Genomic DNA, 115343 nt, shown 5'->3' with positions numbered 1-115343 from the left:
ACTGGGCCCAGGTCGCCGACGACGAGGCGCGCCACTTCCTGATGCTGCGCGGGCGCCTGCGCGAACTGGGCCACGACTACGGCGACTTCGACGCGCACAACGGCCTGTGGGAGATGACCGAGAAGACCGCGCACGACGGCCTGGCGCGGATGGCGCTGGTGCCGCGGGTGCTGGAGGCGCGCGGGCTGGACGTCACCCCGGGCATGATCGCGCGGCTGCGCACGCTGGGCGACACGCGCACGGTGGAGATCCTGGAGACGATCCTGCGCGAGGAAGTGGCCCACGTCGCCGCCGGCTCGCGCTGGTACCGCTGGTACTGCGAGCGCGCCGGGATCGAGCCGCGCGCGCGCTTCCGCGAACTGCTGCACGAGTACGCTGGCGGCTACCTGCATGGTCCGTTCAATGTCGAGGCGCGGTTGCTGGCGGGGTTCGACGAGGACGAGTTGGCATCGCTGCAGGCTGTCGAGGCGGCACAGTCCGCGGTGTGAGCGCTGCGGCTCACGGGCATTCGGTCTTCTGTAGGAGCTGGCTTCAGCCGGCGACACGGGCGTCGGAACGATGAGGAAGTCGCCTGCGCTAGCGTGGCGTGTCGCCGGCTGAAGCCAGCTCCTACAACGGCAGGCCTTCGAGGCAGTACGCACCCGGTTCCACCCGCAGCACCGATCCCTGCTCGTACCAGTCGCCCAGGACGATGCGGCGGCAATCGCGCCCACCCGCCCGCAGTGCGTGCACCGCCGGCCGATGCGTATGCCCGTGGATCAGCGTGGCGACGCCGAAGCGCGCGAGGGTGGCTTCCACCGTCGCCGGCGCCACGTCGGTGATCGTCTCGAACGTGCCGCGGTCACCTTCGATCATCTCCCGCTGCCGCGCCATGCTGGCCTGGCGCGCCTGCTCGGCGAAGGCCAGGCGCGCCGCCAGCGGCTGGGCGAGGAAGCGCCGCTGCCACTCCGGATCGCGGGTCTGCGAGCGGAAGGCCTGGTAGGCGGTGTCGTCGGTGCACAGCAGGTCGCCGTGCATCAGCAGCACCGGCTCGCCGTACAGCGATGCCACCGCCGGGTCGGGCAGCAGGCGCAGGCCGGCGCGGCGGGCGTAGTCGCGCCCGACCAGGAAGTCGCGGTTGCCGTGCATGAAATGCACCGGCACGCCGCTCTCCGCCACCGCCCGCAGCCCGGCGGACACTTCGGCGCCGGCCGCGGACGGGTCGTCGTCGCCGACCCAGGCCTCGAACAGGTCGCCGAGGATGTACAGCGCATCGGCGTGCGCGGCCTGCTCGCGCAGGAAGCGCAGGAACAGGGCGGTGACCTCCGGGCGGGCCGGGTCCAGGTGCAGGTCGGAGACGAACAGCGTGGTCATGGCGGGATTGTAGGCCCGGGCGCCGCAATGCGGCCGCCGGGGCCGCGTAGCGGCGCGCCTCCAGGCCGGTGATCCCGCCCTCGTGCCCGTACACACCCGTCGTCCCGGCGCACGCCGGGATCCAGCGCCTTGGGCTTCTCGCATCGGTTCTTGCCGCAAAGTGGCGGCCGAACATCGCTGGGTCCCGGCGTGCGCCGGGACGACGGGAAGGGGCGTCCTGGGGTGCAACCCCGCACGAGGTAAAATCCCCCGATTCCTTATCCGACCCCGCCTTCCATGACCTGCCGCACCCGCTTCGCCCCCAGTCCCACCGGTTACCTCCACATCGGCGGCGCCCGCACCGCGCTGTACTGCTGGCTGGAGGCGCGCCACCGCGGCGGCGAGTTCATCCTGCGCATCGAGGACACCGACCGCGAGCGCAGCACCCAGGCGGCGATCGACGCGATCCTGGAGGCGATGGACTGGCTGGGCCTGGACTACGACGAAGGCCCGGTCTACCAGACCCAGCGCATCGACCGCTACCGTGAAGTGGCCGAGCAACTGGTCACGCAGGGCAAGGCCTACTACGCCTACGAGACCCGGGAAGAACTCGATGCGATGCGCGAGGCGGCGATGGCGAAGCAGGAGAAGCCGCGCTACAACGGCGCCGCGCGAGAGCTGGGCCTGCCGTACCGCGACGACCCCAACCGGGTGATCCGCTTCAAGAACCCGCTCGACGGCGTGGTCGCGTTCGACGACCTGATCAAGGGCCGCATCGAGATCGCCAATGGCGAGCTCGACGACATGGTGATCTTCCGCCCCGACGGCTACCCGACCTACAACTTCGCCGTGGTCGTGGACGACTGGGACATGGGCATCACCGAGGTCATCCGCGGCGACGACCACATCAACAACACCCCGCGCCAGATCAACATCTACCAGGCGCTGGGCGCGCCGGTGCCGAAGTTCGCGCACATGCCGATGATCCTGGACGAGCAGGGCGCCAAGCTGTCCAAGCGCACCGGCGCGGCGGACGTGATGCAGTACAAGGACGCCGGCTACCTGCCGCACGCGCTGGTCAACTACCTGGCGCGGCTGGGCTGGTCGCACGGCGACCAGGAGATCTTCGGCCGCCAGGAGCTGGTCGACCTGTTCGACGTCAGGAACGTCAATTCCAAGGCCGCGCGCCTGGACATGGCCAAGCTCGGCTGGGTCAACCAGCACTATCTCAAGACCGACGATCCGGCCACGATCGCGCCGCAGCTGGCGTACCAGCTGGAGAAGCTGGGCCTCGATGCATCCATGGGCCCGGCGCCGGTCGACGTGGTGGTCGCCCTGCGCGAGCGCGTGCAGACGCTGAAGGAGATGGCCGAGAAGGCGGTGGTCTGGTACCTGCCGCTGGAGAACTACGACGAGGCCGCGGTGGCCAAGCACCTGAAGGCCGGCGCCGACGCGCCGCTGGCCAGGGCGCGCGAACTGCTCGCCGCGCTGCCGGCGTGGACGGTGGAGGCGGTCGCGCAGGCGCTGCACGACACCGCCGCGGCGCTGGAACTGGGCATGGGCAAGGTCGCCCAGCCGCTGCGCGTGGCGATCACCGGCACCCAGGTCAGCCCGGACATCTCCTGGACGGTCTACCTGGCCGGCCGCGACGAGGCCTTGAAACGGATCGACGCGGCGCTTATGAAGGTTCCGACGGCCTGATCCCGCGACGGGAGCCCCGATGTCCGCCAAGCACGCCTGCACCGATCCGCACCACCACGTCGACGGCGCCGATGCGTTCGTCCACGCGGTGGAGCATGCGTGCAACGAGCGCGGCCTGCGCCTGACCCCGATCCGCGCCAACGTGCTGCGCCTGATCGCCGATGCCGGCAAGCCGGTCAAGGCCTACGAACTGCTGGAGAAGGTGCGCGAAGGCAAGGGTGCCGGCGCCGACGCCCCGCCCACCGTCTACCGCGCGCTCGATTTCCTGATGGCCAACGGCTTCGTGCACAAGCTCGAGTCGGTCAACGCCTTCGTCGCCTGCCACCATCCCAACAGCGCCCAGCACTCGGTGCCGTTCCTGATCTGCGACCGCTGCCACAGCGCGGTGGAACTGGAGGACAGCGAAGTCGTCGCCCAGCTCGACGCCCGCGCCAAGGCGCTGGGCTTCCAGCCGCAGGCGCAGACCCTGGAAGTGCACGGGCTCTGCGCGCGCTGCGCGGGCTGAAAGCGGCGACGGGCAGGCACGCGGGCGCGGCATCCGCCGCGCCCGGCGCCGTTCCGTTTCAGAACCAGGCGCGGATGCCGAACGCCACCGCCCGGCCCGGCAACGGCGCGTAGTCGCGCAGCAGCGAGGTGTGCGGGCGGACTTCCTCGTTGCCGAGGTTGCTGCCGTCGAGGAACACTTCCCAGGCGTTTCCACTGCTGCGCTCCCAGCGGTAGGCCAGGTGCGCGTCGACCAGGGTATAGGCCGGGCTCGGCTCCTCGTTCTGCGCCACTCGGTCCTGCTCGAGGTAGCGCACCGCGCCGAGCGAGGCGCGCCAGCCGCCCAGCGACCACGACAGGTCGGCGCCGAAGCGCCCCGGCGCGATCCGCGGCAGGTAGCCGCCGTTGGCCAGCTCGACGCTGTAGTCGTGGCTGTGGTCGCCGTGCGGCACCTCGAAGTCGACGCTGCGGCTGCCGCTGCCGTCCAGTTCGCCGCGCACCAGGTCGCCGAACAGGCGCAGGTCCCAGCCACCGCGCTCGTTGTCGGCCAGGTGCAGCACCGCTTCGGCCTCGGCGCCGGTGAACACCGCGTCGGCCTGGGTCCACAGCCGCACCGGCGTGCCGTGTTCCTCGATGCCGGTGTCGGCCAGGTAGATGAAGTCGCTGAAGCCGCTGCGGTAGACCGCGAGCTTGAAGTCGATGCGCTCGTTGTGCGCATGCAGGCCGATCTCGCCGCGCAGCGCGCGCTCGGTGTCCAGACCGTTGTCGCCGATCTCGATCGAGCCGGTGGCCACGTGCAGGCCGCCGGCGTACAGCTCTTCCTGGGTCGGCGCGCGTTCGGAGCCGTCGATGCCGAAGCGCAGGTCGAAGGCGTCGCTCAGGCGCCAGATCGCGGCGGCCGACAGGTTGGTCGCATCGAAACTGCGCCGTGGCTGGCCGTCGGCCGGATCGAGCTCGACCCGGTCGTAGCGCGCGCCCAGTTCGAGCTTGATCGGGTCGAAGTTCCTTTCCTGGACTACGAACAGGCCCCAGCTGTCGGTCACCGTCGCGGGCACGAAGGCTTCCTCGCCTTCGGCGGCGAAATCGACCCGGCCCAGCTGCAGGCCGAAGGCGCCGCGCCAGCCGCCGGTCTCCTTCTGCACCGCCTGCAGCCGCGCGTCGTAGCCCTCGCTGGTGAAGCGGGTGCCGACTTCGCGGCCTTCCAGCTCGACGTGTTCGTAGTCGTTGTAGGCGCCGTGCAGTTCCAGGCTCTCCAGGAACGACAGCGGCTCGTAGACGCCGGCCTTCAGCTCCAGCCGGTTCTGCACCAGGTCGATGCGGACGGCGCCGTGCTCCCCGGCGTGTCCGTCGTCGTCGTGGTCATGGTCGTCATCGTCATGATCATGGTCGTCTCCGTGCACGTGCGCACCCACGGGAATGCCGTAGTTGCTGCGGTAGGTGCTGGCGGACAGGCCGAAGTAGCCGCTTTCGCCCAGCCAGGTCGCACCGAGGGCGCCGGCGCGCGTGCGGATCGCGCTGTTCTCCAGCCGCCCCCGGACTTGGTCGTCGTCGTCGTGGTCGTCGTCATGGTCGTGATCGTGATCGTCATGCCCGATCGCGGCCAGCCCCGGGATGTCGTAGTCGCCGGTGTTGCGGACCAGGCCGTCGACATGGATCACCCAGTTCCCGTTGACGCCGTCCAGGCGGAACATGCCCACGCGCTCGTCGTTGACCGTGTTGCCGCGGACCTCGGCGCGGCCGCTGAGCGGCTCGTCGGGCAGTTCGCGGGCGATGCGGCCGTCGGCCACGTTGACTGCGCCGCCGATCGCGCCGCTGCCGAACAGCAGGGTGGCCGGGCCCTTGAGCACTTCGATCTGGTCGGCGAGGAACGGCTCGACGCTGGTGGCGTGGTCGGCGCTGACGGTCGAGGCGTCCATGGTGCCCAGGCCGCTCGCCAGCACCTGCACGCGCGGGCCATCCAGGCCGCGCAGGATCGGCCGGCCGACACCGGGACCGAAGTAGGTGGTCTGCACGCCGGGCAGCTTGGCCACGGTTTCGCCCAGGGTCGCGGCCTTGGCCCGGTCCAGGGCCGCGCCCTGCAGCACTTCGACCGGGCGGGCCAGCGATTCGGCGTCGCCGGCCAGCGGCGAGGCGGTGACCTCGACCGAGGGCAGATCGGTCGGATCGTGCGCGGCGGCGGCCAGCGGCAGGGTGGCGCAGGCCAGGGCAAGCGCGGCGGCCAGGGGACGGCGGACGGGGGCGTGGGATGGGGTGCGCATGTCGGGCATCGGGTCCAGTAGGGTGACGGTGACAATCCGGTCGGAATGTTATAATGTATCCAAACCGGACGACACCCCTCCCAAACGTCATGCCTGCCCGATGAACCGGCACCGCCATCGCCCGCACTCCCTGTTCGACCGCTTCGGCGCGACCGGCTCGCTGCTGTGCGCGCTGCACTGCGCGCTGACGCCGCTGCTGCTGGCGGCGCTGCCGTCGCTGGGCCTGTCGCTGTGGTTCGACGGCAGCCTGGAAGCGGCGCTGGTGACGTTCGTGACCCTGCTGGGCCTGTTCAGCCTGGGCTGGAGCTACCGCCGGCACCGCGCGCTGCGCGCCCTCGGCCTGCTCGTCCCCGGCCTGCTCGCGCTGTGGGCAGGCCTGCTCTACACGCCCCTGCACGAATCGGTGGTGCCGCATGCGGTGGTGATGACCTTCGGCGGCACCCTGGTGGGGCTGGCGCACGTGGTCAACCTGCGGCTCAACCACGGCCACGTCCACGATGCCAGCTGCGCCCACTGAACCTGCGTGCTAGGCTTGCCGGCCAGTCGTCGCGCGCAGCGCGCGAGCTATTTCATGCAGATCAAGGAGTTGAAAGATGGGCAAGGGTGACCGCAAGACCGCCAAGGGCAAGCGCTACAACGCCAGCTACGGCAATGCGCGCCGCCACGTCGCGACCCGTGCGGCCGTGGGTGCCGCCGCGCCGGTGGCGAAGAAGACCGTCGCCAAGCCGGCGGTGAAGAAGGCGGTGGCCAAGAAGACCGTCACCAAGGCCTGACCGGCCTTCCCGGTCCGAGGGAAAACGCGGCGCCTGGCGCCGCGTTTTTCGTTTGGGGGCAGGGAGCCTGCCGGAGCGGCATGGCGGGTTGCGCTGGGCGGCCGTCGAGGGAATTGCCCATGCCGGAGACCGTCGCCACGCGACACCGGCGGTTCTCGGGGGAAACTGGCTCCCCTCTCCGTTGCGCACGGCGCCCTAGTGCCCAAAATGGGGTCAGGTTCATTTTTCTCAGGAAATTGAACCTGACCCCGTTGGGGCTTGTTAGGACTGACCCCGTCAGGGCTGGGAAATTGAACCTGACCCCATTAAGGCGGCGGCCGGGCTTGCCCGCGACACGACGCCGTTGGTACAGGCGTCGTAGTTCCGACGCCCGTGTCGCCAGCAAGCTGGGCTCCTACAGGGGGTGGCTGATCCGGTGGCCGCCGATCCAGACGGATACGGCCGGGTTGCCGCCCAGCCAGTACGCCAGTTCGGCCGGCTGGCCGATGTCCCACAGCACGAAGTCCGCACGCAGGCCGGGCTGCAGGCGGCCGCGGTCGGCCAGGCCCAGCGCGAGCGCACCGTTCACCGTTGCCCCGCGCAGCGCCTCCTCCGGGGTCAGACGGAAGTGGGTGCAGGCCAGCGACATCGCCAGGCGCAGCGACTGCAGCGGCGAGGTGCCGGGATTGCAGTCGGTCGCCACCGCCATCGGCACGCCCTGGGTGCGGAACTCGTCCAGCGGTGGCAGCTTGGTTTCGCGCAGGACGTGGAACGCGCCCGGCAGCAGCACCGCGACCGTGCCGGCGCGCGCCATCGCCTGCACGCCGGCGGCGGAGGTGTGCTCGACGTGGTCGGCCGACAGGCCGCCGAATTCGGCGACCAGCGCCGCGCCGTCGCCGTCGCTGAGCTGGTCGGCGTGCAGCTTCACCGGCAGGCCCAGCGCGCGCGCGGCCTCGAACACCCGCCGCGTCTGTGCGCCATCGAAGCCGATGCGCTCGCAGAAGGCGTCGACCGCGTCGACCAGGCCCTCGCCGTGCAGCTGCGGCAGCCAGGCGCAGACCGCGTCGATGTAGGCGTCGGCGCGGCCGGCGTACTCGGGCGGCAGCGCGTGTGCGCCGAGGAAGGTGGTGCGCACCTGCAACCCGGTTTCGTCGCCGATGCGGCGCGCGACCTTCAGCATGCGCCGCTCGCCGTCCAGCTCCAGGCCGTAGCCGGACTTGATCTCGACCGTGGTCGCGCCTTCGGCCAGCAGCGCGCGCGCGCGCGGCAGCGACTGCGCCAGCAGCCCGTCCTCGCCGGCGGCGCGGGTGGCGTGCACGGTGGAAACGATGCCGCCGCCGGCGCGGGCGATCTCCTCGTAGCTGACGCCCTGCAGGCGCTGCTCGAACTCGCCGGCGCGGTCGCCGCCGAAGACCAGGTGGGTGTGGCAGTCGACCAGGCCGGGCGTGATCCAGCGGCCGCGCGCATCCACGACCTCGACGGCCAGCGTTTCGCCCGCGCCGGGCAGTTCGGCGCGCGGCCCGGCGAACACGATCCGCCCGTCCTGCCAGCCCAGCGCGCCGTCCTCGACGGTGCCGTAGCCGGAATCGCCGGCCAGGGTGGCTAGGTGCGCGTTGACGATCAGGCCGTCCCAGGGACGTGCGGTGGCGGTGTCCATGGCGCGATTGTAAGCGGCGCCATCGACGGCACGCCCTGGGCCGCACGGCGATCGCCAGCCGCGGCGGTTCGGGCGAGAATGCGGCATGGACGAACTGCGCGACGCCTCGCTGCTGTGGACCCCGGCCGGCTGGCGGGGCGATGCCGGACTGGAAGCTGAAGGCGGCCGCATCGCGCGGGTGCTGGACGCCGAGCCGAGCTGGGACGGCGGCTGGGTGCTGCCGGGCATTCCCAACCTGCATTCGCATGCGTTCCAGCGCGCGATGGCGGGCTTGGCCGAACGCCAGACCCACGCCCAGGATTCGTTCTGGACCTGGCGCGAGACCATGTACCGCATCGCCGCGCGCTTCGACCCGGACAGCCTGCAGGCGGTGGCCGCGCAGCTGTACGCGGAGATGCTCGAGGCGGGCTACACCACGGTCTGCGAGTTCCACTACCTGCACCACGCGCCCGACGGCCGGCCGTATGCCGACCCGGCGGCGATGTCCAAGGCGCTGATCGCCGCCGCGCGCGACACCGGCATCCGCCTGACCCTGCTGCCGGTGCTGTACATGGCCGGCGGCTTCGACCGGCGGCCGCTGTCCGAGCGCCAGCGCCGCTTCGGCCACGACCTCGACGGCTTCCTGCGCCTGTTCGAGTCGCTGCGTGCGCTGGAGGACGCGACGCTGCGCGTGGGCGTGGCTTTCCACAGCCTGCGCGCGGTGCCATCGGAGGCGATGGACATGGCGCTGGCGGCGCTGCCGGCCGGGACCCCGCTGCACATCCACATCGCCGAGCAGGTCGGCGAAGTGCAGGACTGCCTGGCGGTGCGCGACGCGCGGCCGGTGGAGTGGCTGCTCGAGCATGCCCCGGTCGACGCGCACTGGACCCTGGTCCACGCCACCCACCTGACCGCGGAGGAGATCGCCGGCATCGCCCGCAGCGGCGCGACGGTGGCGATCTGCCCGACCACCGAGGCCAACCTGGGCGATGGCCTGTTCCCGCTGCGCGACTACCTCGGCGCCGGCGGCGCCTGGGGCATCGGCTCGGATTCGCACGTGTCGGTGTCGCCGGTGGAGGAACTGCGCTGGCTCGAATACGGCCAGCGCCTGCACACCCGCCACCGCAACATCGCCGTGCGCCCGGACAACGGCAGCGTGGGCGAGACCCTGCTGCACGGCACCCTGGCCAGCGGCGCCCACGCCACCGGCCAGCCGGTCGGCGCGCTGGCGCCGGGGAAGGCGGCCGACTGGATCGTGCTGGACAAGAAGGCGCCGGCCTTTGCCGGGGCACGGCCGCAGGACGTGGTCGACCGCTGGCTGTTCGCAGGCAACCGCAACCTGGTGCGCGAGGTGCGGGTGGCCGGCGATGCGGTGGTCGCCGACGGCTGCCACCGCGACCGCGAGGCGATCGCGGCGCGCTATCGGCAGGCGGTGGCGCGGTTGCTGGAGGATTGAGCAGCAGTCGTAGGCGGTTGCGCGGGTTCGGACGCCTGCCCGCCTTCCTGCCGGCTCAGCAAAGAGGCTGCCGTCGTCTCCGCGCAGGCGGGGACCCAGTGGCTTTGAGCCAGCCCAAGCCGCTTTTCCGAAGAGCGCAAGTCGCTGGGTCCCCGCCTGCGCGGGGACGACGGGACTGGGAATGCGCAGTGCTATGGCTGTGGAGCCGCTTGGGCCGGGCATGCACCGGGGACGCCTCGGCTTTCCATCGGGGCCGGGGCCGGGTTCGTCGCCGATCGCGGGGTGTCCGTCGCAAGACCGCACGGCGCACGCCGGGGCATGCAGCATGGCCCCATCCCGACAGGAGGTGCCGCATGAACAACCGTCCCGCCGCGCTCGCCGCCGCCCTGGCCGCCGCGATCGCCGTACCCGGCCTTGCCCACGCCATGACCGACGCCGCGCTGGCCGACGTCGTCCGCCAGCGCCTGCAGGGCGACCGCACCGGCGCGTGCATGGCCGTGGCGGTGGTCGAGCAGGACCGCGTCGCCCGCACCTTCCAGTGCGCCGACGATGCCGATGCCAAGCGCATCGGCGCGGACTCCGCGTTCGAGATCGGCTCGGTCAGCAAGACCATGACCGCCGCGCTGCTGGCGCGGCTGATCGAACAGGGCCAAGGCTCGCTCGACGACACCCTGGCCTCGTGGCTGCCGGCCGGCACCCAGGTCCCCGACTGGCAGGGCCAGCCGATCCTGCTGCGGCACGTGGTCAACCACACCTCCGGCCTGCCGGCGCTGCCCTCGCGGCTGGGCGCCACCAGCATGGACGACCCGTACGCCAACCTCGACGAGGCCGCGCTGCTGGCCTCGCTCGGCGACGCCAGGCTGGCCGCCGCGCCGGGTACGGAGTTCGTGTACTCCAACTTCGCCTCGATGCTGCTTTCCTATGCCGTCGCGCGCCGTGCCGGCACCGATTTCGAGAGCCTGGCCCGGCGCGAGCTGTTCGCGCCGCTGGGCATGGCGCACGCCTACGTCAACGATCCACCGGCCGATGTGCGCGTAGCCGTCGGCCACACCCCGAACGCGCGGCCCGCCTCGCCCTGGCATTTCGCCACCAACCTGGCCGGCACCGGCGGGGTGCGCGCCACGCTCGACGACATGGTCCGCTACATGCAGGGTGGACTCGGGCGGATCGATGCGCCGATCCGCACCGCGCTGGAGGCGACCCATGCCCCAGTGTCGGAACAGCCGCCGATGGGCATGAACTGGAAGCGGGTACCGGTCAAGGACCGCACCGTGCTGATGCACGAGGGCGGCACCGGCGGCTTCTCCGCGTTCGCCTCGCTCGATCCGCAGCGGCAGCGCGGCGTGGTGGTGCTGTCGGATACCGCCTGGCATTCGATCGGCAGCCTGGGCAGCCTCGGCCTGCACCTGGTCGACGCCTCGTTCCCGCTGGGCAAGCCGCGCCGGGAGATTGCCGCCGATCCGGCGCTGCTGGAGGCGCTGGCCGGCGAGTACAAGCTGCAGGGCGCGATGAAGATGACCCTGCGCGCGCGCGACGGCCGCCTGTACGTCCAGGCTGACGGCCAGGACGAGTTCGCGATGGGCCATGACGATGCCGGCGACTTCTTCCCGCGGGAGGTTGATGCATTGCTGAGCCCGCAGCGCCGGGCCGACGGCAGCTACGACTTCACCTGGACGCAGATGGGTGGGGTGATCCCGGCGGTCCGCATCGACCGCACGGCGGCCGCGGCGCCGGCGCTGTCGCCCGCCGACCTGGCGGCCTACGCCGGCGACTATCCCTTGATGCCGTCGTTCTCGCTGAACGTGCGCGAGCAGAACGGCGTGCTGCATGCGCAGGCGACCGGGCAGGGCGCGTTCCCGCTGGAAGCGAACGCGGCCGACACCTTCGAGGCGCCGGCCTACGGCATCGAGATCCGTTTCCTGCGCGACGCCGGCGGCCAGGTGGAGTCGCTGGAGTTGCACCAGGCCGGCCAGGTGCTGCGCGGCAAGCGCCGGCATTGACCGCGGCGGCAGGCACCGGAGAATCGGGCCTGCCGGCCTACCCGTCCCATCGCATCCCCGCAAGGAGCTCGAACCATGCACAGGCTTTCCGCCCTCTATCGCCTCCCGGTCGCGCTGCGGTTGCTTGCCGCGGTGGCGGCGGCAGCGACGTTCCTGCTGTTGCCCGCGCTGCTGCAGGCCGGTCCGTGGCCGCTGGCGCTGCCGGTGGCCGCCGCCGGTGCTTTCGCCGCGTCGCTCGCCGTGTTCGGACGCAGTCCGCGGACGGGAACAGATGCCTGAGCCGGCGCGCCGCGCGCCACGCGCGCCCGACTACCCGCTGCGGCAGGTGCTGCCGGCCGAGGTGCTGGTCGGCGACAACGCGGTATGGGGCCGCTACCGCCGCTACCCGGTGTTCAGCCTGCGCTGGCTGGCCGGGCGCAGCCTGCTGTTCTGCAGCGTGATCGCCGTGGTGGCGGCCTTCATCGGCGCCGCCACCGGACTGGCCACGCAGGAGGCCGGCGTGGCGCTGAAGGTCGCGTTGACCCAGTTCACCGCCTTCAGCCTCATGGCCACCCTGGGCCCGGCACTGGCCACGGCCGTGCGCCACCTGCGCTGGCCCGGGCCGCGCGAGCGCAAGGCCATCGTCCTGGCGGTGCTGGTCGGGATGCTGCTGAGCTTCTTCATCGACCGCGTGGCCTCGGCCTACGTGCAGTCGCTCATTGCGCCGGGCATGCTGGCGATGGGCGTCCAGCCGCAGCCGCCGGCAGCCGGGCCGTTGCTGAAGGCGCTCCTGCTGGCGATCAATGTCGCCACGCTGGTGGTGATCTATGGACTGTTCGGCGGCGGCCTGGCGCTGCGCGCCTACTTCAGCGAGCGCCGCCGCTGGGACGAGCACCGACATGCGCGCAAGCTGGACGAGATGGCCGGCCGCGTGCGCGAAACCGACCTGCGCCTGGGCGTGCTGCAGGCGCAGGTGGAGCCGCACTTCCTGTTCAACACGCTGGCCTCGGTGCGGGCGCTGGTGCGCCAGGATCCGGCCCAGGCCGAGGCCACACTCGACGCGCTGGTGGCGTTCCTGCGTGCGACCATCCCCAAGCTGCGCGACGACCGCGGCCTGCATTCGACCCTGGGCCAGCAGCTGGACATCTGCGCCAGCTACCTTGCGCTGATGCAGGTGCGCATGGGCGGCCGGCTGTCGTACACGGTGCGGGCGGACGAGGGCTTGCGCGCGCTGCCGTTCCCGCCGTCGCTGCTGATCACGCTGGTCGAGAACGCGATCAAGCACGGCATCGAACCGCGGCCCGGTCCCGGGCGGATCGAAGTGTCGGCCGTGCGCGAGGGCGGGCGCCTGCGCATCCGCGTGGCCGACGATGGCGCGGGCCTGCAACCCGGGGTCGGCGGCGGCATGGGCCTGGCCAACGTGCGCGAACAGCTGGCGCAGCGCTTCGGCGCGCAGGCCGGCCTGCAGCTGCGGCCGGGCGGGGAGCGCGGCGTGGTCGCCGAAATCGAGGTGCCGTGCGCGGCGACGGAGAACGACGCATGAGCGCCGTTCCTGCCGTCACCGCACTGATCGCCGAGGACGAGGCGCCGCAGCGGCGCGCGCTGCACGAGCAGTTGCAACAGGCCTGGCCGGAACTGGACATCGTCGCGGTCTGCGAGGACGGCGTGTCGGCGCTGGAGGCGGTCGAAGCGCAGCGGCCGGCGGTCGCCTTCCTGGACATCCGCATGCCGGGCGTGAGCGGATTGGACGTGGCGCGCGCGGTGGTGGAACGGGGCGGGCTGGTGGTGTTCACCACCGCCTACGACGACTACGCGGTGCGCGCCTTCGAGGCCGGCGCGGCCGACTACCTGCTCAAGCCGGTGCAGCCGGCGCGACTGGAGCAGGCGGTGGCGCGCGTGCGTGGACGCCTGGACGAACGCCGGGCCCGGACCGGCGGGCCGGACCTGCGCGCGCTGATCGACGACCTGGAATCGCGGCTGCGTCCGCAGGGCGAGCGGCTGATCCGCTGGATCACCGCCAGCGCCGGCGACAGCGTGCGCATGATCGGCATCGGCGAGGTGCTGTTCTTCCAGGCGCAGGAGAAGTACGTGCGGGTGGTGACGGCCGACGGAGAAGGCGTGATCCGCACCCCGCTCAAGGAGCTGCTGGCCGGGCTGGATCCGGACGAGTTCTGGCAGGTGCACCGCGGCACGGTGGTGCGGGTGCAGGCGATCGACCGGGTGTCGAAGAACGAGCTGGGCCGGCACAGCCTGAGCCTGAAGGGCCATGCGGAGCGGCTGCCGGTCAGTGGCGCGTTCCTGCACCGGTTCCGCGGGATGTAGCGTGTGGCGGCACGCGATGTGCAAGCGCACGGACAATGCCGGTTGTCACGGGGTGGCGGGTATCCCTCGCTCCGTCGTCCCGGCGAAAGCCGGGACCCAGCGACTTGGCCGTTTGATTCGGTAACCGGGGCGCACGGAAGTCACTGGGTCCCGGCTTTCGCCGGGACGACGGCAAGAACAGAAGCCAGCGGCGTGCCCGCCGGGTACGCGGAAGCGTGCCGCAGCGTTGGCCACGCACCGCCCGAGACTCAGAACAGCAGCGACGCCATCTTCCGCCGGTACTGCCCGACCAGGTCCTCGTCCTCGACGATGCGGAAGGCGTCGATCAGCGCCTTCTTCGGCAGGCCGTCTTCGTAGCCGCGGTCGCGGCGCAGCATCTCGATCAGCTGCTCCAGCCCGCTCGCCGCGTCGCCGCCGACCAGGTGGTGCACGGCCAGCAGGTGGCGGGCCTTGAGGTCGTCGGCGTTGGCGGCGATGGCCTGTTCCAGCACCGCCGCCGGCGGGGCGTCCTTGAGCAGCGCGGCGAAGCCCAGCCGCGCGCGGGCGCGCACGCTGCGGTCGTCGGTGGCCAGGTTGGCCGGCAGCGCGTCGAGCAGCTGCTCGGCTTCGCCGGCGGCGCCGGTCTTCAGCAGCGCCAACGCCAGGTCCAGCTTCAGTTCGTCCTTGTCCGGTTCGGCCTCCGCGGCCTTGCGCAGGCGCACCACCTCGGCGTGCGGGTCGAGCGGGGCCAGTTCCTCCGGTTCGGCGATCGTGTCCGCCAGCGGTTCGATCCCGTGCTGCTGCAGGAACTGGCGCAGCTGGCCCTCAGGCAGTGCGCCCTGGAAGGCGTCCACTGGCTGCCCGCCGACCAGCAGGAACACGGTCGGCACCGAGCGGATCTGGAACGCGGCGGCGATCTGCTGCTCCTGGTCGACGTCGACCTTGGCCAGGACGAAGGCGCCGCCGTATTCGCCGGCCAGCTTCTCCAGGATCGGGGTCAGCGACTTGCACGGCCCGCACCAGGTCGCCCAGAAATCGACCAGCACCGGTGTCTGCAGCGACTGCTGCAGCACTTCGGTTTCGAAGGTGTCGGTGGTGACGTCGATGACGTGGGGCAGGTCGGCCATGGGGGTGTCCGGAGGTGGGGATGGCGCCGAGATGGTGCCGGGCCGGGGAGCTTACAAGCGGATGTAATGTGTACTTGACATCGGCTCGTGACGATGTAATGTGAATATTACATTGTGTCCGGTGGAGATTACCCGATGAACATGGTGGTGAAGAAGCTCTGGATCCTGCTGCTGCCGCTGGTGGCCTTCGGCCTGTGGGCGATGCTCGCCGGGCCGCGGACCCTGCTCGGCATCGATCCCGGTCCACTGGGCATGGCGGTGCTGGTGGCCGGCACGGTCGCCGCGCTGCTGCTGCTGTCGCGGGTCCCGCGCGAGCGCCTGGAGGGCGCGTCGCCGGCCGAATGGAGGGCCTGGATCGGCACCGGCTTCATGCTGCTGGGCGTGGTCTATTTCCTGTCCCGCATCCACGTGTTCTCCGGCACCGACTGGGGCGATCCAGCCGCCGGCGCGGTGGTGCGCAGCCTGGTGTTGCTATTGGTGGTGTGGACGGTGCTGACCTGGGTTCTGTCCGCGCGCTGGAAAGGCCGGGTCGAGGAGGACGAGCGCGACCGCGAGATCGAAGCCAGGGCCGCCGCCTGGGGCCGCGGTGCGCTGGTGTCCTGCGTGATCGGCATCGCGGTGATGCTGGGCTTCTCGCCCTGGGAACGGCTGCAATGGGCCACGCATTTCATGATCGCCAACCTGCTGGTGTTCGCGCTGATGTGGCACTGGCTGGTGGAATACGCGGCCACGGCGTGGATGTACCTGGCCGACCGGCGGGGAGCGCGGGCATGAGCGCCCGCGAACCTGCCTTCGGCGAGCGCTTCGCGCGCAACTGGGCCGCCGGCATGGCCGGGCTGGGCCTGTTCACCGCCATCGCCGTGGTGGTCGGACCGGGGCGCCTGTTCCCGTTCGCGGCGGTGGTACCGGTCCTGGCCTTGTCCTGGGGTTTCCGCCGCCGGGCCCTCTACGACGAGGCGCGGCCGAGGCGGATACTGGAGGACGAACGCGACCACGCGTTCCTGGCCCGCGGCGACCGCGGCTTCCGCCTGGCCGCCAGCGCCTGGATGGTGGGCGTGGCGGTCGCGCTGGCGATCGCGCCGCTGCGCGAGCTGCTGCTGGCGCAGCCGCTGCGGCTGTCCGGCGTGCTGGTTCTGGGCGTGATCGCGGCCAATGTAGTGGCGCACCTGGTGGTGGCGGTCTCGTACCGGCGCGACCACCCATGAGCGCGACGCCGGTCGGCAACGACATCCGCCGCTGGCGCTTCGAGCGCGGCGAGATGACCCAGCAGGCACTGGCCGACGCGTGCGGCGTCACCCGGCAGACCATCATCGCGCTGGAGGCGGGGCGCTATGCTCCGTCGCTGGAACTGGCCTTCCGCATCGCCCGCGCGTTCGGCGTCGGGGTGGAGGAGGTCTTCCACTGGAGGCACGCATGAACCTGGCCGCACGATTCCTCACCCCCGCCGCGCTGGCCGCCGTCGCCAGCTTCGTGCTCGCCGCCGTGCTGGCGGGGCTGGCCACCGACGGCTATTCGCACCTGCGTCATCCGCTGGCGCTGCTCGGCGCACGGCAGCTGGAAACGGCCGGGACGCTGTTCGGGCTGTTCGCGTTCGTGCTGCCGGGACTGGCCGGCGCCTGGATCGCGCTGGCACTGCGCCAGCGGCTGCCGGCGGACAGCGGCTGGCTGCTGCGGGTCGGAGCGCAGCTGGCGCTGCTGGGGGCGCTGGCGTTCGCCGCCCAGGGCCTGTTGCCGCTGGACATGGAGGCCCTCGACGCCGGCGCCAGCCGCTGGCACGCCACCGCCTGGCTGGTGTGGGCGCTGGCGTTCCCGCTGGGGGCGCTGCTGTTGGCCGCCGGCCTGTGGCGCGCAGCCGGCTGGCGCCGCTTCGCCGTGCTCACTGCGTTGGCCGGCGCGCTGGTGGTGGCCGGCGGCTTCCTCGGTGCCGACTGGGTCGGCGCGGCGCTGGCGCAGCGCATCGCGTTCGCGGCCTGGTTGGGTTGGGGTGTGCTGGCAGCTGCGGCGCCGCTTCGCCGTGATGTGTAGGAGCTGGCTTCAGTGGGCGACACGGCGCTATTGGCCCAGGCGACGGCTTCGTGGTCCCGATACCCGTGTCACCGGCTGAAGTCAGTTCCTACAGGAGGGCGCGCCGCGGCTGTTGTAGGAGCCGGGTTCAGCCGGCGACACGGCGCCGTCGGTACAGGCGACGCCGTCGTATTCCCGACGCCCGTGTCGCCCACTGAAGTGGGCTCCTACAAGAAGCGCGTTCTGCAGGGGTAAGCCATGGCGGATTCAGCCGTGGCGCAGCTTGAGCCCCAGGATCAACGCAGCCAGCACCAGCGTCACCACGTTCGACAGGATCATCGGCCAGGAACCGAGGTAGATGCCGTAGGCCAGCCAGAAGCACAGGCCGAGGGTGAACACCACGTACATGCCCAGCGAGATCGCCTTGGTGTCGCGCGTGCGCAGGGTCTTGACCGCCTGCGGCACGAAGGCCCCGGTGGTGAGCATCGCGGCCACGTAGCCGATCCATTCGCCGCTCATGGCGAGCCCGCCGCATCGGCGTCGCCGGCCCGCGGCGCCTTGTAGACCACGCCGTCCTTCATCACGAAGGCCACGTCCATGACCACGCCGATGTCGGCCAGTGGGTCGCCGGGCACGGCGACGATGTCGGCGCGCTTGCCGGCCTCGATCACGCCCTGGTCGTCCACGCCCAGCACCTCGGCGGCGCGGATCGTGGCGCTCTGCAGCGCGGCGGCGGCGGGCATGCCGGCCTCGACCATGTAGACGAACTCGCGCGCGTTGTCGCCATGCGGACCCACGCCCATGTCGGTGCCGAAGCCGATCTTCACCCCGGCCTTGTACGCGCGGGCGAAGGTGTCCTGGATCTGGGCGCCGATCCGCGCCGCCTTCGGCCGCACCACCTCGGGGAAGTAGCCGTCGATCCTGGCCTTGTCGGCGACGAAGCGGCCGGCGTAGATGGTCGGCACGTACCAGGTGCCGTGCTGCTTCATCAGGCGCATGACTTCGTCGGTCATCTGGGTGCCATGCTCGATGCTGGTCACCCCGGCCATGACCGCGCGCTTCATGCCCTCGGTGCCGTGCGCGTGCGCGGCCACGCGGTAGCCGTAGTCGCGGGCGGTGTCGACCACCGCCTTGACCTCGTCGACGGTGAACTGCGGCGCGTCGCCGGAACGGGCGTAGCTGAGCACGCCGCCGGTGGCGGTGATCTTGATCACGTCGCTGCCGTCCTTGTAGCGCTGGCGCACCGCCTGGCGGGCGTCGTCGACGGAATTGACCACGCCCTCGGTCGGGCCCGGTGCGCCGGCCAGTTCCGAGAGCATGTGGTTCCAGCCGTTGGTCGGGTCGGCGTGGCCGCCGGTGGTGGCGATCGACTTGCCGGCGGCGAAGATCCGCGGGCCCTTGACCAGGCCCTGGGCGATCGCGTCGCGCAGGTGCGGGGCCACCTCGCCACCGAGGTCGCGCACGCTGGTGAAGCCGGCCAGCAGGGTCTTCTCGGCGTAGCCGACGCTGCGGAAGGCGAAGTCCACCGGGTCCAGGCGGAAGCCTTCCGAATAGCTCTGCGGGCTGGACTGGCTGCCCATGTGCACGTGCAGGTCGGTCCAGCCGGGCAGGCAGGTGTGGCCGCGCAGGTCCAGTGCGGTGCCGGCCGGGATGGCCGGGATGCCGGCGCTCACGCCCTGGATCCGGCCGTCGCGCACCTGCACCGTATGCGGCCCCAGCAGCCGGCCGCTGCGGGCGTCGAACAGCTTGCCGCAGTGCAGCTCGCGGGCGGCGTCGACGGCCGGTGCGGCGACGGCGACGGACGGGAAGAGCAGGGCCAGCGACAGCAGGGTGGCGCGCATGGAGTGGTCCGGGGCGGAAGGACGGAGGCGCCGATGTTAGCGGCAGTGAAGGCGGGCGCGTGCACGCGCGGATGGGCGCCGGCGGCACCGGCGGCTCAAGTGGAGCGGGATGCTGCACTGCGGTACCCTTGGCGACTTTGCCGCAGCCGCCGCGACCCGCAATGTCCGCCGTCCCCGAAAACGCCTCCGCCTACGATCCCCGTTCGGTCGAATCCGCCGCACAGCAGTTCTGGGACGCCACCCGCGCCTTCGAGGTCGACGAGGCCTCCGACAAGCCCAAGTACTACTGCCTGTCGATGCTGCCGTACCCGTCCGGCGCGCTGCACATGGGCCACGTGCGCAACTACACCATCGGCGACGTGATCAGCCGCTACAAGCGCATGACCGGCCACAACGTGCTGCAGCCGATGGGCTGGGACGCATTCGGCCTGCCGGCGGAGAACGCGGCGATCAAGAACCGGACCGCGCCGGCCAAGTGGACCTACGCCAACATCGCGCACATGCGCGGACAGCTCAAGTCGCTGGGCTACGCCATCGACTGGTCGCGCGAGTTCGCCACCTGCTCGCCGGACTACTACGTGCACGAGCAGCGCATGTTCACCCGGCTGATGCGCAAGGGCCTGGCCTACCGCAAGAACTCGGTGGTGAACTGGGACCCGGTCGACCAGACCGTGCTGGCCAACGAGCAGGTGATCGACGGCCGCGGCTGGCGCTCGGGCGCGCTGGTGGAGAAGCGCGAGATCCCGCAGTGGTTCCTGCGCATCACCGACTATGCCCAGGAGCTGCTGGACGGCCTGGACGGCCTGCCGGGCTGGCCGGAATCGGTCAAGACCATGCAGCGCAACTGGATCGGCCGCTCCGAGGGCCTGGAGATCCGCTTCGACGTGGTCGACGCGGCCGGCAGCGCGCTGGAGCCGCTGACGGTGTTCACCACCCGCCCGGACACGCTGATGGGCGTGACTTTCGTCTCCATCGCCAGCGAGCATCCGCTGGCGCAGAAGGTGGCGGCGTCGAACCCGGCGCTGGCCGCGTTCCTGGAAGAGCTCAAGCACGGCGGCGTGTCCGAGGCCGAGCTGGAGACCCAGGAGAAGCGCGGCATGGACACCGGCCTGAGGGCGGTGCATCCGGTCACCGGCGAGCAGGTGCCGGTGTGGGTGGCCAACTTCGTGCTGATGGGCTACGGCACCGGCGCGGTGATGGCCGTGCCCGGGCACGACCAGCGCGACTTCGAGTTCGCCAACAAGTACGCGCTGCCGGTCGTGCAGGTGATCGCGCTGAAGCAGCCGCGCAACGAGGACGAGAAGGCCTGGGACACGACGACCTGGCGCGACTGGTACGCCGACAAGACCCGCGCCGACCTGGAGCTGGTCAACTCCGGCGAGTTCGACGGGCTGGACTACTGGGGCGCGTTCGAGGCCCTGGCCGAGCGCTTCGAGCGCCAGGGTCGCGGCCAGCGCCGGGTCAACTACCGCTTGCGCGACTGGGGCGTGAGCCGCCAGCGCTACTGGGGCTGCCCGATCCCGGTGATCTACTGCGAGCGCTGCGGCGCGGTTCCGGTGCCGGAGGACCAGCTGCCGGTGGTGCTGCCGGAGGACGTGGAGTTCAGCGGCACGGGCTCGCCGATCAAGACCGACCCGGAATGGCGCAAGACCGCCTGCCCGGACTGCGGCGGCGCGGCCGAGCGCGAGACCGACACCTTCGACACCTTCATGGAGTCGAGCTGGTACTACGCGCGCTATACGTCCCCGAAAGCCAGGGACATGGTCGACAAGCGTGGCAACTACTGGCTGCCGGTGGACCAGTACATCGGTGGCATCGAGCACGCGATCCTGCACCTGATGTACTTCCGCTTCTACCACAAGCTGCTGCGCGACGCGCGGCTGGTGGACAGCGACGAGCCGGCCACCAACCTGCTGACCCAGGGCATGGTCATCGCCGAGACCTTCTACCGCGGCAACCCCGACGGCTCGAAGGACTGGATCAACCCGGCCGACGTGGACGTGCGGCGCGACGACAAGGGGCGGGTGGTCGGCGCGATCCTGCGCAGCGACGGCCGGCCGGTGGAGATCGGCCCGGTCGAGAAGATGTCCAAGTCCAAGAACAACGGCGTGGACCCGCAGTCGATGGTCGACAAGTACGGCGCCGACACCGTGCGCCTGTTCTCGATGTTCGCCGCCCCGCCCGAGCAGTCGCTGGAGTGGAACGAGGCCGGCGTGGACGGCATGGCCCGCTTCCTGCGCCGGCTGTGGACCCAGGTGCAGAGGCACGCCGATGAAAGCCACGCCGCCGAAGCCGCGGCCCCGGCGCTGGACGCCGCCGCGCTGGATGCCGGGCAGAAGGCGCTGCGCCGCAAGACCCACGAGACCATCGACAAGGTCGGCAACGACTACGGCCGCCGGCACAGCTTCAACACCGCCATCGCCGCGGTGATGGAACTGATGAACGCGGTAGCGAAGTTCGACGGCGCCAGCGCCCAGGGCCGCGCCGTGCGCCAGGAGGCGCTGGAGGCGGCGGTGCTGCTGCTCAACCCGATCACCCCGCACTCCAGCCACGCGCTGTGGCAGTTGCTGGGCCACGCCGAGACGCTGCTGGAGGACGTGCCGTTCCCGCAGGCCGACCCGGCCGCACTGGTGCGCGACGCGGTGACCCTGGCGGTGCAGGTCAACGGCAAGCTGCGCGGCACGATCGAAGTGGCCGCCGACGCGCCGCGCGAGCAGGTCGAGGCCCTGGCCAGGGTCGAACCGAACACGGCCAAATACCTGGAAGGCCTCACCGTGCGCAAAGTGATCGTGGTGCCAGGGAAAATCGTGAACATCGTGGCGGGTTGAACCGTCGAAGGCGGTTCAACCCCAAGGCTCCGCCGCACGGAATCTTGGCTTGCACCTCCATCCTGCATCGCCAAAATGGGGTCAGGTTCATTTTCCCCGAGAAGAAAATGAACCTGACCCCATTTTAGCGGCCCTGCCTTCGCAGAGCCGGGGGCGATCCGCGCATGGCGCGGATGGGGATGCAAGGATGTGGCCGATCGCGCGCACCCTGTTCACGCGGGGTCGGGCAGGCTTGCCGCCTGTTGCCGCTCCCGGTCGGCTCGTCCAGACTTGCGCCCATGATTCGAAACGCATTGTCCGTCCTGCTCGTCCTGGCCCTGGCCGGTTGCGGGTTCCACCTGCGCGACAAGCTGGCGCTGCCGGCGGACACGCCACCGGTGCAGGTGATCTCGACCACGCCGTTCAGCGAGCTGGTGACGATCCTGGAGCGCAACCTGCGCAACGCAGGCGCCACCGTCGCCCCGCGCAGGCAGGACATGACCGTCGACGCGGAGGCGAAGATGGCGCGGCTGGAGGTCCTGTCCGAGCGCTGGGGCGACCTGCCGATCGCGATCGACGAACAGGGCCGCGCGCAGGAGTTCAGCCTGCGCTACGCCACCGTCTTCACCTTCCGCCTGGCCGACGGCCGCGAACTGGTGCCGCAGCAGGTGGTGGAGTTGTCGCGCGACTACGTCTCGCCGCCTGAGGACGCCACCGGCACCAGCACCGAGCGCGAGATCCTGGCCGACGAACTGCGCCGGGAGATGGCCGCCTCGATCCTGCGCCGGATCGACAGCGTGGTCCGCGCCGACCTGGCCCGTGCGGCCGCCGCGCCCGAGACCCCGCCGCCGGCCGCGTCGCCGGACGCCACCCCGCCGCCGTCGCCCTGATGGAACTGCGGCCCGACCAGCTGGCCGCGCAGGCTGCCAGCCAGCCGTTGCAGCCGGTGTACCTGGTCGCCGGCCCGGAGACCCTGCACGTGCTCGAGGCCGCCGACGCGGTCCGCGCGCGCGCGCGCGCCGAGGGCGCCGAGCGTGAGGTGTTCGACGGCGACGGCCGCGACCCGGACTGGGACGCGCTGTCGGCCAGCTTCAACGCGCCCAGCCTGTTCAGCAGCCGCCGCCTGATCGAACTGCGCCTGCCCGGCGGCAAGCCGGGCAAGGCCGGCGCGGAAGTGATCAACGAGTTCTGCGACAACCCGCCCGGCGACGTCACCCTGATGATCGTGGCCGGCGACTGGAGCAAGGCCCACCACGGCAAGTGGGTCGATGCGGTCTCGCGCCGCGGGGTGGTGTCCATCGCCTGGGCGGTCAAGCCGCACGAGCTGCCCGGCTGGATCGACCGTCGCCTGCGCGAGCGCGGCCTGCGCGCCGCGCCCGATGCGGTGCAGGGCCTGGCCGAGCGGGTGGAGGGCAACCTGCTGGCGGCCGCGCAGGAGATCGACAAGCTTGCGCTGCTGGCGCCGGAAGGCACGCTGGACCTGGAGACGATGCAGTCGCTGGTCGCCGATGCGGCGCGCTACGACGTGTTCCGCCTGATCGAGTCGACCTTGTCCGGCCAGCCGGCGCAAGTGCGGCGCATGCTCGCCGGCCTGCGCGCCGAGGGCGAGCAGGTCGCCGGGCTGATGCCGATGGTGATCCGCGAGTTGCTGCGCGCCGCTGCGCTGGCGCGCGCGCAGGCGCGCGGCGCCAACCCCGGATCGAGTCCGGGGCAGGCCCTGGCAGCGGAAATGAAGGCGCAGGGCCTGTGGGAAGCGCGGCAGGCGCCGTTCAAGCGCGCGCTGCAGCGCCACGCCGCGCCGCTGCGCTGGAACCGCTTCGCCGCCTACGCCTCGCGCATCGACCGCGCGGCCAAGGGCCGCGGCCCGGGCGACCCCTGGCAGCTGCTGGAGCGGTTGCTGCTGGCGATCGCCGAAACCCCGGCCACGCGCCTGCTCGCCGGCGCCGGTCGCTGACCCGGCGGCGATCCGGCGTGCTCACGATCTGGTACGGCGGCACCTTCGATCCGGTCCACCACGGCCACCTGGCCATCGCCCGGGCCGCGGCCGAGGCGTTCGCGGTGCCGGTGACCCTGGCGCCGGCGGCCGATCCGCCGCACCGCGACGCGCCCGGCGCCGATGCGCAACAGCGCGCGCACATGCTCGACCTGGCCGTGGCCGGCGATCCGCGGCTGCGCGTGGACCGACGCGAACTGCGGCGCGCCGGCCCGTCCTGGACGGTCGACACGCTGCACGAACTGCGCGCCGAACTGGGCGAGGCGGCGCCGCTGGCGCTGCTGGTGGGCGCCGACAGCTTCCGTTCGCTGCCGACCTGGAAGCACTGGCGCCGGCTGCCGCAGCTGGCCCACTTCATCGTCGCCGCCCGCGACGGCAGCGGCGACCTGGCGGACCTGCCGCCGGAACTGGCCGCCGAGGCCGGCGGGCGCTGGACACCGGATCCGGCGGACCTGGCCGCCGCGCCGGCCGGCCGCTTCCATGCCCTGCGCCAGCCGCTGCGCGGCGAGTCGGCCACCACGGTGCGCCGGGCCATCGCCGCTGGCGATCCGGACTGGCGCAGCCAGGTGCCGCCGGCAGTGGCCGACTGGATCGACGCCCGTCGCCTGTACCGTCCAACGTGAACGCGGGCCGGGCCGCCGCGCCGGTATAATCGCCCCCGTGTTCCGCCCGGTCGACTTCCAGAGCCCTCCTTGAGCAGCCAAGCCCACGTCATCAAGACCCGTCTTCCCGAACCGCCGCCGCCCGTGGAGATCCTGCTGGCGTCCGTCCGCGCGGCGGTGGAGGAGATCAAGGCCAAGGATGTCGTCGAGATCGACGTGCGCGGCAAGACCAGCGTCACCGACCACATGGTCATCGTCTCCGGCACTTCGACCCGCCACGTGAAGTCGATCGCCGACGAGGTGGTCAAGTTCGCCAAGAAGCTCGGCGCGATGCCGCTGGGCGTGGAAGGCGAGCGCGAGGCCGAATGGGTGCTGGTCGACCTGGGCGACGTGATCGTCCACGTGATGCTGCCTCGGGTGCGCGAGTTCTACGCGCTGGAGCGGCTGTGGACCGTCGGCGATCAGCCAGGCGACGCCGAAGCCTGATCCACGCGCCGTGGGTTGCGGCGACCATGTCGTCCGCAAGACCGGCTCTTGCCCAGGCAAGAACGCTCCGCTGCTTCTTGTAGGAGCTGGCTTCAGCCGGCGACACGCCACGCCGGTACAGGCGACTCCCTCGTGATTCCGACGCCCGTGTCGCCGGTTAAACCCGGCTCCTACAAGACCGGGCCATGTCGCGCGGCCGGCAGGCCGGATCTTCGCGCCGGCCAGGTCGTTGCCGGCGGGTCGGCGCTGCGGTCGGCATGCCGCATCCGCCGTCCGGTCTTGCCGATCCCGTAGCGCCGGCCCTGGCGGCTACCATGGCCGCCATGAAGGCACGACTGATCGCCACCGGCGAACGCGCTCCGTCCTGGGTGGCGGAGGGCTTCGCCGAGTACCGCAAGCGGCTCTCGCACTGGCTGCCGCTGGAACTGGTCGAGGTCGAGCCCGGGCTGCGCGGCAAGGGCCGCGATCCGCAGCGCGCGATCGAGGACGAGGGCCGCCGCGTGCTGGCCGCGCTGCCGAAGAACGCGCACGTCGTCGCGCTGGACGTGCCCGGCAAGGCGTGGTCGTCGGAGCAGCTGGCGCAGCGGATGGAGCACTGGCGCCAGCAGGGCCGCGACCTGGCGTTCCTGGTCGGCGGGCCCGAGGGCCACGCGCCGGAGGTGCTGGCCGCCGCATCCGAATCCTGGTCGCTGGGACCGTTGACCCTGCCGCACATGCTGGTGCGGCTGGTGGTGGCCGAACAGCTGTACCGCGCCGCGGCGATGCTGGCCAACCATCCCTACCACCGCGCCTGAGCGCGATCCTCGGCAACGCGACCGCACTGATCCCTCCCTTTGCACGCACTGCGAAGGGGTGAGGAGGGCTGCTTGCACGCCCTTGGCGTGCGGCCCGATGAACGCCCGAAGGCTGTGCCTGAGGGCCGCACGGATCAGGGAGGGAGTGCTTTGGCTTCTGCGCGGAGGGACCGGCAAGAGCAGAAACGCTTACCCCCACCCATCCTCCCCCTGCCGCTGCGCGGCAAGGGGAGGCGCAGAGCGCGCTACTGCAGGCTGAAGCCGATCGGCACCAGCCCCCAGGCCTGGACCGGGCGGCCGTCGCGCATCGCCGGTTCGAAGCGCCAGCGCTGCTGCACCTGGCGCACCGCCTCGCGGTCCAGCGAACGGTGGCCGCTGCTGCGGTCGACGATCACTTCCAGCGGGCGGCCGTCGACGTCGACCAGCACGCGCAACAGCACGGTGCCCTGGGCGCCGGCCTTGATCGCGTCGCGCGGGTAGGGCGGCGGCGGGGCGACCGCGTAGCGCAGCTGCGCGCCCTGCAGGGGCTGGCCGAGATCGACGGGTGCGAGATCGGGCGGGCCGACCGTTTCCGTGGCCGTTTCGGCCTGCAGGGTGCCCTGGTCGACGACCGCCGGCGCGAGCACCGGCTGCGTGCGTTGCACCGGCGCCGTCTGCGGGCGCGGTGGGGTCACGGTGCGCGGCTGTTCGACCAGTTGCGGCGGCAGCGGCGGGATCGGCACGACCTGCGTGACTTGCCAGCGTGGCGGCGCCGGTTCCTTGCGGACTTCGGCGGGCGGGGCCTGGGTCAGCGGCAGCAGCAGGACCAGCAGCGCCAGCGCGTGCACGGCCATGGCGAAGCTGATGGCGAGGATGCGCGAGGCATCGAGGCGGCGAGACACATCGGACGGCAGCGTGCGAACCATGATCCACCTCCATTGCGGGAATGACGGAGGAAACAACGCACGGACAGGGCGGCCGGGGTTAGCCGCGATGGCCGGTTCCAGACTGCGCCTGGAATGGAGGCTGTTGCAAGAGGGGATGCGGATGGATCGACCAAGGTCGTAGGCCGCGGCATGGGGGAGCGGTAGTGTGTGTGGCGTGGCCGGTCGGAACCGGCCCTGCCCGACTTGCGGAAGCCGCCGCTTCGAGAAGCGAAGGACCGCCTCAGCGCCCCAGCTCGAACACCACCTCCAGCTGCACCGACACGCTGCTCTCGCCCGGTGCCACCGGGGTGCTGTCGTAGGCCTCGGCCCTCATCGCCATGCGTGGCATCGGTATCGGCATCCCGCCGCCGCCCTCGCCGATGCTGACGATCCGGCGCACGCGCAGGCCCAGTGCAGCGGCGTAGGTCTCCGCGCGCGCCTGCGCGCGCTTGAGCGCCTCGAGCCGGGCCTGGTCGTACAGTGGTTCCGGATTGTCGATGCCGAAGCTGGGGCCGTTGACCTGGTTGGCGCCGCTGGCCACCAGCGCGTCGAGCACCTGGCCCATCTTGGCCACGTCGCGCAGCTTGATGCTCACGTTGTTGCTGGCCTGGTAGCCAGTGATCCGCGGCGGCTGGTTCTCTTCGTAGCGGTATTGCGGGTTGAGGTGGATGCCGCTGGTCTGCACGTCCCTGTCGGCCACGCCGGCCGCCTTCACCGCGGCCAGCACCCGGTTCATCTGCTCGGCGTTCTGGCGCATGGCGGCGTTGCCGTCGGCGGCCTGGGTGACCACCCCGGCCGAGACCGTGGCGATGTCCGGCGCCCGGCGTGCCTCGGCCTGGGCCGAGACCGACAGCAGGGTCGCGTCGGCGGGTACGGTGGGGGTCGCCTGGGCGCCGTCGGCGGCCGGGGCGGACAATGCGACCGCGGCGAGCAGGGCGGCGAGGGAATGGCGCATCGGGAATCTCCTTGTCGGTATGTGCGGCACATGGACTGCGCGGCAGGGTCGGTTCGCACGGATGAACGCGCCGTGAGCCCGGGCGGGGTCGAGCCCGTTCCCGGGCCCGCGAGCCACGGTTCAGCCAGCTGCCGCGGGTTATCCTGTGCCCATGCTGTATCTGGCCTCGAAATCCCCCCGCCGGGCCGAACTCCTCGAACGGCTGGGCCTGTCCCACCGCGTGCTCGACGTCGACGTCCCGGAAGTCCGGGCGCCGGGCGAGGACGCGGCCGCCTACGTGCGCCGCGTGGCCCGCGACAAGGCCCGCGCCGGCTGGGCGCAGGTGGCCGCCGAACCGGATGCGCGCGTGCTCGGCGCCGACACCGAGGTGGTGCTGGACGAGGAGGTGTTCGGCAAGCCGGCCGATGCCGCCGACGCGGCGGCCATGCTGCGGCGCCTGTCCGGATGCACCCACACCGTGCTGTCGGCGGTGGTGGTGGTCGACGCGGCCGGCGAGCGCGAGGCGCTGTCGGCGACCGAGGTGCGCTTCGCGCCGCTGGACGAGGCGCGGATCGCCGCCTACGTCGCCACCGGCGAGCCGATGGGCAAGGCCGGCGCGTATGCGATCCAGGGCCGCGCCGAGGCCTTCGTCGAACACCTGGCCGGCAGCTATTCCGGAGTGATGGGCCTGCCGCTGCACGAGACCGCGCGCCTGCTCGACGCCGCGGCCGAAGCGGCCGCCGAAGACGCCGGCGCCCGCGTCGCCGTGGCCGGGTGAGGGCGGGCATGTCCGAGGAGATCCTGGTCAACGTCACCCCGCGCGAGACCCGCGTGGCGGTGGTCGAGAACGGCATGCTGCAGGAGCTGCACATCGAGCGCGGCTGGCGGCGCGGGGTGGTCGGCAACATCTACAAGGGCCGCGTGCAGCGGGTGATGCCGGGCATGCAGGCCGCGTTCGTCGAGGTCGGGCTGGAGCGCGCCGCGTTCCTGCACGCCAACGACGTGGTCCGCCCGGCGCCGGTGGATGCAGGGATCGCCGACGACGCACCGCCGCTGCCGCTGCCCACGCCCTCGATCGTCGAGCTGCTGCGCGACGGCCAGGAGATCGTGGTCCAGGTGGTCAAGGACCCGATCGGGACCAAGGGCGCGCGCCTGACCACCCAGATCAGCATTCCCTCGCGCTACCTGGTGCTGCTGCCGCAGTCGCGCACCGTCGGCGTGTCGGCGCGGATCGAGGACGAGGCCGAGCGCCTGCGCCTGAAGACCCTGGTCTCCGACCTGTCCGCCAGCCACGGCGGCCACGGTTACATCGTCCGCACCAACGCCGAAGGCCAGCCGGCCGAGGCGCTGGCCGAGGACATCGCCTACCTGGCCCGGGTCTGGAACGTGGTCGAGCGCCGCGGCCGCGAGGCGTCGGCCGGCAGCGTCATCTACGAGGACCTGAGCCTGCCGCTGCGCGCGGTGCGCGACCTGATCCGGCGCGACGTGGAGAAGGTGCGGGTCGACTCGCGCGACACCTACGACCGGCTGCAGGCGTTCGTCGCCAAGTACATGCCGGTGCTGGCCGAGAAGATCGAGCTGTACGCCGGCGACCGCCCGATCTTCGACCTGTACGGGGTCGAGGACGAGATCGGCCGCGCCCTGGACAAGCAGGTGCCGCTGAAGTCCGGCGGCTACTTGGTCATCGACCAGACCGAGGCGATGACCACCATCGACGTCAACACCGGTTCGTTCCTAGGCCAGCGCAACCTCGAGGAGACGGTGTACCGCACCAACCTGGAGGCCGCGCAGGCGGTGGCCCGCCAGCTGCGCCTGCGCAACCTGGGCGGGATCATCATCATCGACTTCATCGACATGTCCGATCCGGAGCACCGCCGCCAGGTGCTGCGCACGCTGGAGAAGTCGCTGGCCCGCGACCACGCCAAGACCACGGTCTACGACTTCTCGCCGCTGGGCCTGGTCGAGATGACCCGCAAGCGCACGGTCGAAAGCCTGGAGCGACAGCTGTCGGAGACCTGTCCGCAGTGCGGCGGCCGCGGCTCGGTCAAGACCGCCGAGACGGTGACCTACGAGATCTTCCGCGAGATCACCCGCGCGGTGCGCCAGTTCGACGCCGCGCGCCTGCTGGTGATCGCCTCGCCCAAGGTGGTGGCGCGGATCACCGAGGAGGAGTCGGCCGCGGTGGCCGAGCTGGAGGAGTTCCTCGGCAAGAGCATCCGCTTCCAGGCGGACGAGCAGTACCTGCAGGAGCAGTTCGATGTGGTGCTGCTTTAAGGGGGAGAGCCGGGAACGGGGAACGGGCAATGAAGGCAACGGCCGCACCCCGCTGACTGCGCTTCCCGTTTCCTGCTACCCGTTCCCCGCCTCGCGCGGAGCGTGGCGCTGATGCCAACCCCGATCCGCCGCCGCCTGCGCCTGGCCCGTCGCTGGACCGCCTACCTGCTGGCGGTGGTGCTGGTGCTGATGGCGCTGGTGCTGGGCGCGGCCAGCCAGGTGCTGCCGCTGGCCGAGCGCCATCCCGAGCGCATCGCCGCCTGGCTGAGCGAGAAGGCCGGCCGACCGGTGAGCTTCGAGCGGGTCAAGACGCAATGGACCCGGCGCGGCCCGCTGCTGCAGCTGGAAGGCCTGCACATCGGCGAGGCCGACGGCGGCGTGCGCATCGGCCAGGCCGAGGTGCTGCTGTCGATGTACGCCGGGCTGCTGCCGGGGCGCTCGTTCACCGAGCTGCGCCTGCGCGGCCCCTCGCTCACCCTGGAGCGTGGCGACGACGGCCGCTGGTCGGTGCGCGGCCTGCCGATGACCGGCAGCACCGCCGATCCGCTCGACTACCTGGAAGGGCTGGGCGAACTGCAGGTGATCGGCGGCGAGCTGGAGGTGCGCGCGCCGCAGCTGGGCCTGCGCACGCGGATCCCGGATATCGACCTGCGCCTGCAGGTGAACGGTCGCCACGTCGTCGCCGGCGCGCGGGCGCACATCCGCCCCGACGCGGCGCCGGCGACGCTGGCCCTGGAATTCGACCGCGACAGCGGCGACGGCCGCGCCTGGTTCGACCTCGATACCGAGGAGCTGGGCGCATGGGCGCCGCTGCTGCACTTCGCCGGGATCGCGCCGGCCGAAGGCCGCGGCCAGGTCGAGGCCTGGGGCGAACTGCGCGGCCACCGCGTGGTGCTGGCGACCACCCGGTTCCAGCTGCGCCACCTGCTGCTGGCCGGCACCCCGCTGGACGACGGCCTGCTGCCGCAGGTGCGGCTGGACGAACTGCGCGGCCGCGCGCGCTGGCGCGTCACCGCTGATGGCTGGCGCCTGGACGCACCGCTGCTGCGGGTAAGCGACCAGCGCGGCGCGCAGACCCTGGACGGACTGGTCGTCGCCGGCGGCGGTCGCTACGCGCTGCTGGCCGACGAGATCGATGCGACGCCGCTGCTGGCGGTGGCCGCACTGAGCGACCGCCTGCCGCCGGCGTTGCGCAGCTGGATGGTGCAGGCGGCGCCGCAGGCCGAGCTGTCGCAGCTGGAAGTGGCCGGCGTGCGCGGCGGGCCCCTGCGCGTGCAGGGACGGCTGGAGCGCGTGGCCTTCGCTGCGGTCGGCGATGCGCCGGGCCTGGACGGGCTCGCCGGTCGGTTCGAAGGCGACGGCCAGGGCTGGGAGCTGGCGCTGGATCCGCGCAGCGCGCTGCGCTTCGACTGGCCCAGCGGTTTCGGCGTGGTCCACGACCTGGCGCTGGATGGCCGCCTGCTGGCCTGGCGCGAAGGCGACGGCTGGGAGGTGGCGACGCCGGCGCTGCGCATCGACGGCGCCGACTACGGCGCGCAGGCGCGCGGCGGGATGTGGTTCCAGGGCGACGGCACCCGGCCGTGGATCGGCCTGGCCGTCGAACTGGACGATGCGCCGGTGCAGGTGGCCAGCAAGTTCTGGATCCACCACAAGATGTCGCCGGCGGCGGTGGACTGGCTGGACATGGCGCTGCAGGACGGCACCGTCGCCGGTGGCCGCGCCCTGGTCGCCGGCGACCTGGACGATTGGCCGTTCGTGCACGACAACGGCCGCTTCGAGGCGACCGCCACGATCCGCGACGGCCGCATCCGCTTCCAGGAAGACTGGCCGGAGCTGGAGTCGCTGCAGGCCGAGGTGGCCTTCGTCGGCAACGGCTTCACCGTGCAGGGCCGCGGCGCGATCGACGGTGTGCCGGTGCAGCGACTGCAGGCTGGCATCGCCGATTTCGGCGACGCGCCGCTGCGCGTGCGCGCCGGCAGCCGCGGCGACGCTGCGCGGTTGCTGGAACTGCTGCGGCACAGCCCGCTGAACGAAGAGAACGCCGAGACCCTGGCCAACCTCGAGGTGTCCGGCCCGGCGACCACCGGCTTCGCCCTGGAGCTGCCGCTGGGCAGCGGCCGCGGGTCGGCCGTGATCGACGGCAGCGTGGCCCTGGAGGGCGCGCGCCTGGCCGAGAAGCGCTGGAACCTGGCGTTCGAGGACGTGCGCGGCAACGTCCGCTTCGACGGCACCGGCTTCGAGGCCGGCCAGCTGGCGGTGCGGCACGGCGGCCAGGACGGCACCCTGGCGCTGCGCTCGGGCCGGCACGTGCAGGATACGGCGAACCTGTTCGAGGCCGCCCTGCACGTGCCGCTGGACGCGGCCGACCTGTTCGCCCGCGCGCCCGAACTGGACTGGCTGGCGCCGCGCGTGCACGGCCGCTCGCCGTGGACGCTGGAGGTCACGCTGCCGAAGCGTCCGCTGGGCGCGACCACCGGCACGCTGCGGCTGGGCTCGTCGCTGGTGGGCACTACGCTGGACCTGCCCTCGCCGCTGGCCAAGCCGGCCGCCGAACCACTGCCGACCACGGTGCAGGTCGGCCTGCCGCTGGGCAGCGGCGCGATCGACGTGGTCTTCGGCGAGCGCATGGCACTGCGCGCGCGCCAGCAGAACGGGCAGACCGGCGTGCGGGTGAAGCTGGGCGGCGCCTCGGTCGATGCCGACCCGCCGGCCTCGGGCATGGTCATCGGCGGGCGCACCGCCTCGCTCGACGCGCTGGAATGGATCGGCCTGGCCAAGGGCGGCGGCGAGGGCGGCGGCGTGCCGCTGCGCGAGGTCGACGTGCTCGCCGACGAACTGCACCTGCTCGGCGGCGTGTTCCCGTCGACCCGGCTGACCCTGCGCCCCGGTGCACAGGCGCTGGAAGTGAAGGTCGACGGCCCGGCCCTGGCCGGCACCGTGAGCGTGCCCGAGCAGGACGGCGGCGCCGTGCAGGGCCACTTCACCCGCCTGCACTGGCAGCCGCCGCAGGCGCGGGGTGGCGCCGCGGCGGACCGGCTGGCGGCCGGGACCGAAGACGACGAGGCGGACGCCGCCCGCGCCACCGCCGATGCCGGCTTCGATCCGGCCGCGATCCCGCCGCTGGCGCTGGACGTGGATGACCTGCGCTACCGCGACGCCGCGCTGGGCCAGGCCTCGCTGCGCACGCGCCCGGTGCCCGGCGGCCTGCGCGTGGAGCGCCTGCAGGTGCACGCCGGCGAACACAGGATCGAGGGCGGCGGCGAATGGCTGGGCCGCGGCGATGCCGCGCGCACCCACCTGAAGCTGCAGGTGGACAGTCGCGACATGGGCCGGCTGATGGACGGGCTCGGCTACCGCAACTGGCTGGCGCGTGGCGAGGGCCAGGTCCGCTTCGACGCCAGCTGGCCGGGTACGCCGGCCGGATTCCGCCTCGCCGGCCTGCAGGGCAACCTGCACATCGCCGCCCGCGACGGCCAGCTGCTGGAAGTGGAGCCCGGCGCAGGCCGCGTGCTCGGGCTGTTCAGCCTGGCCCAGCTGCCGCGGCGGATGATGCTCGACTTCCGCGACTTCTTCTCCAGAGGCTTCGCCTTCGACCGGCTGGAAGGCAGCGTGCGCTTCGCCGATGGCCAGGCGCATACCGACGACATGCTGATCGACGGCCCGGCGGCCGACATCCGCATCCGCGGCAACACCGACCTGCGCGCGCAGCGCTTCGACCAGACCATCGACGTGCTGCCCAAGTCAGGCAACCTGCTCACCGTGGTCGGCGCGGTGGCCGGCGGCCCGGTCGGCGCGGCGATGGGCGCGGCGGCCAACGCGGTGCTGTCGCGGCCGCTGGGCGAGATCGGCGCGAAGACCTATCGGGTCAGCGGGCCGTGGAAGGAGCCGAAGGTGGAAGTGATCAGCCGCGAGCAGTCGCGACGCGACGAGGATGACGTGACCGGGCGCGATGCCGGGATGCACTGAGCGGCTGGTGCCGCCGGCTCTGTGAAGCCCCTCTCCCTCCGGGGTGAGACCGCACGGCTTGCGCGCCATTGGCGCGCGTGCGGTTGAACGCCCGCGCCGCTGGCGCGGGCCGGGGCGCGGAGCGGGGGTTGGGGAGAGGGTCGGGGTGGCTGCAGAGGCTCAAATCGCCGTCGCGCTCCCGTACCCTCATCCGCCCTTCGGGCACCTTCTCGCGGAGGGAGAAGGGAAGTGCTTCGGTGCTCCGAAGCGGCGCAGGTCTTGGTTGGCTTCTTTGGAGGGCTCGCCGCTGAAGCCTCGGTGTTACCCGAAACATCTACTCGCCGCCGCGCACGAAGTTCGGCAACCGCAACTTCACCCGGTGCCCCTCCGCCGGACAGCCGTGCATGTCCACGCCACGGAAGTAGCCCCGCTGCCACTGTTCGCGCGCAGCATCCGAATCCGGTTTCGGCAGGTCCTCGAGGAAGTGGCCGCGGCTGGCGGTCCAGCGGCGGTGCTGCTCGTCCAGGTCGGGCGTTTCGGAGATCGGCCGCCATTCGGCCCGTGCGTCCGCCAGCAGCGCGCGCTGCAGCGGCAGCAGGTGGCAGAACGGCTCGCCGGCGTCGAAACGCACCCGTCCGGGCCGGGTGAACTTCCAGTTCATGGTGAAGGTGTAGGGACTCCAGTCGGTCTCGACCAGGCCGGTGAGCGCGGCGATGCCGTCCTTGGGCCGGTTGAGCGGCGCGGTCGCCATCAGCTCCACGCCCGGGTCGGTGCGCAACAAGCAGGGCACGTGGAAGGTGAGCACGCCGTAGCCGAAGTGGCTGAGCGCCGGCGCGGCGGTGCCCGGGTCGGGCAGCACGCGCACTGCCTCCAGCGCGTCGCCGCCGTCCCATTCGGCATGGAAACCGGTCTGGCACAGCAGCTCCCAGCCGTACGCGTTCGCCATGTCCAGCGGCAGGCAGCGGTAGGCGTAGCGCTGGTCGGTGCGGTCCATCCATTCGCGCTCGCGCGGCGCGGGACGGATGTCCAGGGTGTGGCCATCGAGGACGTGGGCGGTGATCTTCATGCAGCGGTTTCCGTGGCGGATGCGTGGCCGGGACGGAAGCGGTGAAGGCGGTTCCGGGCCGTGCTGTCATCATAGGCGTCCGCGCGCTGCCCCCGTGGCCGCGCTTGCCTTCCCTGCCGCGCGCCCCCATCGAGTGACGATGACCGACTCCGCCCTGACCCTCGCCGAATCCCGCCTGCTGCTGCCCGGCGGCCTCGATCCCTCCGCGCTGGACCGCGCCTTCGGCGCGCTGCTGGGCCCAGGCATCGACTTCGGCGACCTGTACTTCCAGCATTCGCGGCGCGAGAGCTGGACGGTGGAGGACCGCATCGTCAAGGACGGCGCCCACTCGATCGAGCAGGGCGTGGGCGTGCGCGCGATCAGCGGCGAGAAGACCGGCTTCGCTTATTCGGACGACATCAACGCCGACGCGCTGCGCCTGGCCGCCGGTTCGGCGCGGGCGATCGCCCGTGACGGCGCTGCGCACGCGCCGCGCTCGCTGGTGCGTGCCGGCGGGCATGCCTTGTATCCGGCGCTGGATCCGGTCGACGGCATGGGCAACGAGGACAAGGTCGAGCTGCTGCGAACGCTGGACCGGCTGCTGCGCGCGGCCGACCCGCGCGTGATCCAGGTCTCGGTGAGCCTGTCCGGAGGCGTGGACACGGTGCTGGTGGCGCGCAGCGACGGCGTGCTCGCCGCCGACGTGCGGCCGCTGGTGCGGCTCAACGTGCAGGTGATCGTGGAGCAGGGCGGGCGCCGCGAGTCGGGCTATGCCGGCGGCGGTGGGCGTTATTCGTACGAGGAACTGTTCTCCGGCGGGCGCCCGGAGAAGCTGGCGCGCGAGGCGCTGCGCCAGGCGCTGGTCAACCTCGACGCGGTCGATGCGCCGGCCGGCACCATGCCGGTGGTGCTCGGCGCCGGTTGGCCGGGCGTGCTGCTGCACGAGGCGGTCGGCCACGGCCTGGAAGGCGACTTCAACCGCAAGGGCACCTCAACCTACGCCGGGCGGATGGGCCAGCGCGTGGCCGCGCCGGGCGTGACCATCGTCGACGACGGCACCCTCGACGGCCGCCGCGGCTCGCTCAACATCGACGACGAGGGCACGCCCACGCGCTGCACCACGCTGATCGAGGACGGGGTGCTGGTGGGCTACATGCAGGACACGCTCAACGCGCGGCTGATGGGCATGGCCCCGACCGGCAACGGCCGGCGCGAGTCGTTCGCGCACCTGGTGATGCCGCGCATGACCAACACCTACATGCTGGCCGGCCGGCACGACCCGGAGGAGATGATCCGCTCGGTGAAGAAGGGCCTGTATGCGGTCAACTTCGGCGGCGGCCAGGTCGACATCACCAGCGGCAAGTACGTGTTCTCGGCGACCGAGGCCTACCTGATCGAGGACGGCAGGGTCACCGCGCCGGTGAAGGGCGCCACCATCATCGGCAACGGGCCGGAGACGATGCAGAAGGTGCGCATGGTCGGCCACGACCTGGCCCTGGACGAGGGCGTGGGGGTGTGCGGCAAGGACGGGCAGAGCGTGCCGGTCGGCGTGGGCCAGCCGTCGCTGCTGATCGATGGGCTGACCGTGGGCGGCACGCGGGCGTGAGGCGCGGCATGGCCGCGTGCGCGCGTGCGCCGGGCGGATCAGTCCTCGCGGTCTTCGTCGTCGAAGGCCACGGCATCGCCGTCGGAGCCGGCTTCCCGGTCATGGGTGCCGCCGACCAGCAGCGCTCGCAGTTCGCGGAACAGTTCGCGGAAGGCGCGCGGCGGCTTGTTGCGCTTGCGTTCCTCCAGGGCGTTGCGGACCAGCTGGCGCAGGTGCTGGCGGTCGGCCGCGGGGTGTTCTTCCAGCAGTTCGGCCAAGGCCGCGTCGCCGTCGGCGAGCAGGCGGTCGCGCCAGGCTTCGACGCGGTGCATGGCGGCCACTTCGCGGCGGGCGGCGACACCGTCCTCGTCGAGGGCGTCGCGGATCGCCTCCAGGGTTTCGTCATCCTCGCGCCGCATCTGCTTGGCCAGGAAGGCGAGCTGGCGCTTGCGGGCGATGTGGGCGGTGATCCTGCGGGTCTGCTCGATGTGCGGGAGCAGGTCCTCGGGGATCGGCAGCTTGGCCAGCTGGCTGGGCGTGAGGCTGGCGAGCTTTTCGGCCAGCTCCAGCACTTCCAGCGCTTCGCGGCGCTGCTGGCTGCGGCTGGGGGAGAGGTATTCGCCGGTGTCTTCGTCGCGTCCGCGCATGGGGCTGGGGTTCTGTCGTGTGCCGGGGATTCTACCCGGGCCGGCCTGAATTCCGGCGCGGAGGGGCCGGGAGCCGTTGGCGGGAGCCGGCTTGCCGGCAACGCCGCGCTGCGGGTGCCGAGATGCTCGACCGGCAACGGCAACGGCAACGGCGAAAGCGGCGGGCGTGGTCGGCTCCGGATGGAGCCACGGCATGCAGGGGATGTCGCGGCAGCGGCCATGGATGGCCGCGTCCGCGAGTGGGCACAGGGATATGCCCCCGAGCGGACCGCGACATCCCCTGCACGCCACGTCTTCAGCGAACGTGACGATCATGGCTTCGTCAATGAACAGCACGACTGCGCTGCCGCATGCATCAGTCACCTCCTGCCGTCGTCCCCGCGCAGGCGGGGACCCAGCGACTTGGCTGTCGCGCGCCTGCCGTTGCGAAAGACACTGGGTCCCCGCCTGCGCGGGGACGACGGCGGGTTCGGGCCGCATGCCTATTCCCGGCGCCGCGCGGTCGTCACCGCGAACCCGCTCGACTCGAACAACAGGAATTCCTTGAGGTGCAACACGTGAACGACATCGCGCGCAACGACGACAGCGGCGCCCGGCTGGACCGGCTGGCGGAGATATCGCAGCGGCTGCTGGCGCGGGCGAAGGCGCTGGGCGCCAGCCAGGCCGAGGTGAGCTGCAGCGAGGAGCATGGGCTGAACGTGTCGGTGCGCCTGGGCGAAGTGGAGACGGTCGAGTCCACCCGCGACCGCGGCATCGCCGTGACCGTGCACTTCGGCCAGCGCAAGGGCAGTGCCAGTACCGCCGACCTGCAGGAGTCCAGCCTGGAGGCCACGGTCGAACAGGCCTGCGCGATCGCCCGGCACACCGAGGACGATCCGGCCGCCGGCCTGGCCGACGCGACGCTGATGGCGCGTGAGTTCCCGGACCTGGATACCTGGCACCCGTGGCGGCTGGATGCCGACGAGGCCATCGACCTGGCCCTGGCCTGCGAGGCGGCCGGTCGCGAGGCCGATTCGCGCATCGCCAACTCCGATGGTGCTTCGTTCGGCAGCGGCGGCAGCCTGTCGGTGTACGCCAACAGCCACGGTTTTGTCGGCCGCGAGCGCGAGACCCAGCATTCGCTGGGGGTGGCGCTGATCGCCGGGCAGGGCGACGGGATGCAGCGCGACGGCTGGTACAGCATCGGCCTGGCCCGCGGCGACCTGGAGTCGCCGGCGGCGATCGGCCGCCGCGCCGCCGAACGCGCCGCCTCGCGGCTGGATCCGCGCAGTGCGCCGACCGGCGAGTACCCGGTGCTGTTCTCGGCCGAGATCGCCCGCTCGCTGGTCGGGCACCTGCTCAACGCGGTGTCCGGCGGCGCGCTGTACCGGCGCGCCAGTTTCCTGCTCGACAGCGTCGGCACGCGGCTGTTCCCGGAGTGGTTCGCGGTCGACGAGCACCCGCTGCTGCGCCACGGCCTGCGCTCGACCCCGTTCGATGCCGACGGCGTGGCCACCCGCGACAGCGCGCTGGTCGCCGGCGGGGTGCTGCAGCGCTACGTGCTGGGCAGCTATTCGGCGCGCAAGCTGGGCCTGCAGACCACCGCCAACGCCGGCGGCGTGCACAACCTGCAGGTCACCGCCAATGCCGGCACGCTGGACGAACTGGTGCGCGGCATGGGCCGCGGGCTGCTGGTGACCGAGCTGATGGGACAGGGCGTCAACCCGGTGACCGGCGACTATTCGCGCGGCGCGGCCGGCTTCTGGGTGGAGGACGGCGCGGTCGCGTACCCGGTCGACGAGCTGACCATTGCCGGCAACCTGCGTGCCATGTTCGCCGCGATCGAGGCGGTGGGCGGCCAGGCCGATCCGCGCTCGCACATCCGCACCGGGCCGATCCTGGTGGGGCGCATGACCGTTGCAGGGGGCGGATGACGTATCCTCGGATGTGAGGCGCCGGCGACGGGGGCGGCGCCGTATCCGTCCAGACATCAACTTGAAGGGGAACGAGATGAGCGAGTTCGAGACCTATACCGCACCGCCACCGGCGCCGGAAGGCGCCGCCAGCCGCGAAGAGCGGCAATGGGCGCTGTTCGGCCACCTGTCGGCGCTGACCGGCCTGTTCACCGGCGGCGTGGGCAACATCGTCGGCCCGCTGATCATCTGGCTGGTCAAGAAGGACACCATGCCCTTCGCCAGCGACCAGGCCAAGGAAGCGCTGAACTTCAACATCACCCTGCTGATCATCGGCGTGATCCTGTTCCTGATCACCCTGCTGACCTTCGGTCTCGGGGTGATCATCACTGCGCCGCTGGGCCTGCTGCTGTTCATCGCCTGGCTGATCCTGACCATCGTCGCCGCGATCAAGGCGAACGACGGCATCGCCTACCGCTATCCGTTCACCCTGCGGCTGGTGAAGTAGCGCGCGACGGATCCGTTGCGGAGAACACGGGGCCCGGCAATGTCCGGGCCCTTTTCCATGCAGGAGCCGATTCATCGGCGAACCTACGGCGTCGGCACAGGCGACGGCCTTGTGATCCTGGCGCCCGTGTCGCCAGCAAGCTGTGCTCCTACAAGATGCGCGCGGTTGCTGTTGTAGGAGCCGGGTTCAGCCGGCGACCCGACGCCGTCGGCACAGGCGACGCCCTCACGTTCCGGCCGCCCGTGTCGCCCATGAATGGGCTCCTGCAGAAGGCGGGCGGGATTCAGTGCGAGCGCCGTACCGCCAGTTCGCCCAGCGCGGCCAGCGTCGCGGCCCGGGGGGCGAGCGGCGCCAGCGCCTGGTCCATCGCCACGGCCAGCTCGCCGAGCTTGGCGCGCGCGCCGTCCATGCCCAGCAGGGTGGGGTAGGTGGATTTGTCCTGGGCGGCGTCCTTGCCCGCGGTCTTGCCCAACTGTTCGGAGCTGGCCTCGATGTCGAGCAGGTCGTCGCGCACCTGGAAGGCCAGGCCGAGCGCAGCGGCGAACATGTCCAGCTGGGCCAGCGTAGCGGCGTCGGCGCCGCCGGCCAGAGCGCCCATGCGCACCGCGGCGCGGATCAGCGCGCCGGTCTTGAGCGCATGCATCCGCTGCAGCCGAGAAAGCGAAAAAAAGGGGTCAGGTTCATTTTCCGCGAGCGGAAAATGAACCTGACCCCTTTTTCTTCCCCCCCCTCCGGTGGCGTCGATGTCCAATGCCTGGCCGCCGCACATGCCGGCCACGCCGGAGGCGTCGGCCAGCGTTCGTACCCAGTCGATGCGCAGCTGCGCCGGGGCGTCGACCGCGGCCAGCGCGGAGAAGGCCAGGGTCTGCAGCGCGTCGCCGGTGAGGATCGCGGTGGCTTCGTCGAAGGCCACGTGCACGGTCGGTCGGCCGCGGCGCAGGTCGTCGTCATCCATCGCCGGCAGGTCGTCGTGGACCAGCGAGTAGGCGTGGACCAGCTCGACCGCCGCTGCCGGCGCGTCGAGCAGCGCCTCGTCGGCGCCCAGCGCGGTGCCCGCGGCATAGACCAGCAGCGGCCGCATGCGCTTGCCGCCGCCGAGGCTGGCGTGGCGCATCGCCGCGTGCAGCCGCGACGGCTCGCCGGACGGGTCCGGAAGCAGGCGTTCGAGCGTGGCCTCGGTGCGCGCCGCCCAGCGCGCGAAGTCCTCAGTCGCCATCGGGACCGGCGAAGGGCTGGGCGCTGTCGGGCTGTTCCGGATCGGTGAGCAGGCGCACGCGCAGTTCGGCCTGTTCCAGCGCGGCCTGGCAGCGGCGGTAGAGGCCGACGCCGCGCTCGTAGGCGGCCAGCGAGTCCTCCAGGCTCATCTCCCCGTGTTCCATCTTCTCGACCAGCTGTTCGAGTTCATCCAGCGACTGCTCGAACTGGGCGACCGGCGAGGCGTCTTGGGTGGCTTTCTTGGACATGCGCGAAGTGTGCGCGGTGCAGTGGGGAAGGGTCAACGCAGGCTGAAAAGGGGTCAGGTTCATTTTCCGCAAGCGGAAAATGAACCTGACCCCTTTTCAGCGGACCCCTTTTCAGCGGGCGGATGCCAGGCCAGGTGCCAGCCGCGGGCGTGCAGCCACTGTGCCAGGCCGTCGCCCCAGACCACGTCGCCGGCCGCCAGCAGGCGGCCGGTGGCATCCGACAGCAGCGGCAGGTGCGCGCGTCGCCAGGGTGGCACGCCGCGTTCCTGCAGCAGGTGCTTGAGCGGGCGCGAGTGCGCGCGTCCGGGCAGGACGATGCGCTCGCCGCCCTGGCGGGCGTGGACGCGCAGCGGGGCATCGAACCCGGTCGTGGCGCCACCCTCGCCATCGCGCAGCAGCAGCTGTCCTCCGTCGGGCAACGGCAGCGGTTGATGGCCATCCCATTGCGCGCTCCATTGCGCCGGCAACGGCTCGCGCACGCGGTCGGCGTGGAGGAAGTCGCGCCAGCGCAGCACCCGTGCCCCGGCCCAGGCGAAGGTCGCGCGGGCGTCTTCGCGCGCGCCGAGCAGGATGTGTTCGATCCGCTCCACTCCGCGCGCAGGCAGCGGCGGCAGGTCGAGTGCACGGATCCAGTGCCGCAGCAGGCGTGCGCGCCGCTCGGCCGGCAGGGCCTTCAGCGCCGGCACGCGCAGCGTGCGCGCATCGTCGCCGGTGTGGATGCGCAGCAGCGCCTTGTCCTCCTGCGCCAGCAACGCGTCGGTTTGCGCGCACAGCGCGGCGCTGCGCGCCAGCGAGGTGGATGCGTGCGGCCAGCGTGTCCGCAGCAGCGGCAGCACCTGCAGGCGCAGGAAGTTGCGGTCCGGGTCGGGCAGGGCGTTGCTGGGATCCTCGATCCAGGACAGGCCGTGCGCTTGCGCATGGGCGAGCAGCGCCTCGCGCGGCTGCGACAGCAACGGACGCCACTGCCAGGCCTGTCCCAGCGGGCGCAGCGGCCGCATCGAACCCAGGCCTTCGGGACCGGAGGCACGCAGCGCGCGCAGCAGGAAGGTCTCGGCCTGGTCGTCCAGATGGTGCGCGGTGACCAGTACGTCGCCCGGTGCCAGGACTGCGGACAGGGCCGCATAGCGCGCCTCGCGTGCGGCTGCTTCCAGGCCTTGGCCGGCGTCGCGCGCGATGTTCACACGCAAAGTTTCGAAGGCGATCCCCAGTTCCGCGGCCTGTCGCCGGCAATGCGCGGCCCAGGCGTCGGCCTGCGCCTGCAGGCCATGGTGGACGTGCACCGCACGCAAGCCGCGCGCGTGCAGGTCGGGCCGCGCGGCCAGACCATGCAGCAGCACGGTCGAATCCAGGCCGCCGCTGTAGGCGACCACGAGGGCGCCACCGGCCACTTCGTCTGGCAGGTCCGGCAGGTGGATCGGTGGGCATGCGGCCATGCCCTCAATCGTAGCGGGTGTGCTCTAGAGGGTGTCCGGCGGCCAGGACTCCGCGACGGGCCGGATCGCGCGGCCGGTTCCAGGGCGTCCCTTCCGGGCGGCGGCACCGGTCCGCCGTCCACCTTGCCTCCCCGCACCGGGCGCAAGACAAGCGTCCTTGCGCGGCCGGTCGGCGGGGCCTCCCATGGCAGCTCCCGCCTTGCCGGCGGCTGAAGCGCCTCCCGGCACCAACTTCGGATAAATCCGGCCAAATGCCTTGAAACGGCTCTTGGCAAGGGTGGGGCCGGCTGCCGGTCGGCCGCCCGGTGGCCCGCCGTGCGCGGCGGCGTGGCCTGCCGGTTGCAGTAGCTGCGTTTTCCCCGGTTGTCAGGGGATGCGCATCCTGCTCGCGAAGGAAGGGCCACGCCCATGTCCGCCATCGTTCCCGGCGAGCCTTCGAGCTCGCCGGAATGTCCGGTTCTTCCCATGCGCCGGGGCGATACCCGTGGCGGGCTGGTACGCACGCTGGCGCGGCTGGCGCTGCTGCCGGCGATCGTCGTGGGGCTGTCGCTGGCCGCCGTGATGCATGGGATGCAGTACCGGGAGTTGCAGCGGATCGGAGAGGATGGCGACCTGGCGCTTGCCGGACAGGCCGCCGTAGCCGTGGCGACGATGCTGGAGCGCGGCGACCACGACCGCTTGCGCCTGCGGATGGCCGGCATGAGCCAGCGGCACGGCCTGGCGCGCATCGTCGTCATGGACGCGGACGGCGCCGTGCTGGCGGACAGCGGGATCGGCGCCGGGAGCGCGTACCAGACTCAGGCCGAAATCGCGGGCGTGGACGGACGCCGCATCGGCACGCTGCGGATCGAGAACGAACGCCGGCCGATCGCCGCGGCGCAACGCTCCAGCCTGTTCACCTCCGTCGCGCTGCTGCTGTTGCTGTTCTCGGTGGCCACGGCGATCGCCTGGCGCGCCGCGGGCAGGATCGGCAGGCCGATCATCGAACTCGCCGGCGCGATCGCGCCGCGCGGGAGCGGCCGGGTGTTGCGTCCGGTCGCGGTGACCGGCAAGGACGAGGTGCGGCAGCTGCAGGAGGGGTTCAACGCCACCGTCGCGGCGCTGCAGGACTCCAGCCGCTACATGCAGCGGCAGATCGAACGCGCGACGCTGGAACTCGAGCGCAAGAACGCGGCCCTGGAGACCGCCAACCAGGCGCGCGCGAGGTTCCTGGCCGCCGCCAGCCACGACCTGCGCCAGCCGTTGTCGGCGCTGACCCTGTTCTCGTCGGCGTTGACCCTGGGCGAGAAGGACCCGGTGCGGCTGTCGCGGATCAACCACATCCAGGAATGCGTCGACTCGCTCGACCACCTGTTCAACTCCCTCCTGGACCTGTCGCGCCTGGAGGCCGGCGCGATGCAGCCCGCGATCGGCGAATTCGCCCTCGACGGTCTGTTCGACGAAGTCAGCCGGACCTTCCGCATGGGCGCAGAGCAGCGCGGACTGCGCCTGATCGTGCGCAAGACCGACGCCTGGGTGCGCTGCGACCGGGTCATGCTGTCCCGCATCCTCAACAATCTGGTCTGCAACGCGATCCGCTACACTGCCGAAGGCGGCGTCCTGATCGCCGCGCGCTGCCGCGCCGGCAGGATCCGCATCGACGTCTGGGATACCGGACCCGGCATCCCGCCGGAGCAGCACCAGCGCGTGTTCGAGGAGTTCTTCCAGGGACACAGCCATGCGCCGGTGCCGCCGGGCGAGCGCCGCGGCCTGGGCCTGGGCCTGGCGACGGTGCAGCGTCTGTGCGCCCTGCTCGACGTGCCGATCGCGCTGAAGTCCAGGTTGGGACGGGGCACGCTCTTCGCCATCGAAGTACCAGCGGCGGCGCGGGTGGCTTGCCATGAGGGTGATCCGACACCCGAGCCGCCGCTGGACGTGACCGGGTTGCGCGTGCTCGCCATAGACGACGAGCCGGCGATCCTCGAGGGCTTGCGGATACTGATGGAGAGCTGGGGTTGCATCGTGGCCACCGCCGCGGACGGCGTCGAGGCGATGCGGGTGGCCAGGTCGTGGCCGATCCCCCCCGACATCGTCGTCAGCGATCTGCAGCTGGGCGGTGGCCGCAGCGGGCTGGACGTCATCCGTGCGCTGCAGGGGCACTACCGCGGCAAGGGGTTCGGGGATTTCGCACGCCTGCTGATCACCGGCGAGACCAAACACGAGCGGCTGCGCGAGATAAGCGCGGCGCGCATCCCGGTGTTGTACAAGCCGGTGACTCCGGAGCAGCTGCGCGAGGCGATGATGGCCACGATCGCAGTCCGGCAGGTGGCGGCTTGACCTGCGCGCGCCCGTCCCCGGACCGGTGGCCGGCCGTGGAGGAAGGAGGCGGTCCGTTGCCCGGATTCGCATACGACGCCATCGAGTATCCCGGTCATCCGCGACCGCAGACCCACCCGGACCGGCTGGCCGCGATCGCGCGCCTGCACGGCGTCCCGGCGGCGGCGCCGTCCCGCTGCAGCTACCTGGAAGTCGGCTGCGGCGATGCCTCGAACCTGTTCCCGCTGGCGCTGGCGTATCCCGGCAGCAGGTTCGTCGGGATAGACCTGTCCGGCGCCGCGGTCGAACGGGGCGAGCGCATGCGCGTGCGGCTCGGGCTGCGCAACCTGTCGCTGCAGGTGGCGGACGCGTCGACCTGGGATCCGGGCGGAACACGCTACGACTACGTCTGCGCGCACGGCTTCTATTCCTGGGTTCCCGCCGGCGTGCGCGACGCGCTGCTGCGCCTGTGCCGGGAAAGGTTGGCGCCGGGCGGGATCGCCTACGTCAGCTACAACGCGTTGCCCGGCTGCCACATCAGGCGAATGGTCTGGGAAATGCTGCGGCACCACGTCCGCCGGTTCGAAGAGCCCAGCCAACGCCTGCGCCAGGCGTACGCGATGCTGCAGTTCCTCGAGCACGGGCTGATCGGCGGCGACGCCTACGTCGCCACGGTGCGCGCGGAGATCAAGCGGTTGCTCGAAGACACCGATCCCGCGGTGCTGTTCCACGACGATCTCGGCGAGATCAACGAGCCGGTATCGGTGACGGATTTCGTCGCCCATGCCCAACGCTTCGGGCTGGAGTTCCTGGCCGAGGCCGACTACTCCGAAATGACCGAGGAGGCCGCCCCGCCGGAGATCGCCGCAAAGCTGCGGCAGATGGCCGAGGCGGATTTCCTCGCCAAGGAACAGTATCTCGACTACCTGAAGGGGCGCCGGTTCCGCCAGAGCCTGCTGTGCAGGAGCGATGCGCCGCTGCGGCGCACGCCGGATCCGGCGGTGGTCATGGCACTGGAGGTGGCCGGGGAGGTGTCGAGCGCGACGCAGCCCATGGACCTGGCACCCGGCGCGCGGATGCAGTTCCGGGGCGTGCACGGTTCGGCGCTGACCGTCGATCATCCCGTGGCCAAGGCCGCCCTGCTGGAGATCGGAGAACGCTACCCGGGCGCGCAGACGGTGGCGGCGATGCTTGCCTGCGCACGGGAACGGGTGGGGCGGGTCGATCCGGGCGAAGCCGGCGAAGACGCCGAGGCGCTGTGCGCGACCTTGCTGACGGGGTTCCGGCTCGGGCTGGTCGGACTGACCTGCGAGTCGCCGCGGTTCGCTGTGCACGCCGGACGGCGGCCGCGCGCCAGCGCGCTGGCGCGCGCCCAACTCGAAGCCGGCAGCGACGGCGTCACGACCCTCAGGTCCGGGGTGGTGCGGATCGCGGATCCGGTCACCCGCATGCTGCTGCGCCTGCTGGACGGGACCCGCGACCGCGAAGCCCTGCTCCAGGACCTGGCGCAGAGGCTGGCGGACGACCCGATGGCCCTGCCCGACGGCCAGCCGCCGCTGTCGGCCGGGGAATGGCGCGTGCGGCTCGGGAAGGAACTGGAGAGGGGGCTGGCGGAGGCGCTTGGACTGGCCTTGCTGGTCGACGAGCGGGAATGAAAGCCGCCGGTGCGGCGGAGCGGGCCGTGCCCGGCCCGTCGCCCGTTCAGTCGGTCGGCAGGAAAGGCACCGCGTTCTGCACCGCCTGGGCGACCAGGGGAGGGCAGCCTGGAATCAGGTCCAGCCGCGGCCACGCCCTGGGATGCATGTGTGCCAAGCGTGCGCCGATCCGCAGGATGAAGAAACCCGATGTGCCGACGAAGCCGGTGCCGCGCGCGACGCTGACGCGGCCGTCGACCTGCGGGTGCTTGAGGTGCCGCTGGTGGGCGATGATCGCGCCGACCAGGGGGTCGGCATCGGTTCCCGCACACGTGCCGGTAATGCGGACCTTGCGATAGACCACCTTGCGTTCCTCGGGCGTGTTGGGATGCGCTGCCGCCAGTGCGTAGTACCACTGGAGATAGCTGACGTCGCAGGGATTCGAGTTCTGTCCGCCGCGGCCGACCGAGGAATCGAGATTCCAGTGGAAATGCGCGTAGTTTCCGCCGGTATGGAGGTAGGGTTTCATGGCTTGGTCCCTCGTCGAAGGTTGGCGCGGCGTATCCGCTCACTGGACCGCGCATACCTGGGTGGACAGTTGCAGGACCGCATCGAAGCGGACCTTCTCCTGCTCCGGGCCCAGCCTGAGCAGCGCGTCGACCCGGAACCGCAATGCGCGTTCGTGCTCCCTTTGCGGTTCCAGCGCGACGCGTACGCGCGACAGTCGCGGCTCGTGCTGGCCGATCGCGCCTTCCAGCGTGCGCCGGATGCGGTCGCGGTCGTGCGGGCCGAGCAGGCTCGACGACGAGAAGTCCGGGACCCCGTAGGTGAGTGACGAAGCCAGGCATTCGACGAACGCGTCCGGAAGCAGTCGGGGGGCTTCGGAGCGGGTGTTGAGCAGATCCTCCAGGTCCCTGGAGACCGCGTCGCGCAGATCCTGCACCGAAGCGTAGTACGTGGCGTGGCGCGGATCGTCGTCGCGTTCCGAACTCAGGCGTTCGGTCAGGCAGCGCGGCAGCATGGCTCGGGTCTCCTGGGCGGACCAACGGCCCCGCCGTCCGGTGCGGCCAGCCGGCGCCGGCGCGAGGGCGACGCGAGCCGCCGGGCCCGCCCGCCCCGCCGCCGTCCGCTCACGCGGCCTTGTTGGTCTTGAGGTTGTAGGCCTTGGACACCTTGCCCTCGCCAGCGCCCTTGGCGGTCTGGGGCACGTAGTCCTGGGTGATCTTGGAGAAGTTGAACGAGACTGAATCGGTCGGCAGGCCGGCCTCGCCGCCGCTGCTCCCGGTCTGGTAGCTGGAGATGATCAGGTCCTCGAAGGTGATGATCAGGAACTCCAGCGGGTTCTCGCCGGCCTTGCGGCAGGTCAGCACCGCCTTGCCGATGTGCTTGCCGGTGGCGCAGTACTGCATCAGGACAGGGCTGGCCTTGTTCATGGTCATGCTGAAGCTGAAGTCCTGCATCGCCACCTTGCCGGCGCCGCCGCCGCCGCCGAGCGCCATGGAGCCGGCATTGGACGCGCCCCAGCTCCAGGAGAGCAGGTCGATCTCGCCCTTGTGCTTGTGGTCGGTGGATTCCGCATCGACACCATCGATCTTCAGAAACATGTCGTTTGCCATGGGGGTTCTCCTGATGGCTGTGGTTGATCAGCGCCCGTCGTTCTAGCGGGCCGACTTGGGAAGCTCGGAAACGAGGCGCAACGAGACGCTGAGTTCGTCGAGCTGGTAGTGGGGGCGCAGGAACGCGGCCGCCTTGTACACGCCGGGCTTGCCGGGCACGTCGGCCACCTCGATCCGGGCCTCGCGCAGCGGCAGCTGGGCCTTGCGTTCCTGGGTGGCGTTGTCGTCCAGCAGCACGTACTGCGTGATCCAGTTGTTGAGGAAGTTCTCGACGCTGGACTTGGAGGCGAAGCTGCCGATCTTGTCGCGCATCATCGACTTGAGGTAATGGGCGATGCGCGATACCGCGAAGATGTACTGCAGCTGCGCGGACAGGCGCGCGTTGGCGTTGGCCGCATCGGTGTTGTATTCCTTCTGCTTCTGCGCCGACTGGGTCGAGAAGAAGGCGGCGTAGTCGGTGCCCTTGCAGTGCACCAGCGGGACCAGCCCGAGGTCCGCAAGTTCCTTCTCGCGGCGGTCGGTGATCGCGATCTCGGTCGGGCATTTCAGCGCGACCTCGCCGTCGTCGGTGCCGAAGGTGTGGGTGGGCAGGCCTTCCACCAGGCCGCCGCCCTCGACCCCGCGGATCGCCGCGCACCAGCCGTACTTGGCGAAGGCGTCGGTGACCTTGCTGCCCAGCGCGTACGCCGCGTTCATCCAAAGGTAGCGGTCGTGCTCCTTGCCGCTGACGTCCTCGGTGAAGTTGAAGGCTTCGACCGGCGCGGTGTCCGGGCCGTACGGCAGGCGGCCGAGCACGCGCGGCATGGCCAGGCCGACGTAGCGCGAATCCTCCGACTCGCGGAACGACTTCCACTTGGCGTACTCGACCGTGTCGAAGATCTTGGCCAGGTCGCGCGGACCGGACAGCTCGGTGAAATCGTCGAAGCCGAGCAGCTCAGGCGAAGCGGCGGACAGGAACGGCGCATGCGCCGCGGCCGCGACGTGCGAGATCTCCTCCAGCAGGTAGATGTCTTCCGGGTGCCGGGTGAACTCGTAGTCGCCGATCAGGGTGGCGAACGGCGCGCCGCCGAAGGTCCCGTACTCCTCCTCGTAGATCTTCTTGAACAGCTGCGACTGGTCGAAGTCCGAGGCGTTCTTGAAGTCCTTGACCAGTTCCTTCTTGGTGCAGTTGAACACCTTGATCTTCAGGTTGGTGCTGGTCTCGGTGTTGTCGACCAGGTATTTCAGCCCGCGCCAGGAGCCCTCCAGCTTCTGGAACTCGGGCGCGTGTATCACCGCCGACAGCTGGTCGGAGATCAGCCTGTCGATGTCGGCGATGCGGGAGTCCAGCGAGGCGATCGCGTCGTGCGAGATCGTCAGCTGGCCGTCCATGACCTGGTTGACCAGTTCGCCGATCAGGTCTCGGGTGCGGCCGCGCTCGCTGTCGGTCTTGGCGATCCGGCTCTTGGAAATGATCTGGTCGAGCAGGCCGGTCTCGGCGGCCGCGGCGGCCTGGGTGGCGGTTTGGGCTTGCGTCTCAGCCATGGCTGTCTACTCCGGAGGGGTCGAGTTCGATGTGCAGGGGGCGCGTGGCCGTCATTCCTCGCCATCCGGCTTGGGCGGCAGTTCCTTGCTCAGCTGCGCGATCTGGTCGGTGTTCTGCAACACTTCGTTCAGCAGCTCCTCGAACTTGTCGTTGCCGGCCATCTTGTTGCGCAGGTCGGCCAGGCGCTGGCGCGCCTCGAGCAGCTTGCGCAGGGGCTCGATCTGGTTGACCACCCGTTCCGGGCTGAAGTCCTCCAGGTTGCGGAAGTTCAGTTCGACGCCGACCTTGGAACCGTCGCCCTTGAGCCGGTTCTCCGCCTGCAGCTGCAGGCGCGGCTTCATGCCCTTCAGCACTTCGTCGAAGTTGTCCTTGTCGACGTTGACGAACTTGCGTTCCTTGAGCTTGGCCAGCGGTTCGGCGGGCTGCCCGGAGAAGTCGCCGACGACCCCGGCGACGAACGGCAGCTCCTTCTTCTCGATCGCATCGCCGATCTCGACGTCGTAGGTCAGCTGGACGCGCGGTGCACGCACCCGGTCGAGCTTGTGCTGCGTGCTTTCTTTCTTGGCCATGGGAGGTCTCCTGGTGGCGAGGGCCGCGCCTGCCGATCGGAATCGAGTCTAGGCGGCGCCTGCGGGGTTAGAAATCCGACGGACGGCCAGCCGAAGGCCTATGCCGTTTGGTCTTCACAACGCTGGAAATCAGTCCGGAAGGCCAATCCGGCTACGTACGCGGGACAGCGCGCCGTCGTCGGCCAGGACTTCGGCCAGCCATTCGTCCAGCGGCGTATCGGCCCATGCGACGGCGCGCTGGAGCAGGTACGAAACCGGGCTGTGCGGTTCGACCCGCTTGAACCATGCCGCGATCTCACTGACGGTGCGCAACGCCGCCGCCTTGTTCGCGGCGTCGCCGCCGCCGGGGGAGAAGCCACCGAAGCCGGCCCCGGTGGCCACCTCGACCTCGCCGGATTGCTCCTCGGTGTCGCCGGCCTGGTCGCCGATCAGTCCCCTGGCTTTCGCGGCCCGGGCGACGACCTGCTGGAACCGCTTGATCGCGGTATCCATCGCCGTGAGGTTGGGGCCGGAGCGGCCCAGCTTCTCGTCGGTCGCCGCCTTGAAGCGCTGGAACGCCTCGAGCACCCGCGCGGCGGCGTCGTGGTACTCGAGCAGCACCGCGTCGGGATTGCTTTCGACCGCCTTGTCGAACATCTCGCCGGTCGGCTTGCCTTCGTCCAGCGCTTCCTGGTGCGCTTCGGCGTCCTGGCGGGCCAGGTTGTCCACCTCGCGCGACACCTGCCAGTCGGCCAGCCTGTAGCCGCCGTCGCCGGGCGTGACCCGCAGCGCGAGCAGGGCGCGGATGCCGTAGTCGCTGAACCAGGCGAGCTTGGCGGCGCGCTCCTCCAGGTCGCCATCGTCGGCCAGCGGGTACAGTCCGTCCCAGTAGTCCTGCTGCAGCCGGGCCAGCAGCTCGAACGCGGCCTCGGCCCCGGCCAGGTGGTGCTGTGCGATCAACGCTTCGCCGAGCCACACCGCCGCCTGCAGGTCCTTGCTCTGCTCGGCCAGCACCGTGCCGGCCAGCTGGATCACCTGGCGCCAGTTGGCCACCTTCAACTCGTGCTCCCACTCGCCCTGCGACAGGGTGGGGTCGTCGGCGCGCCGCGCCTCGCGGATCCTGTCGAAGGCGTCGCTGAAGCTGACATCGTCGCCGCAAGGGGCATCGTCGCGGATCGGCTTCAGCCAGTCGGTGATGTCGATGCTCATGGCTGTCTCTCCTGGGAAATGGCGGGGCTCATTCGACGATCGAGACCGGCACGCTGGCCGGCCGCTCGCGGGCGGTGAGGTAGCGGGCCAACTCGTCGGACGGTTCGACCTGGAGGTGCACGCGCGCGCCGGAGAAGCCGGCCTGGCGCAGCTGCGGGACCAGTTCGCTCCATTGCGCGGGGGTGTAGGCGTCGCGGAACTCGGCCAGCGCATAGGCCTGCGCGCCGTCGGCGAAGTCCTCGACCAGCTGGCGGAAGCCGTCCGCGCCGGCGTAGATCCGGGTCAGGCTCAGCGAAGGTTCCGGCGCGGCCCCCAGGGCCGGGGCGGAGGGCGCGCCGGCCGGTGCGCCCGCATCCATCAGCGAATCCAGCGCATCGGGCGGTGCAAGCGCGATCCGGATCCGCGCCTCGACGCAGGAGGCGGGCGACCAGAACACCGAGGTCCTGGCCTCGGCCAGCGAGGGCGCATTCGACACCGCCCGATACAGCCGCTCCTTGCACTCCACTTCGAGCACCGTGCCTTCGGGTCCTTCGCGCATGCTTCCCGCCTCGGTCGGTGCGGAGAACGCGAAGCTGCCGGCCAGGAACGGCTTGTCCCCGTCGAGCAGCGGCAGGTACTGGCGCTCGCCGCCGACCATCGCCTGGAACGCCGGCGACAGGGGCAGGGCGATGCCCGACACTTCGACCGGTGCGCGCTCCCTTTCGGTGATGAACGGCTTCAGCCAGTCGTTGACGAAGGCGTTGAGCTTGCCCTGCTCGCCATACAGCGTGGTTGCCTGCTCGGCCACCGGCAGTGCGGCGACCGGTTGCGCCACGCTCTCGTTCCAGCGCAATTGCACGTAGTCGCCGGCGCGGTGGACGCTGAGCAGCAGCAGCAGGCGGGCCGGGCCCTGGACCACGGACCAGGCCGCCAGGTCCTGGCCGCCGAAGCCGGTGGCGAACTTCTCGTCGGGCTTCTCCACCGATTGCAGCAGCTGTCCGTAGTCGGCCGCGGGCCCGTCGGCGGGGCGGCCGCGGGCCTGGTAGAACGAGGCCATCCGCTGGTAGGTCTCCTGGCCGCTGGCGTCGGATTCGAGTTGCAGGTAGGCCTTGGCGAACGCGGGTCGCTGCTTGTCCAGCACGTCGCGCTGGGTGTGCCGCATCGCCGGCAGCCAGGGCGGAGGGTCGATCCGCCGGTCGGAGCCGAACCAGCCGGCGACGCTGCCGCCGATGAAGCGGCCGACCGGCCGCCAGCCGCGCAGCCAGTCCGCCTTCACCGCCGTCCATGCATCGGCCCAGCGCTCACCGAAACCGAGCTTCAGCGGCAGCCCGTACAGATGGTGCTGGGCACTGTCAAAAAAAAAGCGGTACGGGTTGTCCTCGCCGGCCGCGCGCGCGGCCAGTTCGCGGTAGTGGCCGTGCCACAGCCGCGCGCCCTCGGCGAAGCGCGACTGGAACCGCCCCCAGGCGCCGAAATAGGCGTCGAAATAGCCCCGGCGGAATCCCGCCACGGCCTCGTCCGCGCCAGCCGGCAGGTATTCGTCCAGGGCGTCCAGCCACGGCGCCACGACGCCGTCCCAGGTCTCGCGGGTGTAGGCGCCGGGCACTTCCGGCAGCGTGCCGGCCTCGACCCCGACCACGCGGTCGGCGGGCAGCCAGAACCGCTGCAGCCGCAACGGTTCGTGCCTGGCTTGCGCCCAGGCTTCGAAATCCTCGACCCGGGGCCGGTAGCGGGCCATGATCCGCTCGAGCTCGCCACGCAGCCGCCGCTGCTCGTCGTTGAGCACCCCTCGTCGCTGCCAGCGCAGGTAGCCCAGGTAGGTGGCGAACAGCGCGGTGGCACGTTCCTGGTCGACCCGGACGTCGGCCTGGCCGGACTGGAACGGCGCGAACAGCCGCGAGGCCGGATCGAACACCATGTTGTAGTCGGCCTCGCGCTCGCACTGCTCGCGCTGTCGCCGGCATCCGTCCAGCAACCGCAGGCGCTGGGCCACGGCCAGGGTATGGTCGATGCCGACTTCGCCGCGGGCCAGGTCGGTGCCGAGCATCTGGTCGTACGGCGCCAGGATCAGCCGCGAGAAGTCCTCGACCACGCGCTGCTTGAGTTGTTCGATGTCGCGGTCGGCGCGGCGCAGGCCGAAGCCGAGCGAGGTGCCGGCAGTCGCGGCCTCCAGCTCCTGGATCGTGCGGCCGCAGGTCGCGACCCAGGCGATCCGTCCGCCGGCGCCGGTGCCGCGCGGCTCCTGGCAGGCGGCCCGGGTCCGGACCAGAAGCTCGGTGTCGTCCTGGCGGGCGGTGAACAGGCCGTAGCTCAGGTACGCCGACAGCCCGAGCATCGCCGCCACGCCCAGGCCCGCGCCGACCATGCGCCCGGCGCTGCCCTTCATGCTCGGCGAGGCCAGCGGCTGGTCGCTGGGCAGGAAGCGGGTGAACAGGTCGGCGACGAACGCGCCGCCCGGGTACGCGGCGTCGGCGCCCCCGCAGAAGTACAGGCCGCGCCAGCGCGGGGTGCGCTGGAAGGGGTTGTCTTCCAGCAGCTGGACGACGAAGGCGCGCAGGCCGTCCAGCAGGCGCGGGAACGTCTCCACGAACTCGAACACCCCGTGGCGTTTCTCGACCGTGGCCTGCGAACGCAGCGCCGTCTCGCGCAACGCATGCAGGCGCTCGACGATCGGCGCCATGATCTCGTCGACCCTGCCCGAGGTCGCCGCGCTGACCACCTCGCTTTCCGGCAGGCGGAAGCCGAGCGCCTGCGAGAACGCCTCGGCGGGCAGCGCAGCGCGGAAGTCCGCGTAGCCGGGCTGTCGCTCGAGCCCGGTGACCAGGAAGTACACCGGCAGGCGGATCTGCAGGTGCTCCATCGCTTCGTCGACCAGGCGGCGCAGGCGGATGCCGACCGCCTTGGCCGGTTCCGGGCCGGCCAGCAGCGTGCGGGCGCCGATGCAGACCACGATGCCGTTCAGCGCCAGCTTGTCGCGCTCGGCCGCCAGCAGGGTCAGCGCCTGGTACCACAGCCCGCGCTCGAGCCTGGCGCCCGGCTCGCACACCACCCGCGGGGCCATCTCGACCGCGATCATCGACTTGAAGAACCACCAGCGCCACAGCTGCTCCGGATCGGCGCCGGACTGGCTGGGCGGCGGGAACGGCGAGACCTTGGACGCGGCCGCCAGCACCTCCGGCACCCCGGCGTCGGTGTCGCCGACGAACAGCATCCATGGAATCCGGTACAGCGGATCGCGGCCGCGGTCGATGTCGGGCGAGCGCTGGATCGTGCCCTTGGCCTCTGCGATCGCGGCCTTCATCTTGGCCAGCGGCGCGTGCTCGTCGTCCGGATTGCCCGGGCCGAGGTCGCCCATGCGCTTGTTGCTGAAGCCGCGGCGCGAATAGCGCTTGGCCCCGACCAGGAACCACCAGAGCACGCCGAGGCCGATCAGGCACAGCCCGGCCAGTTGCCAGAAGCGGGCCGGGATCAGCGGGACCCATCCGATCAGGATCCAGGCCAGCACCAGCGCCACGGCCAGTGCGACCACGATCGCCAGCAGCTTGCGCAGCAGCGGACTGTTCAGGCGCGATATCCAGGCCAGCCCCGGGATGCGCGCGTAGAACGAACTCAGCCGGTCGAGCGGGTTCATCGCGCACCTCCCGCGTTCCGCGCCGGTTCGGTCTGCATGATCATGAAGCCGGCGCCGATCCTCTCGTCGCCGCCTTCGAGCATCGCGCGCAGCGCCGGCAGGTAGTCGCGCGCCTCCTCGTACTGGTCGCGCTGGCCCGGATACAGCGGCACCGGCGAGGACACCACGGTGATCAGCTCCTGTCCGAACGGCGGGCCGACCTCCCAGATCGCCTGCGCCGCGCCCACGTTGAACTGCTCGCCGGCGCCGAGCAGGCGGCCGCTGTCCGGCTCGCCCGGGTTCGGGAACAGGTGCAGCACGCCGCCCTCGACCGACCAGTAGTCCACGTACAGGTAGCCGTCGTAGTCGGCGTTGACCAGCTTGACGATGATCCGTTCGCCTTCCACGAAACGGTCGGAGTGGCCGGCGGTCGGCGTGATCTCCAGGCCCATGCGCTGGTGGAGGTTGCGCTCGTGGTACGGCTTCAGCAGCGCGATCGCCTCGCAGTGCGGCCAGATCCTCACGGCGAGGTCGAATTCGGCCGATTTGACCCCGGGGACTGCCTGGATGTCGCGGCGGATGCGTTCGATGTCCTCCGGGGTCGCGGCGTAGCCGCTGACCTTCACCGCGTTGCCCGCCTCCACCGTGGCGGCCAGTTCCGAGCACGGGAAGGTGGACAGTTGCCGGTCGACCAGCTGCTGCACGTTGGGTCCGCGCTGCGGTTCCGGGGTCAGGAAGAACCAGGCCAGGTAGCCCAGCGGGATCAGCAACGCCACCAGCAGGCCGAGCTTCAACAGCAGCTTGTCCCACTGCCGCGGGAAGCGCGGCCCGGCCGGATCCTTGCTCAGGTAGGGCTGCGGCGTGATCTTCTCCTCGCGCAGCACGTGGGTCGGCGCCGGCTCCACCGGCAGCTGCCGGGCGTGCAGTTCCTTGAGCTTGCCCAGTTCGCCGGTGTCGCCGGTCTCGTAGTAGTACTGGCCGACGAAGCCGAGCAGCAGCGCGTGGTAGTAGACCTCGCGCACCTCGTCCTCCCCGGCCTTGAGGTTGCCCAGGTGGTAGAAGAACTCGTTGCCGGCGTTGTTGGTGTTGAACAGCGCCACCTGCAGGGGACTGACTCCGCCCCAGTACGCCGGGTTGCGCGCGATCACCTCGTCCAGCCAGGCCACCACGGCGAACGCGGCCGACTCGACGTGCTCGGGCCGCTTGCCGGCGGCCAGCGCCGCGGCGCGCGCGCGTTCGATCTGGCCGCGGATCGCCGCGTGCACTTCGGCGACCGGGGCCTCGGTCGCGCCCTTGGAGATCCTCTCGTCGAGCTCGAGCCCGTAGGACAGCAGCGGGACGAAGAATTCGAGCAGGCGCGCCATCGTCCGTCCTCCGTCACTCGTCCGCGCCGACCGGATACAGCTTGATGACCGTCGAATCCTCCGGCAGGTCGCAGAACACGGCGATGTTCCGGTTCTTGCCGATCATCTGCCAGAACGGATGCCGGGTATCGACCAGGAAATAGGTGGTGTTCGGGGTCTTCTGCGGAAGCTCCTCCGGCGGCACCGGCAGCAGGTCGATCTTCAGCCCGAACAGCGCGGCCTGCAGCAGCCGCGGCATTTCCTCGACCGGCGCGATCTTGCCGGTGCGCGACAGGCGCTGGGCCAGTTCCTGGCCGCCGATCTCCGACTCGAACGCGAGGTAGAAGCGGGTCTTGTCCGACTCGAACAGGCTGGCCGGCAGCGCCGCCTTGTGGAACTGGCCGTCGTAGGCCAGGGCGATGCCGACCTCGGCGCCGACCGTCAGTGCCTTGATCAGCGCCTCGGCACGCTCGAACGCGCGGCGGAAGCAAAGCCTCAGGTTGTCGTGGTCGTAGTCCGGCAGCTCGGTCCCGGCCGGGTCGGCGCGCTGCGCGCCGAAATAGCTGGTGTCCTCGGAAAAGGTCGAGAACTCCGCGACCAGCTGGCGCAGCTGCTGGTAAAGGGGATAGGGCGATACCACGCCGAGCCTGACATGCTCTTGCACCGCGCAGATGTAGCGCGCGAAGCTCTGCATCATCACCAGGCGCATGACTTCCTGGGCGCTGGTCGAGGCGGCGCGGATCCCGCGCTGGCGCTTGGCCGCGGCGAAGTCCTGTCCGCGCGAGACCAGCAGGTCGCGCAGCGCGCGGGTCCAGCGCAGCAGGTTGGCGGAGGCCGACAGGGCCACGACCGGCGGTACGTAGTCGCTGGCGAGCTTGTACTTGCCCGGCGCGGTGGAGACGACTTCGGCGAACTTGAACGACTCGCAGCTCTGCAGCAGGGCGTCGGCCCCGTCGTCGAGGCTGCTGACGATCTGCAGCTGGTAGCCGATGAAGTCGACCCCGGCCTCCGGCGCCTGCGGATCGAACGGATCGCCGATCTCGTCGGATACCAGGTGATGCCGCGCGACCAGCCGGCCGCCGCCGCGTGCGCGCACGTCCAGCGTGCGGTCGCGCTGCGCGGCCAGGTACAGCGAGATCGGGTCCTTGCTGTTGACCGGGAGTTCGGCGATGTTGCGCGCCGGGACCCGGGCATTCTCGCGGGCGTAGGCGTCCGCCGTGCCGCCGCTGATCCGTTCGCCGTCGCGGGTGTACAGGGTGAAGCGGTCGAGGTCGACCACGCCGTTGGCCAGCGCGTCCTCGCGCAGCTGCAGGACCTCGAAGCCCCAGTAGAACGGCGTCGCCTGCGCGTGCAGGCCCAGGCTGTACGCCCGGTGCCACGCGTCCTGGCATTGCAGGTGCTGCGGCGACAGGAAGCTGCCCTGGCCCCAGAAGACCTGCCGCAAGCCTTTCATCTCCATGACGTCTCCATCGGGACTCCTCCTTCGCCTGCCGTCGCGCGTGGCCGGCCGGCCACGCGCGCTTCCGGCCCGCGCTTCACCAGGGCTCCACGTCGATCTCGAAGCCACGCCGGCTCAGTTGCGCCAGCAGGCCCTCGTCGCCGGTCAGGTGGATCGCACCGACCGCGACGAAATGGCCGCCCTGGCGCAGCAGTCCGTCCAGCACCGGCAGCCAGCGTTCGTTGCGTACGCTGATCAGACAACGGCGTGCCTCTTCCTCGGCGGCCAACGCGGCGCCGGTGAGGCCGTGCATGCTGTCGACGTCGTCCAGCCACGCGGCAAGGTCGCGTTCCCGGTAGTAGCCGGCGGTGCGCTCGGCATCCAGGTCGAACGACCAGCCGCTCAGCAGGCGCTGCTCCAGCACTTTCGCGTAGTCGGTCGGCGGCACGCAGTCGAGCGCGGCCAGTTGGTCGGGCAGGTTCTCCAGGTGAACCCGGGCCATTCCGGCCTGGCCGGCCCAGTCCTGCAGCATCGCGTCGATGCTTCTCGTTTCGGCCCCGAACGGAAACTCGAGCATGCTCATCGCCACCCATGGCTTGAGCGTGTCGAGCGCTTGCGGCGGAGTGTCCGGCAGCTGCGCCTGCAGTTCGGCGAATGCCTGGTCGCCGATCAGCCGGCGCAGGCTCTGGCCGGTCGCGAGCTTGCGGTACGTTTCGTATTCAGGCTGCCAGACCTCCTCCAGGTCGACTTCGTTGACCAGGACCCGGGATTCGGACAGACGCTGACGCAGACGCGGCAGGTACAGCAACAGGGTATCCGGATCGCCGTAATGGATCGTGGCAAAGACATAGCTGTGGCGCGGCGATGCCGGCGCGTATGCGTCGCCCTGTCCCGACGGCACGGCATCGCCCGCGTCGCCGTCGCCGGATGGCGGCGCCTGCCCCGCCGGGTCCGCGCCCGCCGGGCGGGTGGGATCTCCGCCCCGGCCGATGTCCTGCTGGATTGCGGCCAGCGGCGGCTCCACCCGGAACAGCACGCCGCGCGTGCGCCAATCGAAATCGCCGGCGCGGGCCTGCAGCGCGAGCGCGCCGAGCAGCAGCGGCAGCGTGCACCATGCCATGAGCGCCGCCGTCGATCCGCCGACTTCCGTTGCGCCCGTCCGCAAGCACGTCCTCACGGCATGGTCCCTGGAGGTTCCCGAGCCTGCGATGGTGGTATCGGTGCCGGCCGCCGGCCATACCCCGTAGGGACTATGCCGTTCGTGCGACGCCGCGTATTGCGCCGGCGCGAGCGCAGCGACTATCGTGCGGAACGGCTGCTCGGCCCGGGCGGCGCCCGTCCCGGCGACGGGAGAAGCGGATGAAGATACTGATCGCGGACGATCACCATCTGATCCTCGAAGGCGTCAAGAGCAAGCTGTGCGAACTCGGCGACGATCTCGAATTCGCCACGGCCATGACGATCGACGAGGTGCGCGCGCAGCTTGCGCAGGGCATGCCGCCCGACCTGCTGATCATGGACCTGTCGATGCCGGGCGCCAGCGGCCTGGACCACGTGGTCGAGGTGCGCGAGCGCTTTCCCTCGCTGCCGCTGGTGATGCTGTCCGGTGCCGAGGACGCCAGGCAGATGAAGGACCTGCTCGCCCTCGGGGTGCGCGGCTACATCCCCAAGGCCTATTCGCCCGACATCATGCTGTCGGCGATCCGGCTGGTGATTTCCGGGGGGGTGTACGTCCCGCCGATGCTGCTGGATCCGGAACCGGTGAAACCGGCGGGACAGACCGCCGCCGATCCGCACGCCGAAGGTTCGCTCGAAGGCCTGCGTTCGCTGCTGACGGAGCGCCAGGTCGACGTGCTGCGCCTGCTGGCGCTGGGCAAGCCGAACAAGAGCATCGCCCGCGACCTGAGCATCAGCGAGGGCACGGTGAAGATCCACCTGGCGGCGATCTTCCGCGCGCTGAACGTGCGCAACCGGGTCGAGGCGGTGGTCGCGTCGCGGCGGCTGTCCGGGCTGTAGCGCCGCGCGCGTTCCCGCCGAGGCGCTATGCCCTCCGGGGTATGGTCGGGGCAGGGCCTCTCGTCCACAGTGGCAGCGGTCACCGATGGGAGCCGCGTCCATGAACCGCACCGCGTCCGCCCTGGCCATCGCCCTCTGCGGCGCGGTCGCTGCGGGCTCCGCGCAGGCGCAGGTCGCCGGCGAGTCCGTGGGGATCGTCGAGCCGGACGCAGCGGTGGGTTCCGACCTCGGCCAGTCCTTCGCCACCCGGCACGCGGTATTCGAACCGCGCGCCTACTCGCAGCTTCCGGGATGGAGCTACGACGACTTCTCGGGCGCGATCGACGGCATGCGGCAAAGCTGTTCCGCGCTGAGGCGCAAGCCGGTATGGCAGGCGCTGTGCGCGGACTTCGACGCCGCCGCCGGTGCCGACGCCGCGGCCATGCGCGCCTTCTTCGAGCGCCACTTCTACGTTTACCAGGTGATGTCGCCCGAGCGGGTACCGACCGGGAAGCTGACCGGCTACTTCGAGCCGCTGCTCGACGGCAGCCGCGAGCGCGACGCGCAGTTCCGCCACCCGGTCTACGGCATGCCGCAGGACCTGTTGCTGCTGGACGCCGGCCAGGCGCAGGCGCGCACCGCGTGGCTGTATCGCGACGGCAATCGCCTGCGCGCGGGATCGCCCGGCGACGGGCGCTCGCAGGAATACGAGATCGCGATGGAGGGAATGGCCGCCGGCGTGCGCGACAAGCGCTACCGGGTCCGGATCGACGGCCGCCGGGTGGTGCCGTACTGGTCGCGCCAGCAGATCGAACAGCAGGCGATCCACGCGCCGGTGCTGGCCTGGGTCGACGACGCGCAGCGGCTGTATTCGATGCAGGTGCAGGGTTCGGGCAAGATCCGGCTCAAGCAGGGCGGACTGGTCAGGCTCGCCTACGCCGAACAGAACGGCCATCCGTTCCGTCCGCGGGTCACCCGCGGCAGCACCCCGGACATGGCCCTGGCCGGGATCAAGGCGCGCGGGCTGGTGGCCGGCGGCAGCGCGGGGGCGGGGCAGGCGTTGCGGCCCGACCCGAAGCTGCCGGCCGCGGTCAACGACGAGGTGGCGCGCATGATCGCGGCGCTGAAGGGTGGCGGAACGCCGCCACCCCGGCCGGCATCGCCGCCGCCGCGCCCGGCCGCCGCCAGCACGGCTTCCGCACCCAGCGCGCCGGCGGCGGCGGGGAACCGCAAGGAGATCGACGCGATCATCGCGGCGCTGAAGGGCGAAGCGCCGCCGCCACCGCCGCGTCCGGTCGGGAGTGCCGGCGGTTCCGCCGCCGGCCGGGTTCCGGCAACGGCGTCCGCTGCCGCGCCCGCGTCCTACGGCGGCGGCGTGGCCGGCACCGCGACCAGTCCGCATGCCGGCGGCACGACCGGCATCCCCGATCCCAGCTACGTGTTCTTCCGCAGCATCGGCGATGGCCCGGAGGGTCCGATCGGCGCGCTGGGTGTGCCGTTGAGCGCGGGACGCTCGCTGGCGGTCGATCCGCGCACCACGCCGCTCGGCGCGCCGGTGTTCATCTCCTCGACCGAGCCGGGCGGGGACGGGCCGATGCAGCGGCTGATGTTCGCGCAGGACACCGGGGGCGCGATCCGCGGCAGCGTGCGCGGGGACTTCTTCTGGGGCTTCGGCGATACCGCCGGGCGCCTGGCGCTGGCGACCAACGACAGCATGCAGATGTGGTTGCTGCTGCCGCGCCAGCAGCCGATCAACGCCGTGGCCACCCAGGGCATGCGGCTGCGCGGCAGCGCGCGGCAGCAGCTGCCCGACTGCGTGATCGCCGATCCGGAGCTTTGCGTCGAGGATGGCGACGGCGACTGATGCGTCGCGCCGCGGCCTGTCGGCCTGCGTGACCCCGGGCGCGGTCGGCGACGCTCGTGCCGACGCCATAGGCCGTGCGGTCTATGTCGCGATGCCGGTGCGCTGCCTAGACTCCGGAGGCATCGCGCCCTGCGCCCGTGGCGGGAGGCGTGCTCCGGAGCGGCTCGCATGCTCGACGACATCCTGCCCTACTACGAAAGCGAGCTGACCGCGCTGCGCAAGCTTTCCGCGGAGTTCGCCAACCGCTATCCGAAGATCGCCTCGCGGCTGCTGCTCGAGGGCGATGTCTGCGAGGATCCGCACGTCGAGCGGATGATCGAATCGTTCGCTTTCCTGGCGGGGCGCATCCACAAGAAGCTGGACGACGAGTTCCCGCAAATCACCGATGCGCTGCTGTCCGTGCTGTACCCGCACTTCCTGCGTCCGGTGCCGTCGATGTCGATCGCGCAACTGGCGCCGGCGCCGAGCGTCGAGCTCAGCGGCATGCAGTCGGTGCCACGCGGGACCGAACTGCTGACACGGCCGGTCCAGGGCGTGCCGGTGCGCTACCGCACGGCCTATCCGGTGGAAGTGTGGCCGGTGCAGGTGGCCGAGGCGGCGTTCGAGCCGATCGAGCGCTCGGCGTTCGCACTGAACGGCAACGACAGCGTCGCCACGGTGCGGATCCGGCTGCAGCTGCAGGGGCAGGCGGCGTTCAAGACCCTGGGCATGCAACGGCTGCGCTTCTACCTGGACGGCGAAAGCCCGCTGGTGCATGCGCTGTACGAGCTGCTGCTGAACAACGTGTCCTGCGTGACCGTGCACGGCACCGCGGCCGATGCGGCGCTGCCGCCGCTGCGGCTGGGTCGCGACGCGGTGCGGGCGGTGGGTTTCGGCGAGGACGAAGGCCTGCTGGAATACGACCCGCGCTCGTTCCTCGGCTACCGGCTGCTGCAGGAATACTTCGTGCTGCCGGAGAAGTTCCTGTTCGTCGACCTGTGCGGGCTGGACCTGGCGCGTTTCGGCGCCAACGCGGTCGACGTGCGCCTGCACATCGACGCGTTCGAGCGCCCGGAGCGCGCGGCGCGGCTGGAACAGACCGTCGGCCGCGACAGCTTCCGGCTCAACTGCACGCCGATCGTCAACCTGTTCACCCAGGTCGCCGAGCCGATCCGGCTCGACCCGGCGGTGTACGAGTACCCGGTGGTGCCCGACGTCCGGCGTCAACTGGGGCTGGAGGTCTATTCGATCGACAGCGTCAGCCGCATCAGCCGTGGCGGGCAACAGGAAAGCGTCGTCGAGTTCCTGCCGTTCTTCTCGATCCGGCATGGCCTGCAGGGCGACCCGAACGCGTGCTACTGGCATGCGCAGCGGCGGCCGTCGCTGCGGCCGAACGACGACGGCAGCGAAGTGACCCTCTCGCTGGTGGACCGCAACATGGACCCGCGCCTGCCGAGCGTGGAAACCCTGACCCTGCGGCTGACCTGCACCAACCGCGACCTGCCCGGGGCACTGCCGTACGGCGGCGAAGAAGGCCGGCTGCAACTGGCCGACGGCGGCGCGATCGCCGCGGCGCAGTTGCTGAAGAAGCCGACCGCCACCTGGCGCGCGCCGATGCGCCAGGCCAACCAGTGGCGGCTGATCTCGCATCTGGCGCTGAACCACCTGTCGCTGGTCGAGCACGGCCGCGACGCGCTGCTGGAGATCCTCAGCCTGTACAACTTCGGCGACAGCGCCAGCCTGCGCAAGCAGATCGCCGGCATCGTCTCGGTCGACAGCCGCGCCTCGTCCGCCCGGGTCGGACGTGCGCCGAGGCAGTCGTTCGTCCGTGGCACCGAGATCGTCCTGACCTTCGACGAGGACCACTATGTCGGCAGCGGCGCCTACCTGCTGGCGCGCGTGCTCGATCTGTTCTTCGGCCTGTACTGCACCGCCAACTCCTACACCCGGCTCAGCGCATACAGCCGCCAGCGCGAGCGCGCGCTGGTCGACTTCCCGCCGCGCAGCGGCGCGCTGCCGCTGGTCTGAGCGATGTCCGCGACCGTTCCAGGCCAGGACCAGGCGGACGCCGCCCGCGCCGTGCCGGGGGCGCTGCGGGCGCAGGCCCCGATCGAGGGGCTGCTCGCCGACCCCACCCGCTACCGCTTCTTCCAGGCGGTGCGCCTGCTGTACCACGACCGCAAGCTGGACGGCACGCGGCTGGGCGCCGTCGATCCGGTGCGGTTCGGCGTGACCGAGTCGCTGACGTTCCCGCCGAACGAGATCCATGACCTGCGCGACGCCGATGCCGACGGCAGCGGCGAGGCCCGGATGATCGTCAACTTCTTCGGCCTGACCGGCCCGTCGGGCGTGCTGCCGTACACCTATACGCGCTGGCTGATCGCGCGCGCGCGCAGGCGCGACTACGGTCCGCGCGATTTCATGGACATGTTCAACCACCGCCTGCTGCTGCTGTTCTGGCACGCCTGGCGCAAGCACCGGCCGGACATCGAGCTGGAGTTCGGCAACACGCGCGGCCTGCCGCGCCACGTCTTCGACCTGGTCGGCATGGGCACACCGACCCTGTTCCGGCAACTGCACACCGGCGACGGGGAAGAGGGTGCCGGCGGCGGCCGCGCGCGCCTGCCGGCCGCGGCACTGGCCTACTACAGCGGTCTGATCACCCAGCGGCCGCACGGGCTGGGCTCGATCTCGCAGGTGGTGGGCGACGTGGTCGGCGCCCCGGTGGCCGCCCACGGCTGCTTCGGCAACTGGCAGGCGATCGCATCCGGCGACCGCACCAGGCTGGGCCGCAGCGCGCACGCGCTGGGCGACGGCTGCGTGCTGGGCACCCGCTTCTGGGATCGCCAGACCACGGTGCAGCTGGTGGTCGGGCCGCTGGACCGCAGGCGCTTCGAACGCCTGCTGCCCAGCGGCAGCCTGCTTGGCGGGCTGGTGGAACTGACCCGCTTCCTGACCGGCCTGGCGCTGGATCTGCGTATCAGACTTGCACTGAGGGCGGATGCGGTTCCGCCGCTGGTCCTCGGATCCCAAGGCGCGCAGCGCGCCCGGCTGGGCTGGAACACCTGGCTCAGCGGCCGTACCTCGGCCAGTCCGGCCGACGAGGCCGAGTTCCATTTCCACGCGATGGGAGGCGAATCATGGCAGTGAATCCGCGCGCGACGGTCGCCAGGCTCAACAGCACCTGCCGCACCGCGCTGGAAGCCGCCGCCGGGCTGTGCATGTCGCGCGGCCACCACGACGTCGAGATCGAGCACTTCCTGCTGAAGCTGGCCGAAGTCGACAACAGCGACATCCGCCGCGTCCTGCGCCAGTTCGAGCGCACGCCCGAGGCGCTGGAGCGCGCGCTGGAGAAGACCCTGGAGGGCCTGAAGGGCGGCAACACACGCACGCCGTCGCTGTCGCCGCACCTTCCCGAACTGCTGGAACGCGCCTGGGTGGCGGCGTCCCTGGAAATGGGCGAGAGCCGCATCCGCAGCGGCCACGTGCTGCTGGCGCTGGTGGCGGACGCCAACCTGAAGCGACTGCTGTCGCGCGAGGTGCAGGAGGCGCTCGCGGTCAACGTCGAGACGCTGCAGGAGAACTTCCACGCGATCGTCGACGGTTCGGCCGAGGCGCGCGAGGCGCGCCTGCTCGGCGACGGCGCCGGTGGCGCCGCGGCGACGCCGGGCGAGGGCGGGCCGGGCGGCAAGCCCAGCGCCACGCCGAACCTGGACAGGTTCTGCATCAACCTGACCCAGCGCGCGCGCGCGGGCGCGCTGGACCCGGTCCTCGGCCGCGACGCCGAGATCCGGCAGATGATCGACATCCTGACCCGGCGCCGGCAGAACAGCCCGATCCTCACCGGCGAGGCCGGCGTCGGCAAGACCGCGGTGGTCGAGGGCCTGGCCGGCCGCATCGTCGAGGGCCTGGTGCCGCCGGTCCTGCAAGGCTTGGAACTGCTGGCGCTGGACCTGGGCCTGCTGCAGGCCGGTGCCAGCGTGAAGGGCGAGTTCGAGGCGCGGCTCAAGGGCGTGCTCGACGAGGTCAAGGCCAGTCCCAAGCCGATCGTCATGTTCATCGACGAGGCCCATACCCTGATCGGCGCCGGCGGCGCGGCCGGCCAGAACGACGCGGCCAACCTGCTCAAGCCGGCGCTGGCGCGCGGGGAGTTGCGCACCATCGCGGCGACCACCTGGTCCGAATACAAGAAGTACTTCGAGAAGGACCCGGCGCTGACCCGGCGCTTCCAGGTGGTCAAGATCGAGGAACCGGAGGACGCGCGCGCGCTGGCGATGCTGCGCGGCATGGCCAAGGCGATGGCCGCGCACCACCGCGTGCGCATCCTCGACGAGGCGATCTCCGAGGCGGTCAAGCTGTCCTCGCGCTACATCGCCGGGCGCCAGCTGCCCGACAAGGCGGTCAGCGTGCTCGACACCGCCTGCGCCAAGATCGCGATCAGCCAGAACGCGGTCCCGGCCGAGATCCAGGACGCGCGCCAGCAGCGCGCGGTGCTCGCCACCGAACGCGAGCTGCTGAAGGCCGAAGCGGCGGCCGGCAACGACCATGCCGAGCGCATCGCCGCGATCGACGCCGAGGACGCCGGACTCGCCGCCCGGCTGGAACAACTGGAAGCACGCTGGGAACAGGAGAAGGGCCTGGTCGGGCGACTGCACGAGCAGCTGGCCGCGCTGTCCGACGACGACCCGGACGCCGGCGCGATCCGCGAGCGCATCCGCGCGCTGCGCGAGGAACTGGCCAAGGTCCAGGGCCACGCGCCGATGGTCAACGCGCTGGTCGACGGCAACGCGGTCGCGCAGATCGTCGCGGCCTGGACCGGCATCCCGGTCGGCAAGATGGTCAGCGACGAGATCCAGACGGTGCTCAAGCTGCGCGACCTGCTCGAGGAACGGGTGATCGGCCAGGGCCATGCGCTCGACGCGATCGCCCAGCGCGTGCGGACTTCCCGCGCCAACCTGGAGGACCCGGGCAAGCCCAAGGGCGTGTTCCTGCTGGTCGGCACCTCGGGCGTGGGCAAGACCGAGACCGCGATCGCGCTGGCCGACGTGCTGTACGGCGGCGAGCGCAACATGATCACGATCAACATGTCCGAGTACCAGGAGGCGCACACCGTCTCCAGCCTGAAGGGCTCGCCGCCGGGCTACGTCGGCTACGGCGAGGGCGGCGTGCTGACCGAGGCGGTGCGGCGGCGGCCGTACTCGGTGGTGCTGCTGGACGAGATCGAGAAGGCCCACCCGGACGTGCTGGAGCTGTTCTTCCAGGTGTTCGACAAGGGCCGGATGGAGGACGGCGAGGGCCGCGAGATCGACTTCAAGAACACCTTGATCCTGCTGACCTCCAATGCCGGCACCGAGCTGGTCATGGAGGCCTGCCGCGCCGGCGATCCGCCGCCGGCGGAGGAACTGGACCGGCTGCTGCGGCCGGAACTGAACCGGGTATTCAAGCCAGCGTTCCTGGGCCGCACCACGGTGATCCCGTACTTCCCGCTGCGCGACGAGCAGTTGCAGAAGATCGCGCGGCTGAAGCTGGACAAGATCGGCCGCCGCATCGCCGCCAACCATGGGGCCCGCTTCGAGTACACGCCGGAGCTGGTGGCGGCGATCGCCGCGCGCTGCACCGAGGTCGACTCGGGCGCGCGCGCGATCGACAACATCCTGTCCGGCACCCTGTTGCCCGAGGTCGCCGGCAGCGTGCTCGAGCGCATGGCCGAGGGCGGACAGGTCGCCGCCATCCACGCCGGGCTGGGCGAGGACGGCCGCTTCAGCTACCGGATCGACTGACCGCGCGGCGCCCTGCGCGGTAGTCCGCTTGGGCTAGGCCGTATTGCGAATGTCGCCGGCGTCCGCGGACGACGACGATAGCGGCGAGAAGCCCGGCACCACCATTCCCCTCCGGCGTCGCACCCATGGGCTACACCACCAGCCGCCGCATGTACCAGCTGAGCACGCCGCTCGGCGAAGACGCGCTGTTGATCCAGGAGTTCGAGGGCGTCGAGGGCGTGTCGCGGCCGTTCGAGTTCAGGCTGGACGTGCTGTCCGAGCGCGACGACATCGATCCCGCGGAGCTGATCGGCAAGCGGGTGACGCTGCGGATCGAGACCGACGAGGATTCGCGCCACTGGACGGGCATCGTCTCGGCCTTCGTGCGCATGGGCCAGATCGACGACCCGGCCACCGACGGCAACCTGCTGACGTGCTACCGCTGCACGATCGTGCCGTGGCTGTGGCCGCTGACCCTGAACGAGGATTCGCGCATCTTCCAGCAGACGAGCATCCCGGACATCGTCGAGGCGATGCTGGGCGAGTACAACCTGCGCGACTACGAACTGGAGCTGCGCGGCGCCTATCCGCAGCTGGACTACTGCACCCAGTACCGCGAGAGCGACTTCAACTTCATCTCGCGCCTGCTGGAGCGCGCAGGCATCCACTACTACGTCAAGTACGGGCCCCAGGCCGAGACGCTGGTGTTCACCGACAACAACGACAGCCATCCGCGCCTGGAGCGGGACCTGATCCGCTACGCCGAGGCGCGGGCCGCGGAGGAGGAGGACACCGTCACCGCGCTGGTCCACCGCAGCCAGCTGCGCAGCGGCCGCATGGTGATGCGCGACTACAACTTCGAGAAGCCCACCGATACGCTGGAGGCCAGCGTCGATTCGCTGGTAAGCCTTGGCGACAACCAGAACTACGAGCGCTTCCTGTATCCGGGCGACTACGGCCAGCGCGACGAGGGCGAGCAGGCGGCGCGGGTGCGGATGGAGGCCGAGGAGGCCGAGCACGAGATCCTCGACGGCGCCAGCGACGTGCGCACGCTGACCCCGGGCTACTGCTTCGAGCTCGACGGGCATCCGCAGAAGTCGATCAACCGGGAGTACATGGTGCTGTCGGTCACGCACCGCGGCAACAGCAACGTAGGCCGCGAATCGGCCGCGAGCAGCTACTCCAACACCTTCTCGATGATCCCGCGCAAGGTCGCCTACCGCGACCCCCGGGCCACGCCGAAGGCGACGATCCACGGGCCGCAGACCGCGGTGGTGACCGGGCCGTCCGGAGAGGAGATCTACACCGACAAGTACGGCCGGATCAAGGTGCAGTTCCACTGGGACCGCCGCGGCGAATACAACGACAAGAGCTCGCGCTGGGTGCGGGTGGTGCACGGCCATGCCGGCTCGCGCTGGGGGATGTTCATGCTGCCGCGGATCGGCGAGGAAGTGCTGGTCGCCTTCGAGCACGGCGATCCGGACCGGCCGCTGGTGGTCGGCAGCCTGTACAACGCCAACAACATGCCGCCGTACGACCTCCCGGGCGAAGCCACCAAGTCCACCCTGAAGAGCAATTCGAGCAAGGGCGGCGACGGCTTCAACGAGCTGCGATTCGAGGACAAGGCGGGCAGCGAGGAGGTCTTCCTGCACGCGCAGAAGGACCTGCAGACGCAGGTGCTGAACAACAGCACGGCCTCGGTCGGCGCCAACCAGCAGCTGACGGTGGGCGCCAACCAGCTGATCCACGTCGGCAAGGAGCGGCACCTGGTGGTCGGCGAGCGCGAGTTCGTCAAGGTCGAGAAGGACGTCTTCACCGAAATCGGCGGCAGCACCTCGTTCCAGGCGGGGCAGGACCTGCACCTGAGCGTGGGCATGGATACCGCGATCGACGCCGGGATGGACATCCATCTCAAGGCGGGCGTCAACATCGTGCTCGATGCCGGGGTGCAGATCAGCCTGAAGGCCGGCGGCAGTTCGATCACGATCGGGCCGGCCGGCGTCACCCTCGACGGCGCGCTGGTCCGGGTCAACTGTGGTGGCAGCCCGCTGTCGGCGAAGAAGGGCAACAAGCCGGACAAGGCCAAGCTGGCGGACGCGGCGATCAAGGGGGTCGCCGGCAAGGTCAGCAATCCTGGCCAGCAGGCGCAGGCGCAGGCGCTGCGCAAGGCCGCCGCGCAGGCGCAGCCGTTCTGCGCCGAGTGCGAGGCGGCACGTGCCGCGCTGCGGGCGCTGGCGTGAATCGGTGGCACGGGGAAGGGAAGCATGTGACATGACCGAATCGCGCAGGCCACGGCCGTGATCGACCCGGCGCTACTGGAGCGGCTTCGAGGCGTCGCCTTCGACGGTGCGGCGACCGCGCGCGACGGCGTGTTCGCGGTGCTCGACGGCGCCATGGTCGAGCGGCTGCCGGCGCGCCTGGCGGTGTCCGGCTGCGAGTATTCGTGCCTGTTCTCCGGTGCGCTCGACCCGTTGCTGGAGGAGGCCGCGCCGCACCTGGTCCGGCTGCGCGCGGACGACCCGTTCGGCGAAACCGTGCTGCGCCAGGGCTGGAACGACCACTGGGGCATCGTGCTGCACGCCGGGCCCGGCATGGGCCTGTACGAGGTGCGCCAGCACCTGCGGCGGCACCTGCGGGTACTCGATGCCGAAGGCCGCGCGATGTTCTTCCGCTTCTACGATCCGCGCGTGTTCCGGCTGGTCATCCCGCAGCTGGAGCGGCAGGCACGCCGCGATTTCTTCGGTCCGATCCGGCGCTTCGTGGTCGAAGACGAACGTCCGGACACGGTGCTGTGCTTCGAATCCAACGGCGCGCTGCAGGGCCGCGCGGTGGCGCTGTCGCCCGCGACACTGGATACGGCCTGAAGGAGGACGCAGATGTTCCAGTTCAACCGTAAGCAATTGGCCTCGATCGGAGAGCGCAGCCTGCAGGCGCGGCTGGGCGGCTACCTGGTCCGGCATTTCCCGCAGCTGCGGTCCGCGCCGGCCGGCCAGTTCGGGCATGAGCTCGGCGAGCTGCTGGCCGAGTCTCGCCGCTACGGCCTGCGCAGCCAGCGCGCCAGCGCGCTGTACGTGCTGGCCAACGTGGTCGCCGGCCGCGAAACGGTCGCCCGCGATCCGGCAGTGCGGCAGATACTGGCCGCGCGCGGGCGACCGCTGGCCGACCGCGCGCTGCTGCTGCAGATCTGGCTGACCCGGGCCGGCGCCGGCCTGCAACGGACATCGCCGCCATGAGCATGTTCGGCAACCCGGCCGGCGCAGCAGGGGCGGCGCAGCAGGCCGCTGGCCAGGCGGTGCAGCAGGCCGCGCAGGCGGCCGATGCCGCCGCGCAGCAGGCCAGCCAGGCGGCGCAGGGCGCGATGAACGAGGCGCAGGGTGCGATCGCCACCGCCGGCCAGGCCGCGGGCAGCGCCGCCAACGGCGCCCTGCAGCAGGCCCAGCAGGCGATCGGCCAGGCCGCGCAACAGGCGGGCCAGGCCGCGCAGGGCGCGATGGCGCAGGCCAACCAGGCGGTCAACGATGCCCGCGCTGCGGCCGAGAACGCGGCGCAGGGCGCGATGGCGCAGGCCAACCAGGCCATCGACGACGCCAAGCAGATGGCGGGAGACGCCGCCGACCAGGCCTTGGCCACCGCGCAGGATGCGATCGACCAGGCCCAGGCCCAGGTCCAGGGCGCGGTGCAGGGCGCGATGGAGACGGCCGCGCAGAAACTCGACGAGGCCCAGGCGCTGGCCGACGAGGCCGCGCAGCAGGCGCTGGCCAAGGCCAACGAAATGATCGACAACGCCACCGGCCTGATCGAGGACACCGTGCAGCAGGCGCTGGCCGGGGCCAACGAAGCGGTCGGGCTGGCGCGCGAGATCCTCGCCGGCGCCAGCACCCAGGCGCTGCAGGAGGTGCTCGATCAGGTCCGCGGACCGCTCGACGACGCGCTCGGCGTGCTTGGCGCCGCGCTGGACGAGTTGCCCGACCAGTTCCCGGAACTGCCGGTGGACCTGCCCAGTTCCGACTGCCCCTACGTGCAGCAACTGCGCGATGCGCTGGCGCAGCAGCTCGCCGGCGCCGGCAACGCGCTCGGCAACGCCGGCAACGCGCTCGGCGCGGTCGATGCGCTGGCGCAGCAGGCGAACAACGCGCTGGACCAGGCCAACGCGCTGGCCGACCAGGCCACGGCCGCGCTGGACCAGGCCCTGGCCGCGCTGGACCAGGCCCAGCAACAGGCCAACGCGGCGGCGCAGGAGGCGATCGCCACCGCCAAGCAGGCCGTGCAGGAGGCGCGCGACGCGGTCGAGAACGCCGCCCGCGAAGGCATGCAACAGGTGCAGGACGCGGTCGACGGCGTCCAGCAGCAGGCGCAGCAGGCCGCCGAGGGCGCGGTCGAACAGGCCAGGGAGATGGTCGACCAGGCCCAGCAGCAGGCCAATGACGCCGCGCAGGACGCGATGGCGCAGGCCGGTGCGGCGGTCGACCAGGCGCAACAGCAGGTCAACGACGCCGCGCGGGAAGCGATGGCCCAGGCCAGCGCCGGTGCGCAGCAGGCGCAGCAGGCGCTCAACGATGCCGCGCAGGGTGCGATGAACCAGGCCCAGGAAGCCGTGCAGCAGGCCGCGCAGCAGGCCGGCGACGCCGCGCAGGAAGCGCTGGGCAGCGCCCAGCAGGCGATCGGCCAGGCCAGCCAGGCCGCGCAGCAGGCCGCTCAGCAGGGCGTGGCCCAGGCGCAGGGCGCGGCCCAGGCGGCGGGTGCGGCCGCCAGCCAGGCGGCCAGTTCGCTGGGCAACGCCGGCAACGCGCTCGGCAATGCCCTGGGCGGTCTGGGCGGATAGGCGCGCGCAGCGGCGGCGCGCGAGCCGCGCCATGCGGGCTTGCGTCGTGGTGCCGCCCGGCCGTCGATCCGCGCCGCCGAGCCGCCGCCCGGACGGCAGCGGAAACGGACGCCACATGCGCCCTGCGCGCAGGCAGCCGACAACCCTGGCGCGCTAGGGGATCAGCTCGGTGGTCTGGCCCGGATTGACCACGGTGACGATGCCGGCCCACAGGCAGTTGCAGGTGCTGGTCATGTTCAGGCACGGCTGGTTGCCGAGCATCACCGTCGGGCTGCCCGGCACCCACGGCGCGACCGTGGCCGGTATGCACGGCTGCGGGGTCAGCACGCCCAACGCCGCCGAGGTCGCCGCGGCGACCTGGGGATTGGCCAGCGACAGGCACATGCCGAACGGCATGATGTTGAGCATCGGCTTGTGATCCATGATCGTCGCCGCCGGCTGCTGGCTCGACAGCATGCGGTTGACCGGCAGCACCGTCAGCGTCGACGGCGCGACGCCGAACGAACACATCAGCGTGGCGCCGTTGACCACATGCGGGACCATGGGCCGTCTCCGTCCGCGCCCGGGGGCGGCGCGGTCACTGGCTGATCGCGACGATCTCGACGCGGCGGTTCTCGGCGGCGGCCGGATCGGCGGGGTTGAGCAGGCTGTCGAACCCCATCCCCTGCGTGTTCAGGCGCGCGCCGGCGACGCCGCGCTGGACCAGGAAGTCGCGCACCGACCGCGCCCGCGCCTGCGAAAGCCGCCGGTTGTAGTCGGCCGAGCCGACGCCGTCGGTATGGCCGATGATGGTGAAGTTCCGGTCCTGCAGCTCCGGCGAAGCCAGCGCGAGCGCCAGGTTCTCCATCGTCTGCAGCGAGCCGCCCTCGATCTGGCTGGAATTGAAGCCGAACTGGATCTGCATCGAGATCGAGGCCTTCTGTGCCGGTGCCGCGGTGCTGGCCGCCGCCGCGCCGGGACGCAGCGCGCGCGTGCGTCCGGTGTCGACCGCGCCGTCGGCGCCCGACTTCGAACGCAGCTGCTCGACGATCGCGTCGACCGAGGGTTCCTGGGCGCCGAAGTTGGACTGCGCACCGGCGCTTCCACACGCGGCGAACACGCCGAGCAGGACGGCGAGACGGATGCTGGTGCTTGCCATGGCATGGGTCCTCGACAGGCTGCGGGAAGGGTCGGATTCGCGGTCGAGTGTGGTCCTGCGCGACGGCCTTGGCGATACGCCATTCGCCATATCCCGCTGTGTATAGCGCCCGGTCCGGCACCGGCGGCGGAAGGTCGGCCGCATGCACGGCCTAGCGCGGAAAGGCTATCGCCAGCGTCGCCGGCTTGGCGTACAGATGGTTCCATGGAGCCGATGCCGACCCCGGGTCCTGCTGCTGGTCGGCGCGGGCCGAGGGAGGCCACGTGACGGGCTGGCTGGCGGGAATGCGCGGGAACCTGCTGTGGACGCTGGTGATTCCCGGCGCCGGCGCGGCGATCGTGCTGGTGATCGCGACCGGCATCGCGCTCACGCGTGCCGAGGATCGCGATTTCGACCGCAACGGGCAGGCGTTGGCCGAGCGTGTCGCCGCGGCGGGGAATCCCGGATCCGGCACCATTCCGGTCGCCCAGGCCGTGCAGATCCTGGATCCGGGCGTCCGCATCGAGCGCCAGCGCGGCGACGGCTCCTGGGCCGGCGACGTCGGCCGCGCCGGGCCGGCCGGCCTGCACCTGCCACGGCTGTACACCAGCGCCGGCCCGGCCGCAGTGCGGCTGCATGTGGACGGTTCCGCACTGGCCGCGCGGCAGTCGCGCATCCTGCTGGGCTGCGCGGCGGCGATCGCCGCGATCGTGCTGCTGTCGGCGGCGGTGGCGTACGCCGCCGAGCGCAGGGTGCTGGGGCCGCTGCGCGCATTGGCCGCGGACGGGGACGACGTCCCCGCCGCCGGCGACGGGATCCAGGCGCTGGGGTCGCGCATGCGCGCCCTGCAGCGCGACCTCGACGCGTGCCGCGAGGCATTGCGGCAACGGACCTACGAGGCCACCCACTACCAGGCCGGAGCCAGTTCCGCGGCCACCGGCCGGGCGCAGTCGCTGGCGGTGGTCGGCGACCGCCTGCGCCAGCCGCTGCAGGCGATGACGCTGTTCATCGACAGCCTGAAGCGGGAAGCCTCGTCCATGACCCAGCGGCAGGCGGTGGAACGCCTGCAGCAATGCGCGGCTTCGGTGCGTACGCTGCTGGACGAACTGCAGACGTATGCGCGCCTGGACGCGGGAGTGGTGCCGGTGCAGGCCGACCAGGTGGTCGAGGTGGCCGCCGTGTTCGGCGCGCTGCGCGAGGATGCGGCACGCAACGCCGCCGCGCATGCGGTCGAGTTGCACTGGCACGACAACGGCGCCAGCCTGCGCAGCGATCCGGATCTGCTCGGCTGCCTGCTCGGCCATCTGATCGAGAACGCGATCGAGTCCGCGCCGCGCGGGCGGGTGATGGTGGCGGCCCGCCACAGGGGCGGGCGGGTCCGGCTGGAGGTGCGCGACAACGGCAGCGGCATCGCACGGTTGCACCAGGCCAAGGTCTTCGACGGGTTCTTCCAGCTCGGCGACGGCGCGCGCCGCTCCGAGCGCAAGCTCGGGCTCGGGCTGGCGACCTGCGCGCGGATCGCCAGCCTGCTCGGCAGCGGCATCGGGCTGCGTTCCGAACTGGGGCGGGGCAGCGTGTTCTGGATCGACCTGCCGCTGGCGGCGGCGCGTCAGGCGGCGGCGCACGCGCCGCGTCCGCGGCGTCCGGCCGCGTTCCCCGGGCCGCGTGCCGACGCGGCGTCGCTGTCGCCCAGGCGGGTGGCCGCGGGCGAGGCGTCATCCACCGCGGGAGTCGGCCTCCGACATCGTCCCCGCGAGGATCCGGCCGAGCAGGGCTGATTCCGGATCGCGGGAACCCGTTTCCAGCGCCGCCAGCTTTCCTTCGAGCCAGGCCGGATCGGTACCGTCCCACAGCAGCCAACGATAGGCCGTCCACCAGCCAAGTTCGCGGCTGCTCGATTCGGGCTGGATCTGCGTGGGCGTATCCGCGACCGTGGTCGCGAACGGGAACACGCCGAGGCAGATCAGCTTGCCGGCGCCGGCCAGGGTCTTCATCCAGATGTCCGGCACCATGTCCAGCTGCGTCCGCTCCTGCAGCAACCCGATGACCTTCGGGATCGAGGAGGCATTGACCAGATAGGAAGTGGCGCTGGCGAACGCCATGCCGCGCAGGTCGATCAGCTTCGTCCGCCGCTCGGCCAGCAGCCGTCGCCGGAGCCGGAACAGGTCGACCATCCCGTGCACATCGGTCGCATAGATGTCCGTCAGCAGCACGTCCCAGGGGCGGTCGCCGACCTCGGCCAGGGCCTCGCGGATCCGGCGCAGCGTCCACGGGCCGAACGCCACGTCGTCCTCGGCGATCCAGGCCGGGTACGCCGGGTCCGCGGCCGCCTGCAGGCATCGCCCATGGCTGATGCAGCACGCCTTCTCCGCCCAGTTCAACGTGCCCGGCGTGCCGAGCCGGGCCGCTTCCGCGGCATCGACTGCGACGAACCGGTTCAACGCGATCCCGGAGTCGCCCAGGTGGGCGTCGTAGCTGCGCACCACCGACGCCATCCGCTCGCGGGCGCGGTCGAGGTTGATGACATGGATCGCGCGTGGCAGCGGAGGGCTCATGGGAACCGGTGAGGGCACAAGGACGCCTGGCCCGGAGACTGTGCCGGGATCAGGTCCGGGTCAATACGGCCGTGCGCCGCGACCCGCCGGGTTCGGTGGCGGGTCGCGGCCAGTCCATGCCGCTCAGAAATCGTCGCAGCCGTTGCGGCGGTTGCCCTGGATGCAGTTGGTCAGGTTGGGCCGGGTCTTCACCCGCGACCATTCCCGCGCCAGCATGTCGCCTTCGTCGGTCGCGCTGGTGCGCAGCAGGTCGGAAACGACCGGGCAGATCGGGGCCATGCCGAGGTTGCGGTCGTACAGGTAGTTGTCCTGCGGCTGGCGCACCAGTTCGGTGGCGAACAGGGTGCCCTGCAGTCCGAACACGGTCAGCGCGACCGCATTGCCGGGCGCCTGCTCGAACACATAGTTGGTCGCGCTCAGGCCGCTGCCCAGGATCGGATAGATGCCGACCCGGGCGAACCGGTCGGCCGGACTGGCGAATGCGAGCGTGCCGGTGGTCGCGTCCGCCAGCGTCTCGCCGTTGCGCAAGCCGGTGACGGTACCGCCAAAGAAGCCGTTGGGCTGGCCGACCAGTCGGCTGTAGGGATCGGCGACGTAGAGCAGGGTGGCCGGCGTGATCTGGTAGGCGGTGGCGTTGCCGGGCGCCTGCTCGAACACGTAGTTGCCCGCGCTCAGGCCGCTGCCGAAGATGGCATAGGTCCCGACCGGCGTGGTCGGGGCGGTATCGGAGGCGAACGCGAGCGTGCCGGTGGTGGCGTCCGCCAGTGTCTCGCCGTTGCGCAAGCCGGTGACGGTGCCGCTCAGCAGGCCTTCGGGGTCGCCGTAGACGCGGCTGTACGGATCGGCCAGGTAGAGCAGGGTGGCCGGCGTGATCTGGTAGGCGGAGGCGTTGCCGGGTGCCTGCTCGAACACGTAGTTGCCCGCGCTCAGGCCGCTGCCGAAGATGGCATAGGTCCCGACCGGCGTAGTCGGGCCGGTATCGGAGGCGAACGCGAGCGTGCCGGTGGTGGCGTCCGCCAGTGTCTCGCCATTGCGGAAGCCGGTGACGGTGCCGCTCAGCAGGCCTTCGGGGTCGCCGTAGACGCGGCTGTACGGATCGGCCAGGTACAGCAACATGGCCGGGGACACGTCGAGGGTGCCGGGCGTCAGGCTGATCACGTATCCGGCCGGCGAGGTGAAGCTGCCGTCGATCGGGTACTGGCCTACGTTGCTGGTGATCGTCGCCGTCGTGGAGACGTCGCCGACGATCACGTTGGCGGCGATGTCGTCCAGGATCACCCCGTCGACATCGAATCCGAACGTCGGGTTGTCCAGTCCGTATTCGCGCGAGTGGCTGCCGATGACGACCGTAGCGGTCGGTTGCTGGGTGTAGATGAATTGATTGTCGGTATCCGAAACGGTGACGCTGCAGCTGCTGCTGTCATAGGCGCAGCCGTACAGGTTCGGCAGCGGCCCGGATCCGGCCAGCCCGCCGCGGGTCTCGCCGACCCAGGTGTCGGCCCAGACCCGCCACAGGTTGCCGGCGTCCAGCGTTGCGCCGCCGGTGTTCTGCAGGGTGCCCGCGGTGACCAGCGTGATGTCGTTGCCGGCGCTGACGTCGGCGGCCAGGGTCAGGTCGCCGGCCAGGTTCTGTATGAGCACGTCGTCGCCGGCGGCCAGGCCGGTCGCCGACAGCGCCTGCGGCGTGTTGTCCGCCGCCGCGAAGCCGAGCGCGTCGACGTCGCCGATCGCCAGCGCGCTGGTGTCGACGTAGTGGAACTCCCCGGCGGCGTCGCCGGCCAGGGTGTTGCCGGAAACGTCGTTGGCGGGGTTGTCCAGCAGCACGTCGCCGCCGGTGGAGCGCGCCAGCAGGCTTTCCGCAGTGATCGCGCCGGATGTGCCCTGGCCGATCCTGCCGGCGCTGACCAGTGCCAGCGTATAGCCGTCGACATTCAGGGCCGCATCGATCCAGATCCCCTCCGCGTCGCTGCCGCCGGCCTGCAGGCTCAGGTTGCCGACACGCTGCAGCGGCTGTTCCACGTCGATCAGGCCGGTCTGGATGTCGCTGCCCAGGACCACGTCCGGTGCGATGATGCGCTGGAAGTCGCCGGGATCGAGAACGAACCCGGCAGAGCCGCCGATCGAGATCGGATCGTCCGGGCGCTCGTAGACGTTGCCGTTGACATCGACACCGCCCGGGCGCAGGTTGATGATCCGGGAGGCCGCCACCTCTTCCCCGAACACGATCGCCGGCGATCCGTCGCTGGTGGCGGCCTGCAGCACGATTTCTTCGGCGGCCACGCAGGGGCCTGTATCGCCGCAGACGCTGCTGTCACTGGTGTACAGGAGGATGCCGGCCTGCTCGCCGTTGGTCGCGCTCGATTCCCCGACGATGCGCACGCGCGAGGTCGCCGCGCCGCCGATCCGGGTGCCCGCGCCCAGGAATACGCCCGCCGCCTGGTCGGCGTAGGAGGCGGAGGCGGTGCTGGAGGCGCGCCCGGCGATCTCGATGCTTCCGCCGTCGCTGGTCACCTGCGAGGACTGGACGGTCACGCCATATGCGTCGCGGGGAAACGAACTCGTCGTCGTCCCCACGCCGGTGATGCGTATATCGCCGCCCGCCCCGTGCAGTCCGCTGCCTGACGCCAGCACGACGCCATCGCCGCCGAACAGGTTGCGGCCGAATAGCTGCTGGCCGCCGCCGCCGCTGAAGATCGTGCTTTCGTACAGGGCCACCCCGGGGTCGTAGCCGCCGAGGCCGCGCAGGCGCACTTCGCCGCCGCTTCCGGTGGCGTCCCGAGTATCGATGCTGCTCGATTGCAACCGGATTCCGCCCTCTTCGCTCGTGGCCACGCCCTGGTCCGGGTTGTCCTGTCCGTAGAACCAGACGTTGCCGCCGCGGCTGAGGATGGTGGCGTTGGTCAGGTGGATGCCGGCATCGTCGGAATTCGGATTGGCGGTGGCGTTGGCGTCGGCATTGAACAGCACGTGCAGAGGGCCGCCGCCGCCGTCGATCGTGACTCCTTCGACCGGTGTACTGCCGTTGATGTGGATATCGGTACGGATCCCCCGGTGGGCATCGAGGCGGAAGGACAGCTCGGCAGTGCCGTTGCTGCGGACGATGTGCACCGGATCCGGGTCGGACAGGAACACGATGTCGCCGTTCGAGTCGCCCGTTGCCGGGTCGCCGGTGGTGATGTGCACGCTGGTGCCGGCGTCGAGCGCATTGTTGATGTCGCCGTCCTGGATGTAGCTGTCGCCTACCGGATCCAACGGATTCGATGGCAGGGAACCGCTGGCGTTGCCGTGCACGATGAAGACGTCGTACGGGTCGATCAACCAGGTGCCGGCTACGCCTTGAGGTGCGCCCGCGTCGATGCCAATGCCGCTCAGTTGCACGCCGCCGCCGGAAGTCTCGATCCATCCGCCGTTGCCGCCGGCCGTGCCGCCGCGCGCGGAGAACTGGCCATATGCGCGCAGCCCCGTACTGCCGAAGGCCCGGATGCTGCCGCCATCGCCGTTTCCGGTCGCGTTGGCGCGCAGTACGGTGCCGGCTTCGATCCCGATGGGGCCGTTGTCCGCGAGGAGCGCGATGCTGCCCCCGCCCGACACGCCGCTCGCATCGATTTCAATGGGCCCGGATATCGTGCTGTTGGGATTGTCGTACAGGAGGATGCCACCCTGCTCGGTGGCGAGACTCACCTCGCCCCCGCTTGCCGTTCCGAAGCCCCGGGCCTGCACGCGTATCGGACCGCTCAGCAGGATGCTGGTCCGGCTATTGAGGTCTCGGTTGTTGAAGGAAATGCTGCCTCCGCGGCCGGAGCCGAGCGCATCGCTTCGCAGCACCAGGGGGACGTCGTCCGGAGTGTCGAAGTTGTAGCTTTCCAGCCATGTCTGGAACAGGCTGTCGATGACGATCCGTCCGCCGCCGGTGGTGCCGCTGGCGTCGATCAGGGTAGGGTTGTCCGCGCCTGCCGCGCTGTCCGACAGGCCGGCGATGGTCACTTGCGCGGCGCGCAGTTCGATATCGCCGCCGGACTCGCTGGCGCCGGGTCCGGTGGCATCGACGACGGCTCCCAGGATGCCGGTGTCGGAATACCCCGTACCCACCTCCAAAACGCCAGCCCCGGCGTCGAGCACGATGCGGCCCCCGCGGTTCTGCAGCGTGCGTGCGCGGATGATGCCGTTGTGATGCAGGTACCCGCCAGAACTGTCGGAGTGGCCGGCATCGGTCTGGGTGCGCAACAGCACGTTGCCGCCGTCCGCCTGCAGCAGGCCTTCATTGGAGATCCGCCTGTCGCCCGCGCCCAGGCCGATCGACACCTGGGTGAGTCCGTCGCCGAAGAAGTCCAGCGTGACCTGCCGCGAAGAGGCCAGTACGACAGTGCCAAGGTCGGCGATGATGGCGCCTGCGTTGGTGATGTCGCCTCCCAGCAGGGCGATCGTGCCTCCGGAAGCGGCGACCAGTTCGCCGTAGTTCTCGACGAACCCCACGCTGGTGTTGCTTCCCGAGTCGAAAATGAAGCTTCCGTTGGCGACGCCGCCGAGGAAGTCCGGGTCGCTGATGGCGATCGTCGATGCGACCAGCCCGCCGACACTCACCCGCGCGGTCTCGCCGAAGAGCACGCCGTTGGGGTTGATCAGGAATACGCGGCCGTTGGCGTTCAGCGCGCCGAAGATCTCGGAGGGCACGGTTGTCATGACGCGGTTGAGCGTGACGCCGCTGCTGTCGACATGGTTGAAGGTGACGCTGGCCGATTGGCCGATCGAGAACGAAGTCCAGTTCACGATGGCGCCGGTCGTCGTCTGGTTGATGACCATGCGCGCGGTGTCGGGGATCGAGATGGCGGCGGCACCACTCACCACGGCCCCCCCGGTCGGAAGCTCGTCCGCCGGCGGGGCCGCCTGTGCCGTGGCCGCCAGCGCCACCAGGATCGCGCCGGTCAGCGGGCGGCGCAGCGTGTATTTGTGCCGGTTGCGTTGGCGGGTCATGTCGGTCACTCCGCGCTTCCTGTCAGAAGCTCTTCATCATCTGGACGTACGCCATCGGCGAACGATCGCCACCGTTGGCGGCAGTCCTGTGGACAAGCGGCCAGGCGGCGGTGGCACTGGCCGAGAAGCCGTTGCGGCTGCCGTAGTTCAGCCCGATGCCCGGGCCACGCAGCGTGCGGCCGCGGTCCGTATCGAACTCGCCGGGATTGTGGTTGAAGTCTCCGGTGCCGATGTCGTAGAACACGAAGCCGGTGAAGGACCGGCTCATTGCCCAGCGCAGCTCGACGTTGGCGATCGCGCCTTCGTCGACCAGCACGTCGCCCGGTTCGTAGGCACGCACCGCGCGCGGGCCGCCGAGCGCGAGCTTTTCGGAGGCGTCCAGGTTCCTGTCGGAGGCCTGGCCGCCGATCGCGACGTACAGGCTCAAGCGCTCGCCCAGCGCCTGCAGGCGCGCGGCCTGCAAGGTCAGCTTGTTGAAACTGCCGCCGATGCCACGGCCGAGGATGCTGTCGTCGACCACGCGCGAGGCTTCGTCGAGCAGGTCCAGGTCGCCGTGGTACAGCGCGCCGCTGGAACTCCAGTAGCCGCCCCCGCCGAAGCCGTCGCGCCGTTCCCAGGCCCAGCTGAAACCGACGCCGGTGATGCGCTTCTCCGACTTGAAGTCGACCGCGCGCAGTTCGTCGGTCAGTTCCTTGCGGTCGACGAATCCGCGCAGGAACAGGTTCTGGCCACGCTGGCGGATCAGCGGATGGGTGACGCCGATGTCGTAGATCCGGGCGATGCCGACTGCATCGAGGATCTCGAAGCCGCCGCCGAGGCTGTAGTACACCCGCGAAGCGCCCATTCCCAGCCGGGTGCCGTTGCTGCCCAGCGGCAGCTCGTAGGCGATGCGCCCGAACAGGGTGCCGTCGCCGCCGAACAGGCGGTCGTCCGATGCCAGCAGGCGCAGGTCCAGGTTGTCGCCGATGCGCAGCGGACTCGCCCAGCGCAGGGTGCCGCCCAGGCGCCAGCGGCCGACTTCCTCGTTGCCGTGGTTGTCCAGCTCGACGTTGAAGCGCACCCGGTCGCCGGGCGCGACCTGCACCACCAGGTTGCTGCTGCCGGCCTGGCGGCCGGTTTCCAGCACCGATTGCGGGCGCACGCCGGGCAGGTCGGACATCAGCAGCATCGTCCGCTCGTAGCGCGGTCCGTCCAGCGGCTCGCCCACGACCAGCGGCGCGAGCATCGCGGCGATGCGCTCCTCGGAGATCGGGGTGGCCGGATCGAGCTCCAGCGATACGCCGCCCAGCCTGCCCTCGACGACGCTGATCTCGACCGTGCCGTCCATGATTTCCTGCACCGGCAAGACCGCCTGCGCCAGGACGTAGCCGTGCTCGTGGTAGTGCCGGGTGACGCGCTGGGCGAGCTGCTGCAGGTCCGCGAACGCGACGGTGCGTCCGATCCGGTCCGCGACCAAAGCTTCCAGTTCCGGCGTGCCGAACGCGGTCGCGCCCCGGAACACGACCCGCTGCAGCACGAAGCTGGCCTCCATCTGCGGCGGCGGCGCCAGTTGCTGCGGCTCCTGCGCGGACATCTGCGCACAGCCGGTGCGGCAGCCCGGGCCGTCGTCGCCGTCCGCGCCGGTCGGCCGCAGGTCCGGCAGGTCGGGTGCCGGCAACTGCTGCGGCGACTCCTGCGCCTGTGCCGGCAGCGACAGCGCAGCGGCCAGGGCGAGGACCAGCAGGCGCGGCCCGGTGCGGACCACCGCAGGGGATATCGGATGCGGAGTGGCGGCCATGCTCAGTTCCTCGTAGTCAGGCGCCAGTTGCCGATGACGTTGAACGGCGCCCAGAAGAACGGATGCTCGAATTCCTGCCGCGACAGAAGCGCCAGCTGGGCATCGCGCATCGCGCTCTGCACGTCGGTGCCCTTGGCCAGTTCGCCGTACAGCGTGGTCATCAGCACTTCGGTGGCGTCGTCGGCGACCGGCCACAGCGAAAGGATCAATGCCGACGATCCGGCCGACAGGAATGCGCGCGAGAAGCCGAGCACCTCGTCGCCGGCGGCGATGCGGCCCAGGCCGGATTCGCATGCGGACAGCGTCACCAGCGCCACGCCGTCCATGTCCAGTGCCAGCACCTCGTGCGCTTCCAGGAAACTCTGCCTGCCGTCCTCGTTGGCCAGCAGGATGCGCGAATACAGCGGGTCGACCCGGTCGGCCTCGGCGTGCGCGGCCACGTGCAGCAGGCGCGCGCTGCCTGCCGATTCGCGGAAGCGGGTCTTGGTGGCGGCATCGTTGAGATAGAGCGTGGTGCGCGGGAACAGGGCCGCCAGCTTCTTGACCTCCTCCTCCGATGCCGGCAGCGCGTATTCCGGAGCGACGTCCGGGTTCCCGAACGCGACCAGCGTCGGTTCGACCCGTCCGTCCCTCGCGGCCAGCTGCGCCGCGATGCTGATCGATGGCGCGATCGCGATCGGGTGGCCCTGGATCAGGTATTCCCCCCGCGGCCGCAACGCCTGGAACGGCAGGTAGTGCAGCGACCCGTGCGGCACGATGATGAGGCGCGTGCCCGGCTCCAGGCCGAGCGGCGGGATCAGCAGATCGCCGATCTGGCGCGCGCCGTCGACCGCAGCGTGGCGGCCGGCGACGATCGAATCGCGGAACGCCTCCACCAGCAGCTCCAGTTCGGCGCGGGGCAGCGGATAGGCGGTCTCGCGGATGCCGCCGGGCGAGACGACCCAGGCCAGCAGCCTGTCCTCGAGGGAATGGAACTCGATCACGCGCTCGTCGGGGCGCAGCAGGCCCTGCAGCGTCTTCAGGTCGATCGTGCTGGTAGCCGTCCGCGACAGCTGGCCGCGGTCGCGTACTTCGTCCAGCAGCGCCCGCGCCCGGCTACGCTCGCTGTAGTCGAACGCCTGCGCCGGTCGGCCCAGCTGCGAGTTCAGGTCGACCACGCGCTCGAAGATGTCCTGCACGTCGGAGAACAGGCCCATCTTGAATTCTTCGCTGCGGAAGCGGGCGCGCACCTGGTCCAGGCTGTCCACCGCCTGGGCCAGCGCATCGGTTGCGGCGGCCCGGTCGCCGAGCGCCAGCTCGCTGCGCGACATTCCCTCCAACGCCCACAGCCGCTGGTACGCGTCGTCGCTGCCGCCGCTGCGTTCCGCCAGCGCGCGGTAGCGGTCGCGCGCCTGTTGCGGCCGGTTCTCGGCCAGCAGCAGTTCGGCCTGGCTGCGTTCGAACTGGCCGTACAGGCCGGGCTCGGCCGGTACCGCCATTGCGTCCAGCAACGCGCGCGCGCGCGCCAGGTCGCCGGTCTTGACCAGCGCATTGGCCAGCGAGGTTTCCACCAGCGGCCGGTAGCGTTCCGAACTGCCCTGCAGCGCGGTTTCGTAGCTCGCCACCGCCGCGGCGTGGTCGCCGCGGCGCTGCTGCACGTCGCCGATGATCTTGTGCGCCGGACCGACCACCTGGGTTGGATCGGTGGCCTGGTACTGCAACGCCTGGCGGGCGAACTCCTCGGCCTTGTCCAGGTTGCCGGAATAGCTGTAGGCGATCGCCAGGTCGCGGCTGGCCTTGGCGACCAGGTCCTGGTTGCCGGTCTGCTCGCCCAGCGCCAGCGCCATGCTTGCCGCGCGGATGCTTGCGCGGAAATCGCCCGCTTCGGCCAGCGCCACCGCCTGGCTGCAGTACTGGTAGCCGTCGAGCTTGACCTCCTCCTGCTGGTACAGCAGCGCGCCTTCGCTGCTCAGCTGCAGCGCGGTGTCGGCATCCTGCATGCGCGCGGCGGCGGCCTCGGCCGACGCGCGCTTCGCCTCCGGAACATCCCCGGGCTCCCGGGCCAGCGCCTGCGTTCCGCCCAGGGCTGCCAGCAACAGCAACGCCGATGGGCGGATGAAGCATGGGAGCATGCGCATCGTCACTCTCCAGGTCGGGCGTGAAGCTGCCGCGTTCGGGCGACGCGAGGCGGCCATGCCGCATCGGGCCATCCGCAAGTCTAGGAAGCGGATTCCCGACACCACCATTGACAGGACGACATAGTCCTTTCGGCCAATCGTCTTCCGCGGGACGTCCGCACGTTGCATCGCGGCCACTTCCGGTGACCGCTTCCGGAGAAACGGAAACCTGCCCAGCGAACGGTCAGCGCCGTCGCATCCGCCGTCCGGCGCCGGTGCGACACCCGCATCCGGACTCGCGCGCACGCCGCTGGTCGGGCGACGGATCGACGGATGCGCAGCCGTGCCGCTGTCGTGATCGCCCGCCGCTTCCGCCCGGGAAGGGGCGGAGACAGGATCGGCGCGCCGACCGGCATCGCATGGCGGTTACGCGTGGATGTCCGGCCCGCCGGCTTTCGTGCGTTCTTCCCGTCCGCTCCGGCTTGCGCCACGCGAACGGCCGCGATGCTGCGGGTGGCGCACGAAGGCGCGAAGGCGGTCGGCGAGTGTTGCGAGGCGGCCAAGGCGGCGCTGGAAGCGCGGACCGGTCCCGCGACGCGTGGCGATGATTTCGTCGCCCAAGACCGGTTGGCGGTGCAAGGCTCGGAGGAATACGGCCAGTTCTATCTCGTCTTCCAGGCCCATCCGGGCGCCAGCGTGCGCGAGGCGGCGGGCGGCTGCATGCAGGCGGCCACGGCAATCAACACCGCCATCCCGCTTTCGCGGCCAGTCTGCGACCGGCTCGCGGCGGAGACTGCAGCCTGCTCAGCGCACCTGGCGGAGGATCACCACTACTGCGAAGATCCAGCACACCGCGACGAACCAGGCCAGCACGAAGTTCGGGTTTGTGCGGCGGTGGCGGAACAGGCGGTTGACCACCACCGCCACCAGCACCGGCACCACGAACATGGCGGTCGGCAGGACCCAGCCGGGCAGGGCGCTCATGCGAAGAGCCCCGCGGGCACGGTGGCCGGACGGCCGGCATGAGGCCGGCGCGCCGTCATGCGAAGGACGTCAGGCCGCCTCGTACGCGCCATAGCCGTGCAGCCGCGCGTAGCGCCGCTGGACCAGCTCTTCGACCGGGATACGCTCCAGCGTATCGAGTTCGTTGAGCAGCACGGCCTTGAGCCGCCTGGCCATCTGCCGCGGGTTGCGGTGGGCGCCGCCGGTTGGCTCGCGCACGACCTTGTCGACCAGGCCCAGGCCGTGCAGGCGCTTGGCGGTCAGGCCCAGCTGTTCGGCCGCGTCCTTGGCCTTGCCCGCGTCCTTCCACAGGATCGAGGCGCAGCCTTCCGGCGAGATCACCGAGTAGGTGCTGTATTCGAGCATCACCGTGCAGTCGCCCACGCCAATGGCCAGCGCGCCGCCGGAACCGCCTTCGCCGATCACGGTGCAGATTACCGGCACCTTCAGTTCGGCCATCTCCAGCAGGTTGCGGGCGATGGCCTCGGACTGGCCCCGCTCCTCGGCGTCGATGCCCGGCCAGGCGCCGGGGGTATCGATGAAGGTCAGGATCGGCAGGCCGAAGCGCTCGGCCAGCTTCATCAGGCGCAGCGCCTTGCGGTAGCCCTCGGGCTTGGGCATGCCGAAGTTGCGGCGGATCTTTTCCTTGGTGTCGCGGCCCTTCTGGTGGCCGATCACCACCACCGGGCGGCCGTCGATGCGGGCCAGGCCGCCGACGATCGCCTTGTCGTCGGCGAAGGCGCGGTCGCCGGCCAGTTCCTGGAACTCGTCGCAGAGCACGCGCACGTAGTCCAGGGTGTAGGGGCGGGCGGGGTGGCGGGCAAGCTGGGAGACCTGCCAGGAGCTGAGGTCGCGGAAGATCTGGGCGGTGCGCTTGCGCAGCTTGTCCTGCAGCGCGTGCACTTCGGCGTCGACGTTGACCGCCGGGCCGGTGCTGGCGCTGCGCAGTTCCTGGATCTTGGCTTCCAGGTCGGCGATGGGCTGCTCGAAATCGAGGTAGTTCGGGTTCATCCGTTAGCCGGCGGGGCCGGGGAGTGCAGGAGGCGGGCAGTGTAGCCGAACGGACCGGAAGCGACCGGACCGTACGGTACGGAGGGTGGGGTTGGGTCCAAGCCACCAAAGCCAAGGCAGGAGCGTCGGCTTCGGAGGGGGCCGCCGTGCCCAGGGGGTCTGGCGCATCGCTCCGCTGCGGCGTCCTGCCTCCGAGTCGCGACCGCAGCACATCCCTGTGCTGCTTGCGCCAGACCCCCTGGGCACGACGGCCTCGGGAGCTTTGAGGGCGTGGCTTCGATCGGAGGAGCAACAGCAAGGCTCCCTCCCCGGCCCTTCCTTTCGCCTGCGGCGAAAGGAAGGGAAAACCCATGGCAGCACTTGCTTTCTGTAGGAGCCCAGCTTGCTGGCGACACGGGCGTCGGAATCATGAGGGCATCGCCTGTGCCGACGGCATCGGGTCGCCGGCTGAACCCGGCTCCTACAACAGCCACAGCGCGACCGCTCTTCTGTAGGAGCTGACCTCAGTCGGCGACACGGGCGTCGGAATCACGACACCGTCGCCTGTGCCGACGGCGTCGGGTCGCCGGCTGAACCCGGCTCCTACAACAGCCACGGCGCGGCCGCTCTTCTGTAGGAGCTGACTTCAGTCGGCGACACGGGCGTCGGAACCACGAGGGCGTCGCCTGTGCCGGCGGCGTCGCGTCGCGGGCAAGCCCGGCTCCTACAAGAGCCAAGACCGGCAGCCGTGGGCTGTCCTCCGGCCGAACGAAGCCACGACCTGGAAGCTCCCGAAGACGTGGCGGGCCGGGGGTATTGCGGCAGTGGCCATGGATGGCCACGTCGGCGAGTCGGCACATGGATGTGCCGTCGAGACGACCGCAATACCCCCGGCCTGCCACGGCTCAGACCGAAGCCGACGCAAGCCTGGCGCTTTTGCGGTTGCCGTTGTAGTTACGCTTTTGCCGTTGCCGTTGAGCAGTTGCAATTGCATGCAGCGGGCAGCGGGCAGCGGGCAGCGGGCAGCGGGCAGCGGGCAGCCGGGCGACGGGCGACGGGCGACGGGCGACGGGCGACGGGCGACGGGCGACGGGCAGCCGGGCGACGGGCGACGGGCGACGGGCGCAGCGGCGTGCGAGGTCTTCGGCTCAGTGCGCCCAGGGGCGGCCGATGGCGACCTTGACCGCGCGCACGCCGGGCTGGGCGCGCAGTGCGTCGAGCAGCGGCGGGGCGACGCGGACCGAATTGGGGCCGTTGAGGTCGAGCACGCCGGTGGCGCCGTCGCCCTGGCGCCCGACCTGCAGGTGCAGGCGCAGCGGGGTCGGGCCGGGACGGTGGCGGGCGAGCACCGTGTCGATCCGCTGCCAGGTCGCCGGGTCGCGCAGGTCCACCCGCAGCGACAGCCGCTGCGCATGCTGCGCGCACAGCTGCTCGTAATCCCAGGCCTGCTTCAGGCGCAGGCTCCAGCCGCCGTTGAACTCGTCCTCGCGCAGGCCACCCTGCACCACCAGCACGCGGTCGCGCACCAGCAGGCTGGACAGGTCCTGGGCCACCTCCGCGAATACACCGCACTCCAGCCGCCCGCGGCCGTCCTCCAGTTGCACGAACACCTGGCTGTCACCCTTGCGGCGGATGCCGACCACCAGGCCGGCCACCACCACCTGCACCTCCGGCCGCCAGCCGCGCTTCTCGCCGGCGGCCGACCACAGCCGGTCCAGTTCGCCCAGGTCCGAACCGACCAGCTGCCGGACTTCCTCGCGGTAAGGATCGAACGGGTGGCCGCTGAGGTAGTGGCCGAGGGTGTCGCGTTCGCCGTCCAGCAACTGGCGCAGCGTCCACTCCTCGGCTTCCGGCAGGTCCAGCTTCAGCGCCGGGCCTTCGTCGCCGGCGGGCGCGCCGAACAGCGACACCTGGCCGGCGGCGCGTTCCTTCGCGAGCTGGTCGGTGGCCTTCATCACTTCCGGCAGTTGCAGCATCAAGGTGGCACGGTTGCGGCCCAGCGCGTCCAGCGCGCCGGCATTGATCATCGCCTCCAGCGCGCGGCGGTTGAGCTTGGTCGAATCCACCCGTCTGCAGAAATCGAGCAGGTCGGCGTAGTCGCCGCCGCGCTCGCGCTCGGCCACGATCGCCTCGCACAGGCCGCGGCCCACGCCCTTGATCGCGCCCAGGCCATAACGCACCGTGTCGGCGGCCACCGCCTCGAACATGTAGGCCGAGGCGTTGACCTGCGGCGGCAGCACGACCAGGTTCAGTCCGCGCGCCTCGGTGAGGAAGCCGACCACCTTGTCGGTGTTGTCCATGTCCGAGGACAGCGTGGCGGCCATGAATTCGGCCGGGTAGTGCTTCTTCAGCCATGCGGTCTGGTAGGCGACCAGCGAATACGCGGCGGCGTGCGACTTGTTGAAGCCGTAGCCGGCGAACTTCTCCATCAGGTCGAAGATCTCGTCGGCCTTGCGCTCGCTGAGCCCGTTCCTGGCCGCGCCTTCGCGGAACTTTTCGCGTTCCTTGGCCATCTCCGAGGCGATCTTCTTGCCCATCGCACGGCGCAGCAGGTCGGCGCCGCCCAGCGAGTAGCCGCCGACGATCTGCGCCATCTGCATGACCTGCTCCTGGTAGACCATGATGCCGTAGGTCTCCTGGAGCATGGCCTCGGTGCGCGGGTCGGGGTACTCGAATTCCTCCTGACCGTGCTTGCGCGCGACGAACGACGGAATCATTTCCATTGGACCGGGGCGGTACAGCGCGTTCAGCGCGATCAGGTCCTCGAAGCGGTCGGGCCTGGCGTCCTTCAGCGCGCGGCGCATGCCCGCCGATTCGAACTGGAACACCGAGCCGGTGTTGCCATTGGCGAAGATGTCGCGATAGACGCTTGCGTCGTCCAGCGGCAGCGTCGCGATGTCCAGCGGCGGGATCCCGGCGCGCCCATGCCGGACATTGATCGCCTTCACCGCCCAGTCGATGATCGTCAGCGTGCGCAGGCCGAGGAAATCGAACTTGACCAGGCCGATCGCCTCGACGTCGTCCTTGTCGAACTGGGTGACCGGGTTGCGGCCCAGGCCGTCGTGGTCGTGTTCGGCGAACAGCGGGCAGAAGGTGTGCAGCGGCTCGGGCGCGATCACCACGCCGCCGGCGTGCTTGCCGGCGTTGCGGGTCAGGTCCTCCAGCTCGCGGGCCAGGTCGATCAGGTCGCGGACGTCCTCCTCGGCGCCGTAGCGCTGGATCAGCTCGTCCGAGCGCATCGACGAATCCTTGCCTTCGCCCATCGCGTCCTTGAGCGAGATGCCCAGCACGATCGGGATCAGCTTGGCCACGCTGTCGACGAAGCCGTACGGGAAGCCGAGCACGCGGCCTGCGTCGCGCACCACCGCCTTGGCCGCCATGGTGCCGTAGGTGATGATCTGGCTGACCCGCTCGCGGCCGTACTTGCCGGCGACGTAGTCGATCACCTCGTCGCGCCGGTCCATGCAGAAGTCGATGTCGAAGTCGGGCATCGACACGCGTTCCGGGTTGAGGAAGCGCTCGAACAGCAGGTTGTACGGCAGCGGGTCCAGGTCGGTGATCTGCAGCGCCCAGGCTACCAGCGAGCCGGCGCCCGAGCCGCGGCCCGGGCCGATCGGGATGCCGTGGTTCTTGCCCCACTGGATGAAGTCGGCCACGATCAGGAAGTAGCCGGGGAAGCCCATCTCGATGATGGTGTCCAGCTCGAAATCCAGCCGCTCCACGTAGTCCTGGCGGGTCCTGCCGGGAGCCAGCGGGTTCTTCGCCAGGCGCGCTTCCAGGCCCTCGTGCGACTGCTTGCGGATCCAGCTGTCCAGGGTCTCGTCGGACGGCACCGGGTAGGCGGGCAGGGCGTACTTGCCCAGGGTCAGTTCGAGGTTGCAGCGGCGCGCCAGCTCGACCGTGTTGGAGATCGCGTCGGGCACGTCGGCGAACAGCGCGGCCATCTCCTCGGCCGACTTCAGGTATTGCTCGGCGCTGTAGTCGCGCGGGCGCTTGGGATCGTCCAGCACCCGGCCGGAGGCGATGCACACGCGCGCCTCGTGCGCGTCGAAGCCGGCCTTGTCCAGGAAGCGCACGTCGTTGGACGCCACCACCGGGATGCCGCGCGCGGCCGAGGCGTGCAGGGCGAAGGCGTTGAACGCCTCCTCGCCGTCGCGGCCGGTGCGCACCAGCTCCAGGCACAGGTTGCCGCCGAAGGCGCGCTGCCAGTCGGCCAGCTGCTGCTCGGCCAGGTCGTGGCGGTGCTCGGCGGCCAGGCGCCCGGCCAGGCTCTCGCGGCCGGCGAGCAGGATCAGGCCGTCGCCGCACTCGCGCAGCCATTCGGGCATCACCGCCACCCCGCCTTCGGCGCGGTGGCCCTCCATCCAGGCGCGGGTCAGCAGGCGCGAGAGGTCGAGGTAGCCGCCGTGGTCACGGCACAGCGCGGTCAGCCGCCACGGCGCCTCGCCGGGGCCGGCGGCCACCGCCAGGTCGGCGCCGGCGATGGGCTTGATGCCCACGCCTTCGGCCGCCTTGTAGAACTTGATCAGGGCGAACAGGTTGTTGAGGTCGGTGACCGCCAGCGCCGGCAGGCCCAGTTCCACCGCGCGGCTGAGCAGGTTGGCCTGCTTGGCCTTGGCCGGGTCGGCCTGGTCCGGTTTTTCGGGCACGCGGATGGTCGAGTCCGCAAGCGAAAACTCGGTATGGACGTGGAGGTGGACGAACCCGGACATGCGGCGACGAGGGTACCGGCGGGGGGGAAGGGGGACAAGGCTTGACGCGGGCGTGGCGGCCGGGAAGCGGAACCGTGCCGGGTCCGTGCCGCGCTTCTCCTTTGTAGGAGCGGGCATGACCGCGACACGGGCGTCTGGGCCACGAGGCCGTCGCCTGGGCCGACGGGCGTCGGGTCGCGGTCATGCCCGCTCCTGCACAAGGGCGCAGCACACCGCGCGCCGGTTTTGGTCCATCATCGCGCCGTCCCACCGGAACGGAGACCGTGGTGAACCCGACGCAACTGGCCCCGATCGCGCCCGGCGAACGCATCGCCACCCTCGACGTGCTGCGCGGGTTCGCCCTTGGCGGCATCCTGCTGATGAACATGGAATCCTTCGTCGGTCCGGTGCTGGGCGCCAGCACCGGCGTCGATCCGCAGCTGACCGGCGCCAACCGCATCGCCGACGGCCTGATCTACTTCTTCGTGCAGGGCAAGTTCTTCACCCTGTTCTCGCTGCTGTTCGGCATGGGCTTCGCGATGATGGTCCAGCGCGCCGCCGCGGCCGGGCGGCCGTTCGCGGGCCTGTACTGGCGGCGCAGCCTGGCCCTGCTGGGCATCGGCCTGGTCCACGCGCTGCTGGTGTGGTCCGGCGACGTGCTGGTCACCTACGCGCTGCTGTCGATTCCGCTGCTGGCGTTCCGCGACGTGCCCACGCGCTGGCTGGCCTGGCTGGGCGTGGCCTTCTACCTGGCCGCGCCGGCCATGCTGCTCGGGCTGGGTTTCCTCTCGCTCTGGGTCCCCGGCTGGGACCAGATCATGGCCCGGGGCGGGCAGGAAGTGGCCGGCCTGCTGGAAGACCAGCGCCAGGCCTACGGCTCGGGCAGCTACGCCGACGCGGTGGTCCAGCGCGTGCGCGACTTCGGCGTGGTCCTGTCCAACCTGATGGTGATAGGCGCGATGGTGTTCGGCATGTTCCTGATCGGCGCGGCGTTCCTGCGCAGCGGCGCGATCCAGCGGCCCGGGCTGCACCCGCGCCTGTACCAGTGGCTGCGCTGGGGCGTGCTGCCGGCGGGCCTGCTGGTGATGCTCGCCTCGCTGCTGATCCAGCCGTCGATGGCGTTCACCGTGTTCGACCTGCGCACCGGCCTGGCGCAATCGCTGGCCCTGGTCGCCGGCGCGCTGATGTGCCTGGGCTACCTGGCCTGGGTGATGCGCGCGCTGGAGCAGCCGGTCTGGCACCACTGGCTGGGCTGGCTGGCCCCGGCCGGGCGCATGGCCCTGACCAACTACCTGGTGCAGTCGGTCGTGTGCACGCTGGTGTTCTACGGCTATGGGCTCGGCTTCTTCGAGCACCTGCCGCGCTTCTGGCAGATCCCGTTCGCGCTGGGCCTGTTCGCGGTGCAGGTGCTGTACAGCCAGTGGTGGCTGGAGCGCTTCCGCTTCGGCCCGGCGGAATGGTTGTGGCGCTCGCTGACCTATATGCGCCTGCAGCCCATGCGGTTGCAGGCGACCTGACCGGCCGCGTGGACTAGACCCATGCCAGGGCCGGTCGATGGCGCGCTCCAGGTGGATGGCCTGATCCGGGCCGGCCTGCCTGTCGCCAACTTCCTCATCATGCTGGGGATCGGCATGGCGTTGACCGTGCCGGAGCTGGCACAGGTGGCGCGCCGGCCGAAGCCCTTGCTGGTCGGGCTCGCCGGCCACTACCTGCTCCTGCCACTGATCGGCTTCGCCTTCGCCTTCGCGTTCCTGTTCCGGCATTCCTACGAGCTCGCGGTCGGGTTCGTCCTGATCGCCGCATGTCCCAGTGCGAGCAGTTCGAACGCATTGACCTACCTGGCGCGCGGCAATCTGGCGCTGGCGGTAACGCTCACGGCGTCCAGCACGCTGCTGACCCTGCTCACCATCCCCCTGCTGACCGGAGCGGCGCTGCAGCTGTTCGCCGGGCAATCCAGGCCGATCCCGCTGCCCGTCGCGCAGATGCTGGGCCACCTGGTGCTGCTGGTGGTGGTGCCGCTGCTGGCGGGCATGGCGGCCCGGCACCTGCTGCCGCGCTTTTGCCGTGTCGCCGAGTCCTGGCTGAACAGGATCGGCCTGGTCCTGTTGCTGGGCCTGATCGCCGGCATCGTCGTGGACCAGCGGGAGGTGGTACTGCCCTGGATGGGCAAGCTGGCGCTGGCCACGGGCGGCATGTGCTTGGCGGCATTGTGTGCCGGGCACCTGCTCGGCCGACTGTGCGGGCTGGAGCGGCGCGATGCGGTGACCATCGGGCTGGAGGTCGGCGTGCAGAACTGCTTGCTGGCGTTCCTGATCGCCTTCAACGTGCTGCAATCGGTGACCCTGGGCATGCCGGCCGCCATCTATGGCGTGGTGATGTACGTGCTGGCGTTCGCGTTCGTGTTCGCCAGCCGCCGATCGATCGCCGCGCGCGCAGCGGCCGGAGCGGAAGTCTGAGGAGCCCGTCGGCGATCCCGATGACGTGTCCTACCTGCGATGGGTCCTCAGCGTCTCGGAGGGTTTCTCGCCGAACGCGCCGTAGTACTTCATCGCGAAGTTGCCCATATTGCTGAAGCCGCACATGAAGCCGATCTTGGTCACGCTGGTGCCGGGCGCGGGCCGGCTCAACAGTTCACGCGCATGGCGCAGGCGGACCTGGCTCAGGTAGACCATGGGCGAAACGCCATGGGTCTTCTTGAACAGCAGGAACAGGCTGCGCGCGCTGGTCTCGGTGATGCGGATCAGTTCTTCGATGGTGATCGACTGGTCCCAGTGCTGCTCGATGTAGTCGACCGCGCGTCGCACCTGCCAGGGTGCCGCCGCGCGCGGGGCCCCCTCCATCAGGTGCGAATAGTTGTGCCGGTTCGCGAACAGGAAGTTGACGATGATCGCGTCCTCGAGCTCGGCGACCACCAGGTCGGGAAGACCGTCCTTGTGGTGTTCGAGTTCGTCCGCCAGGAATCTCACCAGGCGCCCGTACGCGGCGACGTTCACCGGCTTGGGAGGACCGGTGAGCTTCAGTGGCGGGTCGATCGGCCTGTCCAGCAGGATCGAAAGCCGTTGCGCCAGGGCGGCAGGCGTGATCTTCAGGATCAGGTTGGAGAAGTCGCCGCTGTACTTGAACCTGCCGTCCGAGCTGGGACCGCCCGCAATTCCGCCGAGGTCCGGCCGGACCGGCACGACGTGTTCGTTCCACTGCACTTCGCCGCTGCCGGTGAGCGGGAATCCCTGCAGGTAGCAGTCGTTGTGCGCCAGCTGCGCATTCATCTGCCCGCCGTATCTGGCATAGGTCAGCGCGATCGAGGACAGCTGGCAATGATTCACCACGCAGTCGAAACGATCGCCCGCATCCGGGAATTCCAGCCTGCGCACCGCGAAAGTGCGGTTCAGCCAGTCATGCAGTTCATCCGCATCCCGGGTATGCAGGACGGGGTAGCTGTCGAGCAACGGTTCGCAGAGCATCCATTCAACTCCAACTTGCCTGTCGGAAATGGTCCTGCTGATGCCCCCCGGACCCGATGCATGTAGCGCATGGGTCGCCTCCTGTGGGGGATGGTTCTGCTATGGGAGGCAAGAATAGTCCGGCAAAGCGTTAAAGCCGCATAAAAAACCGATGACTGCGAGATTCAGCCAGCAAGTGCATGATCTAGGTGGCCCGGAGTCGGTGCGGGGCGTATCAGGGTCACCTTGACCCCCATCCGTCACTGAGCGGCAATGGACCTTCCTACTTCATACGCAGCAGGAATGACTTCAGGGCCACGGGCGACCCGGCCACGGGGCTGGTGCGGCCGACAGCCCATGCGTGGGTGGTGGCCGGCGGCAGGGATTCTCTTGCTTTTCGCCTTCAATTCCCCGGCGGCCGCCCAGGATGCGGACGAGCTGGCCAAACAGTTGTCCAACCCGGTCGCGAGCCTGATCAGCGTGCCGATGCAGCTCAACTACGACGATTGGGAGAGCGGCGGCAGCAGAACCTTCCTCAACGTGCAGCCGGTGGTTCCGATCTCCATCGGCGAGGACTGGAACCTCATCTCGCGCACGATCGTGCCGCTGGTCTACCAGGAGGACCTGTTCCCGGGCGCGGGCAGTCAGTTCGGCACCGGCGACGTCACCCAGAGCCTGTTCTTCTCGCCGAAGAAGCCGACCGCGGGCGGCTGGATCTGGGGAGTGGGGCCGGCATTGATGCTGCCGACGGCCAGTGACGACCTGCTCGGCACCGGCAAGTGGGGCGCCGGGCCCACCGCGGTGGTGCTCAGGCAGACCGAGGGCGGCTGGACCTACGGCGCGCTGGTGAACCACATCTGGTCGTTCTCCGGCGACAGTGACCGCGACGACGTCAACTCCACCTTCATGCAGCCATTCCTGTCCAGGGGCCTGGGGCAGGGGCGCACGGTCACCGTCAACTTCGAGTCCTCGTACAACTGGGAGGGCGAGCAGTGGACGGTTCCGGTCAATGTCGGCTACAGCAAGGTGTCGAAGATCGGCGGCCAGCTGGTGAGCTACTACGGCGGGGCACGCTACTACCTCGACGCACCCGATGGCGGTCCAGACTGGGGCCTGCGATTCGTTTTCACATTGCTGTATCCGAAGTAGCCGCGATGAAGTTATAGGGCGGTGAAATGCGGCTTCATCGCTGTTTTGCGCTATCCGGCCAGCCTGTTCCGATTCGCGGGTGGTGATGTGACGGTTGGCCGCTAGTCTGGAACTTGCCAGTCAGTCCGATCCCCCGTCTTCTCGGGCAACCACCGGTACGCGCCAGTGGCAGAGATAGGTTTCCCAGTCGCTCAGGTCGCAGCGCCCGCTCCGTCCGCGGACCGTGCCGACGGGATGGTCTTGATTTCCGGCGGTACCTTCCTGATGGGGTCCGACCGCCACTACCAGGAAGAGGCGCCCGCCCACCGGGTGACGGTGGATGGCTTCCTCATCGACCGTGGCCCGGTCACAAACCGCCAGTTCCTGGCGTTCGTCACGGCGACCGGGCATGTGACCGTCGCGGAAAAGTATCCCGATCCTTCCGCCTATCCCGGCGCGTTGCCGCACATGCTGCAGCCCGGATCGCTGGTGTTCTCGCCGCCCGCTTCCGTGGCGGGCCTGGACAATGCATACCAGTGGTGGAGCTACGAGTTCGGCGCGGACTGGCGGCATCCGTTGGGCAGCTTCAGCTCCATCGACGGGTTGCTCGATCATCCCGTGGTCCATGTCGCCTATGCGGATGCCTGCGCCTATGCGCAGTGGGCCGGCAAGTCGTTGCCTACCGAAGCGGAATGGGAGTTCGCGGCACGCGGCGGGCTCGACGCGGCCGAGTACGCCTGGGGCGACGAATTCGTGCCGGTCGGACGGCACATGGCCAATACCTGGCAGGGCCGCTTCCCGGTGGAGAACCTGCTGGCGGACGGCTACCTGCGCACGTCGCCCGTCGGGACCTTCCCGCCGAACGGGTACGGCCTGGTCGACATGATCGGCAACGTCTGGGAATGGACCAGCGACTACTGGACAGAACGCCATCCGCAGCCGGCCGGCAAGTCCTGTTGCATACCCGTCAATCCGCGGACAGGCACGGCGGCGGGCAGTTTCGATCCCGGGCAGCCGGCGGTCAGGATCCCGCGTCGCGTGCTCAAGGGCGGCTCGCACCTGTGCGCGCCCAACTACTGCCGCCGCTACCGTCCCGCGGCGCGCCACGCCGAACCCGAAGACACCTCGACCAGCCACGTCGGTTTCCGCTGCGTGCGTCGGGTCGTCCCCGCATTGGCCGATTCCCCCGCCCAGATACCCGAGTAGGAAGGAACCTCAGTCAGAAACCCCAGGAAGAACAATCAGGAGCAAACAGGTCATGGCAAAGAAAGAATTCAAGGGCGTCATCAAGCTCGACGTGCGCGACTCCACGCCGGACTGGGGTCCGTACACCCCCCCCAAGGCCCCGGAAGGGGCGCCGAACATCCTGATCGTCCTCTACGACGACACCGGCCAGGCCGCATGGGAGCCCTACGGCGGCCGCATCCACATGCCGACCCTGCAGAAGCTGGCGGACAACGGTCTCATCTACACGCAATGGCACACCACGGCGCTGTGCTCGCCGACGCGTTCGACCTTCCTGACCGGCCGAAACCACCACCTCAACGGCATGTCCTGCATCACCGAGGGCGCGCAAGGTTTCCCGGGTTGGAGCGGACGCACCCCCGAGGAGTGCGCGACCATCGGCCAGGTCCTGCAGGAGAACGGTTTCAGCACCTTCTGGCTGGGCAAGCAGCACAACGTGCCCGAGCAGGACATCTGCGCCGGCGGCAACCGTTCGGAATGGCCGGTGCAGAAGGGCTTCGACCGCTACTACGGCTTCATCGGCGGCGAGACCAACCAGTGGTATCCGGACCTGGTCGAGGACAACAAGTTCATCGACCAGCCCTACGGGCCGGAAGACGGCTACCACCTGTCCAGGGACCTGGTCGACCAGGCCCTGCAGATGATCAGAGACCAGAAGGCGTCCAATCCATCCAAGCCCTGGTTCATGTGGCTGTGTCCGGGCGCCAACCATGCCCCGCACCACGCGCCCAAGGAGTACATCGACAAGTACAAGGGCAAGTTCGACGATGGCTACGAAGCCTATCGCGAGTGGGTGATGAAGCGGATGATCGGGAAGGGCATGTTGCCGGCCGACACCAAGCTGCCGCCGATCAATCCGTTGCCCGAAGACGTGGCCAACCCCGCCGACGCGGTACGGCCGTGGGATTCTCTCAATGCCGACGAGAAGAAGCTATTCGCGCGCATGGCCGAGGTCTATGCCGGCTTCTCCGAGTACACGGACGTGCAGGTCGGCCGGCTGGTCGATTATCTGGAGCAGAGCGGCCAGCTGGAGAACACGTTGATCTTCTACTGCGCCGACAATGGTGCCTCCGGCGAAGGCAGCCCATCCGGTTCTGTCAACGAGAACAAGTTCTTCAACAACTATCCGGACGAGTTGTCCGAGAACCTGAAGTACCTGGACGTGCTGGGCGGGCCGGAAACCTACAACCATTATCCGACCGGCTGGGCGGTGGCGTTCTCCACGCCCTACAAGATGTTCAAGCGCTACTCGGAGTATGCCGGAGGCACCGCCTGCCCGATGGTCGTCCACTGGCCCAAGGGCATCAAGGCAAAGGGCGAGGTACGCAACCAGTACCACCATTCGGTGGACATCGTGCCGACCATCCTCGAGGCGGTGGGGCTGGAGATGCCCAAGGTTTACCGAGGCGTGGATCAGTACCCGCTGTCGGGCGTTTCGATGAAGTATTCGTTCGATGCCAAGCCGGATGCGCCCACGCAGAAGAAGCACCAGTACTACGCCATGCTCGGTACCCGCGGCATGTGGGAGGACGGCTGGAAGGCCGCCGCCTTGCATGCTCCGCTCACCGGCAAGGGACATTTCGACAAGGACGAATGGGAGTTGTACCACGTCGACAACGACCGTTCCGAGTCGAGGAATCTTGCCACGGAGCATCCGGACAAGCTCGAGGCGCTGATCAAGCGCTGGTTCGAGGAAGCAGAGACGAACAAGGTGCTGCCGCTGGACGACCGCAGCGCGGCTGAACTGCTGGGCGTGGAGCGCCCGACCGAAGAGCCGCCGCGCGAGCGCTACATCTATTACCCGGGCACCTCGCCGGTTCCGGAGGGTGTGGCGGTCAACGTGCGCGGCCGCTCGTACAAGATTCTGGCCGACATCGAGGTCGAGGACGCGGACTGCTCAGGCGTGATCTTCGCCCACGGTTCGCGCTTCGGCGGGCACAGCCTGTTCGTCAAGGACGGGAAGCTGCACTATGTCTACAACTTCCTCGGCATCAAGCCCGAGCAGAAATTCGTGTCGAAGACGCAGCTCAAGCCGGGCAAGTACTCCGTCGGCATGGAGTTTACCCGCGAGGCGGCGGGCCCCCACGGTGAATCGCTGGGCAAGACGAAGTTGTACGTGAACGACAAAGTCGAGGCCGAGGGCGAGATGAAGACCCAACTGGGCAAGTTCACCTTGTCCGGCGACGGTCTGTGCATCGGCCGCGACAGCGGCGACGCGGTGAGCGAGGACTACACGACGCCCGGCGAGTTCATAGGCGGTGAGATCAAGTTCGTCGGCGTCACCGTGGAGAAGGCCCAATACCTGGACCTGGAGAAGCTGGCGGCGGCGGCCTTCGCCGTGGATTGACGGCGGCTTCCGGAGGGTGGCGGGCCCGTGCGCTTGCATGGGTCTGCCACCGGAGTCCGCGCTCGTCGCCCAGTACAAAGGAGCCTGGCATGAAGGCACCGTCTGCAAGAACTCATGTGGTCGTGATCATGGTCGCGCTGTTGCTCGTCTGCATCCCGGCCACGGCGCTGGCTCAGGGCGTCTGGGACAGGTTCTGGTCGGATCTCACAGCCCGGCCCGGCGGGCCCATGTCGTTCCGCTTCTTCCTGCAGCCGGCCATGGCGGCGATCGCCGCCTGGCACGACGGCAAGAAGGATGCGGCCACCGGACGCTCGCCGTACTTCTGGACGGTCCTCACCGATCCGGATCAACGGCGGGGCCGCCTGCACGAGGGCGTCAAGGCGACATCGAAGATCCTGATCATCGGCCTGGCGATGGATCTCATCTACCAGATAATCGTCTTCAAGAGCTTCTATCCGCTGGAAGCGGTCGTCGTCGCCATCGTGCTGGCCTTCGTGCCCTATCTGCTGCTTCGTGGTCCGTTCGCGCGGATCGCCAAGCGGCGTCAGTCGCGTTAGTCCACCTGCCGAGCGAGAACCATGATCGACCAAAACACCGCAATCTCTCCCTTGGATAGTCCATCCACCGAGCTGGCATCGCGACGCACCGGCATGGCGTTCCAGCGCACCCGTCTGGCCGCCGAGCGCACCCTGATGTCCGTGATCAGGACCTCGCTTTCGCTGATCAGCTTCGGTTTCACCATCCACCAGGTGTTCGAACGCCTCAAGGAGAACGAGGTCATCGAGCACGCCGCATCGGGACGCAACTTCGGAATCACGCTGGTGGTGCTCGGTGTGCTGATGCTGTTGATCGGAATCGTTTACCACCTGTGGTTCATGTACGCGCTCAGGCGCCAGCGGAGTTCGATGACCGGAGATGAACTGCTGCATGGAGAAAGTCCGTTCCCGCCTTCGATGACGCTTATCACCGCCATCCTTCTGCTCGTCCTCGGCGTGGTGGCTTTCGCCAGCATGATGCTGCAAATCGGTCCCTACAACTGAGTTCGCAAGAACGGATCTATTCAATCACACCCTGGCAAGTCGCAACTGGCTCTTGCCAGGGAACATAGGCAAGGAGAATCGCACCATGGCAACGAAAGCGACCACCAACAAAAAGGAAGCGTCGGGCAAGACGGCTGGTTCCGGAAAGAAGCCGAACATCCTGGTCATCTTCGGCGACGATATCGGCTACTGGAACGTGGGCGCCTACACCCACGGCATGATGGGCCGCACTCCCAACATCGACAGCATCGCCGAGGAAGGCATGCTGTTCACCGACCACTATGGCCAGGCCAGCTGCACCGCCGGCCGCGCCGCCTTCATCACCGGCCAGGTCCCTATCCGCACCGGCATGACCACCATTGGCATCCCCGGCTCGACGCTGGGCCTGCAGAAGGAGGACCCGACCCTGGCCGAAGTGCTCAAGGCGCAGGGCTACGCCACCGGCCAGTTCGGCAAGAATCACCTGGGCGACCGCAACGAATTCCTGCCCACGGTGCACGGATTCGACGAGTGGTTCGGCAACCTCTACCACCTCAATGCCGAAGAGGAGCCCGAGCAACTGGACTACCCGGGCCAGAAGAATCCCGAGTACACCAAGAAGTACGGGCCGCGCGGCGTGCTGCACGCCTGGGCCACGGACAAGGACGACCCGACCGAGGATCCGGTGTTCGGCCGCGTCGGCAAGCAGAAGATCGAGAACACCGGCATGCTCACCCGTGAGCGCATGCAGACCTTCGACGGCGAGGTTCTGGACAAGACCCTGGACTACCTGGAGCGCGTGGGCAAGGGCGACAAGCCGTTCTTCGTCTGGTTCAACACCACCGCCATCCACATCTGGTCGCACTCGCCGAAGGAGTACATCCAGAAGGCGGTCGACGAGGGCCGTGCCGAACAGGACTTGGTGCGCGCGAAGATGATCGAGCACGACGAGCAGATCGGCGTGCTGCTGGGCAAGCTCGAGGAACTGGGCGTGGACGACAACACCATCGTCGTCTACACCACCGACAACGGCAACGAACTGATGCTGTGGCCGGATGGCGGCTACGCGCCGTTCCGCGGCGAGAAGGGCACCACATGGGAAGGAGGGCTGCGCGTCCCGTGCCTGGTGAAGTGGCCGGGCCAGATAGAGCCGCGAAGCTCTTCCAACGGCATCCAGAGCCACGAGGACCTGTTCGTGACCCTGGCCGCTGCAGCCGGCGCCACGACCATCAAGGAGGACCTGCTCAAGGGCCACAAGATGAACGGGGTGACCTACAAGGTCCACCTGGACGGCTACAACAACCTTGACCACTGGACCGGCAAGTCGGACAAGTCCGCGCGTCGCGAGTTCTTCTACTACGACGAGACCGACCTGATGGCGGTGCGAGTGGACGCCTGGAAGATGCACATCGGCATCAAGAAGGACGGGATCTGGTGGAACGACAAGACCTATCCGAACGTTCCCTACCTGTTCAACCTGCTGATGGACCCGATGGAGAAGATGGATCCGGAATCGCACGAGTTCGGCTACATCGGGCGCAAGTTCTTCGCCCACAAGATGTGGGCGCCGCACGCGGGCTCGCCGTTCATCGCCGCGCACATCAAGAGCTTCCAGAGCTATCCGCCGCGCCAAGGCGCCGACTCACTGAGCGTGCACAAGGTGCTTGAAAAGGCGATGGCCAAGCTGGAGGCGGCAGGCACCAGCAACAACTGAGGGCGGTAGCGCCCCGGTGCCGCGGGAGCGGACACCGGGGCGATCGCCTGGTGGGCCGATGCCCGCCGATGACGCTACTGTTCCCCTGGGAGTCGCCATGGAACGAACCATCCCGACGCGATGCACGATGTCTGCGGCGCTAGTGTTGCTGTGCGCGGCTACTCCCGTTGGCGCACAGGAGAGCGGCTGGGACTGGATGATCGAGCCGTATGCCTGGGCCGCCAGTATCGGCACGGACATGCGCACGATCGACCCGCCGACGGAGGCGGACAACGAAACCTCGTTCTCCGACATCGTCAAGAAGCTGGACGGCGTTTTCATGGGGCGGATCGAGGGCCGAAACGACAACTTCGGCGTGTTCGCGGATTTCATCTACCTCGGCCTGGCCCAGGAGAAGCAGAAGCGCTTTCTCTCCACGCGCACCGACCTGGACGCGCGGTTGCTCGACGCCGCCTTCTCCGTGCGCCTCGGGGGACAGCGCGAGGCCGGGCTGGACGTCTTTGCCGGCGTCCGCTACATCGACCTGGACCTCACCACCCGGTTCGTCCCCGACAATCCGTCATTCCAGACGCGTACGATCGACCTCGGGAAGAGCTACGTCGACCTGCTGCTGGGGGCCCGCTACGCGTGGCAGCCCTCGGAAAGGTGGGGGCTGGCGTTGCGGGGGGATGGTTCGCTGGGCGACACCAAGGGCACATGGAGTACATCGTTGATGGCGAGCTACCGCACCGCCCATGGGTCGTGGCTGTTCGGCTACCGCTACCTCGACGGGCAATTCGGCAACAGCAACCTGGACGTCGACCTCAACCTGAGCGGCCCGTTGCTGGGATATGGCTTCCGCTTCTGAGCAGTTGTCGTGGCGTGCGCCGGGACGTCGCGGCATCCCCGTTTCCGGCATTGGACCAGGAGACAAATGATGGGTACAGATACCGGTTTCATGCGCAGTGCCGCATGGAGGATCCTCGCGCTTTCCATTCTTGCGCTGGCTTTTTCGTTCGGGGCGCTGGCCAAACCCTCAAACAAGTGGCGCGTGGAAATGGACGGGCGCGCCAAGGTCGACGGCGAGATCGAGCTGTCGGTCGTCCCCGAGGGCGGAGCCCCGAGCAGTGTGGTCGTGACGATACCGCGGGGGACCAGCGAGAACAGCGCGGCCAGGCTCGTGCGCGACACGCTGCGCAACACCTTCGGCAAGGACGTCTACCACGTCGAGGTGGACGACGGCGAGGACGTGCTGGTGAAGGTGCGCGGAAGCACGCCGGATTTCGATCTGATCGTGGTGCGCAACACCGCGGACGGGCTGAAGGTGCGCCTGCAGCGGGAATGAAGGACAGGGGCAGGCCCATCGCGCCCGCGGACTGGCGCTGGCGCGAGGCGGTGCGAATGCCGGCGTCCAGCCTGGCGGCCGCACATTGCGCCGCCATTGGCCGGCTGCCGGATTCGCCCTTGCCGCGGAACGGGTGGCGGTTGGCCCGGCCACGCCCGTGACCACAAGGCGGGCGCGGCATCGCCCGCGGCCGCGACGGCCTGCCGGCCCGGGGCCATCACCCCAGCGTGCCGACGCCAAAGACCATGCTGGCGATCGCGAGCACGCCGAGCGCCCACAGCATTACCGCGGTCACCAACGCCATGGACACCGGGAATCCGCTTTCGGCATGCACCAATCCCTGCTCGCGCATGCTGGTGCGCTGCCCGCGCAGCTCCAGCATCATGCGCAGGTGATAGACGATCCCCATCGTCAGCAGTATCAGGCCCATCGCCACCAGCGCCGTGCCGAAGTTGCGCGGCGCATGGCTGGTGGAGCTGATCATCTGCGAGGTCTGCAGGTGGCCGAAGAACTGGAAGATGGTGAATCCGAACCCGATCAGCGACAGCGCCGTGCGGATCACCGACATCGTGGTGCGCTCGGCGCTGAGCCGGGTGCGCTGGAAGGACATGCCCGTCCTCCGCATCGACATATCGGTACGGTTCTCCGACAGGTCGGTCCGGTGCATGGACAGGTCGGTCCGGTATTCCGAGAGTGAGGTGCGGTGCTCGGACAATCCCGTGCGGTGGTTGGACAACCCGGTACGGTAGTGGGAGTACTGGGTGGAGGCCCGTTCGTTGTCGTTGGGGTCGACATCAGGCAGGGGCGGCACCGCGGTCACTGGAACATGCGCCGGGCGCTGTGCGTGGAAGTCGCGGGACTGGCTATGCATCTGCATTTCTCCTGATGTGAAGGCGGCATAAGAGTTGCATCGGGATTGGCCACGGCCGGTACTCACCGTGGGCGCATGGTCCAGCTTGGATCGCGTGGCGACGGCGTTTCCGTGGTCGCACGCATGCGCTGGCGCAAGATGCGCGGTGCGCTTGCTGGAATCCTCTTGCCAGGCGTGCTGTCCGGTGACAGGAACGCCGCCGGCGCCGCAGCCAGACACGTTGGCGCTGATGGACGTGATGTGCAGGACGGCCAGGCCTCATTGGTTGCTTCCTCCAGCGCTCAGGTGGCATCGCCCGCATTGCCGCCGGTGGAGGTTTCGCCCGGTCCAGGCAGGCGCTCCCAATGCTGGGGCGGGACCAGCTTGGGCTGGTCCGGGTCGGCAACGTAGTGTGGCGACATGATCTGCACGCCTTCGCTGTTGAAGACGTCCTGGATGTTCGCATGCAGCTGGGTGAGCAGCAGCGGGCGACGCAGCGGGTCCGGGATCCTGGCGCGCAGCAGGTATTCGACATAGAAGTCGGACAATGCGGTCTGCAGCACGAATGGCTTGGGCTCGGTCAGGATCCCGTCCGTCCTCGCGGCTGCTTCCAGCAGCATCCGCTGCACCTGGCGCCAAGGCGCGTCGTAGCCGATCGTGACGCCGGTTTCCAGCCACATGCCGGGTCCTTCCGGATGCCGCGAATAGTTGTGCAGCTGTCCGCCCAGGACGACGTTGTTCGGAATGCTCACTTCCACGCCAGTGAGCGTCCTCAGCCGGGTGGTGAACAGGCCGATCTGCTGGACCACGCCTTCGATGTCCCCGCTGCGCACGTAGTCGCCGGCCTTCATCGTCCGCGAATAGACGATGGTGAAGCCGCCGGCCGCCTGGCCGACGATGCCGGAGGCGCCCAGCGACACCATCAGGCCCACCAGCACGCTGAGCCCCTTGAAGGCGTCCGTATCCGAGCCGGGCAGGTAGGGGTAGGCCATGGCCAGCGCGAACAGCCAGACCACGACGATGACCAGCTTGCGGGTCGGCTCGGCCAGTTCCCGGTCGATGCCGAACAACTGGAAGCGGCCGCTCTGTATTCCCTTGAAGGTCAGGGTGACGGTACGCGCGACCAGCCGTGCCAGCAGGAAGATCACGACCGCCGTGACCAGGCCGGGAATGGCCGAGGCGATGGCCGTGGACCACGCGGCCAGGCGGCCGACGATCCATGCCGTCATCGCTTCCGACCAGGGGCGGGTGAATCCGAATCGGCCCAGGACAAATCGCAGCCATTCCTCCAGTACCAGCAGGACCAGGATCGCGACCAACAGCCGGAACACCCAGTCCCCGAATACCCGCAGGCCCAGCATGACGTGCTGGAGCGGTTCGTTTGGCTGGGCATGGCGAGCCATCCACCGCTTCAGCCGCTCGCGCGAACGCCCGCCCAGCCATACCAGGCCCATGATCGCCAGGACCGCCATGGCGGTCGAAGCCAGCGACCACAGGATCCCGCGCGTCAGGTTGCCCGGAAGCCGGTCGTGCCTGGCGGTCCTGACCGCTTCCTCCAGGCGCCGGGCTGCCTCGGCCTGGGCCTGCTCCATGGTCTGTTCGTGCAGGGCGTCCAGATCCCCGGGAGTGATCAGGGTGACCAGTTCGCTGCCCAGCAGCAGCAGCGTGCCCTGGTCGCTCTTCCTGAACCCCACTTCGGGCATGCCGGGCCGGTCGACGATGCGCTGGATGTTGGCTTCGGCCGCCGCCGCGCGCAGCTCGGGCGGGCGGCCGAGGAACTCGCTGCGCAGCGTCAGGATCTCGCGGTTGTAGAAACGGACGACGCCGTCGTGCTTCTGCGCGGGCGCCGTGCCGGCTTCGGGCTGCACCTGCGCCGGTGGCGCCGGTGCGGGCTGGGCGAAAGCGGGCAACGTGGCCAGCAGCAGCGCCGCGGCCAGGCCCCGCATCATCCTGTGCAGTTGTGGCCTCGGAGCATGCATGGACATGGGGCGCTCATCCTTGCTTGGAACCGGGGGCCGGGACGGACGCTGGTTGCTCGTTGCGCAGCCGGAGCGCCAGCCCTCACAACTCATGCGTCGTCCGGTTGCGTGGCACCCATGGGTCCTCTCCCATCGACCACGCCGACGTCCCTGAGTTTGCATTGACCGATCTTTCGGTACAGGCCACCACCCGCATCCTGCAAGAAATGGCAGGAATCGCTTAGTCAGTTTCGTGATGATCAGTTCACGCCGGACGCACCGGCCGCCAGGCTCGTCAGCGCCAGGCGCTACCCATCTGGATGATGACGGTCTTCTGGTCTTCCGGCCCCCACGCATAGTCCACGCCCACGTACATTCCCAGCTGGCGCGCGACCAGGTAGCGCGCGCCAAAGCCCTTGCTGACCGCGGTCGGTGCGTCGCCGAAGCCGGCGCGCTCGCCCCAGGCGCGGCCGGCGCCGAGGAAGCCGATCCCGGCCCAGCGCGTGGTCAGGTTCCAGCGCAGTTCCGTTTCGAGCACCCCGGCCGTGTCGTCCTGGTAGCGCGCCGAAGGCACGCCGCGCAGGTCGATGTAGGGCAGGCGGTAGAAGGGGACGTCGCCATCGACGCGACGCACGTCGGCCCGGCCGCCAAGCACCAGATGCCCACCCAGCGGCCAGAAGCCATAGCCATGCAACCGGTAGCTCTGGAACTCCACGTCGCTTCCGATCGCCGGCAGGTAGGCGTTGCCCTGGACCTGGAAAAGGTAGCCGCGCGAAGGAGTGAAGGGGTTGTCGCGGCTGTCGTATTCCAAGGCCAGGCCCAGGCCGGACGACACTTGTTCGAAATCGAGGTCGGTGAACAGCGGCCGGTCGGCCGCGTTCTCCAGCCGGGGATCGACATCCATGTAGATCCATTGCGCGGACAGGAACATGTCGCGGTCGCCGAGCCTGCGCGAGACCTGCTGGAAGGACATCAGCCCCTCCAGGTTCACCGCGACCTTCTGCTGGGGAAGCACGCGTCCGCTGGTGTAGAAGTCAATGTTGAGATCGGTTCTGGCCAGCCCGCCCTTGTAGCGCCAGTCGTCTTCGCGGAAATGCAGGTTGGCGCCGGCGCCGTAGGCCTGGCTGCCGTTCTCCGTTTTCATGGCCATGACGCCCATGATGTCCGGGGTGATCATCCGAGGCTTCCCGTCCGTCCCGGTGCGTGTGGCGGGGGCGCCCTTCGGCCGGTGGAAGAAGGCCAGCGCCACCCCACCGCCGTAGCCCAGGGCGGGGTCGCTGACCACGATCGGAACCGGCAGGAATCCGTGGTGCTCCAGCAGCCATGACGACATGTCGAAACGGCCGTCCTCCCGGTCGCGGAAAGCGCCTTGCTGCGCACCTGCATCACGTCCGATCGGAACGGCATCGACCGCATCGTCCGCGGCCGGTGCCGCGCCTTGTGCGGCCGCGGCATTCGCGGCCGATGCCAGGCAGACTGCCAGGACTCCCTGAAACGCGCGCATGGGGTGGCCTCATGTCGAAGCGATCTGCCGGTGATCATATTGCCATCGGCGGCAACTGAACGCCCGTGTGGCGCATGCATGCAGGGACTGTCGGCAAGCGATCATGCCGTCCCTCGCGCATGCGGCGGCATCGCTGATCTGTCGGCGTTTTTTTCACATCGTCGTGATCGGATTCCGGCAAGAAGAGGGTCGGCTGGGGCCCCGCTGCCGTCCTTGCGCCGGCGCCCGCTTCGGTCGTTTGCGCTATCCGGCCAGACCATTCCGGTTCTAGAGTGGCGCGAAGCCCCCCGGTCGTTAATCTGGGTTGCCGGCACGACTCGACGGCCGTGGACATGTCCTCGGAACCCCGTTTTTTCGTGTGACGATGGCCGGCGTCGTCCGAAAGGAACGTCGATGAGCTCTGCACTTTCCTTGTGGAACGAGGGCGCGACCCGATCGGCGATAGTCGACTTCGTCGCACAGGTCACCCGTGAAGGCGGGGCCGATTTCGTGCCGCCCGAAGCCAGGATCGCCGTGTTCGACAACGATGGCACGCTCTGGTGCGAGAAGCCGTTCCCGATCCAGGCCGGCTTCCTGTTCGCGCGGATCGCTGAACAGGTGAAGGCGGATCCGTCGCTGGGCGCCAGGCAGCCGTGGAAGGCAGTGGTGGACGGTGACCATGCCTGGCTGGGCGACGCCATCACCAAGCACTACGGCGGTGACGACAGCGACCTGAAGGTAATGGCGGCCGGCCTGCTGTCGGCTTACGCCGGCGATGAGGTGGAGGAATTCGCGGCCGGAGCCGAGCGGTTCCTGCGCGGCTCCCGCAATCCGGTGCTCGATCGCCCCAACCTCGGGACCGTCTATGCGCCGATGCGCCAGCTGCTGCAGCACCTGGAGGACAACGGCTTCACCAACTTCATCGTTTCCGGGGGCGGTCGCGATTTCATGCGCCCGGTGACCCGCGAGCTCTACGGCATACCGCCCGACCGGGTGGTCGGCACCACCGTCGCTCTCGAATATCGCGAGGAGGACGGGCGGGGCCGCATGTATCACACCGACAAGCTGGAGTTGTTTGATGACGGGCCGGCCAAGGTGGTGCAGATATGGAGTCGGATCGGTGCGCGCCCGATATTCGCGGCCGGCAACTCCAACGGCGACCTGCCGATGATGCGTTTCGCCACGGACGGCGATGGCGCGTCCCTGGCGCTGCTGGTCGACCACGACGACGACAAGCGCGACGTCGCCTACACGGCCGGCGCGGAGAAGGCGTTGGAGCAGGCCAGGGCCCGGGGCTGGGCAGTGGCCAGCGTCCGCGACGACTGGAAACAGGTCTTCATCGACTAGTTCACGTGTTTCCCGCCGCCGTGTCCTGGTGGCGGATGTCCGGACAGACGGATGAGGAGCAGGAGTGAACAGGGAAGCGCAATTGCTGGTCAGTATCGACGACATGGTGCACGTGCCCGGTGGCATTTTCACCATGGGGTCGGACGACCACTACCCGGAGGAGAAGCCGGCGCACAAGGTGCGGGTGGATCCGTTCCGGATCGACCGGCATGCGGTGACCAACCGCGATTTCGCCCGTTTCGTCGCCGCGACAGGCTACGTGACCCTGGCCGAGAAGCCGGTCGACCCGGCCGACTATCCCGGTGCCGATCCGGCGCTGCTGGTCCCGGCATCGGTGGTGTTCGTGCCGCCGCCCGGCCGGGTGGACCTGCGCAACCACTACAACTGGTGGCAGTACATCCCCGGCGCCGACTGGCGCCACCCGCGCGGGCCGGACACCTCGATCGAGGGCATGGAAGACCATCCAGTGGTGCAGGTGGCCTACGAGGACGCGCTGGCCTATGCGCAGTGGGCCGGCAAGGAACTGCCGACCGAGGCCGAATGGGAGTTCGCCGCCAAGGGCGGCAGCGACGGCACCGAATTCGCCTGGGGCGAGGAACTGGTGCCGGGCGGGCGGTACATGGCCAACACTTGGCAGGGCGAGTTCCCGTGGGACAACCAGAAGCTCGACGGGTACGAATGGACCGCGCCGGTGGGCAGCTTCCCGGCCAACGGCTACGGCCTGTACGACATGATCGGCAACGTGTGGGAATGGACCTGCGACTGGTACCAGGAGCATGGCCGCATCCAGCGCAGCTGCTGCACCCTGGACAACCCGCGCGGCGGGGAGCGCGAGGCCAGCCTGGACGCGCGCAGTTCGGGCATTGCCATCCCGCGCCGGGTGATGAAGGGCGGTTCGCACGTGTGCGCGCCGAACTACTGCCGGCGCTACCGGCCGGCCGCGCGGATGGCCCAGCCAGTGGACACCTCGACCTGCCACGTGGGGTTCCGCTGCATCGTCCGCGGATCGAAGGAGGACCGACCATGATGCGCGAATGGCTGTACCTGCTGAGCGAACCTGTGATCGCCGCCATCGACCTGATGGCGCTGCTGCTGATCGCCTGCGCGACGCTGCACGTGTTCATCCGCGTGGTATGGCTGGTGCTGAAGGGCCAGTGGTCCGACGGGCACGAGCGGCGGGCGCTGTGGCTGGGATATGCACGCTGGCTGGTCGCCGGCCTGACCTTCCAGCTGGCGGCCGACATCGTCGAATCGTCGGTGGCGCCTTCTTGGGAGGCGATCGGCCAGCTGGGTGCGGTCGCGGTGATCCGCACCTTCCTCAACTACTTCCTCGAGCGCGATCTGGCTGAAGTGAGGGAACGGGAACTCGGTTCTCGGCACGAAGCGGCACGGTGAGGCACTTCGTGGTTGATCCGCCGTACTGAAGAGAACGCGCCGGTGCCCGCACCCGGGCGCGGGCATCAGGGCATACCCGCGAACGCGCCATCCGCGTTCGCCCCTATCGGGAGATCATGGCTATGCGCAAGCAAGAACAGTTCATGGGACTGCTGGGTCTTGGCGTCATGCTGGCACTGGCGTCGCCGGCGGCGTTCGCCACCGGATCTGCTCCGGCGGGCTCCCCGGTGGTGGACCCGGCCGCGATCGCCGCGTTGGAGAAGATGGGCGCGACGCTGCGGGCGCTGCCGCAATTCAGCCTGCGATCCGATGCAAGCATCGAGCTCGTGCTCGACGACGGCCAGAAGATCCAGCTGGACCAGCCCATCCGTTACCGGGTCAAGCAGCCAGACAAACTGCGGATCGACCTGGAGCGCGCCGATTTCGATCGCCAGGTGATGTTCGACGGCAGCCAGATGACCATCTGGGCGCCGGGAAAGAAGTTCTACGCGACTGCGCCCATCAAGGCCGGGTCCTTGGCCGGACTGCTGGCCAATGCCTCGGACAAGTTCGACATCCAGCTTCCGTTGACCGACCTGTTTCTGTGGGGTACCGATGCCGCGCCCGTGTCGGCGATCACCTCGGCCCTGCGCGTGGGAAGCGGAACCGTCGACGGCGACAAGGTCGAGCAGTACGCACTGCGCCAGGAGGGCGTCGACTGGCAGGTCTGGATATCCAGCGCCTCGTCGCTTCCGCGCAGGCTGGTCATCGTCAGCCGGGACGATCCGGCCCTGCCGGAGTTCAGGGCCGAGCTGCACTGGGATACGAAAAGCCCGATCGACGGCAGGGTGTTCTCGTTCGTCCCGCCCGCCGACGCCAGCAGGATCGTGATCGCGCCGATGGGCCTGACCATGATCGAAACCGAGGAAAAATGACATGCGAACCCTGTTCAGATCGGTGCTGGTCCCAGCCGTCGCCGCCGCCGTAGCGCTGGCGCCCCTGATTCTTTGCCTGTCCGACGCGGAAGCCGCGCGGCGCGGGGAGGGCGGCGGCATCCGCGCCACGGCGAGCGGAAACGTCAACCGCGCGGCCGCCCGGCCGCACACCGCAGCCGCGAACCGCGGTACCAACACCAACGTCAACCGGAACGTGAACATCGATCGCGACGTGGACATCGATGTCGACGTGCATGGCCACGGCTGCTGCCACCACGACTACTGGGACGACCACCCGATCGCCACCGCAGCCGCGGTGACCACGGCAGTGGCGGTGACCTCGGCGGTGATCGGTTCGATCGTCTATTCGGTTCCGCCGGATTGCGTGACGGTGGTCGTCAACGGCATCGCCTACCAGCAGTGCGGTTCGACCTGGTACCAGCCGCAGTACGCCGGGACGACAGTCCAGTACATCGTGGTCAATCCACCGCGCTGACGGCCCATCGGCTGGCCTTTATGGCCAGGGCCGCCACCGCACCGGCGGCGTGAGCGGGCCGTCGGGCGTTCATGGCGAATAGAGGAGGCATGAACATGAAGATGCGGATACTGGACCCATGGTGCCAGGCAGGGTGGCGCGTGCTGCTGGCCTGTGTGCTGCTGTCGTCGGCGGTGGCATGCCGCCAACAGGCCGAAGCCCCGTCCGCTCCGGGAGCGCCCGCACCGGCGGCCGCCGACGGTGCCGCCGCGCTGATCGCCGATCCGCTGCCGTCATGGCGCGAGGGACCCAACAAGAAGGCGATCATCGACTACGTGACGGCGGCGACTACCGAGGGCGGGCCGGGCCACGTGCCGTCCGAGGCCCGCTTCGCCATCTTCGACAACGATGGCACGCTCTGGGCCGAACAACCGATCGTGCAGCTCGAGTTCGTGGGTACCCGCGTGGCCGAGATCGCGGAGCGGAAACCGGAGGTGGCCGCCGATCCGGCGGTGAAGGCGCTGCTGGCCAAGGATCTGGCGTTCTTCAAGGGCAAGGATGGCGAGAAGCATGCAATGGAACTGCTGGCCTTGGTTTCCAGCGGGATGTCGCCCATGGCCTACGAGAAGGAGGTCGAGGCGTTCTTCGCCAATGCCCGGCACCCGACGCTCGGCGTACCCTACCGGCAGACGACCTACCAGCCGATGATCGAGCTGCTGCAGTACCTGCGCGCCAACGGATTCCAGACCTGGATCGGGAGCGGCGGTGGCATCGACTTCATGCGTGCCATTTCCGGTCCGTTCTACGGCATCCCGCCCGAACAGGTGATCGGTTCGAGCGGCAGCTACGACGTCGCGCTCGGCAACGGCCAGGTCGACGTGTCCAAGTCGGTGGCGACCGCGAGGGTGAACGACCACGAGGGCAAGGTCGCGGGCCTCCTGCTCCATGCCGGGAAGGTGCCGGTGTTCGTGGCCGGCAACGTGCGTAGCGGTGGCGACATTGCCCAACTCGCGTATTCGCAGGCCTCTCCCCATCCGTCGTTCCAGCTGCTGATCAACCACGACGATGGCGAGCGCGAGTTCGCCTACGACGAAGAGAACGGTGCTTCGCTCGCCGCGGCCAGAGCGGGCCAATGGCATGTCGTCAGCATCAAGGACGACTGGGAGCGGGTGTTCGCGGACCCCTGACCGGCCCGGCGCGCGCAGGACCGGCGGCCGCCCGGCGCGCGTTCCAGACAGCGATGAATAGGCCAGCCCTACGACATGGAGAAATCACGATGAAACGTTCAATTCTTGCCGCGTTCGCGTTGGTTGCCGTGGCCGCCTGTTCCAGCACGCCGACGGTGCATACCGATTCCGATCCGCAGGCCAGCTTCGGCAGCTATCGGACCTATACCTGGCTTGCGAAGCCGGAAGGCGTTTCGCCGCTGGTCGCCCAGCGGATCGTGGACGGCGTCGACGCGCGGCTGCGCGCCCAGGGCTGGACCCAGGCCGCGGATGCCGACGTCGCCGTGGCCGCGCACGTGACCACGCAGCAGAAGCAGACCCTGGACACCTTGTATTCCGGCCCGATGTACGGTGGCTGGGGATGGGCGCGCCCGGGCTTGTACGGCGGCATGGGCGTGGGCATGGGCAGTGCCACCACGACGGTTCACAACTACACCGTCGGCACGCTGATAGTGGATCTGTTCGATGCGAAGACCAAGCAGGCGATCTGGCGTGGAACCGCCAGCGATACCGCGTCGAGCTCGCCGGACAAGGTCAACGCGGCGGTGGATGCCGGCATCGCCAAGATGTTCGAGGGATTTCCGCCGGGCCGCGCACCGGCGAACTGACTCCCACGTCGGCCTGCGGGTCGCGAGATCAGTGCATGGCGGCGGTGCCGGAGGGTTCCAGCAGGAATGTCGCGGGCAGGGTTGCCCGCGACACCCCCGCGTACCTTCGGCAAGGGCGCCGTCGCGTCTAAAAGCCGGCGACGGCGATGGCGTGCGCTGGGACAGCCGCCGTTTCGTCCGATGCGTGTACGTGACACCATCGGCAGGGCGAAAGTGCATGCGGGCCGGGGGCGAGAGTGGGTCGGCCGACGTGCGGCGCCGGGCCGTGGCATAAGCGGGCCTGCACGACAGGAGCCAGGACCAATGATCACCGACGACTTCTCCCTGATGCGCGGTGGCCCCACCTACCGCGCGGTCCATGCCGTCGGCCGCTGGCTGCCGGGCGTGCGCCTGTCGTGGCTGCTGGCCGCGGTGCTGTGCACGATCGCGTTCGTGCCGCTGGCCGTGCTGTCCTGGCGCGACGGCACGCTGCTGCCGGGCAGCGTCGCCATGCCGCTGCTGGCGGACTGGTTCCTGATCTTCCGCTTCCTGCTGGCGCTGCCGCTGCTGGTGCTGGCCGCGGCAGGCGCCGACGCCCGGCTGCGCGCGGCCATGCGCCAGTTCGGCCGCTCCGGCCTGGTCCCGGCGCGGGTGCGGCCGCGCTTCGAGCGGATCCTGCAGGGCGCGCGCCGCGCCCGCGATTCCTGGTTCCCGGAACTGGCGTGCCTGCTGCTGGCGATCCTCCCCGTCATCGGCCGGCCACTGGCCCCGGAACTGGTCGGGGCCGCCTACGGCGCCAGCGGGGACTGGCAGTTCGCCGGCGGCGGGCACACCGCGGCCGGGCTGTGGGCCGAGCAGGTCGCCGCGCCGCTGTTCCGCTTCGTGCTGCTGCTGTGGCTGTGGCGGTTCGTGCTCTGGTCCTGGCTGCTGTGGCGCTTCTCGCGCATCCACCTGGCGCTGTGCGCGGCGCACCCGGACCAGGCCGGCGGGCTGGCGTTCCTGGGCCAGGCGCAGACCCGCTTCGTGTTCCTGGCCGCCGCCTGCGGCCTGGTGGTCAGCGGCTACTGCATCAATCTGCTGCTGTACTCCGGCGAGACCCTGTTCGGGTTGCGCTACCTGATCGTCGGCTATGCGGCCGGGGCGACCCTGGCGCTGCTGGCGCCGCTGCTGCCGATGGCCGCGCCGCTGGCGCGGGCCAAGCGCCACGCGCTGTTCAAGTACGGCCTGCTCGGGCAGCGGGTGGCGCGCGACTTCGACCGCCTGTGGCGACGCGGCGGCAGCGAGTCGATGCTCGACAGCCCCAGCCCGTCGGCGCTGGCCGACTACGGCGGCGGGCCCTACGCCAACGTCGCGGCGATGCACCTGGTGCCGGTCACGCGGCGCAACCTGCTGAGCCTGGCCTTCGCCGCGACCGCGCCGTTCGTGCCGATGTTCTTCTTCGCCATGTCGATGGACGAACTGGCCAAGCGCCTGTTCTCGATCCTGATGTAACCATCCCGATGCCACCGGGAGCGCCGTCGGGAACGGGCGGACGCGGTTAAACTCGCCGGCGTGAATCCCCCCACAGACGACGTCCTCATCCTCGGCGGCGGCGCCATCGGCCTGGCCACCGCGCTGGCCCTGCTCGAATCCGGGCGCGGCGTGCGCCTGCTCGAAGCCGCCACCGTCGGCGGCGCCACCTCGCACGGCAACTGCGGCACGATCACGCCCAGCCACGCCCCGCCGCTGGCCGCCCCTGGCGTGCCGCTGCGCGCGCTGCGCTGGATGTTCACCCCCGACGCGCCGCTGTACCTCAAGCCGCGCTTCGATCCGGCGCTGTGGCTGTGGCTGGCGCGCTTCACCGCCCGCTGCAACACGCGCGCCTGGATGGTCAGCGCGGCGGCGCGGGCGGCG

The 115343-nt window shown here is 70.0% G+C and carries 93 protein-coding genes (2 of these 93 only partly in view); 57 read left to right on the top strand and 36 right to left on the bottom strand.

Annotated features, from left to right (window positions below; genetic code table 11):
* Positions 1 to 488, top strand: the 3' portion of a protein-coding gene (locus tag WQ53_RS03410; RefSeq protein WP_052630423.1) for a ferritin-like domain-containing protein. It extends 331 nt beyond the left edge of the window; 488 of the gene's 819 nt are visible here — the last part of the coding sequence; its start codon lies off the left edge, out of view; its stop codon occupies positions 486 to 488.
* A gap of 121 nt (positions 489 to 609) precedes the next feature.
* On the opposite strand, the gene lpxH is transcribed toward WQ53_RS03410, so the two are convergent.
* The gene (lpxH, locus tag WQ53_RS03405; RefSeq protein ID WP_052630421.1) at positions 610 to 1353 is read right to left on the bottom strand and encodes a UDP-2,3-diacylglucosamine diphosphatase; all 744 of its coding nucleotides are present in this window, start codon (positions 1351 to 1353) and stop codon (positions 610 to 612) included.
* A 276-nt stretch (positions 1354 to 1629) separates the two neighbouring features.
* On the opposite strand from lpxH, the gene gltX reads away from it, so the two are divergent.
* Both gltX and WQ53_RS03395 read left to right on the top strand, forming a co-directional pair.
* Entirely contained in the window at positions 1630 to 3033 is a 1404-nt protein-coding gene (gene gltX, locus WQ53_RS03400) for a glutamate--tRNA ligase (protein WP_052630419.1), read from the top strand.
* Positions 3034 to 3052: 19 nt separating this feature from the next.
* Positions 3053 to 3538 (top strand): Fur family transcriptional regulator, encoded by a 486-nt coding sequence (locus WQ53_RS03395; RefSeq protein WP_052630417.1) that lies wholly within the window; start codon positions 3053 to 3055, stop codon positions 3536 to 3538.
* Positions 3539 to 3596: 58 nt separating this feature from the next.
* On the opposite strand, the gene WQ53_RS03390 is transcribed toward WQ53_RS03395, so the two are convergent.
* Positions 3597 to 5783: a TonB-dependent receptor domain-containing protein gene (locus WQ53_RS03390; RefSeq protein WP_082112825.1), complete on the bottom strand. Its 2187-nt coding sequence runs from the start codon at positions 5781 to 5783 to the stop codon at positions 3597 to 3599.
* A gap of 91 nt (positions 5784 to 5874) precedes the next feature.
* Between WQ53_RS03390 and WQ53_RS03385 the strand changes: the two genes are divergently transcribed.
* Both WQ53_RS03385 and WQ53_RS03380 read left to right on the top strand, forming a co-directional pair.
* The gene (locus WQ53_RS03385) at positions 5875 to 6291 is read left to right on the top strand and encodes a MerC domain-containing protein (RefSeq protein ID WP_052630415.1); all 417 of its coding nucleotides are present in this window, start codon (positions 5875 to 5877) and stop codon (positions 6289 to 6291) included.
* A gap of 76 nt (positions 6292 to 6367) precedes the next feature.
* Entirely contained in the window at positions 6368 to 6547 is a 180-nt protein-coding gene (locus WQ53_RS03380) for a 30S ribosomal protein THX (protein ID WP_052630413.1), read from the top strand.
* Positions 6548 to 6941: 394 nt separating this feature from the next.
* Here the strand turns inward: WQ53_RS03380 and hutI are convergent, their stop codons facing one another.
* Positions 6942 to 8183 carry an imidazolonepropionase gene (hutI, locus tag WQ53_RS03375; RefSeq protein ID WP_052630412.1) on the bottom strand — a complete coding sequence of 414 codons (1242 nt, stop codon included), beginning with the start codon at positions 8181 to 8183 and terminating at the stop codon, positions 6942 to 6944.
* Positions 8184 to 8268: 85 nt separating this feature from the next.
* On the opposite strand from hutI, the gene WQ53_RS03370 reads away from it, so the two are divergent.
* The 5 genes from WQ53_RS03370 (at position 8269) to WQ53_RS03350 (ending at position 13919) form a co-directional block, all read left to right on the top strand.
* Entirely contained in the window at positions 8269 to 9618 is a 1350-nt protein-coding gene (locus WQ53_RS03370) for a formimidoylglutamate deiminase (protein ID WP_052630409.1), read from the top strand.
* 353 nt (positions 9619 to 9971) lie between these two features.
* Entirely contained in the window at positions 9972 to 11618 is a 1647-nt protein-coding gene (locus WQ53_RS03365; protein WP_052630407.1) for a serine hydrolase, read from the top strand.
* A 75-nt stretch (positions 11619 to 11693) separates the two neighbouring features.
* Positions 11694 to 11897 carry a hypothetical protein gene (locus WQ53_RS03360; RefSeq protein WP_052630405.1) on the top strand — a complete coding sequence of 68 codons (204 nt, stop codon included), beginning with the start codon at positions 11694 to 11696 and terminating at the stop codon, positions 11895 to 11897.
* Entirely contained in the window at positions 11890 to 13140 is a 1251-nt protein-coding gene (locus tag WQ53_RS03355; RefSeq protein ID WP_052630403.1) for a sensor histidine kinase, read from the top strand. The genes WQ53_RS03360 and WQ53_RS03355 overlap by 8 nt, the downstream gene beginning before the upstream one ends.
* Positions 13137 to 13919 carry a LytR/AlgR family response regulator transcription factor gene (locus tag WQ53_RS03350; RefSeq protein ID WP_052630401.1) on the top strand — a complete coding sequence of 261 codons (783 nt, stop codon included), beginning with the start codon at positions 13137 to 13139 and terminating at the stop codon, positions 13917 to 13919. Before WQ53_RS03355 ends, WQ53_RS03350 begins: the two co-directional genes overlap by 4 nt.
* A gap of 248 nt (positions 13920 to 14167) precedes the next feature.
* Here the strand turns inward: WQ53_RS03350 and trxA are convergent, their stop codons facing one another.
* The gene (trxA, locus tag WQ53_RS03345) at positions 14168 to 15025 is read right to left on the bottom strand and encodes a thioredoxin (RefSeq protein WP_052630399.1); all 858 of its coding nucleotides are present in this window, start codon (positions 15023 to 15025) and stop codon (positions 14168 to 14170) included.
* Positions 15026 to 15160: 135 nt separating this feature from the next.
* On the opposite strand from trxA, the gene WQ53_RS03340 reads away from it, so the two are divergent.
* From WQ53_RS03340 to WQ53_RS03325, 4 genes are read left to right on the top strand one after another with little or no spacing between them, the layout of a single operon-like run.
* Positions 15161 to 15799, top strand: coding sequence for a hypothetical protein (locus tag WQ53_RS03340; protein ID WP_052630396.1), 639 nt, complete (start codon positions 15161 to 15163; stop codon positions 15797 to 15799).
* A complete protein-coding gene (locus WQ53_RS03335) occupies positions 15796 to 16230 on the top strand; it encodes a hypothetical protein (RefSeq protein WP_052630393.1) in 435 nt (144 codons plus the stop codon). Before WQ53_RS03340 ends, WQ53_RS03335 begins: the two co-directional genes overlap by 4 nt.
* Positions 16227 to 16442: a helix-turn-helix transcriptional regulator gene (locus tag WQ53_RS03330; RefSeq protein WP_052630391.1), complete on the top strand. Its 216-nt coding sequence runs from the start codon at positions 16227 to 16229 to the stop codon at positions 16440 to 16442. The genes WQ53_RS03335 and WQ53_RS03330 overlap by 4 nt, the downstream gene beginning before the upstream one ends.
* A complete protein-coding gene (locus WQ53_RS03325; RefSeq protein WP_052630389.1) occupies positions 16439 to 17050 on the top strand; it encodes a DUF998 domain-containing protein in 612 nt (203 codons plus the stop codon). Before WQ53_RS03330 ends, WQ53_RS03325 begins: the two co-directional genes overlap by 4 nt.
* Before the next feature lie 246 nt (positions 17051 to 17296).
* Here WQ53_RS03325 and WQ53_RS03320 read toward each other — a convergent pair whose 3' ends face one another.
* Positions 17297 to 17548: a SemiSWEET transporter gene (locus tag WQ53_RS03320; RefSeq protein ID WP_052630387.1), complete on the bottom strand. Its 252-nt coding sequence runs from the start codon at positions 17546 to 17548 to the stop codon at positions 17297 to 17299.
* Positions 17545 to 18870 carry a metal-dependent hydrolase family protein gene (locus tag WQ53_RS03315; protein ID WP_052630385.1) on the bottom strand — a complete coding sequence of 442 codons (1326 nt, stop codon included), beginning with the start codon at positions 18868 to 18870 and terminating at the stop codon, positions 17545 to 17547. Before WQ53_RS03315 ends, WQ53_RS03320 begins: the two co-directional genes overlap by 4 nt.
* 161 nt (positions 18871 to 19031) lie before the next feature.
* On the opposite strand from WQ53_RS03315, the gene leuS reads away from it, so the two are divergent.
* The 6 genes from leuS to rlmH all read left to right on the top strand — a co-directional run bounded on the left by leuS (position 19032) and on the right by rlmH (position 25552).
* Entirely contained in the window at positions 19032 to 21698 is a 2667-nt protein-coding gene (gene leuS / locus WQ53_RS03310; protein ID WP_052630383.1) for a leucine--tRNA ligase, read from the top strand.
* Between the two features lie 278 nt (positions 21699 to 21976).
* Positions 21977 to 22567, top strand: a complete 591-nt coding sequence (lptE, locus tag WQ53_RS03305) for an LPS assembly lipoprotein LptE (protein ID WP_052630381.1) — start codon at positions 21977 to 21979, stop codon at positions 22565 to 22567.
* The gene (gene holA, locus WQ53_RS03300; protein WP_052630379.1) at positions 22567 to 23631 is read left to right on the top strand and encodes a DNA polymerase III subunit delta; all 1065 of its coding nucleotides are present in this window, start codon (positions 22567 to 22569) and stop codon (positions 23629 to 23631) included. The genes lptE and holA overlap by 1 nt, the downstream gene beginning before the upstream one ends.
* A 17-nt stretch (positions 23632 to 23648) precedes the next feature.
* The gene (gene nadD, locus WQ53_RS03295; protein ID WP_052630377.1) at positions 23649 to 24293 is read left to right on the top strand and encodes a nicotinate-nucleotide adenylyltransferase; all 645 of its coding nucleotides are present in this window, start codon (positions 23649 to 23651) and stop codon (positions 24291 to 24293) included.
* 69 nt (positions 24294 to 24362) lie between these two features.
* On the top strand, positions 24363 to 24758 hold the full coding sequence (gene rsfS, locus WQ53_RS03290) for a ribosome silencing factor (RefSeq protein ID WP_052630376.1): 396 nt from the start codon (positions 24363 to 24365) through the stop codon (positions 24756 to 24758).
* A gap of 323 nt (positions 24759 to 25081) precedes the next feature.
* A complete protein-coding gene (gene rlmH, locus WQ53_RS03285; RefSeq protein WP_052633903.1) occupies positions 25082 to 25552 on the top strand; it encodes a 23S rRNA (pseudouridine(1915)-N(3))-methyltransferase RlmH in 471 nt (156 codons plus the stop codon).
* 245 nt (positions 25553 to 25797) lie between these two features.
* Here rlmH and WQ53_RS03280 read toward each other — a convergent pair whose 3' ends face one another.
* Positions 25798 to 26457 (bottom strand): energy transducer TonB, encoded by a 660-nt coding sequence (locus tag WQ53_RS03280; protein WP_052630374.1) that lies wholly within the window; start codon positions 26455 to 26457, stop codon positions 25798 to 25800.
* Positions 26458 to 26698: 241 nt separating this feature from the next.
* On the bottom strand, positions 26699 to 27412 hold the full coding sequence (locus WQ53_RS03275) for an SIMPL domain-containing protein (RefSeq protein ID WP_052630372.1): 714 nt from the start codon (positions 27410 to 27412) through the stop codon (positions 26699 to 26701).
* Between the two features lie 151 nt (positions 27413 to 27563).
* Between WQ53_RS03275 and WQ53_RS03270 the strand changes: the two genes are divergently transcribed.
* The 3 genes from WQ53_RS03270 to WQ53_RS03260 all read left to right on the top strand — a co-directional run bounded on the left by WQ53_RS03270 (position 27564) and on the right by WQ53_RS03260 (position 33631).
* Complete coding sequence (locus WQ53_RS03270) at positions 27564 to 28169, top strand: Maf family protein (protein ID WP_052630371.1); 606 nt, start codon at positions 27564 to 27566, stop codon at positions 28167 to 28169.
* A gap of 8 nt (positions 28170 to 28177) precedes the next feature.
* A complete protein-coding gene (gene rng, locus WQ53_RS03265) occupies positions 28178 to 29665 on the top strand; it encodes a ribonuclease G (protein WP_052630369.1) in 1488 nt (495 codons plus the stop codon).
* Positions 29666 to 29776: 111 nt separating this feature from the next.
* Positions 29777 to 33631 carry a YhdP family protein gene (locus WQ53_RS03260; RefSeq protein ID WP_052633902.1) on the top strand — a complete coding sequence of 1285 codons (3855 nt, stop codon included), beginning with the start codon at positions 29777 to 29779 and terminating at the stop codon, positions 33629 to 33631.
* Between the two features lie 313 nt (positions 33632 to 33944).
* Here WQ53_RS03260 and WQ53_RS03255 read toward each other — a convergent pair whose 3' ends face one another.
* Complete coding sequence (locus WQ53_RS03255) at positions 33945 to 34676, bottom strand: DUF6065 family protein (protein ID WP_052630367.1); 732 nt, start codon at positions 34674 to 34676, stop codon at positions 33945 to 33947.
* A gap of 139 nt (positions 34677 to 34815) precedes the next feature.
* Here WQ53_RS03255 and tldD point away from each other — a divergent pair, with 139 nt between their 5' ends.
* Complete coding sequence (tldD, locus tag WQ53_RS03250) at positions 34816 to 36261, top strand: metalloprotease TldD (RefSeq protein WP_052630365.1); 1446 nt, start codon at positions 34816 to 34818, stop codon at positions 36259 to 36261.
* 38 nt (positions 36262 to 36299) lie between these two features.
* On the opposite strand, the gene yjgA is transcribed toward tldD, so the two are convergent.
* Positions 36300 to 36887, bottom strand: a complete 588-nt coding sequence (gene yjgA, locus WQ53_RS03245; protein WP_052630363.1) for a ribosome biogenesis factor YjgA — start codon at positions 36885 to 36887, stop codon at positions 36300 to 36302.
* Positions 36888 to 37444: 557 nt separating this feature from the next.
* On the opposite strand from yjgA, the gene pmbA reads away from it, so the two are divergent.
* Together pmbA and WQ53_RS03235 are read left to right on the top strand one after the other, a co-directional pair.
* Positions 37445 to 38800, top strand: a complete 1356-nt coding sequence (gene pmbA / locus WQ53_RS03240; RefSeq protein ID WP_052630361.1) for a metalloprotease PmbA — start codon at positions 37445 to 37447, stop codon at positions 38798 to 38800.
* 76 nt (positions 38801 to 38876) lie between these two features.
* On the top strand, positions 38877 to 39287 hold the full coding sequence (locus WQ53_RS03235) for a DUF4870 domain-containing protein (protein WP_052630359.1): 411 nt from the start codon (positions 38877 to 38879) through the stop codon (positions 39285 to 39287).
* Between the two features lie 283 nt (positions 39288 to 39570).
* Here WQ53_RS03235 and WQ53_RS03230 read toward each other — a convergent pair whose 3' ends face one another.
* Genes WQ53_RS03230 through tilS form a run of 3 tightly spaced genes read right to left on the bottom strand, consistent with a single transcriptional unit; the run spans position 39571 to position 42183 of the window.
* Positions 39571 to 40503, bottom strand: coding sequence for a polyprenyl synthetase family protein (locus tag WQ53_RS03230; RefSeq protein ID WP_052630357.1), 933 nt, complete (start codon positions 40501 to 40503; stop codon positions 39571 to 39573).
* The gene (locus WQ53_RS03225; protein ID WP_052630355.1) at positions 40493 to 40750 is read right to left on the bottom strand and encodes an exodeoxyribonuclease VII small subunit; all 258 of its coding nucleotides are present in this window, start codon (positions 40748 to 40750) and stop codon (positions 40493 to 40495) included. The genes WQ53_RS03230 and WQ53_RS03225 overlap by 11 nt, the downstream gene beginning before the upstream one ends.
* Positions 40751 to 40809: 59 nt before the next feature.
* Complete coding sequence (tilS, locus tag WQ53_RS03220; protein ID WP_052630353.1) at positions 40810 to 42183, bottom strand: tRNA lysidine(34) synthetase TilS; 1374 nt, start codon at positions 42181 to 42183, stop codon at positions 40810 to 40812.
* 465 nt (positions 42184 to 42648) lie between these two features.
* Here tilS and WQ53_RS03215 point away from each other — a divergent pair, with 465 nt between their 5' ends.
* Complete coding sequence (locus WQ53_RS03215) at positions 42649 to 44499, top strand: ATP-binding response regulator (RefSeq protein ID WP_052630351.1); 1851 nt, start codon at positions 42649 to 42651, stop codon at positions 44497 to 44499.
* 56 nt (positions 44500 to 44555) lie between these two features.
* Positions 44556 to 46133: a class I SAM-dependent methyltransferase gene (locus WQ53_RS03210; protein WP_158497806.1), complete on the top strand. Its 1578-nt coding sequence runs from the start codon at positions 44556 to 44558 to the stop codon at positions 46131 to 46133.
* Positions 46134 to 46179: 46 nt separating this feature from the next.
* Here the strand turns inward: WQ53_RS03210 and WQ53_RS03205 are convergent, their stop codons facing one another.
* The 10 genes from WQ53_RS03205 to WQ53_RS03160 all read right to left on the bottom strand — a co-directional run bounded on the left by WQ53_RS03205 (position 46180) and on the right by WQ53_RS03160 (position 58545).
* Positions 46180 to 46641 carry a hypothetical protein gene (locus tag WQ53_RS03205; RefSeq protein ID WP_052630348.1) on the bottom strand — a complete coding sequence of 154 codons (462 nt, stop codon included), beginning with the start codon at positions 46639 to 46641 and terminating at the stop codon, positions 46180 to 46182.
* Positions 46642 to 46680: 39 nt separating this feature from the next.
* Positions 46681 to 47133 (bottom strand): type VI secretion system baseplate subunit TssE, encoded by a 453-nt coding sequence (gene tssE / locus WQ53_RS03200; protein ID WP_052630346.1) that lies wholly within the window; start codon positions 47131 to 47133, stop codon positions 46681 to 46683.
* Positions 47134 to 47242: 109 nt separating this feature from the next.
* Positions 47243 to 47728: an Hcp family type VI secretion system effector gene (locus WQ53_RS03195; protein WP_052630344.1), complete on the bottom strand. Its 486-nt coding sequence runs from the start codon at positions 47726 to 47728 to the stop codon at positions 47243 to 47245.
* A 42-nt stretch (positions 47729 to 47770) separates the two neighbouring features.
* On the bottom strand, positions 47771 to 49252 hold the full coding sequence (tssC, locus tag WQ53_RS03190) for a type VI secretion system contractile sheath large subunit (RefSeq protein ID WP_052630342.1): 1482 nt from the start codon (positions 49250 to 49252) through the stop codon (positions 47771 to 47773).
* Between the two features lie 51 nt (positions 49253 to 49303).
* On the bottom strand, positions 49304 to 49822 hold the full coding sequence (gene tssB / locus WQ53_RS03185) for a type VI secretion system contractile sheath small subunit (RefSeq protein ID WP_052630340.1): 519 nt from the start codon (positions 49820 to 49822) through the stop codon (positions 49304 to 49306).
* A 129-nt stretch (positions 49823 to 49951) separates the two neighbouring features.
* Complete coding sequence (tssA, locus tag WQ53_RS03180) at positions 49952 to 51010, bottom strand: type VI secretion system protein TssA (protein ID WP_052630338.1); 1059 nt, start codon at positions 51008 to 51010, stop codon at positions 49952 to 49954.
* A gap of 28 nt (positions 51011 to 51038) precedes the next feature.
* On the bottom strand, positions 51039 to 54620 hold the full coding sequence (locus tag WQ53_RS03175; protein ID WP_052630336.1) for a type VI secretion protein IcmF/TssM N-terminal domain-containing protein: 3582 nt from the start codon (positions 54618 to 54620) through the stop codon (positions 51039 to 51041).
* Complete coding sequence (locus WQ53_RS03170; protein WP_052630334.1) at positions 54617 to 55963, bottom strand: DotU family type IV/VI secretion system protein; 1347 nt, start codon at positions 55961 to 55963, stop codon at positions 54617 to 54619. Before WQ53_RS03170 ends, WQ53_RS03175 begins: the two co-directional genes overlap by 4 nt.
* Positions 55964 to 55976: 13 nt before the next feature.
* Positions 55977 to 57401: a type VI secretion system baseplate subunit TssK gene (gene tssK, locus WQ53_RS03165; RefSeq protein ID WP_052630332.1), complete on the bottom strand. Its 1425-nt coding sequence runs from the start codon at positions 57399 to 57401 to the stop codon at positions 55977 to 55979.
* Positions 57402 to 57477: 76 nt separating this feature from the next.
* Positions 57478 to 58545, bottom strand: coding sequence for a TraB/GumN family protein (locus tag WQ53_RS03160; protein ID WP_144409209.1), 1068 nt, complete (start codon positions 58543 to 58545; stop codon positions 57478 to 57480).
* 194 nt (positions 58546 to 58739) lie between these two features.
* Between WQ53_RS03160 and WQ53_RS03155 the strand changes: the two genes are divergently transcribed.
* From WQ53_RS03155 to WQ53_RS03115, 9 genes are all read left to right on the top strand, one after another.
* Positions 58740 to 59396, top strand: a complete 657-nt coding sequence (locus tag WQ53_RS03155) for a LuxR C-terminal-related transcriptional regulator (protein ID WP_052630328.1) — start codon at positions 58740 to 58742, stop codon at positions 59394 to 59396.
* 100 nt (positions 59397 to 59496) lie between these two features.
* On the top strand, positions 59497 to 61239 hold the full coding sequence (locus tag WQ53_RS17185; protein WP_052630326.1) for an MltA domain-containing protein: 1743 nt from the start codon (positions 59497 to 59499) through the stop codon (positions 61237 to 61239).
* 168 nt (positions 61240 to 61407) lie between these two features.
* Entirely contained in the window at positions 61408 to 63246 is a 1839-nt protein-coding gene (gene tssF / locus WQ53_RS03145) for a type VI secretion system baseplate subunit TssF (protein WP_052630324.1), read from the top strand.
* Positions 63247 to 63249: 3 nt separating this feature from the next.
* Positions 63250 to 64368, top strand: a complete 1119-nt coding sequence (tssG, locus tag WQ53_RS03140) for a type VI secretion system baseplate subunit TssG (protein WP_052630321.1) — start codon at positions 63250 to 63252, stop codon at positions 64366 to 64368.
* Complete coding sequence (tssH, locus tag WQ53_RS03135; RefSeq protein ID WP_052630319.1) at positions 64359 to 66998, top strand: type VI secretion system ATPase TssH; 2640 nt, start codon at positions 64359 to 64361, stop codon at positions 66996 to 66998. Before tssG ends, tssH begins: the two co-directional genes overlap by 10 nt.
* Before the next feature lie 125 nt (positions 66999 to 67123).
* Positions 67124 to 69217 carry a type VI secretion system Vgr family protein gene (locus WQ53_RS03130; protein ID WP_052630317.1) on the top strand — a complete coding sequence of 698 codons (2094 nt, stop codon included), beginning with the start codon at positions 67124 to 67126 and terminating at the stop codon, positions 69215 to 69217.
* A gap of 57 nt (positions 69218 to 69274) precedes the next feature.
* Complete coding sequence (locus WQ53_RS03125; protein WP_052630315.1) at positions 69275 to 69841, top strand: DUF4123 domain-containing protein; 567 nt, start codon at positions 69275 to 69277, stop codon at positions 69839 to 69841.
* 12 nt (positions 69842 to 69853) lie between these two features.
* Positions 69854 to 70210 carry a hypothetical protein gene (locus WQ53_RS03120; RefSeq protein ID WP_052630313.1) on the top strand — a complete coding sequence of 119 codons (357 nt, stop codon included), beginning with the start codon at positions 69854 to 69856 and terminating at the stop codon, positions 70208 to 70210.
* Positions 70207 to 71799, top strand: a complete 1593-nt coding sequence (locus tag WQ53_RS03115) for a hypothetical protein (protein WP_144409208.1) — start codon at positions 70207 to 70209, stop codon at positions 71797 to 71799. Before WQ53_RS03120 ends, WQ53_RS03115 begins: the two co-directional genes overlap by 4 nt.
* A gap of 153 nt (positions 71800 to 71952) precedes the next feature.
* Here WQ53_RS03115 and WQ53_RS03110 read toward each other — a convergent pair whose 3' ends face one another.
* On the bottom strand, positions 71953 to 72342 hold the full coding sequence (locus tag WQ53_RS03110) for a DUF4280 domain-containing protein (RefSeq protein WP_052630308.1): 390 nt from the start codon (positions 72340 to 72342) through the stop codon (positions 71953 to 71955).
* A gap of 34 nt (positions 72343 to 72376) precedes the next feature.
* The gene (locus WQ53_RS17180; protein ID WP_201774025.1) at positions 72377 to 72937 is read right to left on the bottom strand and encodes an OmpA family protein; all 561 of its coding nucleotides are present in this window, start codon (positions 72935 to 72937) and stop codon (positions 72377 to 72379) included.
* A gap of 284 nt (positions 72938 to 73221) precedes the next feature.
* Between WQ53_RS17180 and WQ53_RS03100 the strand changes: the two genes are divergently transcribed.
* The gene (locus WQ53_RS03100) at positions 73222 to 74694 is read left to right on the top strand and encodes a sensor histidine kinase (RefSeq protein WP_052630306.1); all 1473 of its coding nucleotides are present in this window, start codon (positions 73222 to 73224) and stop codon (positions 74692 to 74694) included.
* Here the strand turns inward: WQ53_RS03100 and WQ53_RS03095 are convergent.
* The 7 genes from WQ53_RS03095 to dnaE all read right to left on the bottom strand — a co-directional run bounded on the left by WQ53_RS03095 (position 74632) and on the right by dnaE (position 91019).
* Positions 74632 to 75471, bottom strand: a complete 840-nt coding sequence (locus tag WQ53_RS03095) for a glycosyltransferase family 25 protein (protein WP_052630304.1) — start codon at positions 75469 to 75471, stop codon at positions 74632 to 74634. The genes WQ53_RS03100 and WQ53_RS03095 overlap by 63 nt on opposite strands.
* Positions 75472 to 75594: 123 nt before the next feature.
* Complete coding sequence (locus tag WQ53_RS03090; protein WP_052630302.1) at positions 75595 to 80442, bottom strand: MBG domain-containing protein; 4848 nt, start codon at positions 80440 to 80442, stop codon at positions 75595 to 75597.
* A 22-nt stretch (positions 80443 to 80464) separates the two neighbouring features.
* Positions 80465 to 82219, bottom strand: coding sequence for a ShlB/FhaC/HecB family hemolysin secretion/activation protein (locus WQ53_RS03085; RefSeq protein WP_052630300.1), 1755 nt, complete (start codon positions 82217 to 82219; stop codon positions 80465 to 80467).
* 2 nt (positions 82220 to 82221) lie between these two features.
* Positions 82222 to 84336 carry a CHAT domain-containing protein gene (locus WQ53_RS03080; RefSeq protein ID WP_082112822.1) on the bottom strand — a complete coding sequence of 705 codons (2115 nt, stop codon included), beginning with the start codon at positions 84334 to 84336 and terminating at the stop codon, positions 82222 to 82224.
* A gap of 783 nt (positions 84337 to 85119) precedes the next feature.
* Positions 85120 to 85299 (bottom strand): hypothetical protein, encoded by a 180-nt coding sequence (locus tag WQ53_RS03075; RefSeq protein WP_052630298.1) that lies wholly within the window; start codon positions 85297 to 85299, stop codon positions 85120 to 85122.
* A gap of 69 nt (positions 85300 to 85368) precedes the next feature.
* Positions 85369 to 86328 carry an acetyl-CoA carboxylase carboxyltransferase subunit alpha gene (locus WQ53_RS03070; RefSeq protein ID WP_052630297.1) on the bottom strand — a complete coding sequence of 320 codons (960 nt, stop codon included), beginning with the start codon at positions 86326 to 86328 and terminating at the stop codon, positions 85369 to 85371.
* A 1127-nt stretch (positions 86329 to 87455) separates the two neighbouring features.
* Positions 87456 to 91019: a DNA polymerase III subunit alpha gene (gene dnaE, locus WQ53_RS03065; RefSeq protein ID WP_052630295.1), complete on the bottom strand. Its 3564-nt coding sequence runs from the start codon at positions 91017 to 91019 to the stop codon at positions 87456 to 87458.
* 263 nt (positions 91020 to 91282) lie between these two features.
* On the opposite strand from dnaE, the gene WQ53_RS03060 reads away from it, so the two are divergent.
* Entirely contained in the window at positions 91283 to 92515 is a 1233-nt protein-coding gene (locus WQ53_RS03060; RefSeq protein WP_052630293.1) for a DUF418 domain-containing protein, read from the top strand.
* A 21-nt stretch (positions 92516 to 92536) separates the two neighbouring features.
* On the top strand, positions 92537 to 93454 hold the full coding sequence (locus WQ53_RS03055; protein WP_052630290.1) for a bile acid:sodium symporter family protein: 918 nt from the start codon (positions 92537 to 92539) through the stop codon (positions 93452 to 93454).
* A gap of 30 nt (positions 93455 to 93484) precedes the next feature.
* On the opposite strand, the gene WQ53_RS03050 is transcribed toward WQ53_RS03055, so the two are convergent.
* A complete protein-coding gene (locus WQ53_RS03050) occupies positions 93485 to 94459 on the bottom strand; it encodes an AraC family transcriptional regulator (protein ID WP_052630288.1) in 975 nt (324 codons plus the stop codon).
* 369 nt (positions 94460 to 94828) lie between these two features.
* Here WQ53_RS03050 and WQ53_RS03045 point away from each other — a divergent pair, with 369 nt between their 5' ends.
* The 8 genes from WQ53_RS03045 (at position 94829) to WQ53_RS03010 (ending at position 103215) form a co-directional block, all read left to right on the top strand.
* Positions 94829 to 95587 carry a transporter gene (locus WQ53_RS03045; protein WP_201774024.1) on the top strand — a complete coding sequence of 253 codons (759 nt, stop codon included), beginning with the start codon at positions 94829 to 94831 and terminating at the stop codon, positions 95585 to 95587.
* A 234-nt stretch (positions 95588 to 95821) separates the two neighbouring features.
* Positions 95822 to 96772, top strand: coding sequence for a formylglycine-generating enzyme family protein (locus WQ53_RS03040; RefSeq protein ID WP_052630285.1), 951 nt, complete (start codon positions 95822 to 95824; stop codon positions 96770 to 96772).
* A gap of 52 nt (positions 96773 to 96824) precedes the next feature.
* Entirely contained in the window at positions 96825 to 99158 is a 2334-nt protein-coding gene (locus WQ53_RS03035; protein ID WP_052630284.1) for an arylsulfatase, read from the top strand.
* An 89-nt stretch (positions 99159 to 99247) separates the two neighbouring features.
* Positions 99248 to 99715, top strand: a complete 468-nt coding sequence (locus tag WQ53_RS03030; RefSeq protein WP_236685898.1) for a hypothetical protein — start codon at positions 99248 to 99250, stop codon at positions 99713 to 99715.
* A 21-nt stretch (positions 99716 to 99736) separates the two neighbouring features.
* On the top strand, positions 99737 to 100198 hold the full coding sequence (locus WQ53_RS03025; protein WP_201774023.1) for a YidH family protein: 462 nt from the start codon (positions 99737 to 99739) through the stop codon (positions 100196 to 100198).
* A gap of 85 nt (positions 100199 to 100283) precedes the next feature.
* Positions 100284 to 101891 (top strand): arylsulfatase, encoded by a 1608-nt coding sequence (locus WQ53_RS03020; protein WP_052630280.1) that lies wholly within the window; start codon positions 100284 to 100286, stop codon positions 101889 to 101891.
* 97 nt (positions 101892 to 101988) lie between these two features.
* Positions 101989 to 102738, top strand: a complete 750-nt coding sequence (locus WQ53_RS03015; protein WP_144409207.1) for a hypothetical protein — start codon at positions 101989 to 101991, stop codon at positions 102736 to 102738.
* Positions 102739 to 102807: 69 nt separating this feature from the next.
* Positions 102808 to 103215, top strand: a complete 408-nt coding sequence (locus WQ53_RS03010) for a hypothetical protein (RefSeq protein ID WP_144409206.1) — start codon at positions 102808 to 102810, stop codon at positions 103213 to 103215.
* 217 nt (positions 103216 to 103432) lie between these two features.
* Here WQ53_RS03010 and WQ53_RS16170 read toward each other — a convergent pair whose 3' ends face one another.
* From WQ53_RS16170 to WQ53_RS16565, 3 genes are all read right to left on the bottom strand, one after another.
* The gene (locus WQ53_RS16170; protein WP_082113107.1) at positions 103433 to 104086 is read right to left on the bottom strand and encodes a YidH family protein; all 654 of its coding nucleotides are present in this window, start codon (positions 104084 to 104086) and stop codon (positions 103433 to 103435) included.
* A 281-nt stretch (positions 104087 to 104367) separates the two neighbouring features.
* Positions 104368 to 106050, bottom strand: coding sequence for a mechanosensitive ion channel family protein (locus tag WQ53_RS03000; RefSeq protein WP_158497805.1), 1683 nt, complete (start codon positions 106048 to 106050; stop codon positions 104368 to 104370).
* A gap of 268 nt (positions 106051 to 106318) precedes the next feature.
* Entirely contained in the window at positions 106319 to 107527 is a 1209-nt protein-coding gene (locus WQ53_RS16565) for a BamA/TamA family outer membrane protein (protein WP_052630271.1), read from the bottom strand.
* A gap of 393 nt (positions 107528 to 107920) precedes the next feature.
* Between WQ53_RS16565 and WQ53_RS02990 the strand changes: the two genes are divergently transcribed.
* The 9 genes from WQ53_RS02990 to WQ53_RS02950 form a co-directional block, all read left to right on the top strand.
* Entirely contained in the window at positions 107921 to 108853 is a 933-nt protein-coding gene (locus WQ53_RS02990; protein ID WP_052630269.1) for an HAD family hydrolase, read from the top strand.
* A gap of 64 nt (positions 108854 to 108917) precedes the next feature.
* On the top strand, positions 108918 to 109880 hold the full coding sequence (locus tag WQ53_RS02985) for a formylglycine-generating enzyme family protein (RefSeq protein WP_236685897.1): 963 nt from the start codon (positions 108918 to 108920) through the stop codon (positions 109878 to 109880).
* A complete protein-coding gene (locus tag WQ53_RS02980) occupies positions 109877 to 110248 on the top strand; it encodes a DUF1622 domain-containing protein (protein ID WP_052630267.1) in 372 nt (123 codons plus the stop codon). The genes WQ53_RS02985 and WQ53_RS02980 overlap by 4 nt, the downstream gene beginning before the upstream one ends.
* 122 nt (positions 110249 to 110370) lie before the next feature.
* Complete coding sequence (locus WQ53_RS02975; RefSeq protein ID WP_052630265.1) at positions 110371 to 111162, top strand: DUF2092 domain-containing protein; 792 nt, start codon at positions 110371 to 110373, stop codon at positions 111160 to 111162.
* Position 111163: 1 nt separating this feature from the next.
* The gene (locus WQ53_RS17235) at positions 111164 to 111658 is read left to right on the top strand and encodes a hypothetical protein (protein ID WP_082112818.1); all 495 of its coding nucleotides are present in this window, start codon (positions 111164 to 111166) and stop codon (positions 111656 to 111658) included.
* 95 nt (positions 111659 to 111753) lie between these two features.
* Positions 111754 to 112824: an HAD family hydrolase gene (locus WQ53_RS02965; RefSeq protein ID WP_158497804.1), complete on the top strand. Its 1071-nt coding sequence runs from the start codon at positions 111754 to 111756 to the stop codon at positions 112822 to 112824.
* Between the two features lie 89 nt (positions 112825 to 112913).
* Positions 112914 to 113471: a DUF4136 domain-containing protein gene (locus tag WQ53_RS02960; protein ID WP_052630261.1), complete on the top strand. Its 558-nt coding sequence runs from the start codon at positions 112914 to 112916 to the stop codon at positions 113469 to 113471.
* A 303-nt stretch (positions 113472 to 113774) separates the two neighbouring features.
* Complete coding sequence (locus WQ53_RS02955) at positions 113775 to 114941, top strand: hypothetical protein (RefSeq protein ID WP_052630259.1); 1167 nt, start codon at positions 113775 to 113777, stop codon at positions 114939 to 114941.
* 60 nt (positions 114942 to 115001) lie between these two features.
* Positions 115002 to 115343: the 5' portion of an NAD(P)/FAD-dependent oxidoreductase gene (locus WQ53_RS02950; RefSeq protein ID WP_052630257.1), read on the top strand. 927 nt of this gene lie beyond the right edge of the window; 342 of the gene's 1269 nt are visible here — the first part of the coding sequence; it begins with the start codon at positions 115002 to 115004; its stop codon lies beyond the right edge, outside the window.

This window comes from Pseudoxanthomonas suwonensis, assembly GCF_000972865.1.
GTDB lineage: Bacteria > Pseudomonadota > Gammaproteobacteria > Xanthomonadales > Xanthomonadaceae > Pseudoxanthomonas > Pseudoxanthomonas suwonensis_B.
This window is presented reverse-complemented; position numbering and strand designations above follow the sequence as displayed.

Bases quoted from the DNA above. Each gene is read 5' to 3' on its own strand.
- WQ53_RS03110 (WP_052630308.1), bottom strand. From the start codon at position 72,342: ATGGTCCCGCATGTGGTCAACGGCGCCACGCTGATGTGTTCGTTCGGC.
- WQ53_RS03040 (WP_052630285.1), top strand. From the start codon at position 95,822: ATGGTCTTGATTTCCGGCGGTACCTTCCTGATGGGGTCCGACCGCCAC.
- dnaE (WP_052630295.1), bottom strand. From the start codon at position 91,019: ATGTCCGGGTTCGTCCACCTCCACGTCCATACCGAGTTTTCGCTTGCG.
- WQ53_RS03325 (WP_052630389.1), top strand. From the start codon at position 16,439: ATGAACCTGGCCGCACGATTCCTCACCCCCGCCGCGCTGGCCGCCGTC.
- WQ53_RS02980 (WP_052630267.1), top strand. From the start codon at position 109,877: ATGATGCGCGAATGGCTGTACCTGCTGAGCGAACCTGTGATCGCCGCC.
- holA (WP_052630379.1), top strand. From the start codon at position 22,567: ATGGAACTGCGGCCCGACCAGCTGGCCGCGCAGGCTGCCAGCCAGCCG.
- tilS (WP_052630353.1), bottom strand. From the start codon at position 42,183: ATGGCCGCATGCCCACCGATCCACCTGCCGGACCTGCCAGACGAAGTG.
- WQ53_RS03085 (WP_052630300.1), bottom strand. From the start codon at position 82,219: ATGGCCGCCACTCCGCATCCGATATCCCCTGCGGTGGTCCGCACCGGG.
- WQ53_RS03380 (WP_052630413.1), top strand. From the start codon at position 6,368: ATGGGCAAGGGTGACCGCAAGACCGCCAAGGGCAAGCGCTACAACGCC.
- WQ53_RS03020 (WP_052630280.1), top strand. From the start codon at position 100,284: ATGGCAACGAAAGCGACCACCAACAAAAAGGAAGCGTCGGGCAAGACG.
- rng (WP_052630369.1), top strand. From the start codon at position 28,178: ATGTCCGAGGAGATCCTGGTCAACGTCACCCCGCGCGAGACCCGCGTG.
- WQ53_RS03000 (WP_158497805.1), bottom strand. From the start codon at position 106,050: ATGTCCATGCATGCTCCGAGGCCACAACTGCACAGGATGATGCGGGGC.
- tssB (WP_052630340.1), bottom strand. From the start codon at position 49,822: ATGGCCAAGAAAGAAAGCACGCAGCACAAGCTCGACCGGGTGCGTGCA.
- yjgA (WP_052630363.1), bottom strand. From the start codon at position 36,887: ATGCGCGGACGCGACGAAGACACCGGCGAATACCTCTCCCCCAGCCGC.
- lptE (WP_052630381.1), top strand. From the start codon at position 21,977: ATGATTCGAAACGCATTGTCCGTCCTGCTCGTCCTGGCCCTGGCCGGT.
- WQ53_RS16565 (WP_052630271.1), bottom strand. From the start codon at position 107,527: ATGCGCGCGTTTCAGGGAGTCCTGGCAGTCTGCCTGGCATCGGCCGCG.
- WQ53_RS03350 (WP_052630401.1), top strand. From the start codon at position 13,137: ATGAGCGCCGTTCCTGCCGTCACCGCACTGATCGCCGAGGACGAGGCG.
- WQ53_RS03355 (WP_052630403.1), top strand. From the start codon at position 11,890: ATGCCTGAGCCGGCGCGCCGCGCGCCACGCGCGCCCGACTACCCGCTG.
- rlmH (WP_052633903.1), top strand. From the start codon at position 25,082: ATGAAGGCACGACTGATCGCCACCGGCGAACGCGCTCCGTCCTGGGTG.
- WQ53_RS03025 (WP_201774023.1), top strand. From the start codon at position 99,737: ATGATCGACCAAAACACCGCAATCTCTCCCTTGGATAGTCCATCCACC.
- WQ53_RS03035 (WP_052630284.1), top strand. From the start codon at position 96,825: ATGGCAAAGAAAGAATTCAAGGGCGTCATCAAGCTCGACGTGCGCGAC.
- WQ53_RS16170 (WP_082113107.1), bottom strand. From the start codon at position 104,086: ATGCATAGCCAGTCCCGCGACTTCCACGCACAGCGCCCGGCGCATGTT.
- tssF (WP_052630324.1), top strand. From the start codon at position 61,408: ATGCTCGACGACATCCTGCCCTACTACGAAAGCGAGCTGACCGCGCTG.
- lpxH (WP_052630421.1), bottom strand. From the start codon at position 1,353: ATGACCACGCTGTTCGTCTCCGACCTGCACCTGGACCCGGCCCGCCCG.
- WQ53_RS02975 (WP_052630265.1), top strand. From the start codon at position 110,371: ATGCGCAAGCAAGAACAGTTCATGGGACTGCTGGGTCTTGGCGTCATG.
- WQ53_RS02960 (WP_052630261.1), top strand. From the start codon at position 112,914: ATGAAACGTTCAATTCTTGCCGCGTTCGCGTTGGTTGCCGTGGCCGCC.
- WQ53_RS03335 (WP_052630393.1), top strand. From the start codon at position 15,796: ATGAGCGCCCGCGAACCTGCCTTCGGCGAGCGCTTCGCGCGCAACTGG.
- WQ53_RS03015 (WP_144409207.1), top strand. From the start codon at position 101,989: ATGGAACGAACCATCCCGACGCGATGCACGATGTCTGCGGCGCTAGTG.
- WQ53_RS17235 (WP_082112818.1), top strand. From the start codon at position 111,164: ATGCGAACCCTGTTCAGATCGGTGCTGGTCCCAGCCGTCGCCGCCGCC.
- WQ53_RS03100 (WP_052630306.1), top strand. From the start codon at position 73,222: ATGCGCGGGAACCTGCTGTGGACGCTGGTGATTCCCGGCGCCGGCGCG.
- trxA (WP_052630399.1), bottom strand. From the start codon at position 15,025: ATGGCCGACCTGCCCCACGTCATCGACGTCACCACCGACACCTTCGAA.
- WQ53_RS03120 (WP_052630313.1), top strand. From the start codon at position 69,854: ATGTTCCAGTTCAACCGTAAGCAATTGGCCTCGATCGGAGAGCGCAGC.
- WQ53_RS03315 (WP_052630385.1), bottom strand. From the start codon at position 18,870: ATGCGCGCCACCCTGCTGTCGCTGGCCCTGCTCTTCCCGTCCGTCGCC.
- leuS (WP_052630383.1), top strand. From the start codon at position 19,032: ATGTCCGCCGTCCCCGAAAACGCCTCCGCCTACGATCCCCGTTCGGTC.
- WQ53_RS03370 (WP_052630409.1), top strand. From the start codon at position 8,269: ATGGACGAACTGCGCGACGCCTCGCTGCTGTGGACCCCGGCCGGCTGG.
- WQ53_RS03030 (WP_236685898.1), top strand. From the start codon at position 99,248: ATGAAGGCACCGTCTGCAAGAACTCATGTGGTCGTGATCATGGTCGCG.
- WQ53_RS03075 (WP_052630298.1), bottom strand. From the start codon at position 85,299: ATGAGCGCCCTGCCCGGCTGGGTCCTGCCGACCGCCATGTTCGTGGTG.
- WQ53_RS03260 (WP_052633902.1), top strand. From the start codon at position 29,777: ATGCCAACCCCGATCCGCCGCCGCCTGCGCCTGGCCCGTCGCTGGACC.
- WQ53_RS03235 (WP_052630359.1), top strand. From the start codon at position 38,877: ATGAGCGAGTTCGAGACCTATACCGCACCGCCACCGGCGCCGGAAGGC.
- WQ53_RS03170 (WP_052630334.1), bottom strand. From the start codon at position 55,963: ATGGCGCGCCTGCTCGAATTCTTCGTCCCGCTGCTGTCCTACGGGCTC.
- WQ53_RS03130 (WP_052630317.1), top strand. From the start codon at position 67,124: ATGGGCTACACCACCAGCCGCCGCATGTACCAGCTGAGCACGCCGCTC.
- WQ53_RS03115 (WP_144409208.1), top strand. From the start codon at position 70,207: ATGAGCATGTTCGGCAACCCGGCCGGCGCAGCAGGGGCGGCGCAGCAG.
- WQ53_RS03340 (WP_052630396.1), top strand. From the start codon at position 15,161: ATGAACATGGTGGTGAAGAAGCTCTGGATCCTGCTGCTGCCGCTGGTG.
- tssC (WP_052630342.1), bottom strand. From the start codon at position 49,252: ATGGCTGAGACGCAAGCCCAAACCGCCACCCAGGCCGCCGCGGCCGCC.
- WQ53_RS03270 (WP_052630371.1), top strand. From the start codon at position 27,564: ATGCTGTATCTGGCCTCGAAATCCCCCCGCCGGGCCGAACTCCTCGAA.
- WQ53_RS03390 (WP_082112825.1), bottom strand. From the start codon at position 5,783: ATGCCCGACATGCGCACCCCATCCCACGCCCCCGTCCGCCGTCCCCTG.
- WQ53_RS03215 (WP_052630351.1), top strand. From the start codon at position 42,649: ATGCGCCGGGGCGATACCCGTGGCGGGCTGGTACGCACGCTGGCGCGG.
- WQ53_RS02965 (WP_158497804.1), top strand. From the start codon at position 111,754: ATGAAGATGCGGATACTGGACCCATGGTGCCAGGCAGGGTGGCGCGTG.
- WQ53_RS03090 (WP_052630302.1), bottom strand. From the start codon at position 80,442: ATGACCCGCCAACGCAACCGGCACAAATACACGCTGCGCCGCCCGCTG.
- WQ53_RS03360 (WP_052630405.1), top strand. From the start codon at position 11,694: ATGCACAGGCTTTCCGCCCTCTATCGCCTCCCGGTCGCGCTGCGGTTG.
- WQ53_RS02955 (WP_052630259.1), top strand. From the start codon at position 113,775: ATGATCACCGACGACTTCTCCCTGATGCGCGGTGGCCCCACCTACCGC.
- tssH (WP_052630319.1), top strand. From the start codon at position 64,359: ATGGCAGTGAATCCGCGCGCGACGGTCGCCAGGCTCAACAGCACCTGC.
- WQ53_RS03230 (WP_052630357.1), bottom strand. From the start codon at position 40,503: ATGGCGACTGAGGACTTCGCGCGCTGGGCGGCGCGCACCGAGGCCACG.
- WQ53_RS03070 (WP_052630297.1), bottom strand. From the start codon at position 86,328: ATGAACCCGAACTACCTCGATTTCGAGCAGCCCATCGCCGACCTGGAA.
- tssA (WP_052630338.1), bottom strand. From the start codon at position 51,010: ATGAGCATCGACATCACCGACTGGCTGAAGCCGATCCGCGACGATGCC.
- WQ53_RS03195 (WP_052630344.1), bottom strand. From the start codon at position 47,728: ATGGCAAACGACATGTTTCTGAAGATCGATGGTGTCGATGCGGAATCC.
- tssK (WP_052630332.1), bottom strand. From the start codon at position 57,401: ATGGAGATGAAAGGCTTGCGGCAGGTCTTCTGGGGCCAGGGCAGCTTC.
- WQ53_RS03055 (WP_052630290.1), top strand. From the start codon at position 92,537: ATGCCAGGGCCGGTCGATGGCGCGCTCCAGGTGGATGGCCTGATCCGG.
- WQ53_RS17180 (WP_201774025.1), bottom strand. From the start codon at position 72,937: ATGGCAAGCACCAGCATCCGTCTCGCCGTCCTGCTCGGCGTGTTCGCC.
- WQ53_RS03280 (WP_052630374.1), bottom strand. From the start codon at position 26,457: ATGGTTCGCACGCTGCCGTCCGATGTGTCTCGCCGCCTCGATGCCTCG.
- WQ53_RS03155 (WP_052630328.1), top strand. From the start codon at position 58,740: ATGAAGATACTGATCGCGGACGATCACCATCTGATCCTCGAAGGCGTC.
- gltX (WP_052630419.1), top strand. From the start codon at position 1,630: ATGACCTGCCGCACCCGCTTCGCCCCCAGTCCCACCGGTTACCTCCAC.
- WQ53_RS03205 (WP_052630348.1), bottom strand. From the start codon at position 46,641: ATGAAACCCTACCTCCATACCGGCGGAAACTACGCGCATTTCCACTGG.
- tldD (WP_052630365.1), top strand. From the start codon at position 34,816: ATGACCGACTCCGCCCTGACCCTCGCCGAATCCCGCCTGCTGCTGCCC.
- WQ53_RS03275 (WP_052630372.1), bottom strand. From the start codon at position 27,412: ATGCGCCATTCCCTCGCCGCCCTGCTCGCCGCGGTCGCATTGTCCGCC.
- WQ53_RS03320 (WP_052630387.1), bottom strand. From the start codon at position 17,548: ATGAGCGGCGAATGGATCGGCTACGTGGCCGCGATGCTCACCACCGGG.
- hutI (WP_052630412.1), bottom strand. From the start codon at position 8,183: ATGGACACCGCCACCGCACGTCCCTGGGACGGCCTGATCGTCAACGCG.
- WQ53_RS03395 (WP_052630417.1), top strand. From the start codon at position 3,053: ATGTCCGCCAAGCACGCCTGCACCGATCCGCACCACCACGTCGACGGC.
- WQ53_RS03385 (WP_052630415.1), top strand. From the start codon at position 5,875: ATGAACCGGCACCGCCATCGCCCGCACTCCCTGTTCGACCGCTTCGGC.
- WQ53_RS17185 (WP_052630326.1), top strand. From the start codon at position 59,497: ATGAACCGCACCGCGTCCGCCCTGGCCATCGCCCTCTGCGGCGCGGTC.
- WQ53_RS03330 (WP_052630391.1), top strand. From the start codon at position 16,227: ATGAGCGCGACGCCGGTCGGCAACGACATCCGCCGCTGGCGCTTCGAG.
- WQ53_RS03095 (WP_052630304.1), bottom strand. From the start codon at position 75,471: ATGAGCCCTCCGCTGCCACGCGCGATCCATGTCATCAACCTCGACCGC.
- WQ53_RS03225 (WP_052630355.1), bottom strand. From the start codon at position 40,750: ATGTCCAAGAAAGCCACCCAAGACGCCTCGCCGGTCGCCCAGTTCGAG.
- WQ53_RS03255 (WP_052630367.1), bottom strand. From the start codon at position 34,676: ATGAAGATCACCGCCCACGTCCTCGATGGCCACACCCTGGACATCCGT.
- WQ53_RS03050 (WP_052630288.1), bottom strand. From the start codon at position 94,459: ATGCTCTGCGAACCGTTGCTCGACAGCTACCCCGTCCTGCATACCCGG.
- WQ53_RS03365 (WP_052630407.1), top strand. From the start codon at position 9,972: ATGAACAACCGTCCCGCCGCGCTCGCCGCCGCCCTGGCCGCCGCGATC.
- tssG (WP_052630321.1), top strand. From the start codon at position 63,250: ATGTCCGCGACCGTTCCAGGCCAGGACCAGGCGGACGCCGCCCGCGCC.
- WQ53_RS03175 (WP_052630336.1), bottom strand. From the start codon at position 54,620: ATGAACCCGCTCGACCGGCTGAGTTCGTTCTACGCGCGCATCCCGGGG.
- WQ53_RS03010 (WP_144409206.1), top strand. From the start codon at position 102,808: ATGGGTACAGATACCGGTTTCATGCGCAGTGCCGCATGGAGGATCCTC.
- WQ53_RS02990 (WP_052630269.1), top strand. From the start codon at position 107,921: ATGAGCTCTGCACTTTCCTTGTGGAACGAGGGCGCGACCCGATCGGCG.
- tssE (WP_052630346.1), bottom strand. From the start codon at position 47,133: ATGCTGCCGCGCTGCCTGACCGAACGCCTGAGTTCGGAACGCGACGAC.
- WQ53_RS03080 (WP_082112822.1), bottom strand. From the start codon at position 84,336: ATGCGCATGCTCCCATGCTTCATCCGCCCATCGGCGTTGCTGTTGCTG.